82 protein-coding genes, 2 tRNA genes and 2 pseudogenes are annotated in these 91,733 nt (G+C 67.5%); 54 read left to right on the forward strand and 32 right to left on the reverse strand.

Annotated features, from left to right (window positions below; all coding sequences use genetic code 11):
• Both D3H34_RS19565 and D3H34_RS19570 read right to left on the reverse strand, forming a co-directional pair.
• Positions 1-190: pseudogene (locus tag D3H34_RS19565) on the reverse strand (phosphonoacetate hydrolase); the annotation flags it as partial.
• Position 191: 1 nt separating this feature from the next.
• Complete coding sequence (locus D3H34_RS19570) at positions 192-920, reverse strand: phosphonate utilization associated transcriptional regulator (RefSeq protein ID WP_119555913.1); 729 nt, start codon at positions 918-920, stop codon at positions 192-194.
• Between the two features lie 163 nt (positions 921-1,083).
• Between D3H34_RS19570 and D3H34_RS19575 the strand changes: the two genes are divergently transcribed.
• The 5 genes from D3H34_RS19575 (at position 1,084) to D3H34_RS19595 (ending at position 7,903) form a co-directional block, all read left to right on the forward strand.
• On the forward strand, positions 1,084-2,121 hold the full coding sequence (locus tag D3H34_RS19575) for a putative 2-aminoethylphosphonate ABC transporter substrate-binding protein (protein ID WP_119555914.1): 1,038 nt from the start codon (positions 1,084-1,086) through the stop codon (positions 2,119-2,121).
• A gap of 193 nt (positions 2,122-2,314) precedes the next feature.
• Entirely contained in the window at positions 2,315-3,457 is a 1,143-nt protein-coding gene (locus D3H34_RS19580; protein WP_119555915.1) for a putative 2-aminoethylphosphonate ABC transporter ATP-binding protein, read from the forward strand.
• Positions 3,454-5,190: a putative 2-aminoethylphosphonate ABC transporter permease subunit gene (locus tag D3H34_RS19585; protein ID WP_286185952.1), complete on the forward strand. Its 1,737-nt coding sequence runs from the start codon at positions 3,454-3,456 to the stop codon at positions 5,188-5,190. Before D3H34_RS19580 ends, D3H34_RS19585 begins: the two co-directional genes overlap by 4 nt.
• A gap of 63 nt (positions 5,191-5,253) precedes the next feature.
• Entirely contained in the window at positions 5,254-6,381 is a 1,128-nt protein-coding gene (locus D3H34_RS19590; protein WP_119555916.1) for a 2-aminoethylphosphonate--pyruvate transaminase, read from the forward strand.
• A 79-nt stretch (positions 6,382-6,460) separates the two neighbouring features.
• Positions 6,461-7,903 (forward strand): MFS transporter, encoded by a 1,443-nt coding sequence (locus D3H34_RS19595; protein ID WP_119555917.1) that lies wholly within the window; start codon positions 6,461-6,463, stop codon positions 7,901-7,903.
• A gap of 7 nt (positions 7,904-7,910) precedes the next feature.
• On the opposite strand, the gene D3H34_RS19600 is transcribed toward D3H34_RS19595, so the two are convergent.
• Positions 7,911-9,200, reverse strand: a complete 1,290-nt coding sequence (locus D3H34_RS19600; RefSeq protein ID WP_119555918.1) for an SUMF1/EgtB/PvdO family nonheme iron enzyme — start codon at positions 9,198-9,200, stop codon at positions 7,911-7,913.
• A gap of 163 nt (positions 9,201-9,363) precedes the next feature.
• Here D3H34_RS19600 and D3H34_RS19605 point away from each other — a divergent pair, with 163 nt between their 5' ends.
• Together D3H34_RS19605 and D3H34_RS19610 are read left to right on the forward strand one after the other, a co-directional pair.
• Positions 9,364-9,975, forward strand: a complete 612-nt coding sequence (locus tag D3H34_RS19605; protein ID WP_119555919.1) for a TRAP transporter small permease subunit — start codon at positions 9,364-9,366, stop codon at positions 9,973-9,975.
• Between the two features lie 23 nt (positions 9,976-9,998).
• Positions 9,999-11,840, forward strand: a complete 1,842-nt coding sequence (locus tag D3H34_RS19610) for a TRAP transporter large permease (RefSeq protein ID WP_119555920.1) — start codon at positions 9,999-10,001, stop codon at positions 11,838-11,840.
• A 139-nt stretch (positions 11,841-11,979) separates the two neighbouring features.
• On the opposite strand, the gene D3H34_RS19615 is transcribed toward D3H34_RS19610, so the two are convergent.
• The 4 genes from D3H34_RS19615 to xseB form a co-directional block, all read right to left on the reverse strand.
• Positions 11,980-13,062, reverse strand: a complete 1,083-nt coding sequence (locus D3H34_RS19615; protein WP_119555921.1) for a TRAP transporter substrate-binding protein — start codon at positions 13,060-13,062, stop codon at positions 11,980-11,982.
• Positions 13,063-13,192: 130 nt separating this feature from the next.
• Complete coding sequence (dxs, locus tag D3H34_RS19620) at positions 13,193-15,037, reverse strand: 1-deoxy-D-xylulose-5-phosphate synthase (protein ID WP_119555922.1); 1,845 nt, start codon at positions 15,035-15,037, stop codon at positions 13,193-13,195.
• 22 nt (positions 15,038-15,059) lie between these two features.
• Positions 15,060-15,971, reverse strand: a complete 912-nt coding sequence (locus D3H34_RS19625; RefSeq protein ID WP_434057700.1) for a polyprenyl synthetase family protein — start codon at positions 15,969-15,971, stop codon at positions 15,060-15,062.
• Positions 15,972-15,982: 11 nt separating this feature from the next.
• Positions 15,983-16,249 (reverse strand): exodeoxyribonuclease VII small subunit, encoded by a 267-nt coding sequence (gene xseB / locus D3H34_RS19630; protein WP_062468817.1) that lies wholly within the window; start codon positions 16,247-16,249, stop codon positions 15,983-15,985.
• A gap of 280 nt (positions 16,250-16,529) precedes the next feature.
• Here xseB and D3H34_RS19635 point away from each other — a divergent pair, with 280 nt between their 5' ends.
• The 8 genes from D3H34_RS19635 to D3H34_RS19670 all read left to right on the forward strand — a co-directional run bounded on the left by D3H34_RS19635 (position 16,530) and on the right by D3H34_RS19670 (position 25,413).
• The gene (locus tag D3H34_RS19635) at positions 16,530-17,672 is read left to right on the forward strand and encodes an aromatic ring-hydroxylating oxygenase subunit alpha (RefSeq protein WP_119555924.1); all 1,143 of its coding nucleotides are present in this window, start codon (positions 16,530-16,532) and stop codon (positions 17,670-17,672) included.
• A gap of 59 nt (positions 17,673-17,731) precedes the next feature.
• Entirely contained in the window at positions 17,732-18,664 is a 933-nt protein-coding gene (locus D3H34_RS19640; protein WP_286185953.1) for a DMT family transporter, read from the forward strand.
• Positions 18,665-18,722: 58 nt separating this feature from the next.
• Complete coding sequence (locus D3H34_RS19645) at positions 18,723-19,631, forward strand: sulfurtransferase (RefSeq protein WP_119555925.1); 909 nt, start codon at positions 18,723-18,725, stop codon at positions 19,629-19,631.
• Entirely contained in the window at positions 19,628-20,227 is a 600-nt protein-coding gene (locus tag D3H34_RS19650) for a DUF2796 domain-containing protein (RefSeq protein WP_286185954.1), read from the forward strand. The genes D3H34_RS19645 and D3H34_RS19650 overlap by 4 nt, the downstream gene beginning before the upstream one ends.
• A gap of 4 nt (positions 20,228-20,231) precedes the next feature.
• Positions 20,232-20,978: an ABC transporter ATP-binding protein gene (locus tag D3H34_RS19655; protein WP_119555926.1), complete on the forward strand. Its 747-nt coding sequence runs from the start codon at positions 20,232-20,234 to the stop codon at positions 20,976-20,978.
• A 55-nt stretch (positions 20,979-21,033) separates the two neighbouring features.
• Positions 21,034-22,296, forward strand: a complete 1,263-nt coding sequence (locus D3H34_RS19660; RefSeq protein WP_119555927.1) for an ABC transporter permease — start codon at positions 21,034-21,036, stop codon at positions 22,294-22,296.
• A 2-nt stretch (positions 22,297-22,298) separates the two neighbouring features.
• Positions 22,299-22,925, forward strand: coding sequence for a DUF3299 domain-containing protein (locus D3H34_RS19665; protein WP_119555928.1), 627 nt, complete (start codon positions 22,299-22,301; stop codon positions 22,923-22,925).
• 160 nt (positions 22,926-23,085) lie between these two features.
• Positions 23,086-25,413, forward strand: a complete 2,328-nt coding sequence (locus D3H34_RS19670) for a DUF3300 domain-containing protein (protein ID WP_119555929.1) — start codon at positions 23,086-23,088, stop codon at positions 25,411-25,413.
• A gap of 37 nt (positions 25,414-25,450) precedes the next feature.
• Here D3H34_RS19670 and D3H34_RS19675 read toward each other — a convergent pair whose 3' ends face one another.
• Positions 25,451-26,722, reverse strand: a complete 1,272-nt coding sequence (locus tag D3H34_RS19675; RefSeq protein WP_119555930.1) for a M20/M25/M40 family metallo-hydrolase — start codon at positions 26,720-26,722, stop codon at positions 25,451-25,453.
• Positions 26,723-26,881: 159 nt separating this feature from the next.
• Between D3H34_RS19675 and D3H34_RS19680 the strand changes: the two genes are divergently transcribed.
• Together D3H34_RS19680 and D3H34_RS19685 are read left to right on the forward strand one after the other, a co-directional pair.
• On the forward strand, positions 26,882-27,520 hold the full coding sequence (locus D3H34_RS19680; protein WP_119555931.1) for a class I SAM-dependent methyltransferase: 639 nt from the start codon (positions 26,882-26,884) through the stop codon (positions 27,518-27,520).
• 175 nt (positions 27,521-27,695) lie between these two features.
• Positions 27,696-29,354: an ankyrin repeat domain-containing protein gene (locus D3H34_RS19685; RefSeq protein WP_119555932.1), complete on the forward strand. Its 1,659-nt coding sequence runs from the start codon at positions 27,696-27,698 to the stop codon at positions 29,352-29,354.
• Between the two features lie 8 nt (positions 29,355-29,362).
• On the opposite strand, the gene D3H34_RS19690 is transcribed toward D3H34_RS19685, so the two are convergent.
• Positions 29,363-30,271: a sulfite exporter TauE/SafE family protein gene (locus tag D3H34_RS19690; protein WP_119555933.1), complete on the reverse strand. Its 909-nt coding sequence runs from the start codon at positions 30,269-30,271 to the stop codon at positions 29,363-29,365.
• A 13-nt stretch (positions 30,272-30,284) separates the two neighbouring features.
• Between D3H34_RS19690 and D3H34_RS19695 the strand changes: the two genes are divergently transcribed.
• From D3H34_RS19695 to D3H34_RS19715, 5 genes are all read left to right on the forward strand, one after another.
• Entirely contained in the window at positions 30,285-31,049 is a 765-nt protein-coding gene (locus tag D3H34_RS19695) for an AraC family transcriptional regulator (protein ID WP_119555934.1), read from the forward strand.
• Positions 31,050-31,197: 148 nt separating this feature from the next.
• Positions 31,198-31,638, forward strand: coding sequence for a surface-adhesin E family protein (locus D3H34_RS19700; protein ID WP_119555935.1), 441 nt, complete (start codon positions 31,198-31,200; stop codon positions 31,636-31,638).
• Positions 31,639-31,768: 130 nt separating this feature from the next.
• Positions 31,769-32,068, forward strand: coding sequence for a hypothetical protein (locus D3H34_RS19705; RefSeq protein WP_119555936.1), 300 nt, complete (start codon positions 31,769-31,771; stop codon positions 32,066-32,068).
• Positions 32,069-32,099: 31 nt separating this feature from the next.
• Positions 32,100-32,447 carry a DUF2845 domain-containing protein gene (locus D3H34_RS19710; protein ID WP_286185958.1) on the forward strand — a complete coding sequence of 116 codons (348 nt, stop codon included), beginning with the start codon at positions 32,100-32,102 and terminating at the stop codon, positions 32,445-32,447.
• A gap of 208 nt (positions 32,448-32,655) precedes the next feature.
• Positions 32,656-33,468, forward strand: a complete 813-nt coding sequence (locus D3H34_RS19715; protein ID WP_119555937.1) for a class I SAM-dependent methyltransferase — start codon at positions 32,656-32,658, stop codon at positions 33,466-33,468.
• A 13-nt stretch (positions 33,469-33,481) separates the two neighbouring features.
• Here D3H34_RS19715 and D3H34_RS19720 read toward each other — a convergent pair whose 3' ends face one another.
• Both D3H34_RS19720 and D3H34_RS19725 read right to left on the reverse strand, forming a co-directional pair.
• Complete coding sequence (locus D3H34_RS19720) at positions 33,482-33,832, reverse strand: DUF2200 domain-containing protein (RefSeq protein WP_119555990.1); 351 nt, start codon at positions 33,830-33,832, stop codon at positions 33,482-33,484.
• 61 nt (positions 33,833-33,893) lie between these two features.
• On the reverse strand, positions 33,894-34,607 hold the full coding sequence (locus D3H34_RS19725; RefSeq protein ID WP_119555938.1) for a helix-turn-helix domain-containing protein: 714 nt from the start codon (positions 34,605-34,607) through the stop codon (positions 33,894-33,896).
• A gap of 204 nt (positions 34,608-34,811) precedes the next feature.
• Between D3H34_RS19725 and D3H34_RS19730 the strand changes: the two genes are divergently transcribed.
• From D3H34_RS19730 to D3H34_RS19765, 8 genes are read left to right on the forward strand one after another with little or no spacing between them, the layout of a single operon-like run.
• Complete coding sequence (locus D3H34_RS19730) at positions 34,812-35,972, forward strand: NAD(P)/FAD-dependent oxidoreductase (RefSeq protein ID WP_119555939.1); 1,161 nt, start codon at positions 34,812-34,814, stop codon at positions 35,970-35,972.
• Between the two features lie 45 nt (positions 35,973-36,017).
• Positions 36,018-37,469, forward strand: coding sequence for a M81 family metallopeptidase (locus D3H34_RS19735; protein WP_119555940.1), 1,452 nt, complete (start codon positions 36,018-36,020; stop codon positions 37,467-37,469).
• Between the two features lie 44 nt (positions 37,470-37,513).
• On the forward strand, positions 37,514-39,091 hold the full coding sequence (locus D3H34_RS19740; protein WP_119555991.1) for an ABC transporter substrate-binding protein: 1,578 nt from the start codon (positions 37,514-37,516) through the stop codon (positions 39,089-39,091).
• Positions 39,092-39,106: 15 nt separating this feature from the next.
• Entirely contained in the window at positions 39,107-40,042 is a 936-nt protein-coding gene (locus D3H34_RS19745; protein WP_119555941.1) for an ABC transporter permease, read from the forward strand.
• Between the two features lie 25 nt (positions 40,043-40,067).
• Positions 40,068-40,982, forward strand: coding sequence for an ABC transporter permease (locus tag D3H34_RS19750; RefSeq protein ID WP_205736764.1), 915 nt, complete (start codon positions 40,068-40,070; stop codon positions 40,980-40,982).
• 10 nt (positions 40,983-40,992) lie between these two features.
• On the forward strand, positions 40,993-42,033 hold the full coding sequence (locus tag D3H34_RS19755) for an ABC transporter ATP-binding protein (protein WP_119555942.1): 1,041 nt from the start codon (positions 40,993-40,995) through the stop codon (positions 42,031-42,033).
• The gene (locus D3H34_RS19760) at positions 42,030-43,049 is read left to right on the forward strand and encodes an ABC transporter ATP-binding protein (RefSeq protein WP_119555943.1); all 1,020 of its coding nucleotides are present in this window, start codon (positions 42,030-42,032) and stop codon (positions 43,047-43,049) included. The genes D3H34_RS19755 and D3H34_RS19760 overlap by 4 nt, the downstream gene beginning before the upstream one ends.
• Before the next feature lie 13 nt (positions 43,050-43,062).
• The gene (locus tag D3H34_RS19765; RefSeq protein WP_119555944.1) at positions 43,063-44,526 is read left to right on the forward strand and encodes an N-acyl-D-amino-acid deacylase family protein; all 1,464 of its coding nucleotides are present in this window, start codon (positions 43,063-43,065) and stop codon (positions 44,524-44,526) included.
• A 117-nt stretch (positions 44,527-44,643) separates the two neighbouring features.
• Here D3H34_RS19765 and D3H34_RS19770 read toward each other — a convergent pair whose 3' ends face one another.
• The 5 genes from D3H34_RS19770 to D3H34_RS19790 form a co-directional block, all read right to left on the reverse strand.
• Positions 44,644-44,862, reverse strand: a complete 219-nt coding sequence (locus D3H34_RS19770; protein ID WP_119555945.1) for a hypothetical protein — start codon at positions 44,860-44,862, stop codon at positions 44,644-44,646.
• 134 nt (positions 44,863-44,996) lie between these two features.
• Positions 44,997-45,920: a ZIP family metal transporter gene (locus D3H34_RS19775; RefSeq protein ID WP_119555946.1), complete on the reverse strand. Its 924-nt coding sequence runs from the start codon at positions 45,918-45,920 to the stop codon at positions 44,997-44,999.
• Between the two features lie 123 nt (positions 45,921-46,043).
• Positions 46,044-46,943 (reverse strand): dienelactone hydrolase family protein, encoded by a 900-nt coding sequence (locus D3H34_RS19780; RefSeq protein ID WP_119555947.1) that lies wholly within the window; start codon positions 46,941-46,943, stop codon positions 46,044-46,046.
• A 126-nt stretch (positions 46,944-47,069) separates the two neighbouring features.
• Positions 47,070-47,807 carry an aspartate/glutamate racemase family protein gene (locus tag D3H34_RS19785; protein WP_119555948.1) on the reverse strand — a complete coding sequence of 246 codons (738 nt, stop codon included), beginning with the start codon at positions 47,805-47,807 and terminating at the stop codon, positions 47,070-47,072.
• Between the two features lie 112 nt (positions 47,808-47,919).
• Positions 47,920-48,810 carry a transporter substrate-binding domain-containing protein gene (locus D3H34_RS19790; protein ID WP_119555949.1) on the reverse strand — a complete coding sequence of 297 codons (891 nt, stop codon included), beginning with the start codon at positions 48,808-48,810 and terminating at the stop codon, positions 47,920-47,922.
• Between the two features lie 185 nt (positions 48,811-48,995).
• Here D3H34_RS19790 and D3H34_RS19795 point away from each other — a divergent pair, with 185 nt between their 5' ends.
• Positions 48,996-50,234, forward strand: a complete 1,239-nt coding sequence (locus tag D3H34_RS19795; protein ID WP_119555950.1) for a D-amino acid dehydrogenase — start codon at positions 48,996-48,998, stop codon at positions 50,232-50,234.
• On the opposite strand, the gene D3H34_RS19800 is transcribed toward D3H34_RS19795, so the two are convergent.
• From D3H34_RS19800 to polA, 7 genes are all read right to left on the reverse strand, one after another.
• Positions 50,164-51,741 (reverse strand): PepSY domain-containing protein, encoded by a 1,578-nt coding sequence (locus D3H34_RS19800; RefSeq protein ID WP_119555951.1) that lies wholly within the window; start codon positions 51,739-51,741, stop codon positions 50,164-50,166. The genes D3H34_RS19795 and D3H34_RS19800 overlap by 71 nt on opposite strands.
• A gap of 17 nt (positions 51,742-51,758) precedes the next feature.
• Entirely contained in the window at positions 51,759-53,924 is a 2,166-nt protein-coding gene (locus tag D3H34_RS19805) for a TonB-dependent receptor (RefSeq protein WP_119555952.1), read from the reverse strand.
• 118 nt (positions 53,925-54,042) lie between these two features.
• On the reverse strand, positions 54,043-54,402 hold the full coding sequence (locus D3H34_RS19810) for a hypothetical protein (protein WP_119555953.1): 360 nt from the start codon (positions 54,400-54,402) through the stop codon (positions 54,043-54,045).
• A 41-nt stretch (positions 54,403-54,443) separates the two neighbouring features.
• Positions 54,444-55,346 carry a LysR family transcriptional regulator gene (locus D3H34_RS19815; protein WP_119555954.1) on the reverse strand — a complete coding sequence of 301 codons (903 nt, stop codon included), beginning with the start codon at positions 55,344-55,346 and terminating at the stop codon, positions 54,444-54,446.
• A gap of 22 nt (positions 55,347-55,368) precedes the next feature.
• Positions 55,369-56,658: a M20/M25/M40 family metallo-hydrolase gene (locus D3H34_RS19820; protein ID WP_119555955.1), complete on the reverse strand. Its 1,290-nt coding sequence runs from the start codon at positions 56,656-56,658 to the stop codon at positions 55,369-55,371.
• 65 nt (positions 56,659-56,723) lie between these two features.
• Positions 56,724-57,962, reverse strand: coding sequence for a DUF1566 domain-containing protein (locus D3H34_RS19825; protein WP_167481242.1), 1,239 nt, complete (start codon positions 57,960-57,962; stop codon positions 56,724-56,726).
• Complete coding sequence (gene polA, locus D3H34_RS19830; protein ID WP_119555957.1) at positions 57,959-60,775, reverse strand: DNA polymerase I; 2,817 nt, start codon at positions 60,773-60,775, stop codon at positions 57,959-57,961. Before polA ends, D3H34_RS19825 begins: the two co-directional genes overlap by 4 nt.
• 97 nt (positions 60,776-60,872) lie before the next feature.
• Between polA and D3H34_RS19835 the strand changes: the two genes are divergently transcribed.
• The 3 genes from D3H34_RS19835 (at position 60,873) to D3H34_RS19845 (ending at position 63,214) form a co-directional block, all read left to right on the forward strand.
• Entirely contained in the window at positions 60,873-61,247 is a 375-nt protein-coding gene (locus D3H34_RS19835; RefSeq protein ID WP_119555993.1) for a hypothetical protein, read from the forward strand.
• Between the two features lie 73 nt (positions 61,248-61,320).
• Positions 61,321-62,373, forward strand: coding sequence for a homoserine kinase (locus D3H34_RS19840; RefSeq protein ID WP_119555958.1), 1,053 nt, complete (start codon positions 61,321-61,323; stop codon positions 62,371-62,373).
• A 10-nt stretch (positions 62,374-62,383) separates the two neighbouring features.
• A complete protein-coding gene (locus D3H34_RS19845) occupies positions 62,384-63,214 on the forward strand; it encodes a BPSS1780 family membrane protein (RefSeq protein ID WP_119555959.1) in 831 nt (276 codons plus the stop codon).
• A 54-nt stretch (positions 63,215-63,268) separates the two neighbouring features.
• Here D3H34_RS19845 and D3H34_RS19850 read toward each other — a convergent pair whose 3' ends face one another.
• Entirely contained in the window at positions 63,269-65,728 is a 2,460-nt protein-coding gene (locus tag D3H34_RS19850; RefSeq protein WP_119555960.1) for a UvrD-helicase domain-containing protein, read from the reverse strand.
• A gap of 206 nt (positions 65,729-65,934) precedes the next feature.
• Between D3H34_RS19850 and D3H34_RS19855 the strand changes: the two genes are divergently transcribed.
• Complete coding sequence (locus D3H34_RS19855) at positions 65,935-66,588, forward strand: OmpW/AlkL family protein (RefSeq protein WP_119555961.1); 654 nt, start codon at positions 65,935-65,937, stop codon at positions 66,586-66,588.
• Between the two features lie 220 nt (positions 66,589-66,808).
• The gene (locus D3H34_RS19860; protein WP_119555962.1) at positions 66,809-67,786 is read left to right on the forward strand and encodes a GMP reductase; all 978 of its coding nucleotides are present in this window, start codon (positions 66,809-66,811) and stop codon (positions 67,784-67,786) included.
• 44 nt (positions 67,787-67,830) lie between these two features.
• Here D3H34_RS19860 and D3H34_RS19865 read toward each other — a convergent pair whose 3' ends face one another.
• Positions 67,831-68,697 carry an alpha/beta hydrolase gene (locus D3H34_RS19865; RefSeq protein ID WP_119555963.1) on the reverse strand — a complete coding sequence of 289 codons (867 nt, stop codon included), beginning with the start codon at positions 68,695-68,697 and terminating at the stop codon, positions 67,831-67,833.
• 88 nt (positions 68,698-68,785) lie between these two features.
• Between D3H34_RS19865 and D3H34_RS19870 the strand changes: the two genes are divergently transcribed.
• A tRNA-Ala gene (locus D3H34_RS19870) sits at positions 68,786-68,861 on the forward strand.
• 75 nt (positions 68,862-68,936) lie between these two features.
• Here D3H34_RS19870 and D3H34_RS19875 read toward each other — a convergent pair.
• Complete coding sequence (locus D3H34_RS19875) at positions 68,937-69,644, reverse strand: SDR family NAD(P)-dependent oxidoreductase (RefSeq protein ID WP_119555964.1); 708 nt, start codon at positions 69,642-69,644, stop codon at positions 68,937-68,939.
• Positions 69,645-69,812: 168 nt separating this feature from the next.
• Here D3H34_RS19875 and D3H34_RS19880 point away from each other — a divergent pair.
• Both D3H34_RS19880 and D3H34_RS19885 read left to right on the forward strand, forming a co-directional pair.
• Positions 69,813-69,888: transfer RNA gene (locus tag D3H34_RS19880), tRNA-Lys, on the forward strand.
• A 125-nt stretch (positions 69,889-70,013) separates the two neighbouring features.
• Complete coding sequence (locus D3H34_RS19885; protein ID WP_147400465.1) at positions 70,014-70,298, forward strand: hypothetical protein; 285 nt, start codon at positions 70,014-70,016, stop codon at positions 70,296-70,298.
• Between the two features lie 6 nt (positions 70,299-70,304).
• On the opposite strand, the gene D3H34_RS19890 is transcribed toward D3H34_RS19885, so the two are convergent.
• A complete protein-coding gene (locus D3H34_RS19890) occupies positions 70,305-71,306 on the reverse strand; it encodes an alpha/beta hydrolase (RefSeq protein WP_119555966.1) in 1,002 nt (333 codons plus the stop codon).
• Positions 71,307-71,406: 100 nt separating this feature from the next.
• Here D3H34_RS19890 and D3H34_RS19895 point away from each other — a divergent pair, with 100 nt between their 5' ends.
• Complete coding sequence (locus D3H34_RS19895; RefSeq protein WP_286185964.1) at positions 71,407-72,420, forward strand: DUF2272 domain-containing protein; 1,014 nt, start codon at positions 71,407-71,409, stop codon at positions 72,418-72,420.
• Positions 72,421-72,465: 45 nt separating this feature from the next.
• On the opposite strand, the gene D3H34_RS19900 is transcribed toward D3H34_RS19895, so the two are convergent.
• The 4 genes from D3H34_RS19900 to D3H34_RS19915 all read right to left on the reverse strand — a co-directional run bounded on the left by D3H34_RS19900 (position 72,466) and on the right by D3H34_RS19915 (position 74,801).
• Complete coding sequence (locus tag D3H34_RS19900; RefSeq protein WP_119555968.1) at positions 72,466-72,720, reverse strand: DUF3297 family protein; 255 nt, start codon at positions 72,718-72,720, stop codon at positions 72,466-72,468.
• Between the two features lie 76 nt (positions 72,721-72,796).
• Complete coding sequence (locus tag D3H34_RS19905; RefSeq protein ID WP_119555969.1) at positions 72,797-73,261, reverse strand: ribonuclease HI family protein; 465 nt, start codon at positions 73,259-73,261, stop codon at positions 72,797-72,799.
• Positions 73,262-73,292: 31 nt separating this feature from the next.
• Positions 73,293-73,763: a DUF4124 domain-containing protein gene (locus D3H34_RS19910; protein ID WP_167481243.1), complete on the reverse strand. Its 471-nt coding sequence runs from the start codon at positions 73,761-73,763 to the stop codon at positions 73,293-73,295.
• A 69-nt stretch (positions 73,764-73,832) separates the two neighbouring features.
• Positions 73,833-74,801: a LysR family transcriptional regulator gene (locus tag D3H34_RS19915; protein WP_119555971.1), complete on the reverse strand. Its 969-nt coding sequence runs from the start codon at positions 74,799-74,801 to the stop codon at positions 73,833-73,835.
• A gap of 110 nt (positions 74,802-74,911) precedes the next feature.
• Between D3H34_RS19915 and D3H34_RS19920 the strand changes: the two genes are divergently transcribed.
• From D3H34_RS19920 to D3H34_RS19950, 7 genes are all read left to right on the forward strand, one after another.
• On the forward strand, positions 74,912-76,003 hold the full coding sequence (locus tag D3H34_RS19920; protein WP_119555972.1) for an aromatic ring-hydroxylating dioxygenase subunit alpha: 1,092 nt from the start codon (positions 74,912-74,914) through the stop codon (positions 76,001-76,003).
• A 3-nt stretch (positions 76,004-76,006) separates the two neighbouring features.
• Positions 76,007-76,957, forward strand: a complete 951-nt coding sequence (locus D3H34_RS19925; RefSeq protein ID WP_119555973.1) for a PDR/VanB family oxidoreductase — start codon at positions 76,007-76,009, stop codon at positions 76,955-76,957.
• Between the two features lie 56 nt (positions 76,958-77,013).
• Positions 77,014-77,985: a Bug family tripartite tricarboxylate transporter substrate binding protein gene (locus tag D3H34_RS19930; RefSeq protein WP_119555974.1), complete on the forward strand. Its 972-nt coding sequence runs from the start codon at positions 77,014-77,016 to the stop codon at positions 77,983-77,985.
• A gap of 121 nt (positions 77,986-78,106) precedes the next feature.
• Positions 78,107-79,057 carry a hypothetical protein gene (locus tag D3H34_RS19935; RefSeq protein WP_119555975.1) on the forward strand — a complete coding sequence of 317 codons (951 nt, stop codon included), beginning with the start codon at positions 78,107-78,109 and terminating at the stop codon, positions 79,055-79,057.
• Between the two features lie 70 nt (positions 79,058-79,127).
• Complete coding sequence (locus D3H34_RS19940; RefSeq protein WP_119555976.1) at positions 79,128-79,616, forward strand: GFA family protein; 489 nt, start codon at positions 79,128-79,130, stop codon at positions 79,614-79,616.
• A 664-nt stretch (positions 79,617-80,280) separates the two neighbouring features.
• Entirely contained in the window at positions 80,281-82,545 is a 2,265-nt protein-coding gene (locus D3H34_RS19945) for a TonB-dependent receptor (RefSeq protein ID WP_119555977.1), read from the forward strand.
• A gap of 15 nt (positions 82,546-82,560) precedes the next feature.
• The gene (locus D3H34_RS19950; protein WP_119555978.1) at positions 82,561-83,607 is read left to right on the forward strand and encodes a dipeptide epimerase; all 1,047 of its coding nucleotides are present in this window, start codon (positions 82,561-82,563) and stop codon (positions 83,605-83,607) included.
• Here the strand turns inward: D3H34_RS19950 and D3H34_RS19955 are convergent.
• Positions 83,567-84,151: a TetR/AcrR family transcriptional regulator gene (locus D3H34_RS19955; protein WP_205736767.1), complete on the reverse strand. Its 585-nt coding sequence runs from the start codon at positions 84,149-84,151 to the stop codon at positions 83,567-83,569. The genes D3H34_RS19950 and D3H34_RS19955 overlap by 41 nt on opposite strands.
• A 76-nt stretch (positions 84,152-84,227) precedes the next feature.
• On the opposite strand from D3H34_RS19955, the gene D3H34_RS19960 reads away from it, so the two are divergent.
• From D3H34_RS19960 to D3H34_RS19990, 7 genes and pseudogenes are all read left to right on the forward strand, one after another.
• Positions 84,228-85,835 carry a serine hydrolase domain-containing protein gene (locus D3H34_RS19960; protein ID WP_119555980.1) on the forward strand — a complete coding sequence of 536 codons (1,608 nt, stop codon included), beginning with the start codon at positions 84,228-84,230 and terminating at the stop codon, positions 85,833-85,835.
• A complete protein-coding gene (locus D3H34_RS19965) occupies positions 85,828-87,132 on the forward strand; it encodes an MFS transporter (RefSeq protein ID WP_119555981.1) in 1,305 nt (434 codons plus the stop codon). Before D3H34_RS19960 ends, D3H34_RS19965 begins: the two co-directional genes overlap by 8 nt.
• A gap of 17 nt (positions 87,133-87,149) precedes the next feature.
• Positions 87,150-88,613 carry a M81 family metallopeptidase gene (locus D3H34_RS19970; RefSeq protein WP_119555982.1) on the forward strand — a complete coding sequence of 488 codons (1,464 nt, stop codon included), beginning with the start codon at positions 87,150-87,152 and terminating at the stop codon, positions 88,611-88,613.
• Positions 88,610-89,725: an aminotransferase class I/II-fold pyridoxal phosphate-dependent enzyme gene (locus D3H34_RS19975; RefSeq protein WP_119555983.1), complete on the forward strand. Its 1,116-nt coding sequence runs from the start codon at positions 88,610-88,612 to the stop codon at positions 89,723-89,725. The genes D3H34_RS19970 and D3H34_RS19975 overlap by 4 nt, the downstream gene beginning before the upstream one ends.
• Positions 89,726-89,828: 103 nt before the next feature.
• The gene (locus D3H34_RS19980; protein ID WP_119555984.1) at positions 89,829-90,191 is read left to right on the forward strand and encodes a RidA family protein; all 363 of its coding nucleotides are present in this window, start codon (positions 89,829-89,831) and stop codon (positions 90,189-90,191) included.
• A gap of 13 nt (positions 90,192-90,204) precedes the next feature.
• Positions 90,205-91,446 (forward strand): NAD(P)/FAD-dependent oxidoreductase, encoded by a 1,242-nt coding sequence (locus D3H34_RS19985; RefSeq protein ID WP_119555985.1) that lies wholly within the window; start codon positions 90,205-90,207, stop codon positions 91,444-91,446.
• 106 nt (positions 91,447-91,552) lie between these two features.
• Positions 91,553-91,733, forward strand: a pseudogene (locus D3H34_RS19990) (energy transducer TonB); the annotation flags it as partial.

The following is a 91,733-nucleotide window of genomic DNA, read 5'->3' on the forward strand; positions in this document are numbered from 1 at the left end:
ACGAGGGCACGACGCAATCGGCCAGCAGGTCGGCGCCGTCCTTGCGCATGCGGGCGATGTACGGCGCCACGCCGGCGGCAATGGCGGCGTCCAGGTAGGCGGGCTCGCAGCCGTCCACGCACACGACCACGATCGGACGCGCCATCCAGCGATAGCTCCTGGCATTGACTTCGAGTGTCTCCGGTGTCATTTCAGACTTCCTTTTGGGGTGGGTTGTGGGGGGCGATGGAGGTGGCGGCATCGGCGCGGCCGAAAGCCTTGTGCATGCGCGCGCGGCTGCCGGCCACGTGCTCGCGCAGCGCACGGCCGGCCCGGTCGGGGTCGCCGCTGGCGATGGCTTCGACGATGTGGCTGTGCTCGTCGGCCGAGACCCGCAGGCCGCCGCCGCTGTCGAGCGCGCGCATTCTGAAAAGGTGCAGCTCCTTGACGAGCCGCTTGTAGGTTTCGGTGAGCTTCCTGCTGCCCGCGGTGTCGAGCAGGACCTCGTGGAACTGCAGGTTGAGCTGTGCGTACTGCTCCACGTCCTGCGCCTGAGCCGCCGAGCGCATGGCGTCGACCATGGCGCGCAGCCGCTCCACCGCGTCGGGCTGGATGGCCAGCGCCACGCGACGGCCGATGATTTCTTCCAGCGCCTCGCGCAGCTCGTAGATCTCGTCGGCCTCTTCGAACGCGATCTCGCGCACGAAGACGCCGCGGTTTTTCTCGTTGCGCACGAGGCCGGCTTCTTCCAGCGCGCGCAAGGCTTCGCGGATGGGTCCGCGGCTGGTGTTGAAGCGCTGCGAGAGCTCGCTCTCGTTGATGCGGCTGCCCACGGGGAGCTCGCCCGTCATGATCAAACGCTCGATTTCTTCCTGCATCAGCATCGGCAGCGAGCTGGACTGGAGGAACGCGAGGGCGGCGGAGTGATTGCTGGTGACCATGGGGCGTATTTTCCCGAAGGATTGAAAACTGTCAACAATCTTTTATTGACAGTCGCCAATCAGCAACCTACATTGCAAACACCGGACGGCGTTGGACACCCTCGCGCCGGCGCCAGCCCTCACCTTCTTCAAGTGACAGCCAGCCTTTCAGGAGAAACAACAGATGACGATGAAACAAAGCACGCGCCGTCTCACGGCCGCCCTGTGTGTTGCAGCCCTCGGTCTCATGTCGGGTGGTGCGTGGGCGCAGAAGACGCCGCTCCTGGTCTACACGGCGCTCGAAACCGACGCCATGAAGCTCTACAAGGACGCGTTCGAGAAGGCCAACCCCGACATCGAGGTGAAGTGGGTGCGCGACTCCACCGGCATCGTCACCGCCAAGCTGCTGGCCGAAAAGGCCAACCCGCAGGCCGACGTGGTGGCCGGCCTGGCCGCCAGCAGCCTGGCACTGCTGCAGCAGGAAGGCATGTTGCTCGCCTATGAGCCCAAGGGCTTCAAGGACCTGAACCCCGCGTACTCCGACGCCGCCCGCCCACCCGCCTGGGTCGGCATGGACGTGTGGGCCGCCACCATCTGCTTCAACCACGTCGAGGCGAAGAAGCTCGGCCTGCCCAAGCCCGAGAGCTGGAAGGACCTGACCAAGCCCGTCTACAAGGGCACGATCTCGATGCCGCACCCCGCCTCCAGCGGCACGGGCTACCTCGATGTGTCGTCCTGGCTGCAGAACATGGGCGACGCCGAAGGCTGGAAGTACATGGACGCGCTGCACCAGAACATCGCGCAGTACGTGCACTCGGGCTCCAAGCCCTGCAAGCAGGCGGGCGCGGGCGAATTCCCCATCGGCATCTCGTTCGAGTTCCGCGCGCACCAGGTGAAGAAATCGGGCGCACCGGTCGACCTGATCTTTCCGAAGGAAGGCCTGGGCTGGGACATCGAGGCCACCAGCCTCATGAAGACCAGCACCAAGCTGGAACAAGGCAAGCGCTTCGCCGACTGGATGGCGAGCAAGGAAGCCAACCAGATCAGCGCGCGCTGGTGGGCCGTGGTCGCCTACCCGGGCGTGGTCTCGAAGCTCGAAGGCATTCCCGACAACTACGAGAAGCTGCTGGCCAAGAACGACCTGAACTGGGCGGCGAAGAACCGCGAGCGCATCCTGGCCGAGTGGAGCAAGCGCTACGAAGGCAAGGCTGAACCCAAATAAAAGGCTCGCCCCCAGGCTGCGCGCACTTCGTGTCGCTTCGCCAACCCCCTACCGGGGGCGACACCGGCGGCCCGGCAAAGCCGGTTCCGCGGCGTCCCGCGAAGCAGACACCTTGTGAATTGATCGCCGCGCCGGCCTTTCTCCCACCCGCGACGCCGAGTGCAGCGGCGCCTGCTTCCAACGAGTGCGAAAAATGGACATGACCGACACCCGCTTCATCGCCAGCCAGTTGCCCGCCGCCGCCGCGCCGCCCGCGGCGCTCGAGATCATCGGCGTTCGCAAGGACTTCGAAGCCTTCAGCGCGCTGCGCGACGTGCACCTGCGCGTGAACCCGGGCGAGATGCTGTGCTTTCTCGGCCCCTCGGGCTGCGGCAAGACCACGCTGCTGCGCATCATCGCGGGCCTGGAGACCCAGACCGCCGGACAGATCCTGCAAAACGGCAAGGACGTCTCGTGGCTGTCGCCAGACAAGCGCGACTACGGCATCGTGTTCCAGTCGTACGCGCTCTTTCCCAACCTGTCGATCGCGGAGAACGTGGGCTACGGCCTCGTCAACAGCCGCGCGAAGCGGGCCGAGATCAAGGCGCGCGTCGAAGAGCTGCTGAAGCTGGTCGGCCTGCCGACCTCGGGTGGCAAGTACCCGAGCCAGCTCTCGGGCGGCCAGCAACAGCGCGTGGCACTGGCTCGCGCGCTGGCCACGCGGCCCGGCCTGCTGCTGCTGGACGAGCCGCTCTCGGCGCTCGATGCGCTGGAACGCATCCGCCTGCGCGGCGAGATCCGGCGGCTGCAGAAGCAGGTCGGCATCACGACCATCATGGTCACGCACGACCAGGAAGAAGCGCTGTCGATGGCCGACCGCATCGTGGTGATGAACCACGGCGTGATCGAGCAGGTCGGCACGCCGATGGACATCTACGAGCAACCGGCCACGCCCTTCGTGGCCGACTTCGTGGGCAAAGTCAACGTGCTGCGCGCGGTGGCGCTGGGCAACCACCGCTTCCAGGTCGGCGACATGGAACTGCAGTGCGACGCCTGCGACGGCGCCTTCGCCCCCGGTGACGACGTCAACCTGTACCTGCGGCCCGAAGACCGCGCCGTCGAGCACCTGAACGACGACACGCCCAACCGCCTGCAGGCCAAAGTCACGAAGGTCGAATTCCTTGGCGGCCTGTGCATTGCCGAGGTAACGGCCGACGCGCTGCACGGCCAGACGCTGGGCCTGCACTTCTCGCTGAACCAGCTGCACGACCTGGACATCCGCGAAGGCCACACGATCGACATCGCGCTGCGCGCCAACCGCATCCGCGCGTTCCCCGTGCGCATGACCCAGTCATGAACACGCTGGCACACCCCGGGCCCGCACCACGGCCTGCTCTCGCCGCACGCCCCGCTCTGCGCTGGAGCCGCGACGAGACCATCGCGCGCGCCATCCTCTTCGTGGTGATGGCGATGCTGTTCGTGTTCCTCATCGCGCCGCTGCTCACCATCCTGGCCCACGCGGTGCAGGACAAGAACGGCCGCTTCGTCGGCCTCGCGCACTTCATCACCTACTTCCAGACACCGAGCCTGCTGCGCGCGGCCTGGAACTCGGTGTGGGTGTCGGCCGCGGTGGTCTCGATCTCGGTGCCCACGGCCTTCGTGTTCGCCTATGCACTCACGCGCAGCCGCATGCCGGCGCCGCTGAAGGCGGTGTTCCGGCTCATCGCGCTCATTCCGCTGCTCGCGCCCTCGCTGCTGTCGGCCATTTCGTTCGTGCAGTGGTTCGGCAACCAGGGCGCGCTCAAGTTCCTGCTGGGTGGCGCCTCGATCTACGGCGCGCCGGGGATCATCCTGGCCGAGGTCTACAACACCTTTCCGCACGCGCTGATGATCCTGGTCACCGCGCTGTCGCTGGCCGACGGCCGGCTGTACGAAGCGGCCACCGCGCTGCGCACACGGCCGCTGCGCCAGTTCATGACGATCACCCTGCCCTCGTGCAAGTACGGCCTGATCAGTGCGGCCACCGTGGTGTTCACCTACGTGGTGAGCGACTTCGGCGCGCCCAAGGTCATCGGCGGCAACTTCAACGTGCTGTCGGTCGACGTGTTCAAGCAGGTGGTCGGCCAGCACAACTTCTCGATCGGCGCGGTGGTGGGCATGCTGCTGCTCATTCCGTCGATCATTTCCTTCGTGATCGACTACGTGGTGCGGCGCAAGCTGAAGGCGCAGCTCACGGCGCGCTCGGTGCCCTACACACCCAAGCCGCGCAAGCTGGCCGATGCGCTGCTCACGCTGTTCTGCACCGTGGTGTGCGGCCTGCTGCTGGCCACCATCGGCATGGCAATCTACACCTCGGCGATCTCGCTGTGGCCGTACGACCTGTCGTTCACGCTCAAGCACTACCACTTCGTGCTCCTCGAGAGCGACATGGCAGCCGCCTACGGCAACAGCCTGCTGGTGGCGATGGTCACCGCGGTGGCCGGCTCGCTCATCGTGTTCGTGGGCGCCTACCTGATCGAGAAGACGCGCAACCTGGGCCTCATGCGCAAGGGCATGCACCTGATGGCGGTGCTGTCGATGGCGGTGCCGGGCCTGGTGCTCGGCCTGGGCTACGTGATGTTCTTCAACCATCCGGCCAACCCGCTGAACTTTTTGTATCAGACGATGGCGATCCTGGTCATCTCGATGGTGGTGCACTACTACACCTCGAGCCACCTCACGGCGGTGACGGCGCTCAAGCAGATCGACAACGAGTTCGAGGCCGTGTCGGCCTCGCTCAAGGTGCCGTTCTTCAAGACCTTCCTGCGCGTGACGGTGCCGGTGTGCCTGCCGGCCATCCTGGACATCGGACGCTACTTCTTCGTGGTGTCGATGGCCAGCCTGTCGTGTGCGATCTTCCTGTACACGCCGGAGACCATCCTCGCGTCGGTCGCGATCATGCACCTGGACGACGCCGGCGACATCGGCCCGGCCGCCGCGCTGGCCAGCCTGATCGTCGTCACCTCGACGCTGGTGTGCATCGCCTACGCCCTGCTCACGCGCGTGCTGCTCGCACGCACGCAGGCCTGGCGCAACCTCGGCCGCGGCTGAACGAACGCCTCACCCTTCGCTCCTTTTTCTGCCCCTCATTTCCTTTCCCTGCCTGGAGACATCATGAGTCAAGCCGCCCCCATCCTGCTCACGCCCGGCCCTCTGACCACCTCGGACCGCACCCGCCAAGCGATGCTGCGCGACTGGGGATCGTGGGACGCCGACTTCAACCAGATCACCGCGCGCATCCGCAAGGAAGTGCTGAACATCGTGCACGGCACGGGCACCCACGAGTGCGTGCCCCTGCAGGGCAGCGGCACCTTCTCGGTCGAAGCGGCCATCGGCACGCTCGTGCCGCGCAACGGCCATGTGCTGGTGCCGAGCAACGGCGCCTACTGCCAGCGCCTCGCCAAGATCTGCAAGGTGCTGGGCCGCAGGCTCACCACCATCGACTACACCGAGGAGAAGCAGGTCTCGCCCGCCGACGTCGACCGTGCGCTCGCGGCCGACCCGACCATCACCCACGTCGCGGTGGTGCACTGCGAAACCGGCGCCGGCGTGCTCAACCCGCTGCACGAGATCGCGCTGGTCGTCGCCAAGCATGGGCGCGGCCTGATCATCGACGCCATGAGTTCCTTCGGCGCGCTGGAGATCGACGCGCGGAGGACGCCGTTCGATGCCGTCGTCGCCGCCTCGGGCAAATGCCTCGAAGGCGTGCCGGGCATGGGCTTCGTGGTCATCAAGCGCAGCACGCTCGAAAAGTGCGAGGGCAACTGCCACTCGCTGAGCATGGACCTGTACGACCAATGGGTCTACATGGAGAAGACCACGCAGTGGCGCTTCACGCCGCCCACGCACGTGGTCGCCGCGCTCGACACGGCCATCGCGCAGTACGTGGAGGAAGGCGGCCTGCCTGCACGCGGCGGGCGCTATGCGCGCAACTGCAAGGCGCTCATCGACGGCCTGGCCACGCTGGGCTTTCGCAGCTTCCTCGACCCGGCCATCCAGGCACCGATCATCGTCACCTTCCACGCGCCCGACGACGCCAACTACGACTTCAAGACCTTCTACCAGGAGGTGAAGAAGCGCGGCTACATCCTCTACCCCGGCAAGCTCACGCAGGTCGAGACCTTCCGCGTGGGCTGCATGGGGCACTTCGGCGACGCGGGCATTCCGGGCGCGGTGGCAGCCATTGCCGACACGCTCAAGGCCATGGGCATCCGGCAGGTGACGGCGGCCGAGCCGGCCTGAGCCGCACGCCCGGTCGACCGGCGCATTGCAGCGCCGGTCCTACACCGAAGGGGACGATGCGCTTCGCATAATGCCCCGCATGACGGTTCTGAGCAGCGACATCCCTGCCCGCCTGGACCGCCTGCCGTGGTCGCGCTGGCATTGGCGCGTGGTGATCGCGCTGGGCGTGGCCTGGATCCTCGACGGGCTCGAGGTCACGCTGGTGGGCTCCATCGGCGCGGTGCTGGAGCGGCCCGACACGCTGGGGCTCACGGCGGGAGAGATCGGCTGGTCGGGCTCGATCTACATCGCGGGCGCGGTGCTCGGCGCGCTGGTCTTCGGCCGGCTCACCGACCGGCTGGGGCGCAAGAAGCTGTTCCTGATCACGCTGGTGGTCTACACGCTCGGCACACTGGCCACGGCCTTCTCGCCCAACTTCGCCTTCTTCGCGCTGTGCCGCTTCGTCACGGGGCTGGGCATCGGCGGCGAGTACGCGGCGATCAACTCGGCCATCGACGAGCTCATTCCGGCGCGCGTGCGCGGGCGCGTCAACCTCGCGATCAACGGCAGCTTCTGGATCGGTGCGGCGCTCGGTGCGGCGCTGAGCCTGGTGCTGCTCGACGCGCGCGTGATCGGCCCGGTGTGGGGCTGGCGCGCGGGCTTCGCGCTGGGCGCGGTGCTGGCGGTGGCGATCCTGCTGGTGCGACGCCACGTGCCCGAGAGTCCGCGCTGGCTCATCGCACACGGACGCGCGGACGAAGCCGAGCGCATCGTCGCGGGCATCGAGCGCGAAGTCCGGGCGCAGCACGGCCCGCTGCCTGCCGCGCAAGGCCACGTCGTGTACACCGCCGCACGCGAGAACAGCCCGCCGATGCGCGAGGTGGCGCGCGTGCTGCTGCGGCACTACCGCGCACGCAGCGTGGTCGCGGCGGCGCTCATGGTGTCGCAGGCTTTTTTCTACAACGCCATCTTCTTCACCTACGCGCTGGTGCTGACGCGCTTCTATGGCGTGGCCGAAGGCAGCGTGGCGCTGTACATCTTTCCGTTCGCGCTGGGCAACGTGCTCGGGCCGCTGCTGCTGGGCCCGCTGTTCGACAGCGTGGGCCGGCGCAAGATGATCGCGCTGACCTATGTGCTGGCGGGCGTGGGCCTGGCGCTCACGGGCTGGGCCTTCATGCAGGGCTGGCTCGACGCGCGCAGCCAGGCGCTGTGCTGGTCGGCGGTGTTCTTCCTGGCATCGGCAGCGGCGAGTTCGGCCTACCTCACGGTGAGCGAGGTGTTCCCCCTCGAAATGCGCGCCATGGCCATCGCCATCTTCTATGCCATCGGCATGGGCGCGGGCGGCTTCATGGCACCGGTGCTGTTCGGCCTGCTGATCGAAACCGGCAGCCGCGGCGCGGTGATGGTGGGCTACCTGATCGGCGCCGCGCTGGTCATCGTCGCGGGGCTGCTGGCGCTGCGTTACGCGGCCGATGCGGAGCGCAAGCCGCTGGAGGAAGTGGCGCCGCCGCTGTCATCGGAAGCCGGCGGCGAACGGCCCTGAAGACGCGCTAGAGCGCGCAAGTGCGGAAGCCGAAGAAGCCGTCGTCGCTGCCGGGAAGCGCAAACCCACGGCGGCGCGGCGAGCGCAGGCGCGCACGGGTCGCGAACGAAGCGCCGCGCAGCACGCGCGCACGGCCGAACGCGGCCACCGGATCGAACTCGCCGCCGGCACTCCACGGGTCGGCCCGGAAGCCCGGCCAGGGCTGCAGCGTGCCCGCGGTCCACTCGTGCACGTCGGCCCAACGAAAGCCCCGCCGCGCGGCCGTGTGGGCCGCGATCTCCCATTCGACCTCGGTCGCGATGCGCCGACCGGCCCAGCGGGCCCAGGCGTCGGCCTCCCACCAGCTCAGGTGCACGGCGCTGTGGTGCCCCGCCGCGCGCACGGTGACGCCGAAGCGCTGCTGCAGCACGGAGCCGCCCGTGCCGTTGCGCGACACGCCGATCTGCTCCACATGACGCGGCCCGCGCCGGCCTTCGGTCTGTGCGCAGAGCCAGCGCCAGCCTTCGCCGTGCCACAGCTCCTCGCGGTCGTAGCCGCCGTCGTCGACGAACTCGATGTACTGGTCCCAGGTGACGGGCTGGGCGTCGATCTCGAACTCGGGCACATCGACCCGGTGCGCGGCGCCCTCCTGCGCGAACATGAAGCCACTGTGCTCGGGCAGGCCAAGCTCCCAGCGCGTGGCCGGCAGCAACAGCGGCTCGCGCGTGACGGCGACGGGCGCCTGTTCGATGCTCAGCGGCAGCCCCAGCGTCTGCGCCAGCACCACGAGCTGCTCGCCGCGCAGGTCTTCATGGAACAGCGCGAGGCGGTAGAAGTACAGGCCGGCGTCGGTCTCAGCGGCGTTCTCCAACAGTTCGAGCGTGCTTTCCAGCGTTTCGAGCAGGTAGGCCTTGGTCTGGCCCAGGCCCGGCAGGTCGGGCGACCAGCAGCGCTCGGCCGCGCCCTGGGCGGGGTTCCACCAGTCGTCGGCATCGGGATCGATGGCGGCCAGCCGCGTGGGGCGCACGGGGCAGTCGATGCCGAAGGCGCGCTGGGTGTTGCGCCCGATCCACCATTCGGCGAACCACCCGATGTGGCCCGCCAGCCAGACCGGCGGCAGCACCGACGGCTGCTGTGGCACCCGCATGCTTTCGCCCAGCGCCTGTTCGAACAGGGACAGCAGGTGCAGCGTGTGGTTGCGGGCGTCGATGAGGGCCAGCGAGAGCAGGTCGCGGCCGGCGCGGCGCATGTCGGGCGAATCGATCGACAGCGGGCCCGCTGCCGCCGGGGCCGGAGGGGGGCGCGGAGTCTGGGCCATGCCGCATTATGGCCACCGTCGGCACCCTGGGTAGGACCCGAAAAGAACTTTCCCCGTACACCGATAGAATCCGTGCCGCCTCATGCACCCGACCCGCTGGCACACAAAGCCGGTGCGTCGGGTGCCGTCGTATCGGGGCATCCAATACAAAAATGGAGATGTAATGCAAGGCTTGCTCAAGCTGTCCCGGGCCATTGACTGGCTCAATGCCCAGGTCGGCAAATACGCCATCTGGCTCATCCTGGCCGCCACGGTGATCAGCGCATTGAACGCGATCGTCCGCAAGGTCTTCAACACGAGTTCCAACGCCTTCCTCGAAGTGCAGTGGTACCTCTTTGCCTGGTCGTTTCTGGTCGCGGCGGGCTTCACGCTGCTGCATCGGGAACATGTGCGCATCGACGTGATCAACAGCCGCCTGTCCAAGGGCAAGCAGGTCTGGATCGACATCATCGGCTTCGCCCTCTTCCTGACACCGCTGTGCCTCACGGTGCTGTGGCTGTCGATCCCGGTCGTGGTCCAGATGTACCAGTCGGGCGAGATGTCCGGCAATTCCGGCGGCCTGATCCGCTGGCCCGTCTGGGTCGCGCTGCCGGTCGGCTTCCTGCTGCTGATGCTGCAGGGCTGGTCGGAACTCATCAAGCGCATCGCCTTCCTGCGCGGCCAGGGCCCTGATCCGATGGGCCGCCTGACCGACAAGACCGCCGAAGACGAACTCATCGAGGCGCTGCGCCGCCAGGCCGAGCTCGACGCCGCCGCGGCCAAGCCCCAGCACTGAACGGCCAAGGCAGAAAAGACACCATGGAATTCATTGTTGCCAACTTCGCCCCGATCATGTTCGCGGGGCTGATCTGTTTCCTGCTGCTGGGCTTTCCCGTCGCGTTCAGCCTCGGTGCCTGCGGCCTGTTCTTCGGACTCGTCGGCATCGAGCTGGGCGTGTTCCAGTCGTCCGTCATGGCCTGGCTGCCGCAGCGGCTGATCGGCATCATGGCCAACGACACCTTGCTCGCGGTGCCCTTCTTCACGCTGATGGGGCTCATATTGGAGCGCAGCGGCATGGCCGAAGACCTGCTCGACACGGTCGGCCAGGTCTTCGGTCCGATGCGCGGCGGCCTGGCCCTCGCGGTGATCTTCGTGGGCGCCCTGCTGGCAGCCACCACCGGCGTGGTGGCGGCCTCGGTGATCTCGATGGGCCTGATCTCGCTGCCCATCATGCTGCGCTACGGCTACGACCGGCGCCTGACCAGCGGCGTGATCGCCGCCTCGGGCACGCTGGCGCAGATCATTCCGCCCTCGCTGGTGCTGATCATCATGGCCGACCAGCTCGGCAAGAGCGTCGGCGACATGTACAAGGGTGCCTTCCTGCCCGGCTTCATGCTGATGGGCCTGTACGTGCTGTACGTCGTGTTCCTCGCGATCTTCAAGCCCACCCAGGTGCCGGCGCTGCCGCCCGAGGCACGCACCTTCCGCGAGCCGAACGGCAGTGGCGGCTACACCTCGCTGGTGGCGATCACCGCGCTGTCGGCCGTCGTGGCCGTGTTCCTGGCGCGCCACATGGAGGCCGTGCACACCTGGTTCCAGGGCGAGGAAGTGACCTTCGTGGCCACCGACGAGAAGGTCGTGGTCGCCATGTGCGGCGGCGTGTTCGTCGCACTGGTCATCGCGCTGATCAACAAGGGCCTCAAGCTCAACCTGCTGTCGCGCCTGGCCGAACGGGTCACCTTCGTGCTGATCCCGCCGCTGCTGCTGATCTTCCTGGTGCTGGGCACCATCTTCCTGGGCGTGGCCACGCCCACCGAAGGCGGCGCCATGGGTGCCATGGGCGCACTGCTCATGGCCTGGGTCCGCCGTCGCATGAGCTTCACGCTGCTCAAGCAGGCGCTGGGCTCGACCACGCGGCTGTCGAGCTTCGTGATGTTCATCCTGATCGGCGCGACGGTGTTCAGCCTGGTGTTCCAGGCCGCCGACGGTCCGATCTGGGTCGAGCACCTGCTGACCTCGCTGCCCGGCGGCCCGGTGGGCTTCCTGATCGCGGTGAACGTGCTGATCTTCTTCCTGGCGTTCTTCCTCGACTACTTCGAGCTGTCGTTCATCGTGGTGCCGCTGCTGGCTCCGGTGGCGCACAAGATGGGCATCGACCTGATCTGGTTCGGCGTGCTGCTGGCGGTGAACATGCAGACCTCGTTCATGCACCCGCCCTTCGGCTTCGCGCTGTTCTTCCTGCGCTCGGTCGCCCCCGAGAAGCAGTACGTGGACCGCGTCACGCAGAAGGTCATGGAGCCCGTGACCACGATGCAGATCTACAAGGGCGCGGTGCCCTTCGTGCTGATCCAGCTCACGATGGTCGGCGTGCTGATCGCGTTCCCGCAGATCGTCACGGGCAGCCTCGACAAGGAAGTGAAGGTCAACCTCGACGACATCGGCGCGCAGATGCGCGACAGTCTGAAGCCCGAGGAAAACGAACCGCCGGCCGACCCATACGGCGGCGCCGAAGAATCGGAGCCGAAGGTCGAGGTGCCGGGCGCGGAAGGCGCGGCGCCTGCCGCCCCCGCCTCGACGCCGGAACCCTCGGCCGAGACCGGCGAGAGCGATCCGATGAAGGCCATGCAGGATGCGTTGAAGACGCCACCGCAGAAGCCCTGAGCGGTTCCTCCCTCTCCGCCACCAAGCCCCCGATTCCGGGGGCTTTTTTCATGCCCGCGCGAACCCGGTCAGGACACACCAATGAAAAAGGCCGACCTGCTTTCGCAGGCCGGCCTTTCAATGAAGCCTCAGCAGATCGTCAGATCTTGACCGAGTTCATGTACTGGTTGAACGGGTACTCCGAGAAGCGGTTCCACAGGATCTGGTCGCGCTGGAAGGCGCGCATGTCCTGGTGGATCTTCTTGAACTCGGGCGACTTGCCTTCGTGCAGCGCGAACACTTCCATGCAGGCCTTGAAGCCGGCGTCCATCACGGCCTTCGGGAAGGCCTTGAGCTGCGTCTTGGCAGCCACGAGGCGCTTCAGGGCCACGGGGTTGTAGGCGTCGTACTTGGCGGTCATGTCGCGTGCGGCGACCTTGGTCGCGGCTTCGAGGATGGCCTTGTTCTCGTCAGACAGCTTGGCGAAGGCCTTGTTGTTGATGAAGAACTCGAGGTCGGCGCCGCCTTCCCACCAGCCGGGGTAGTAGTAGAACGGAGCCACCTTGTTGAAGCCCAGCTTCTCGTCGTCGTACGGGCCGACGAACTCGGCGGCGTCCAGCGTGCCCTTTTCGAGCGACTGGTACACGTCGCCGGCAGGCATGTTCTGCGACACCACGCCCAGCTTGGCCATCGCCTCGCCGAACACGCCACCGCCCATGCGCATCTTCAGGCCCTTGAGGTCTTCGACGGTCTTGATTTCCTTGCGGTACCAGCCGCCCATCTGCGTGCCGGTGTTGCCGGCGCTGACGGTGCGGAAGTTGTATTGCGCAAAGAAGGCATCGAGCAGCTTGCGGCCGTTGCCGTACTCTTTCCACGAGTCGTTCTGGCGGGCCGTCAGGCCGAAGGGCACGGCGCAGCTGAACGCGAAGATCGGGTCCTTGCCGGTGAAGTAGTAGGCGGCGGATTGCGCCATTTCCAGCGTGTCGGCCTGCAGGGCGTCGACCACGCCGAACGCGGGCATCAGTTCGCCGGCGGGGTGGACCGAGATTTCGAACTTGCCGCCCGACAAGGCCTTCACCGTCTTCGAGAGCATTTCCGCGCTGCCGAAGATGGTGTCCAGCGAACGGGGGAAGCTCGAGGCCAGGCGCCAGCGAACGGCAGTCTGCGCATGGACGGCAGGCGCGATACCGGCAGCCAGAACGCCGGCAATGCCGGCGTTTTTGATGAGGGAACGACGATCCATTGAATTCACTCCGAGTGCTTTGGAAAAAACAAAACGCGGCTTGTGACCGCGTCAGGGACTTTTGTGAGTCCTTTTGATTGTAAAAACGCGCTTACAGGTGGTCGGCGGGGGTTTACCCTGCGACCTCTTGTCAAACGAAGCGTTTCTTGATCGCGGCGGCAATGCCGTCGGCATCGAGCCCGATCGATGCGAGCAGCTTGGCCGGATCGCCATGCTCGATGAAGCGGTCGGGCAGGCCCAGTTGCAGCACCGGCTTGTGCACGCCCGCGGCCTCCAGCGCCTCGAGCACCGCACTGCCCGCGCCGCCCATGATGGCGCCCTCTTCGACAGTGACGAGCGCATCGTGCGTGGCCGCCACCTGCAGCAACAACTCGACGTCCAGCGGCTTGGCCCAGCGCATGTTGACCACGGTGGCATCGAGCGATTCAGCCGCCGTGAGCGCGGGGTACAGCAGCGTGCCGAAGGCGAGGATGACGATGCGTCGGCCTTCGCGGCGGACCTCGCCCTTGCCGAAAGGCAGCGCGTCGAGCGTGAGGTTCGGCGTGGTGCCGGCGCCCGCGCCGCGCGGGTAGCGCACGGCCACCGGATGGCTCTGTTCGTAGGCGCTCGTCAGCAGCTGGCGGCACTCGCGCTCGTCGGCCGGGCAGGCGATGCTCATGTTGGGAATGCAGCGCAGGAACGGGATGTCGTAGGCCCCTGCGTGCGTGGCGCCGTCGGCGCCGACGAGGCCCGCGCGGTCGAGCGCGAACACCACGGGCAGGTTCTGGATCGCCACGTCGTGGATCAGCTGGTCGTAGGCGCGCTGCAGGAAGGTCGAGTAGATCGCCACCACGGGCTTCAGGCCCTCGCAGGCCAGGCCGGCGGCGAAGGTGACCGCATGCTGCTCGGCAATGCCGACGTCGTAGTAGCGATCAGGAAAACGCTGCTCGAACTCCACGAGCCCCGAGCCTTCGCGCATCGCGGGCGTGATGCCCACGAGGCGGCCGTCGTGCGCGGCCGTGTCGCACAGCCACTGGCCGAAGACCTGCGTGAAGGTCTGCTTGGCGGCCGTGGCGGACTTGACCAGGCCCACCTGCGGATCGAACTTGCCGGGGCCGTGGTAGGCCACCGGATCAGCCTCGGCGAGCTTGTAGCCCTGCCCCTTCTTCGTGACCACGTGCAGGAACTGCGGGCCGTCCAGGTGCTTGAGGTTCTCGAGCGTGGGCACCAGCGAGTCGATGTCGTGGCCGTCGATGGGGCCGACGTAGTTGAAGCCGAACTGCTCGAACAGCGTGGCCGGCACGACCATGCCCTTGGCATGCTGCTCCAGGCGCTTGGCCAGCTCGAACAGCGGCGGCGCGTTGCGCAGCACGCTCTTGCCGACGCTCTTGGCGGCAGCGTAGAAATTGCCGCTCATGAGTTGCGCGAGGTAGCGGTTGAGCGCGCCGACCGGCGGGCTGATCGACATGTCGTTGTCGTTCAGGATGACCAGCAGCTTGCAGTCGCACACGCCCGCATTGTTGAGCGCCTCAAAGGCCATGCCGGCCGTGAGCGCACCGTCGCCGATGATCGCCACGGCGTGGCGCTTCTCGCCCTTCTGCTTGGCGGCCATGGCCATGCCGAGCGCGGCCGAGATGCTGGTCGACGAGTGGGCGGTGCCGAAGGTGTCGTACTCGCTCTCGGTGCGCTGCGGAAAGCCCGAGATGCCGCCGATCTGGCGCAGCGTGGGCATGCGCTCGCGCCGACCCGTGAGGATCTTGTGCGGGTAGGTCTGATGGCCCACATCCCACACGAGGCGGTCGTGCGGCGTGTTGAACACATGGTGCAGCGCCACCGTGAGTTCGACCGTGCCGAGGTTGGAGCTCAGGTGGCCGCCGGTGCGCGAGACGTTGTCGAGCACGCAGGCGCGCACCTCGTCGGACAGCTGCTTGAGCTGGGCCCGGTCGAACTGGCGGATCGGCGAGGGGTCGTGGAGAGTGGGAAGCAGCGGAGCCATGGAGGTGGGTTCTTTTTTCTTCTCAGCGGTCGCGGTCGACCACCATGTGGGCCAGGGCGCGCAGCGCTGCAGTGTTCGTCAGGCCGCTCTTGTTCAGCGCGGCAATGGCGTCGGCCAGGAGTTGGCTGGCCTGCGCGCGCGCGCCGTCGAGGCCGAGCAGCGACACGTAGGTGGGCTTGTCGGCCGCGGCGTCCTTGCCGGCGGTCTTGCCCAGCGTTTGCGAGTCGGCCGTGACATCGAGGATGTCGTCGACCACCTGGAACGCGAGGCCGATGGCGGCGCCGTAATCGCGCAATGCCGACAGTGCGGCCGGCGACACGGTGCCGCAGGCAGCGCCCATCTCGACGCTGCCCTGCAGCAGCGCGCCGGTCTTCAGGCGGTGCATTTCGCGCAGCTGGGTTTCGTTCAGCGCGATGCCGACGCTGGCAAGGTCGATGGCCTGGCCGCCGGCCATACCCTGGCTGCCGGCCGCGCGCGCCAGCAGGCGGCACAGCAGAGCCTGCATCGCGGCGGGCACCTCATCGCCCTCGGGCGTGAGCAGCTCGAAGGCCAGCGCCTGCAGCGCGTCGCCCGCGAGCAGCGCGTCGGCTTCGCCGAACTTCACGTGCACCGTGGGCTTGCCGCGGCGCAGCACGTCGTTGTCCATGCACGGCAGGTCGTCGTGCACCAGCGAATAGGCGTGGATGAGTTCGGTGGCGCAGGCCGCACGCAGCGCGGCATGGGCGTTGCCGCCGACCGCCTCGCTGGCCGCGAGCACCAGCAGCGGCCGCAGCCGCTTGCCGCCGTCGAGCACGGCATAGCGCATGGCGTCGCCCAGCAGCACCGGCGCATCGATGCCGACCCAGCGCGACAGCGCTGCTTCGACGGCAGCCAGATGAGGCTCGGACCAGCCGGCCAGCGTCTTCGCGTCCCAGGGGGTGGCGGTGGAAGTCATGGGGACGGCGCTCATTCGGCCGTCCAGGGCTTGAGGCTGCCCGCGTCGAGCACCTTGATCTGGTCTTCGACCGCCTGCAGCTTGTCGCGGCAGAAGCCGAGCAGTGCGGCACCGCGCTGGTAGCTGCCCAGCAACTGGTCCAGCGGCAGCTGGCCCGATTCGAGTTCTGCAACCAGTTGTTCCAGTTCCTGAAGCCCGGCTTCGTAGCTGGCGGGCAGCGGCCCGGTGTCGGGCGTGGCCGCCGGGCTGGTCGTGGAAGGAGAAGGCACCTTGGGCATGCAGCGGATCGTGGATGAAACGAAGCATTTTAGGGCGGGGGCGCGGCCTGCTTCCGACCGCCCTGCGGGAGCCCGCACGGGCATTTGCAACACCCCGTACAGCGCCCCGCGATGCAGGGGGAAAAGAAGGGAAAAGGCCGACGGGCGCAAAAATGCCCCCCGGGTACAATCCCCGCTTCCCCCGCCGGTCGCACCGGCACATTTCTTCGGGCCGTCACCCTTGCAGACGGCGCCTTCCGTTTTTCCTTTTCTCCCTGTGGGGAGCTTGGTCAGGTCCTCCATGTCTGATTTAAGTCTTCAACTGCAGCAGGCCGCGAGCCAACTTCCAGTTACCGCGTATTTCGACGAGGCCCTGTACGCCCGCGAAATGCAGAACCTTTTCGCGCGAGGGCCCCGCTACGTCGGGCACCGGCTGGCCGTGCCCGAGCCGGGTGACTTCCACACCCTGCCACAGGAGCACCAGGGCCGCGCGCTGGTCCACACGCCCAAGGGCGTGGAGCTCATCTCGAACGTCTGCCGCCACCGCCAGGCCCTGATCCTGCAGGGCCGGGGCCAGCTCGACGCCCAGACCGGCGGCAACATCGTCTGCCCGCTGCACCGCTGGACCTACGCCGCAAGCGATGCGCGCACCACCGGCACGCTGATCGGCGCCCCGCATTTCGACCAGGACCCGTGCCTCAACCTGCACAACTATCCGCTCACCGAATGGAACGGTCTTCTGTTCGAGAAGAACCCCGACGGCAGCGGCCGTGACGTCGCGGCCGACATGGCGGGCCTGGGCCCGCAGGCCGATCTCGACTTCTCGGGCTACGCGCTCGACCGCGTCGAGCTGCACGAGTGCAACTACAACTGGAAGACCTTCATCGAGGTCTACCTCGAGGACTACCACGTCGGCCCGTTCCATCCCGGCCTGGGCAGCTTCGTCACCTGCGACGACCTGCGCTGGGAGTTCAAGCCCGAGTTCTCGGTGCAGACGGTGGGCGTGGCCAATCGCCTGGGCCGCGCGGGCAGCCCGGTCTACCAGAAGTGGCAGGAGCAGCTGCTCAAGTACCGCGACGGCAAGCCGCCGAAGTACGGCGCGATCTGGCTCACCTACTACCCGCACGTGATGATCGAGTGGTACCCGCACGTGCTCACCGTGTCGACGCTGCACCCGATCAGCCCGACGAAGACGCTCAACATGGTCGAGTTCTTCTACCCCGAGGAAATCGTCGCCTTCGAGCGCGAGTTCGTCGAGGCCCAGCAGGCCGCCTACATGGAAACCTGCGTGGAAGACGACGAGATCGCCGAGCGCATGGACGCCGGCCGCCGCGCGCTCATGCTGCGCGGCGACAACGAGACCGGCCCCTACCAGAGCCCGATGGAAGATGGCATGCAGCAGTTCCACGAGTGGTACCGCAACGCGATGCAACAACCCGCCTGACCGCCTCCCCCGCCCCGCACCCGCCGGGGCTTTCTTTTTTCTGATCTGGATTTCAATCGATGCAAGCGCTGTGGATGGTGCTCGGGGCCTTTCTGTTCGCCACGATGAGCGTGGTCGTGAAGGTCGCCTCCGAATGGTTCAACAGCGGCGAGATGGTGCTGGGGCGCGGCCTCATCGGCATCGTGTTCCTGTGGCTGCTGGCGCGCAATCGCGGCACTTCGCTCGCCACCAGATACCCCGGCATGCATGCCTGGCGCAGCACCATCGGCGTGGTGTCGCTGGGCGCGTGGTTCTACGCCATCGCCCACATGCCGCTGGCCACCGCGGTCACGCTCAACTACATGAGCAGCGTGTGGGTCGCGGCCTTCCTGGTCGGTGGCGCGCTGCTGGCCTGGGTGCCGGTGCCCGGGCGCGACGGCCGCATCGAGCGCCCGCCGCTGCAGGGCCCGCTGGTGCTGACCGTGCTCGCGGGCTTTGCCGGCGTGGTGCTCATGCTCAAGCCCACGGTGGGCGGCGGCGACGGCTTCGCGGGCATGCTGGGCCTGCTGTCGGGCGTCACGGCCGCCTTCGCCTACATGCAGGTGGTGGCGCTGTCGCGCATCGGCGAGCCCGAGCTGCGCACGGTCTTCTACTTCGCGGTGGGCTCCGCCGTGGCCGGCGCCTTCGCCACGGCCGCGACCGGGTTTTCGGGCGGCAGTTCGTGGACATGGCAGCATGCGCTGTGGCTGCTGCCGATCGGCTTGCTGGCCGCCCTCGGACAGCTGTGCATGACCCGCGCCTACGCCACCGCCAAGACCCAGGCGGGCACACTGGTGGTCGCCAACCTGCAATATTCGGGCATCGTGTTCGCGGCCTTCTACAGCGTGGTGCTGTTCAACGACCGCATCGACGCGGCCGGCTGGTGCGGAATGGCGCTGATCATCGCCAGCGGCATCGCGGCCACCGTGCTGCGGCAGCGGGCCGTGCCGAAGGCGCCCGCCGAGGAACACTGAACACAGCCCGGTCGCGGGAGCCCCCGCAGCCGACCATTTTTTCGAAGGAGCCTTCGCCATGTACACCACCCTCATCTCCGTCGAACAGCTGAGGCAGCTGCGGGAAGGCGACTCGCCCCTCATGGTGTTCGACTGCAGCTTCGACCTCATGAAGCCCGAGGCCGGCGCGCAGCTGTATGCCGCCGCGCACATCCCGGGCGCGCAGTACGCCAACCTGGACACCGACCTCAGCGCGAAGCACGGCCTGCCCGGCGCGCATGGCGAGGTGGTGGTGGCGCAGGACGACGGCGTGCCCGCATCGGGCGGTCGCCATCCGCTGCCCAGCCGCGAGAAGTTCGCGACCTGGCTGTCGTCGGTGGGCTTTTCCAACGAGATGCAGGCCGTGGTGTACGACCGCAACAGCGCCAACTACTGCGGGCGCCTGTGGTGGATGCTCAAGTGGATGGGCCACGACGCTGTGGCCGTGCTCGACGGCGGCCTGCAGGCCTGGCAGGCCGCGGGCGGCGAAGTGACCGACCGCGCGGAGCCCGCGCGCTTCCAGTCGAACTTCGTGGCAGGCACCCCGATCGCCAAGCTCGTCACCACCGACACCGTGGTGCGCCGGCTCGGCCAGCCTGACCAGAACCTGATCGACGCACGCGCCGGCGCACGTTACCGCGGCGAGGTGGAACCTCTGGACCCGATCGCAGGTCACATCCCCGGGGCCCTGAACCGGCCCTTCGCCGACAACATCGGCCCCGACGGCAAATTCAAGCCCGCCGCGCAGTTGCGCGCCGAGTTCGAAGCACTGCTCGCAGGGCGCGATGCGGCGACCGTCGTCCACCAGTGCGGCAGCGGCGTGAGCGCCGTGCCCAACCTGCTCGCGATGCAGATCGCGGGGTTCGGGACGACCGCGCTCTATGCCGGCAGCTGGAGCGAATGGAGCAACACGCCGGGGCTGCCGACCCGGCAAGGCGCTGAACCATGATGCACACCCTGCATACCCTGCCCACCCGCTTTCGACGCATGTCATCCGGCTTCGCACTCACCGCCGCCGCGCTCTTCGCGGCCACCCTCCTTCCCGTCCAGGCCCAGCAACAGCACGCCCACGTGCACGGCCAGCTCAAGCTCGACGTGGCCATCGACGGCCCCACCGTCGTGATCGCCATGGAATCGCCGCTGGACAACATCGTCGGCTTCGAGCGCGCGCCCAAGACCGACGCCGAGAAGAAGACCGTCGAGGCCGCCATCGCCCAGTTGCGCGCGGCCGACAAGCTCTTCGCCATCGACCCCGCCGCCAACTGCAAGCTCGGCCCCGTCGACCTGCGCTCCGGCGCACTCGGCCTGGGCAATCCCGACCCGGCCGAATCGAGCGGACACGCCGACCTCGACGCCTCCTTTTCGTTCAACTGCACGCAGGCCGCTGCCGCGAAGTTCATCGACGTGAACCTGTTCTCGGCCTTCAAGGGCGCACGCCAGATCGACGTGCAGATCGCCAGTGCGCAAGGCCAGTTCAAGCGCCAGCTGAAGCGGCCCACCGGCGCACAGGCGGCGCAGCCTTCGCGCCTGATGCTGGGCAAGTGACCACGTGAGCACCAGCCCGCAGGCCGAGACCACGCCCTTGCGCGTCGTGCTCGCCGCCGAAGCCCTGCGCTTCACCTGGCCCGGCGTGAAAACCCCGTGCATCGACATCGAGGCCCTGCGGATCACGGCGGGCGAAGCCGTGTTCCTGCACGGCCCGAGCGGCTGCGGCAAGAGCACCCTGCTGTCGCTGCTGGCCGGCGTGCTGGTGGCCGACGAAGGCCGTGTCACGCTGCTGGGCCATGACTGGTCGAAGCTCTCGGGCACGCAGCGCGACCGCAGCCGCGTGGCCCACGTGGGCTATATCTTCCAGCAGTTCAACCTGCTGCCTTACCTGAGCGTGCTCGACAACGTGCTGCTGCCCTGCCGCTTCTCCGCGCGGCGCGAGGCACAGGCCGCGCGCAACGGAAGCTCCCGCGACGAAGCCGAGCACCTGCTCGACCAGATGGGCCTGGACCGCGCGCTGTGGAAGCGCCAGGCACTGCAGCTGTCGGTCGGCCAGCAGCAGCGCGTGGCCGCGGCACGCGCGCTCATCGGCCAGCCCGAGGTCGTCATTGCCGACGAGCCCACCTCCGCGCTCGACGAAGACCGGCGCGAAGCTTTTCTCGACGTGCTGCTCACGGCCTGCGCCGTGAACCACAGCGCGCTCGTGTTCGTGAGCCACGACCAGCGCATCGCGCAACGTTTCGCTCGGCACGTGCTGCTGCCGGAGATCAACCGTGCAGCGGGCAACGCGATGGCGGTGGATGCATGAGCCGCCGGGCCGCTCCCAAGGCGAATACCGCAGCGCGCAGCGCGGAGGTTGACCGATGAAGGCACTTTTTTCCATCGCCTGGCGCAGCGCCTGGAACCGCCGCTTCACGCTCGCGCTCACCGTGTTCTCGATCGCGCTGTCGACCTTCCTGCTGCTCGGCGTCGAGCGCATCCGCACCGAGCTGCGCGAGAACTTCGCGTCGTCGGTCTCGGGCACCGACCTCATCGTCGGTGCGCGCACCGGCTCCACGCAGCTGCTGCTGTACTCGGTGTTCCGCATCGGCGCGGCCACCAACAACATCTCGTGGAAGAGCGTGCAGGCCCTCTCGGCACACCCCGGCGTCGACTGGGTGGTGCCGCTGTCGCTGGGCGACTCGCACCGCGGCTTCTCGGTGCTGGCGACCACGCCCGAGTACTTCACGCACTTCCGCTACGGTGACCGCCAGACGCTCAAGCTGCGCGAAGGCAAGCCCTTCGACGCGCTGTTCGACGCCGTGGTGGGCGCCGAGGTGGCCGACAAGCTGGGCTACCACGTGGGCCAGAAGATCACACTCGCGCACGGCAGCGGCGAACTCAACGTGGCCGAGCATGCCGACAAGCCCTTCACCGTGGTGGGCGTGCTCGCGCGCACCGGCACACCGGTCGACCGCACGGTGCACATCGGCCTGGCGGCCATGGAAGCCATCCACCTCGAATGGGTCGGCGGCGCGCCGATGCCGGGCGTGAAGATCCCGGCCGAGCAGGTGCGCAAGTTCGACCTCACGCCCAAGAACGTGACGGCCGCGCTCGTGGGCCTGAAGAACCGCGCCGCCGTGTTCGGCGTGCAGCGCTGGATTTCCACCTACACCGGCGAACCGCTCATGGCCATCCTGCCCGGCGTGGCGCTCGACGAACTGTGGAGCGTGATCGGCATCGGCGAGAACGCGCTGCTGCTGATGTCGGCCCTGGTCGCGCTCGTGAGCCTCGCGGGGCTGGTGTCGGTGGTGATGGCGGGCCTGAACGAACGCCGCCGCGAACTGGCTGTGCTGCGCGCCGTGGGCGCGGGCCTGCGCCATGTGCTCGCATTGCTCGCACTCGAAGGCGCGCTGGTCACCGTGCTGGGCGTGCTGCTCGGCGTGACCATGGCCGTGCTGGGCATCGCCCTGCTCTCGCCATGGCTGCAGGCGCAGTTCGGACTGACATTGAGCCTGTCCGAACCTACACTGAATGAATGGCTGCTGACGGCGAGCCTCTTGGTCGCGGGCTGGCTCGCGAGCCTGCTGCCCGGCATCCGCGCCTACCGCCTGTCGCTGGCCGACGGCCTTTCTCCGAGAATCTGACCATGACGAAGACCTCCACACCCCGCGTGCTCACCGCCTTGTCGATGCTGCTGGCCGGCGCCGGCCTGGCAGCAGCAGCCTGGGCCGCCGACCCGGCACCGAAGGACACCACCGCGACCAACCCGCTGGGCGGCAAGACCGCCCCAGCGGCGTCGCAGGCCGCGTCGGGCCAGCCGCGCCAGATCAGCTGGGAAGAACTGGTGCCCAAGGACTGGGACCCGGCCAAGGCTTTCAAGGGCATCGACCTGGCCTCGCTCGACGACGGCGACCCGCGCGCCAACGAGCTGCTGATGAAGATGCAGGAGGTTTCGAACAACGCGCCCACCAACCCCGCGCTCAACGGCGTGGAAGTGAAGATCCCCGGCTTCATCGTGCCGCTCGAAGAGGCCAAGGGCGAGGTCACCGAGTTCCTGCTCGTGCCCTACTTCGGCGCCTGCATCCACACGCCGCCGCCGCCGGCCAACCAGATCCTGCACGTCATCCCGCAAAAGGGCGCCAAGTTCCGCGCCATGGACACCGTGTGGGTCACCGGCAAGCTGCAGACGCTGCGCAACGACTCGATGATGGGTGTGAGCGGCTACCACGTGAAGGCCAGCAGCGTCACCAAGTACTCGGGCGGCGCCAAGTAGCGCGCTTGCGCGTCTGTGTCTGTGGTTCTGCGCTGACAGGGGCGGCGGCGCACGACCGACACAGACCGTTGCATCGGTGACGCAGGCTTTGTCATCGCCGGTCACCGAGTGCCGTTGAAGGAGTTCCGGGCATGACGCCGGCGCCTTCATGGAACAACAGATGACAACACCCCATCGCTCCACGGTCCCGCGGCTCCTGACGATCTCGCTGTGCATCGGCGCCCTCGCCATCGCAGGCTGCGACAACAAGAACACCACCCCATCCGCGGCGGCAGCCGACCCCGCGCTGTCGATCCCTGCGCCCGCGGTGCCGCAGGCCCCTGCCGCGCCGACACCGGTGGCCTACACGCCACCCTCGGCCGAGCAGCTCTACCAGATGGTCGCGCCCATCGCGCTCTACCCCGACAAGCTGGTGGCGCAGATCCTGGCAGGCGCCACCTACCCGCAGCAGATCACTGCGGCCCACGACTGGCTCGACCAGAACCGCACGCTCAAGGCCGGCCCGCTCGCCGACGCGGCCAACCAGCAGCCGTGGGACCCGAGCGTGAAATCGCTGACCGCGTTCCGCCCCGTGATCGACCAGATGGCCGGCAACATCGCGTGGACCGAATCGCTGGGCAAGGCCTACTACAACGATCCGGCCGACGTGATGAACGCGATCCAGGTGATGCGCCAGCGCGCCTCGAAGGCGGGCAAGCTCAAGAACAACGACAAGCTGCGCGTCGCGCGCGCCGCGACACCGGCGAACTACGCACCTGCGCCCGACATGCAGCCGATGTACGCGGGCCCTACGATGATCGAACCGCCCGAGCAGCTGATCACCATCGAACCCGTGCAGCCCGACGTGGTGTACGTGCCGCGCTACGACCCGCAGGTGGTGTACGACACGCCCATGCCCGTCTACCCCGGCTACGCCTATGCACCGCCACCGGTAGTGGTCGAACCCGGCTACAGCCGCGGCCAGATGGCGGCAGTGGGTGCACTGGCCTTCGGCAGCGGCGTGATCGTCGGTTCAGCGCTGGAGCGCCACGGCTGGGGCTGGAACGCCTGGAACATGAACTGGGGCACGCCCCGCTGGCGCGACCGCGCGGCACCGCCACCTCCGGCCTACCGCCCTGCGGTCGTCTACAACAACAGCACCTACGTCTCGCGCTCGACCACCGTCGTCAACAACGTGCGCAACGTCTACAACAACAATAACTACGGGAGCGATCGCAACGGCCCGCCGCCCGGTGCGGCGGCATGGCAGGCGCAGCAGCAACAACAGCAACAGGTCCGCGCCCAGCAACAACAGGCGCTGATGCAGCAGCAACAGCAGCAGATGGCCCAGAACCAGTTGCGTGAACAACAGCAGGCCCAACAGGAGCAGGCACGACGACAGCAGCAGGCGCAGCAGGAACAGGCGCTGCGTCAACGCCAGGACCAGCAGGAGCAAGCCCGCCGCCAGCAGATGCAGCAGCAACAAGCCGCGCAGAACCAGCAGCGCCAGCAGCAGGCCCAACAAGAGCAGGCGCGCCGTCAACAGCAGGCACAACAGGAACAGGCCCTGCGCCAACGCCAGGACCAGCAGGAGCAAGCCCGCCGCCAGCAGATGCAGCAGCAACAGGCCGCACAGAACCAGCAGCGTCAGCAACAAGCCCAGCAAGAACAGGCGCGTCGCCAGCAGCAGGCGCAACAGGACCAGGCCCTGCGGCAACGCCAGGACCAGCAGGAACAGGCCCGCCGTCAACAGATGCAGCAGCAACAAGCCGTGCAGAACCAGCAGCGCCAACAGCAGCAGGCTCAGCAAGAGCAGGCGCGTCGCCAGCAGCAAGCGCAGCAGGACCAGGCCCTGCGGCAACGCCAGGACCAGCAGGAACAGGCCCGCCGTCAGCAGATGCAGCAGCAACAAGCTGCGCAGAACCAGCAGCGCCAACAGCAGCAGGCTCAACAAGAACAGGCGCGTCGCCAGCAGCAAGCGCAGCAGGACCAGGCACAGCGCCAACGCCAGGACCAGCAGGAGCAAGGCCGGCGCCAGCAGATGCAGCAGCAACAGGCGCAGCAGGAGCAACTAAGACATCAACGGGAACAACAGCAAGCCCAGGCGGCGCAGCAGCAACAAAGGCAGGCGCAGCAGTTGCAGCAACAGGCCCAACAAGCCCAGCAGGAGCAGGCGCGTCGTCAGCAGCAGTTGCAGCAGCAACAACAGGCGCAGGCACAGGCCGCGCAACAGCAACGCCAGGCTCAGCAGGAACAGGCCCGCCAGATGCAGATGCAACAGCAGCAAGCCGCCCAGAACCAGCTGCGCCAACAGCAGGAGCAGATGCACCGCCAGCAGATGCAGCAACAGCAGGCGGCGCAGAACCAGGCGCGCCAGCAACAGCAACAACAGGAACAGATGCGACGCCAGCAGGCGCAGCAGCAACAACAGCAGCAAGCCCAGGCTCAGGCTGCTGCGGCAGCAAACGCCGCCCATCGCCGCCGCCCGGGCGATCCCTCGTCGCAGTGAACCCGCGGCCAGCGCCGCGGGCGCACCGCGCGCAAGCTCAGTTCTTGCCGATCTCGGTCAACAGGCGCGTCACGAGGTACAGGCGCGGCACGATCGAGTCGACCTCGATGTACTCGTCGCGTGCGTGGTAGCCGAAGCCCGCAAGGCCGAAGCTCTCGACCACCGTGGCCTTGCCGGAGCGGCCCGCGAAGCCCGCGTCGGTGCCGCCGCCGGTCATCGGCGTGAGCGCCAGTTCGCGGTCGATTTCCTTGTAGATCGCCTGCGCTTTCTCGGCCAGTGCGCGGCCCTTGGCGCCTGCGACGAAAGCCGGACGGCCCACCTCGACCTTCACCGTGGTCTCGGTGTCGGGAATCAGCTTGCCGCTGGCGATCTTGGCCTGCAGCGCTTCGTTGAGCTTCTTCTCGGCACCGGGTTGCGTGATGCGGATGTCGCCCAGCGCCTGTGCCTTCTCGGTGATCTGGTTGATCGGGCCAGTGGCGCGCGCCACGGTCCAGTTCAGCGTCACGCCGGGGATGTCCTTGGCGAGGTCCTTGGTCTGCAGCATCTGGTACGACAGCTCGTACAGCGCGTTGCGGCCCAGTTCGGGCGCGGCGCCGGCGTGCGCGGCGCGGCCCTTCACCTCCATCGTGGCCTGTGCGATGCCGGCCGCGCCGAGCAGCAGCGATTCGCCCTTGGCCACCGCCTTCGCGGCCGTCGGCTCGAAGGACAACACCGTGTCGTGCAGGTCGGCCGTGGTCGCGATCAGCTCGCCCGAGCCCACCGAGCCCACTTCTTCGTCGGGATTCACGAGCACCGTGAGCGTGTCGTAGTCACGCCAGCCTGCGTCGGCCAGGATCTTCAGCGACGCCATCATCACCGCGAGGCCACCCTTGTCGTCGGCGATGCCGGGGCCGTAGATGCGGTTGCCGTCGACCTTGTAGGGCTGGCTGTTCAGGATGCCCGGCGCGTACACGGTGTCCATGTGGCCCTGCAGCATGATCTTGCGCTTGCCGGTGCCCTTGATCGTGCCGATGACGATGTCGGCGCCCGCGCCCGCCGTGGCCTTGCGGCGCTCGGTCTTGAAGCCGGCCGCCTTCAGGCGCCCTTCGATCACGTCGGCCATCTTCATCAGGCCGTCGACGTTCAGGCTGCCCGACTCGATAGCCACCATTTCCTTCAGGTTGTCGATGACGGCGGGCTGCGCCTTCTCGGCCGCCGCCAGCAGCTTCGCGTCGGGGGCCGCCTGCACGGAGGCCGCAGCACCGAGCGCCAGGCCGCAGGCCAGGGCAACGGAGCGCAGGGAGAAGAAAGACGAAGTACGCATGGTCATGAAAGTCTCTTTTCCTGGAGTGATTGGCGGGCGCCAGCATACCGATCTGGCGGGGGAAACGGCGCAAATCGGCGACAGCGCAGGGCCGGCGGTTTAAAGTGCGCCGCACTTTCCAACAAGCCGCCCGGCCCGTGCAGCGGCATGTCTCCACCGAAGACCATGAGCCTTGCGAACGACGCCAGATTCTGGGACCGCACGTCCCGCCGCTACGCGAAGAGCGCCGTCGCCGACCCGGCCGGCTACGAACGCACGCTGGAGCGGACCCGCGCGCTGCTGCCGCCGCACGCGCGCGTGCTCGAACTCGGCTGCGGCACGGGCACGACCGCACTGCGGCTCGCGGGCCATACCGACACTTACCTGGCGACCGACATCTCCGAGGGAATGATCGCGATCGCCGAAGAACGACTCGCGGCAAGCCCTGTCCCCGGCCTTGCGCTGCGCGCAGCGACCGCAGAGATGCTTGCATCTGAAGCGAGCCGGTTCAACGTCGTCCTGGGGTTCAACTACCTGCACCTGGTGCGCGACCTGCCCGGCACGCTGCGCTGCATCCACGCCCTGCTCGAAACGCAGGGCCTGTTCATCTCGAAGACGCCTTGCCTCGGCGACATGAATCCGCTGCTGCGGCTGGCCTTGCTGCCCGCGATGCACGCCATCGGGCTGGCGCCGCATGCCGGCGTCTTCCGGGCGGACGAGCTGGGCAAGCATCTTCAGGCTGCGGGCTTCGAGGTGCTTGCCACCGAAAACCACGCCACCAAGGGCGGGGAGAACCGCCCCTGGATCGCGGCGCGCAAGACCTGACGCGCACGACAGCGCTTGCCGTCGCAAGCCCTTCATCGGCTAACATCCGCCCCGCGGTGCAAGCCGCGCCCGGACCCGCGGGAAGGGTTGAACCCACTTGCCATCCTTGTGACGATCCACAGCCTTTTGTGCAGCCGGATTTGCGGGTCATCGGCGTCTGATGCACGGAGGTTTCATGAAGCGCATTCCCGCCCGGCCCGACATCGGCCACCTGAAGAAGCAAGCCAAGGAACTGCTTGCGCTCTATCGCAGCAACGATCCCGAGGCCTTTCACCGATTTCGCAGCGCCCTGCCCGCCGCGTCGGGCAAGACCGATGGCGCCCTCTCAGCCCAGGGCTTGCGCCTGCACGATGCCCAGTCGTGCGTGGCGCGCGAGTACGGCTTCGTGTCATGGGCCGATCTGCAAGGTTTCGTTCTCACCCGCAGGGCGCAGATCGATGACCCGGCCAAAGCGGTGCTTCACTGGCTGCGCCTGGTGTACGCAGGCGATATCGCTGGCGGCACGAACCGCGCGCGCCCCACCGTGGCCTTGCGCCTGCTCGACGAGAACCCCGGCCTGCTCGGCAATGACGACCCCTACCTGGCCTGCGCGACAGGCGATGAGGCCGCGTTGCGCCGCGCCACCGCGCAAGACCCGACCTGGGTCCATCGCGCAGGCGGTCCGCTGCAACTGCCGCCGCTCGTGGCCGTCACGCACTCCGGCCTGATTCAGCTGCCGGACTATCGCAAGCGCCTGCACGCATGCGCGAAGTTCCTGCTCGACGCGGGGGCCTCACCCGATCAATCGACCGGCAACCGCTGGCCTCCCGCATCGCTCGAAGCACCCGCCGACAACGAACGGCTTTCCGCGCTCTACGGCGCCGCCGGCCAGAACCACGACCCCGACCTCACGAAGCTGCTACTCGACGCCGGGGCCGACCCGAACGACGGCGAATCGCTGTACCACTCGCTGGACCAGCCCGCCTGCACCCGGCTCCTGCTGGAAGCCGGCGCACGCGTGACGGGTTCGAACGCGCTGTACCGCGTGCTCGACCTGGATAACGTCGAAACGCTTCGGCTGCTGCTCGCCCATGGCGGCTATGCGAACGAACCGCCGCAGGGCCCGCCCATCTCGGACTGGGGTTCGCCACTGCTGTGGGCCATTCGCCGTCGCCGCTCGCCGGCGCACATCGAAGCCTTGCTGGCCGCCGGCGCGCGCCCCGACGTTTTCACGCAGGACGGCACGCCCGCGCACACCGTGGCATTGCGCTTCGGTCTGACCGAGGTCGCGCGGCTGTTGCAGGCAGCAGGCGATGCGCAGGCGCCGCTGCCCGCCTCCGAAGCCTTCATTGCTGCGTGCGCGCGCGGCGACGAAGCCGCGGCGCGAGAGCTCCAAGCACGGCACCCGGGCCTCATCGGCACGCTCAACGACACACAGCTTCGCCTGCTGCCAGAGCTTGCCGCCGAGGGCTGCGGGGACGCGGTGAAGCTGATGGTCACGCTCAGCTGGCCGATCGAGGTCCGCGGGGGCGACTGGGACGCCTCGGCGCTCAACCATGCCGTGTTCCGTGGCGATGCAGCGCTCACCCGCTTCCTGCTCGCGCACGGTGCGGACTGGCAGGCGCTGCACGGCTTCGGCGACAACGCCTGCGGCTCGCTGTCGTGGGCCTCGCTGAACGAGCCCGTCGCAGGCGGCGACTGGGTCGGTTGCGCCCAGGCCCTGGTGGCCCACGGCATGCCGTCCGCGCGACCCGATCCGCAAAGCGCAGACGGTGTGCTCATCGGTGCGCGGCACAGTCTGTTCTCGGACGAGGTCACGGACTTTCTGCTGAACGCATCGATGACACAAAGCTAAGGCTGCGGTCAACGCACCACCATCGCCAGGAGAACCGTGACCAACAAGGCGAGGTACACCCTGGCGTGGATGCGGTCCGGAATGCGCCCGATCCACAACCCGGCGATGCGGATGCCGATACAGGACCCCACCACGAGCATCGCGGCCGCGCGCACATCGACGTACCCCAGATGCCCCGGCCCGAAGGACGGCGTCGAGGTGGTCGACAAGACCACGTAGGTGGCCGTGCCTGCCAGCGCCACCGGCAGGGACAGCGGGTTGGCCATCGCCGTCGCGCGGGTCATCTCGATGCCGCGACGGCGCATGAGGGGAACCGTCATCACGCTGCCGCCCACCCCGAGGAACGCGGCCACTCCGCCGATCACCAGCCCCGACAGCACCATGGCCGCCGGAGAGGGCAGCGCCTTGCGTACCGCAGGCGGCGCAAGAAAGCCGGGCCGCAGCCAGCAGTCCAGGATGGTCAGCGCCAGATACGCAGCAAATGCCCAGCGCAGCCATTCCCCGTGCACGGCGGTTGCCGCGAGCGCGCCCAGCACGCCGCCTGCGCCCATCGCGCCGAGCAGCGGCCTGACCTGCGACCAGTCCAGCGTCCCCGCACGCTGATGGCGCCAGGTCGCCAGCAGCGCACCGAAGATCATCACGCACGTGGACGTGGCGACCGCGATCTGCATGGCCGACTGCCCGACGGCGCTGTCGGCGGCGTTCAGCTGGGACAAGAGCTGGTACAGCAGCGGCACCACGACGAACCCGCCACCGAAACCGAACAGCACGGTCGTGACGCCCGTCAGGCATCCACACACCACCAGCAACAGATACAACGACACGAGGAACTCCATTGACACAGAAGCCTTGAGGCTAGATCTGGAGGCCTTGGCGCGCCTTCGATGTTCGGTCAACAATGTTTGCGCTTCGGCCAACCACTCCTTCACCGTGCGCAACCAGTCCCTCGACACTCTCGACCCCACGCCCCGTGCCGTTCTGGCCATCGGCACCGACTACGCGCCGGGCACGCTGCTGGAAATGCACAGCCATCGCCGCGCCCAGTTTCTCTACGGCGCGACCGGGCTGATGGAGGTGGGCACGGACGATGGCGCCTGGGTCGTCCCGCCGCACAGCGGCGTCTGGATACCCGCCGGCAAGCCGCACCGGGTGAAGATGGTGGGCGTCAGCACCCGCAGCCTCTACATCGAACCCTCAGCCGCGCCGCGCAGCGGCTCGCTGTGCGAAGTGCTGGCGGTGTCGCCCTTGCTGCGGCACCTGCTGATCGAGGCCGTCGACGTGCCGGCGCTGTATGACCTGCGCGGCCGCGACGGACTGTTGATGTCGCTGGTGCTGCAGGAGGTGCGCCGCGCGGCGGCATTGCCCTTCTTTGCGCCGTTGCCCGCAGAGCCACGCTTGGCGGCGCTGTGCATCGCATTCCTGCACCAGCCCGATGTGCGCACCTCACCGCTCGCCTGGGCGCGGCAACTGCACCAGAGCGAACGCACGTTCAGCCGGTTCTTCCGTTTGCACACAGGCGTGACCTTCGCCGAATGGCGAAGCCAGGCCTGCCTCCTTTCGGCGATGTCCCAGTTGGCCATGGGCCATTCGGTGACCACGGTGGCGCTTCAGCTGGGCTACGACAGCCCGGGCGCCTTCTCCACCATGTTCCGTAAGAAGCTCGGCCACAAGCCGTCGGCGTTCATTGCAGCGTGAGGAGGCTGCTTCGCGGCCGCCCTGCGCCTGTGGCATTCTTTGCCTGGCTGCCTGCAGCCAAGCGGTCGACTGACCCCGTTGTTCCTTGTGTGCCGCCACGGAAGATGGACATGCCTGGAACATCCACCGATTCACAGGGAGTGAACCCATGAAGCCTCGTCCGCTCAAGCACCGCGCCGTGCGCGCATTCCACCTCGTCGCCTCCGCCTGCGCGGCAGCGACCTTGCTGGCGGCAGTGCCCGCCCAAGCCGCCGACAACTGGACCGAGATCGCCTCCACCGCCCGCAAGAAGGTGCTGCTGCAACGCGACTCGATCAAGCCGCACGGCGATGCCGTGGAAGCCTGGTCGATGTATCGCTACGACGAACTGCAGACCGACGTGGGCAAGACCCCGTACCGCACCTCGCGTTATCTCTTCGACTACGACTGCAAGGGTGGACGTGAGAAGGTGCGCCGCGTCATCAGCCACAACGGACCGCTGGAAGCCCATGACATCGACCTCAGCCGGCGCGGCGACTGGAAGCCCGTGGGCGGCCCCACCACGGTGAGCGGCATCGTGTTCAAGCACGTGTGCGCGCAGGTGCGTTGATGCGTTGATGCGTTGATGCGTTGAGTCGAAGAAGCGCGGTAACATTTCGACATGCTCCGCCGCTTCACCCGGGTCGGACCATCACGACGGCAGTGACAACCCAGGGTGTTACCGCAAATGGAGCGTCCCGATGTGGAGCATCCTGGCCGATCTTTTCGTCGGCATCTTCGATTTCTTCCTCGATGTCCTGATGTTCCGGCGCTTGCGTGACAAGCGCGGTCACCGCAGTCGCAGCGTGACCGAAGACTCCCTCGCCGTCGCGCACTTCGATTTCGTCACGGCGACCCTGATCGCACTTGTCTGCGTCGGCTTGATGATGCTCCTGGCTTTCGGATTCGATGTGCCGGCGGGCTGGAGCGTGGGAATCGGCGTCACCGTCGGCGCGATCTGGGGCGGCTGGCGATACGCCCAGCTGATTCGCGAGCGATGAGCGCATGAAGCGGTCGGGTCGTTTCTCATGCGTGACCATCGGGCTGTCGATCGCGGCGATCGCCGGCTTGCTCCCCGTCGCCGCCGCTGCACAGTCCCTCGCATGCAACGGCTACCTTGTCGGAAAAGGCGCGTCGCCCGCCACCTTGCTCCAGACATGCGGCGAGCCGATCTATCGCCAGGCGGTCTGCGTGCCGATGGTGCAACTGGGCTGGATCCTCACGCCGTATCGGCCGGGCAGCCCCGAGGCCATACTGGCCAACCAGTGCGTGCCGATGGAGGAATGGACCTATGACCGGGGCCCGGGCACCTTCTTCGGCATCGTGCGCATCTACAACGGCACGATCGAATCGGTGCGCGATGGTGATCGGGGTCGCTAGGGTCTGGCCCCAACCATCGGCAAGCAGGAAGCCTCCGGTACCCAGCCCGCACCGAACGGCGTTGACGACGACGCGGCGCAGAGCCACGATGGCATCGTCACCGCCCCCATGCCCAGGCAGGTGGGGGACTCGTTGAAGCCAGGGAGCCAGCCCGCTCTGCAATGAACGGTCAAGGAAGCGCACCGTCCAGAGCCCTCGAGGAGTTCCCATGGCTGAAAGCGACAAGGTGTTCGCAGGCTCCGTCCCGAAGTTCTACGACACGCTGATGGTCCCGCTGATCTTCGAGGGCTACGCCGCCGACGTGGCCGCGCTGGTCGCGGCGTTCTCGCCCGGCGCGGTGCTTGAAACGGCAGCGGGTAGCGGCGCGGTCACGCGGGCGTTGGCGCCCCGGCTCGGTGCCGATGCCCGCTACGTGGTGACCGACCTCAACCCGGCCATGCTCGACTACGCGGTCACACGCCAGCCGGCCGACAGCCGCATCGAATGGCAACAGGCCGACGCGCTCGCCCTGCCGTTCGAGGATGCCTCGTTCGATGTGGTTCTCTGCCAATTCGGCGCGATGTTCTTCCCCGACCGGGTCGCCGGCTACAGCGAGGCGCGTCGCGTGCTCAAACCCGGCGGGCGCTTTGTCTTCAGCGTCTGGGACCGTATCGAGGACAACGCCTTTGCCGACGACGTCACCCGCGCCGTCGCCACGGTGTTTCCGGACGACCCGCCGCGGTTCCTCGCACGCACACCGCACGGCTACCACGACGTCGCCCTGATCCGCGGAGACTTGAGCCGCGCGGGGTTCACCCACATCGAGATCAGGACGCACGAGAAGCAAAGCCGCGCGCCATCCGCACGCGAGGTTGCCATCGCCTACTGCCAGGGCACGCCGCTGCGCAACGAGATCGAGGCGCGCGATGCGAGCCTGCTTTCGCTCGCGACGGACCGTGCGGCAGAGGCGATTGCAGCCCGCCACGGCACAGGTTCGGTGGCCGGCAAGATCCAGGCGCACGTCATCGTGGCGACGGGATAGCGCCGCGCCAGCGCTACGTCCGCAGGATCTTCTCGATCGCCTTGCCCTTGGCAAGCTCGTCGACCAGCTTGTCCAGGTAGCGGATCTTCTGCATCAGCGGGTCTTCGACTTCCTCGACACGGACACCGCACACGACGCCCTTGATCAGCGCGCTGTTCGGGTGCAGCGCCGGAGCCTGCGCGAAGAAGGTCTTGAAATCGTTCTGTTGTTCGATCTGCTGCTGCAGCCCCGCCGCGTCGTAGCCGGTGAGCCAGCAGATGACCTCGTCGACCTCGTCCTTCGTGCGATTCTTGCGCTCCGCCTTCTGGACGTACATCGGATACACCTTGGCGAAGGGCATCGCGAAGATCTTGTGCTCGGGCATCGTCATGTCTCCTTCGTGTCGGGGTGGATGTTCGATGCTGGCGGAGTGCTGACGCGCCCTCTCAACCCTTGCGACCACCCGAGGTCTTCCTCGCAGTCACGGTCTCGCGCACCGACTTCAGCACTGGCGCTTCCCGCGCCGACTTCATGTGCCCGCTCTCCCCCGTGGTCACCCCGACGATCTTCGCGAGCTGCCGGCTCACGCTCACATAGGCATGGCCGATGCTGCTGTCGTAGTAGAGCGAATCGCCGCGCGCCAGGTGCACCACCTCGCCGGTTTCGAAGTGCACCTCGATCTCGCCCGACAGCACATAGGCGAACTCTTCGCCCGGATGCCGCGCGAAGTCTTCCGGGCCGTTGATGCGGCGCGCATGCACGGTACCGACAACGGGGCTCATCTGCTTGCCGGCCGCCGTGGTGCCGAGGAATTCGTAGGCGAACGAAAGGCCGCGGTAGACCACGCCCTTGCCCGCACGCGTGACCACCGGCCCGTCGAACTGCGCGGGCTTGACGCCGGCGCCCGCGAACATGGCGTTCATGTCCATGTCGAGCGCACGGCCCAGCGCGGCGAAGTTCTCGTAGCCGAGCGCGAGCTGGCCGCGCTCGGCGCGCGAGATGGTGGTGATCGAGACGCCGGAGCGCTCGGCCAGTTGCGCCAGCGTCCAGCCGAAACGCTTGCGCGCGGTGCGCAGGCGATGACCGAAGGTGGTGCGGTCCAGCGTGGACGGCTCTTCCTTCGGTTTGGCCCCGGCCTTGTTCCCTGTGTGTGGAGTCACGCTTGGCTTTCTCTAGGTATGCCGGGTGATTCTGCCAGCCCCGCGCGCGGCCGGCCACGCACGGTGCGATCGGCCCGGCATGCGTTTTGCGTATGCGCAAATTGCGTGTACGCAAATTTCACTTGGATGGTGCACCCATGGTTTCCCCTTGGTTGGCGCGAATCAATTTGCGTATCCGCAAATTTCTACCTACACTTTTCGGCGATGACAACAAGCACACCTACACCCGTCGCGGCCGACTACCTCGTGATCGGCGGCGGCATCGCCGGGGCCTCGGTGGCCCACTGGCTCGCCCCGCATGCGCGCGTGATCCTGCTCGAACGCGAGGCCCAGCCGGGCTACCACTCCACCGGCCGCTCTGCCGCGCTCTTCATGGAGAGCTACGGCACGCCGCAGGTGCGGGCCCTCACGATGGCCAGCCGCGCCTTTCTCGAACACCCGCCCGAAGGCTTCGCCGAGCACCCGCTGCTCACGCCGCGCGGCGCGATGATGGTCGCGGGCACCGAACACCTGCCGGAGCTCGAAGCCCATTGGGACCTGCTGCGCGCCATGGACGTCGGCGCCCAGCGCCTGAGCGGCGAGCAGGCGCGCGAGATGGTGCCGGCGCTGCGCCCCGATCAGGTGGCCGGCGCGGTGTACGAACCCGATGCGTCCGACATGGACGTGCACGCCATCCACCAGGGCTACCTGCGCGGCATGCGGCAGGCCGGCGGCAAGCTGGTGTGCGACGCCGACGTCACGGCCATGGAACGCGTCGGCGATCGCTGGCGCGTGACGGCCGGCGGCGCCGTGTACGAAGCACCCGTGGTGCTCAACGCCGCCGGTGCGTGGGTCGACACCATCGCGCAGCTGGCGGGCGTGCGTCCGCTGGGCATCGAGCCGCGCCGCCGCTCGGCCTTCATCTTCGCGCCGCCCGAGGGCCAGAGCGTTGCGCACTGGCCGATGGTGTTCGCCGCCGACGAAGGCTGGTACTTCAAGCCCGACGCCGGCATGCTGCTGGGTTCGCCGGCCAACGCCGACCCGGTCGATCCGCAGGACGTGCAGCCCGAAGAGATGGACATCGCCACCGCCATGTACCGCATCGAGGAAGCGACCACGCTCGCCATCCGCCGCCCCACGCGCACCTGGGCGGGCCTGCGCTCCTTCGTGGCCGACGGCGACCTGGTGGGCGGCTTCGAGCCCGACGCGCCCGGCTTCTTCTGGGTCGCGGCGCAGGGCGGCTACGGCATCCAGACCTCGGCGGCGATGGGCGAGGCCTGCGCCGCGCTGGCACGCGGCCTGCCGCTGCCCGAGCGCATCGCGGCCTTCGGGCTCACGGCCGAGATGCTCGGGCCGCAGCGCCTGCGCACGGCCAGCGCCGGCTGATACCTCCTCCTTCTCCAAAACAACTCCTCTCCACGAGAAATCACCATGCGTGTCTTCAGTGCTTCCCTCGCGACCGAAACCAACACCTTCGGCCCGATGCCGACCGGCCTTTCGTCCTTCAAGGACCGCGGCTACTTCCCCGCCGGTCAGCACCCCGATGCGCTGACGATCTACTCGGGCCCGCTGTGGGCCGCACGCATCCGCGGCAAGGAAAAGGGCTGGACGTTGCTCGAAGGCATGGTCGCGGGCGCGCAGCCCAGCGGCATCACCACGCGCCATGCGTACGAAACGCTGCGCGAGGAAATGCTGAACGACCTGCGCGCCGCACTGCCGGTGGACATGGTGCTGCTCGGCCTGCACGGCGCAATGGTGGCCGACGGCTACGACGACTGCGAAGGCGACATGCTGGAGCGCGTGCGCCAGATCGTCGGCCCCGACGTGGTGATCGGCGCGGAGCTCGACCCGCACAACCACCTCACGCCCGCCATGGTCGACAACGCCGACGTGATGGTCTCCTTCAAGGAGTACCCGCACACCGACGTGCTCGAACGCGGGCTGGAGCTGGTCGACATCTGCGCCGCAGCGGTCGAAGGCAAGGTCAAGCCGGCGCACGCGATGGTCGACTGCGACATCATCGTCACCGTCCACACCTCGCGCGAACCGGCGCGCAGCTTCGTCGAGCGCATGCAGGCACTCGAAGGCAAGGATGGCGTGCTTTCGGTCTCGCTCACGCACGGCTTCTCCTGGGGCGACGTGCCCGAGATGGGCACCAAGGTGCTGGTCTACACCGACGGCGACCAGGCCAAGGCCGACACGCTGGCGCGCCAGCTGGCCGACGAAGTCATCGCCATGCGCGACGGCCTCACGGTGAACTACCCCGGCATCGACGAATCCCTCGACGAGGCCCTGGCCTTCGATGGCGGCCCCGTGGTGCTGGCCGACGGCGCAGACAACCCCGGTGGCGGCGCGGCAAGCGACTCGACCTTCATCCTGCGCCGCATGCTGGAGCGTGGCATCACCAACGCGGCCCTGGGCCCGATGTGGGATCCGATTGCCGTGCGCATCGCCTTCGACGCCGGCGTGGGCGCCAGGCTGCAGATGCGCATCGGCGGCAAGATCAGCCCGCTGTCGGGCGACCCACTGGACGTTGAATGCACCGTGAAGGCGCTGCAGCACGACCTGGTGATGACGGGCCTGTCGAACACGCCCACGGCGATGGGCGACTGCGCGCTGGTCGAGGTCAACGGCATCGAGATCGTGCTGATCACGCGACGCAACCAGGCCATGGGCACGGACCTGTTCACGCAGCTGGGTTGCGACCTGGCGGCCAAGAAGATCGTCGTGGTGAAGTCATCTCAGCATTTCTACGCCTCGTACTCCCAGGTGGCCAAGCACGTGATCTACGCCGGCGCACCGGGCGCCGTGACGCTCGACCTCACCACTTTGCCGTATCGCAAGGCACGCCTGCCCAAGTGGCCGATCGGCGTCGCCGCCTGATCGCCCTGCCCCCTTTCTTTCGCACCCCGACCGGAGAACCGACGATGAAACGACGCACGCTTGCGGCCCTCGCTGCCATGGCCCTCTCGGCCGCCAGCCTTCCCGCGCTCGCCCAGACGCCGCCCAAAACGCTCAAGGTGGTGGCGCATGCCGACCTGAAGATTCTCGATCCGACCTTCACCACGGCGTACATCTCGCGCAACTTCGGCCACATGGTCTACGACACCCTGTTCGCACAGGATGCGACGGGCAAGCCGCAGCCGCAGATGGTCGAGAAGTACACGACCTCGAAGGACGGCAAGCAGTGGAGCTTCACGCTGCGCCCGGGCCTGAAGTTCTCCGACGGCGCCGCCGTGACCTCGGCCGACGCCGTGGCATCGCTGCAGCGCTGGGCGGCGCGCGACAGCCTGGGCCGCGCCATGACGGGCATCGGTGCCGAGTGGAAGGCGACCGATGCGCGCAACTTCACGCTCACGCTCAATGAGCCGTTCGGCATGGTGCTCGACGCGCTGGCCAAGCCCTCGGGCTTTCCGCCGGTGATCCTGCCGGAGCGCATCGCCAAGCTGCCGGCCACCTCGCCCCTCACGGAGGTCGTCGGCTCCGGGCCCTTCATCTTCAAGCGCGACGAATGGGTGCCGGGCAACAAGACGGTGTTCGTGCGCAACCCGAACTACGTGCCGCGCAGCGAGCCGCCGAGTGGCCTGGCCGGCAGCAAGAAGACCAGCCTGGACCGCGTCGAATGGCTCTACCTGCCCGACGCCAACAGCGCCATCTCGGCGCTCAAGCGCGGCGAGGTCGATTACATCGAGCAGCTGCCGCCCGACTACATCGCGCCGCTGCGCACCGACACCAACATCAAGATCGGCTCCGGCGGTGCCTACCAGGGCTTCCTGGTCATGAACCAGCTGCACCCGCCCTTCGACAACCCGAAGGTGCGCCAGGCACTGCTGCAGGCCGTGAACCAGGAACGCTTCGTCGCGGCCATGGGCTTCCCGCTGGACATGCGCATGGCCTACTGCGCCACCTACTTCATCTGCGGCAGCCCCAACGACACCTCGGCGGGTGCCGAGCCCTTCCGCAAGGCCGACGTCGCCAAGGCGAAGAAGATGCTCGCCGACGCCGGCTACAAGGGCGAGAAGGTGGTGCTGATGGTGCCGAGCGACGTGCCGTATCTGAACGCCGAGGCGCTGATGGCCGCGCAGACCATGAAGAGCATCGGCCTGAACGTCGATGCGCAGACCATGGACTGGGCCTCGATCGGTGCGCGCCGCGCCAAGCGCGATGCGGCCGACGCCGGCGGCTGGAACATGTACGTCACGGTGGCCGGGGAATTCGACGTGAACTCGCCCATCGCCAACGCCTACCTGGGCGCCGCCTGCGGCAACACGCTGCCCGGCTGGCCCTGCGACAAGAAGCTGGACGAGCTGCGCACCGCCTGGCTGAAGGAAACCGTGCCGGCCAAGCGCAAGGAACTGCTGGACGCCTTCCAGTCGCGCGCCTACGAGGCCGTGCCGTACATCAACGCGGGCCAGTACTCGGCCGCGTTCGCGGCGCGCGCCAGCATCAAGGGGCTCGACAAGATGTGGGCCGGCATGCCGACCGTCTGGATGCTCGACAAGTAAGCGCCGCGCACCGCCATGGGCTACATCGTTCGACGCTTTCTCTCCACGCTGCCGGTGATGGCGGTGGTGGCCGTGGTGGTGTTCCTGCTGATCCACCTGTCGCCGGGCGATCCGGCCGCACTCATCGCGGGCGACCTCGCCACCACGGAAGACATCGAGAAGCTGCGCGCCGCGCTCGGCCTGAACCTGCCGCTGTGGCAGCAGTTCGGACTGTGGATCGGCAAGCTCTTCACGGGCGACCTGGGCACCTCGATCTTCACGCAGGTGCCGGTGGCGCAACTGCTCGGCCAGCGACTGGAGCCAACGGTGTCGATCGCGGCACTGACCATGCTCATCACGCTGGTGGTGGCGGTGCCGCTGGGCACCCTCGCAGCCTACTGCGCGGGCACCTGGATCGACCGATTCGTGATGCTGTTCGCGGTGCTCGCGTTCTCGGTGCCGGTGTTCCTCGTCGGCTACCTGCTGGTCTACACCTTCGCGCTGCAGCTGGCGTGGTTTCCGGTGCAGGGCTACGTGAGCTTTGCCGAAGGCCCCGGCGCCTGGCTGCGTGCGCTGGTGCTGCCCTGCGTGAACCTGGCGCTGGTGTACATCGCGCTGGTGACGCGCATGACGCGGGCCACCGTGCTCGAGGTGCTGCACGAGGACTACATCCGCACCGCACGCGCCAAGGGCCTGGGCGTGCTGCCGGTGCTGGGCCATGCGCTGCGCAACGCGGCCATTCCGATCGCCACAACCATCGGTGCAGGCATTGCGCTCCTGATCGGCGGCGTGGTGGTCACTGAGACGGTGTTCGCCATTCCGGGCGTCGGCCGGCTCGTGATCGACTCGGTGCAGCGCCATGACTACCCGGTGATCCAGAGCGTGCTGCTGCTGTCGGCGGGGGTGTACGTGCTGATCAACCTCCTGATCGACCTGAGTTATCGCCTGTTCGACCCGCGCATCCAGTACTAGAACAAAGAACGAGCCCCACGACGCCATGTCCACTGCCCTGCCCTTGCGCGAGGTCGATGCGCCGGCTCCTGCTGCCGGTTCCGCCTCTGCCGAAGACGCCCCTTTCGTCCCCCCACGCTGGCGCTGGGTGCGCAAGCACCCGACGTTGATCGTCGGCGCGCTGCTGCTCATCGTGGTGGCCGCGCTGTCCATCGCCGCGCCCTGGATTGCCACCCACGACCCGCAGGACATCGATCCGCTGGCGCGCATGCAGACGGCCTCGGCCGAGCACTGGTTCGGCACCGACGCGCTGGGCCGCGACGTGTTCAGCCGCGCCGTGTGGGGCGGACGCGTGTCGATGATCGTCGGCGCCTCGGTCGCGGTGCTTGCCACCTTCTTCGGCATCGTGCTGGGCCTGGTGTCGGGCTTCGTTCGCTGGGCCGACGGACCGATCATGCGGGTGATGGACGGCCTCATGGCCATCCCCGGCATCCTGCTGGCCATCGCGCTGATGGCAGTGACGCGCGCCAGCCTCACCACGGTGATCATCGCCATCACCGTGCCCGAGATCCCGCGCGTGGTGCGGCTGGTGCGTTCGCTGGCCCTCACGCTGCGCGAGCAGCTGTTCGTGGAGGCCGCGCACGCGGTCGGCACGCGGCTGCCGGTGATCCTCGTGCGTCACGTGCTGCCGAACATCGTGGCGCCGCTGATCGTGCAGGCCACCTTCGTGGCCGCCGCCGCGGTGCTCACCGAAGCGGCGCTTTCCTTCCTCGGCGTGGGCGTGCCTTCGCAGACGCCGAGCTGGGGCAACATGATGGCCGAGGGTCGCAACTTCGTGACCGTGGCGTTCCACATCATCCTGTACCCGGGCCTGCTGCTGGCGGCCACGGTGCTGGCGATCAACCTGCTCGGCGACGGCCTGCGCGATGCGCTGGACCCGCGTCTTGCACGGCAACTGTGAGGAGCGCGCCATGACGATCCAGATGTCCCAGGCCACGCTCGCCCCCGGCGAGCCGCTGCTCGAAGTCGACAACCTGCGCACCTACTTCAGCACGCTCGCGGGCACGGTGCGCTCGGTCGACGGCGTGTCGTATACCGTGCGCGCGGGCCGCACGCTCGGCGTGGTCGGCGAATCGGGCTGTGGCAAGAGCGTGACCGCGCTGTCCATCCTGCGGCTGCTGCCCACGCCGCCCGGTCGCCACATGGGTGCGGTGCGCCTGCGCGGCACCGACCTGATGCAGCTGAGCGAGCGCGAGATGCGGCAGATCCGCGGCAACCGCATCTCGATGATCTTCCAGGAGCCGATGACCTCGCTGAACCCGGTGCTCACCGTGGGCCGGCAGATCGCCGAGACGGTGCAGCTGCACCAGAAGGCCAGCCGCGCCGAAGCGCTGCAGCGCGCGGTCGAGATGCTGCGGCTGGTGCAGATTCCGGAGCCCGAGCGGCGCGTGAACGAATACCCGCACCAGCTCTCGGGCGGCATGCGCCAGCGCGTGATGATCGCGCTGGCCCTGGCCTGCAACCCCGAGGTGCTGATTGCCGACGAGCCCACCACCGCGCTCGACGTGACCATCCAGGCGCAGATCCTCGACCTCATCAAGCGCCTGCAGAAAGAGCTGGGCATGGGCGTGGTGATGATCACGCACGACCTGGGCGTGGTGGCCGAGAGCTGCGACCGCGTCGTGGTCATGTACGCGGGCAAGAAGGTCGAGGAGGCCGACGTGGTCGACCTGTTCGACCGCCCTCTGCACCCCTACACCCGCGCGCTGATGGCCTCGATGCCTGCGATGAGCACGTCGAGCACGCGGCTGCACGAGATCCCGGGCATGGTGCCCGCCGCGCACGAGCTGGGTCGCGGCTGCGCATTCGCTGCACGTTGCGCGCAGGCACGCGAACGCTGCCGCCGCGAGACACCGCCGCTGTCCACGCAGGGCGAAGGCCACGTGGTCGCTTGCTTCGCAGTGCAGGAACAGTGGGCAGAGCGTACCGAGACCGCCGAGGTGAGCGCATGACGACAACAACGACGACAACCCCACCCGCCGCCAAGGCGCCGCTGCTGCAGGTGCGCGAACTGCGCAAGCACTACATCGCGCCGCGCCGCTGGCTGCGCCCGACCAAGCCGGCGATCCAGGCGGTCGACGGCGTGTCGTTCAACGTCGGGCACGGCGAGACGCTGTCGCTGGTCGGCGAGTCGGGCTGCGGCAAGACCACCACGGCCAAGTCGGTGATGCGGCTGGTCGAGCCCACCTCGGGCTCGGTGCGACTCGACGGCGAAGAACTGCTGACCCTGCCGGCCCATGCGATGCGCCAGCGCCGGCGCGACCTGCAGATCATCTTCCAGGACCCGTATGCCTCGCTGAACCCGCGCCTCACGGCCGGCGACATCGTGGCCGAGCCGCTGCGCAATTTCGGCGACGTGTCGGTGGCCGAGCGGCGCGAGCGCGTGCAGTGGCTGTTCTCGCGCGTCGGCCTGCGGCCCGAGGCGGCGAAGAAGTTTCCGCACGAGTTCTCCGGTGGCCAGCGCCAGCGCCTGGGCATCGCGCGCGCACTGGCGCTGAACCCCAAGCTGATCGTCTGCGACGAACCGGTGTCGGCGCTCGACGTGTCGGTGCAGGCGCAGGTGGTCAACCTGCTGATGGACCTGCAGGCCGAGTTCGGCATTGCCTACCTCTTCGTCGCACACGACCTCGCGGTGGTGCGCCACATCAGCCACCGTGTGGCCGTGATGTACCTCGGCCACATCGTGGAGATCGCCGACCGCGACACGCTGTTCTCGGCGCCCCGGCATCCGTACACCGAGATCCTGCTGTCGGCCGTGCCGGTGCCCAACCCGCGCACGCCTGCGAAGCGCCTGCTGCTGCAGGGCGATCCGCCGAGCCCGGCCAATCCGCCGTCGGGCTGCCGCTTTCACACGCGCTGCCCGATGGCGCAAGCCGTGTGCAAGGAGAAGACACCCGAGCTGAGCGAACGCCCTTCGTCCTCCCACAGCGGCGCGTCCAGCCACTGGGTTGCCTGCCACTTCCGTTGAAAGCACTGCCTCCATGACCGACAAGACACCCCACTACGACCTGCTGATCCACGGCGGCACCGTGATCGACGGCACCAAGGCCCCGCGCTTCGACGCCGACATCGGCATCGTCGGCGGGCGCATCGCCGCCATCGGCAAACTCGTCGGCCACACGGCCGACCAAAAGCTCGACGCCACCGGCCGCATCGTCGCGCCGGGCTTCATCGACTCGCACACGCACGACGACCAGGCCGTGCTGTCGCATGCGCAGATGCCGTTCAAGGTGTCGCAGGGCGTGACCACGGTGGTGGCGGGCAACTGCGGCATCAGCGCCGCGCCGCTGCGCCACGACATGGACCTGCCGATGCCGCTGAGCCTGCTCGAGTCGCCCGCCGAAGGCCGCTTCACGAGCTTCGCCGCCTACCTCGACGCGCTGCGCGCCACGCCCTCGTCGGTGAACGTGGCGGCCATGGTCGGCCACTCGACCCTGCGCGCCGTGACCATGTCCGACCTCGACCGCCCCGCCAACGACAGCGAGATCGCCGCCATGCAGGCGCTGGTCGAAGAAGCGATGCAGGCCGGCGCGATCGGCCTGTCCACCGGCACCTTCTACCCGCCGGCCGTGAAGGCGACGACCGAAGAGATCATCGAGGTCGGCCGCCCGCTCACGTCGCGCAAGGCGCTGTACGTGACCCACATGCGCGACGAGAGCGACCGCGTGATGGAGCCGCTGGAAGAAACCTTCCACATCGGCCGCGCGCTCGACATCCCGGTGGTCGTGTCGCACCACAAGGTGCAGAACACGCAGAACTTCGGCAAGAGCAAGGTCACGCTGCCCTTCATCCAGGAAGCAATGAAGCACCAGTGCATCGGGCTCGATTGCTATCCGTATACCGCAGGCTCCACCATGATCCGCACCGACCGCGGGATGATGGACGGCCGCGTGCTCATCGCCTCCAGCGTGCCGCACCCCGAATGCGCGGGTCGCGACCTGAAGGACATCGCGGCCGAATGGGGCGTGTCGGGCGAAGAGGCGGCCCAGCGCCTGTCGCCCGGCAGCGCCATCTATTTCATGATGGACGAAGACGACGTGCAGCGCATCCTCGCGTTCGACGAGACCATGATCGGCTCCGACGGCATCCCGCTGGGCGACAAGCCGCATCCGCGCCTGTGGGGCACCTTCCCGCGCGTGCTGGGGCACTACAGCCGCGACGTGGGACTGTTCCCGCTGGAGACGGCCGTGTGGAAGATGACCGGGCTCACGGCACGCAATTTCGGCCTGCACGAACGCGGCGCACTCAAGATCGGTCATCACGCCGACGTGGTGGTCTTCAATGCCGCGACGGTGCGCGACACCGCGAACTACGACACGCCGACGCAGCCTGCGGAAGGCATCGATGCCGTGATCGTGAACGGCGCCCTCACGTGGCGCCACGGCGTGCACAGCGGTGCGCGCAACGGCCAGGTCATCGTGCGCCGAGATGCGCAAGCGAGCTGACCCGGCCCCGGTCCCCTTCCAGAGATACCACGGAACCGGCTTCGCCGGGCCGTAGGTATCGCCCCCTGCAAGGGGGAAGGAGTAGCGACACGAAGTGCGCGAAGCCTGGGGGTGCGCCTAATCCGGCGCGTTCATCACGCGATCGAACTCTTCGTCGGCCGGCACGTTGTCGGCATCGAGTTCGCTGGCATCGGTGAGGTCGATGCCCGTTTCGTCCGACAGGTCGTCGGACGCATCGGCTTCGAGTTCGTCGAAGTCGTCGGCAGGCGTGTTGTCCTCTTCGTCGTCTTCGGACGACGAGGCGGAGCGCGCGGTGGCATCGGCTTGGGGCGTCATGATCGAATTCCTCGGCAGATGGGTGAACGGCCCTCTATGGTGCGCCTGTTTTGGCCGTTGCGGTTCATCCGATGCGCCGCATCGATGTGTCGGAAAGTGTCGCGCCGCGCGCGCAAGGCCGGCCTCGCGCGTCTTCAATCCTTGTGGACGTGGCCGTGCTCGCCGTGGCCCGGGTCGTCGTGGCCGTGGTCGTGCCCGTGTTCGCCGTGCGCGAGCCGGCTCACCAGCGTGACCAGCAGGATGCCGGCCGCCAACCACGCGATCTGCGCCGCGGTCTGGCGCGCGGGCAGGCGCTTTTGCAGTTGCGGAATCAGGTCGGCCAACGCCACGTAGACGAAGCTGCTGCCCGCCAGCACCAGGAAGTACGGCAGCCAGCCATGCAGCTGGTCGACCAGCCACCAGCCCGCGATGCCGCCGAGCATGGTCATCGTGCCGGCCAGCGACACCTTGACCAGCGCCGCACGCGAATTGGCCGAGCTCTGGCGCAGCACGACGAGGTCGCCGATGTGGTGCGGCACCTCGTGCGCGAGCACGGCCAGCGCGGCCACCAGGCCCAGGCGGATGTCGGCGACGAAGGCCGAGGCGATCAGGATGCCGTCGCCGAAGCAGTGCACGCTGTCGCCGGTGAGCACGGCCCAGCCGCCACCGCCTGTGGTGGGGACGTGGTTGTGGTTGTGGGCGTGGCCGTGGGCGTGCGAATGGCCGTGATGGTCGTGGCCGTGGTGATCGTGCGCGCCCTCTTTCGCCGGGGCGGCATCGCCATGGTGGTGTTCATGCCCGTGGTGCCACAGCTCGGCCTTGTCGAGCAGGAAGAAGAACACCAGCCCGAACAGCAGCACCGCGAACAGCAGCGCCGGTTCGATGCGGCTTTCGAAGGCCTCGGGCAGCAGGTGCATGAAGGCAGTAGCCAGCAGTGCGCCGGCCGCCAGGCTCAGCAGGTGCTGCGGGTTCACGCCGCCCCCTCCGCTGCGCACGCCCACGCGCAGCAGCAGGGCCGCGAGCCAGACGCTTCCGATGCCGGCGACCAGGGTCGCCACGAGAATCACTATCAAATTCATAGCTGCTTGCGCAAGAGGAACGGCCACTGAAACCATTTCCGGGCCGTGTTCCGATCATAAAAAGAGAAAGGCCGTCACGTCGGACGGCCTTCGGCGGAGGGTGGCTACGGGGCGCCGACGCGGTCAGGCGACTCCATTGGCTTTGAACCAGGCCGTGGCACGCTGCCAGCCGTCGTCCGCGGCGCTCTTGACGTAGCTGGGACGGTAGTCGGCGTGGAACGCGTGGCCTGCTTCGGGGTACACGACGAAGCTCGATGCCTTGGCCGCCGGGGTTCCAGTGGCCAGAGCAGCTTTCATCTTATCAACCGTGTCAAGGGGGATTCCTTGATCTTTTCCGCCGTACAGGCCGAGCACCGGCGCTTGCAGGCTGGCGGCGATGTCGACGGGGTGTTTCGGCTGCAATTCGCTCGCCTGCCCGACCAGCCGGCCGTACCAGGCCACGCCGGCCTTGACCTTGCCGGTGGCGGCATAGAGCCACACGATGCGCCCGCCCCAGCAGAAGCCGGTGATGCCGGCCTTGCTGGTGTCGCCGCCGTTGGCCTTGGCATAGGCCAGGGCGCCGTCCAAGTCGGCCATGACCTGCGCGTCGGGCACCTTGGTGACGATGTCGGCCTGCAGCTTGGGGATGTCGGTGTAACCGCGCGGATCGCCCTGGCGCGCGTACAGCTCGGGTGCGATGGCCAGGTAGCCGAGCTTGGCGAAGCGGCGGCAGGTGTCGGCGATGTACTCGTGCACGCCGAAGATCTCCTGGATCACCAGCACCACCGGCAGCCCGGTCTTGCCGGCCGGTGCAGCGGCGTAGCCGGGCACCTCGAAGCCGTTGACGGTGTACTTGATCGGACCGGCCTTCAGGCCGTCGGCCGGGGTGGCAATGGCCGTCTGCGCGGCCACCGGCAGCACGGCGGCGGCGTAGCCCACACCGATGGCGGCCTTGAGCGCGGTGCGGCGCGTGGCCCCCTGCTCGGTGCTGTCGCCGGGGCGAAGCGAATCGAATTCGGAACGGTTGTCGTCGAAGGAGGTCATGCGAAGGCTCCGGTTGAATCGTCTGACAAGGGGGTGGCGCGTAGAAAAACGCACGCAGCAATGTAGGCGAAATCGAGCCGGGCCGTGTGACCGGGCGGTAAAGCGGCCGGGTATCTCCGGCTGCCGTCAGGCGCCGTAGGCCCGCCGCGCCAGCGCTTCGGCCAGCACCTGGGCCGGGTCGACCAGGCGCAGCCCTGCCACCGCGGCCGAGCCCTGCAAGCCCAACGGCACCTCGGTGCAGCCCATGATGATCGTGACCGGGCCGTGGCGCTCTGCCAGCCGCAGCGCGACCTCGGAGAAGCAGCGTTCGGCCAGCGGCAGGTTGCCGGCCTTCACGCCCTCGAAGATGCCACGCATGATGGTCTGGCGCTCGTCGGCCAGCGGTACGTGGCAGCCCAGGCCCGCCTCGGCCAGCGCCTCTTCATACAGCCGCACGCGGTAGGTGCCTTCGGTGGCCATCAGCGCCACCTCGGTGGCGCCCTGCGCGGCCAGTTGCTGTGCGGTTTCTCGCGCCATATGCAGCAGCTCGACCTGCGGAAAGCGCGCCTGCAGGCTCCCATGCCACGCATGCGCCGTGTTGCAGGCGATGGCCACGGCGCGGCTGCCGAGTGCGGCCAGCCGGCCCAGCGCCTGCAGCATGGGCTCCAGCGGCTGGTGCGCGCCCTGCTCGGCCGAGGCCAGCGCGCCGGTGCGGTCGGGCACCGGCACCTGCGCGAGCCAGTGTTCGGGAAAGGACTGGTCGCGCACCGGCTCGCCGCGCGCGCGCATCTGCTGCGCGCAGGCCTGCACGAAGAGCCGGACGAAGTCGGCGCCCGCCGCGGGGCCCATGCCCCCCAAGATGCCAACTACGTTTGTCGAGACCATGATCTTTCTCTGTTTCAGGAATACCGCGGAACCGGCTTTGCCGGGCCGCCGGTATTGCCCCCGGTAGGGGATTGGCGTAGCGACACGAAGTGCGCGCAGCCTGGGGGCGAACTCAAGTTGCTGGTTTGTCGCTGAAGGCTTTCAGGTTCTCTTTGAGCTGGTCGCTCATCGGCAGATTCAGCGGCACGTTCTTCGGCGGGATCGGCTGCATGAACCACTTGGTGTAGAGCTTCTCGAACTCGCCGCTCTTCATCATGGCGGTGAAGGTGTCGTCCACCAGCTTCTTGAAGGCCGGGTCGTCCTTGGGCAGCATGCAGGCATAGGGCTCGACCTGCAGCGACTCGCCCACCACTTCGTAGTCGGCCGGGTTCTTCGAGTTGGCGATCAGGCCGAACAGCAGGATGTCGTCCATGGCGAAGGCCACGGCGCGGTCGTTCTCGACCAGCAGGAACGCGTCGGCGTGGTCCTTGCCGAGCACGATGTCCATGCCGAGGTTCTTCTCGGCGTTGTACTTGCGCATGACCAGCGCGTTGGTCGTGCCGGTGGTGCTGGCCACGGTCTTCTTCGCGAGGTCGGCGTAGTCCTTGATCTTCGAAGACTTCTTCGTCAGCAGGCGCGTGCCCGTGTAGAAGTGATTGACCGCGAAGGCCACGTCCTTGCCGCGTGCGGTGTTGTTGGTGGTGGAGCCGCACTCCAGGTCGACCGTGCCGTTGGTGATCAGCGGGATGCGGTTCTGCGAGGTGACCGCCATCAGTGCGACCTGCAGGTTGGGCTTGTTCAACTTCTTCTTCACCGCTTCGACCACGGCGTTGGAGAGTTCCACCGAGAACCCGATCGGCTTGTTCGGGCCGTCCAGGTAGCTGAAGGGCACCGACGACTCGCGGTAGGCGAGCGTGATCTTGCCGGACTCGGCGATCTTGGCGAGCGTGTCGGCGGCTTGCGCGGCCGGTGCCGTGAAGAGAACCGCAGCTGCCAGGGAAGCCATCAAAACGGAGAGTTTCATTCGAGCCTTCATTCGGTTGGATTGAACAGACAACCAGTGTAAGAAGGAGTGACACATCGGGACAATTCCAATTAACCCCGGGGTCATGCCCAAAGGTTATGGGCTGGGTTCTTTTGGCATTTCCGGCCGATGCGGGCGCCCTCTACAGTCGCACGCTGTCTTCTTCACTTCCGAAAGTTGCCTCCATGCATGTGTGCGTGCTCGGCGCCGGCATCGTGGGCCTGGCGACCGCCTGGCAACTCGAACGCCAGGGCCACCAGGTCACGGTGATCGACCGCGCGACGCCCGGCGCGGGCGCCAGCGGCGGCAACGGCGCGCAGCTCAGCTACTCGTACGTGCAGCCGCTGGCCGATCCGTCGATCTGGAAGCAGCTGCCCAAGCTGCTGTTCTCCCCCACCTCGCCGCTGAAGCTGCGCCCGCAGCTCGACCCGCTGCAATGGCGCTGGGGCCTGGGCTTCCTCGGCGCCTGCAACGCCGAGACCTCACGCGACACCACCGCGCAGCTGCTGGCGCTGGCAGCCGCGAGCCGCACCGGCTTCGAGGCCATGCAGGCCGACATCGCGCCCGACTGCGATTTCTCCGCCACCGGCAAGCTGGTGCTCTACGCCAGCGAGGCCTCGCTGGCCGGTGCGCGCGCGCAGGTCGAACTGCAGCGCCGCATGGGCAGCGAGCAGCGCATCGTCACGCCCGACGAGTGCGTGGCCATCGAGCCCGCGCTTGCGGACTACCGCGGCCAGATGGCGGGCGCGGTCCACACGCCGAGCGAGTGCGCGGCCGACTGCCTCAAGGTGTGCGCGGAACTGATGCGCGCCTTGAGCGCGCGCGGCGTGCGTTTTGTGCTCGGCGCCGACGTGCACGGCTTCGCGCGCAGTGAAGGACACAAGGGACGCATCGCGGCGGTGCAGACGAGCGAAGGCGACATCGAAGCCGATGCCTTCGTGATGGCGCTGGGCTCGGCCTCGCACAAGCTCGGCCGCGCGCTCGGCGCCTACCTGCCGGTGTACCCGCTCAAGGGCTACAGCATCACGGTCGACGTCGACCCCGCGCCCGGCGCGGCACCGCGCGTGAACGTGACGGACAGCGCGCGCAAGGTGGTCTTCGCGCGCATCGGTTCGCGCCTGCGCGTGGCGGGCATGGCCGAACTCGTGGGACACGACGCGAGCATTCCGGCCACACGCATCGAGACGCTGGCCGATGCCACGCGCGCGGTGTTCCCGCACGCGAGCCGCCTGGCCGAACTGCACCCCTGGACCGGCATGCGCCCCGCCACGCCGAAGGGCCTGCCGATCATCGGGCGGCTGCCGCATGCGCCGTCGAACATGCTGTTCAACACCGGCCACGGCGCGCTGGGTTTCACGCTGGCCTTCGGCTCGGCGCAGCGGATCGCGCAGGCGCTGGACGCTGCGGCCCCGCTGCGCTCCTGAGCTTGCGGCCCAGGCGCCGCCAGCCGATCACCACGCCCGTCAGGCTCAGCAACGCACCGCCCGCACTCAGCGCGATCAGCAGCACATCCCACAGCGGACGGTGTTCGAGCAGCGGCAGCCAGTCCCAGCTGTGCAGCATCGCGAACAGCCAGCGGCTCAGCCGGCGCGTGCGGTCGCTGCGGCCCAACACCGCGCCGGTCTGCGGATCGACGTGGACCCACGTGGCGTGCGTGTCGGCGAACACCACGCGCCAGACGGGCAACGGCTTCTCGCTGCCGCCGGTCATGGTGTGCGCCTCGCGCGTGTAGTAGTGGCTGTCGTAGGCGGTCAGCACGTCGATGCGTGCCACGGGGTCGGGCAGCAGTTGCGCGACGACGGTGCGCAGCGTCGCGGGGTCGATCTGGTGCGGCTGGGCGCTGGCCGCGTCGCGCACCAAGGGCCGACCGCTCGCGGTGCTGGCGAGCACCAGCGTCTGCCCTGCCGCGCGCACCCAGCGCAGTTCGCGGATGTCGCCGCGCGTGGATGCCAGCAATGTGGCGGGCGCTGCATCGCCCGCGTCAACGACCAGCGGCCCGCCCTGCATCGCTTCGGTGCGCAATGCCGGCGCACCGCTGTCGAACACGCGCCAGGGGTTCATCGACATCAACCCGCTGAAGATCCACGTCAGCGTGATGAGCGCGAACAGCAGCCCGCTGATGTGATGCCAGCGCATCATCGTGCCCTGGTACGGCGAGTGCGAGCCGCTCTTGTAGGTGCGCCGGAAGCGCCAGCGCATCACGCCCACCACCGTGCCCGTGAGCGTGACGGCGATGCCGACGATCGACAGCCAGTTGACGATGTCGGCCCAGTAGCGGTCCAGGCCCGTGCCGCGCAGCGGGTACAGCCAGTGGATCCAGGCGCCGGCGTAGTTCCACAGCCGCTCGGCGCGCGGCGCGTCGCGCACCACCTCGCCGGTGCGGCCCGAGATGTACAGCCGCGTGGATGGCGCATCGGACAGGTCGACCACATGCAGCGGGCGGTGCGCATCGAGCCCGCGCGAATGGGTGAAGGCGTCTTCGTCGATGGTGCCCCGGTACGCGAGCACCACGCCCTCGCCCGCATAGGTCTGCGCGCTCAGGAGTGCGCGGGTACGGTCGACCTCGCGCAGCACCGCGCCGGTCTGTGCATCGACGACGACCACGCCGCGCCCCGGCGGCGAACGGCGCGCACCAGGTTCTGCCGCGCGCGCCGGCACCGCGAGGTACACCGCCTGCCCGCCGCTGGCCACAGCCAGCCGCAGGTCCTGCAACGGCCCCGCGATGCCGGCCGCTTCGAGCGCCTGCCGCGGGCCCAGCAACGACACCGAAGCATCGAGCGGCGGCAGGTGCTGCAATCGCTCGGCCTCGGTGAGCTTCGGGTAGCCCACGTACATCATCACCACGCCCGAGACGAACCACATCGCGAAGAAGGCGCAGACGACCACGCCGAGCCAGCGATGAATCAGGAACAACCAGCGCTTGGCATGCATGGCGGTGCTCTCCCGGTTCAGAAGCTCACGCGCAACGACACATCCGCCGTGCGCGGTGCGCCGAGGTAGGCGAAGCCGGCGCCGACGTTCGCGGCATACACGCGATCGGTCGCATTGCGGATGCGGCCCACCACTGTCACCGTCCGGTTCACCTGCCAGCTCAGCCCGAGATCGAGCAGCGTGTAGCCGGGCCAGTGCATCGTGTTGGCGGCATCGGCGTACACCTTGCCGACATGCCGCACACCCGCCGTGGCCTGCAGGCGCGGCGTGAAGGCGTACGACACCCACAGGTTCGCGACCACCGCCGGCGTGTTGGTCGGCGTGCGGCCCGCGAGCGACACACCGCCCTGCCGGAACTGCTCATAGCGCGCATCGACATACGTGAGGTTGCCCTGCAGCGACCACTGCGGCGTGGGCTGCAGCCCGAGCGCCAGCTCCACGCCCTTGGACGATTGCTCGCCGACCAGCACCGTGAGCGCGCTGTTGACCGGGTCCTGCGTCGCGATGTTCTTGCGCCGGATGCTGTAGGCCGCGAGCGTCGCCGTGCCCTTGCCCTGCCAGAAGTCGAGCTTGGTGCCGACCTCGACCTGCTGGCCGGTGGTGAGCTCGCTGTTGTTGCGCACGTCGGCGAACGACGCGGTCGACAGCACGCCCGACGGCGGATCGGCCGCCGTGGCGTACTGCGCGTAGAGGTTGGCGCCGGGCGCGAAGTCCCACACCAGGCCGATACGGCCGGTGGTGGGTTGGTAGCCGCGATGGAAGGTGGCCGGGTTCGACGCATCCACGGTGCGGCGGTTGACCAGGTCGAGATCGATGCGTTCGTGACGCAGCGCCGTCACAAGGCGCAGCGACGGCTGCAGCGCGGTGCGGTTCTCCAGGTACAGCGCGGTGGTCCGCACCTTGTTGTTGCGGTCGGGCCGGAAGCCCGGCGTCATGCCCGGCACGTCGAAGAAGCGCTCGGTGGCGAAAACGTACGGGTTCACCGTGCTCACGGTGCCGGACAGGCTGTTGGGAAAGCGCGTCTGCCGGTTCACGCTGAAGTCCAGCCCGAAAGACCAGTCGCTCTTCAGCCCGCCGATCTGTCCCCTGTAGATGCCTTCGATGCGGTTGCCCCACACGTCCTGGTCGTGCCGCTGCAGCAAGGCGCCCGAGCGGATGACCGCCGTGTTGCGTGCGTTGTAGCGGTAGTTCTCGACGTTGCGGTAGTCGCGCAGCGCGTCGTAGGCATAGAAGGTGTTCCTGAACTGCAACGCATCGCTGGCTTGCCATTCCGTGACCGAGCGCAGCCACTGCACGCGCTGCGCGTAGAGGCCATCGGCACTGTTGTAGTTCTTGAAGCGGGTCCCGCGGTCGATGCGCATCTCGCCGCCCGCCGGGTTCAGCACGGGCGTGCCCCAGTAGGGCCGTGTGACGTCTTCGTCCTGGTACTCGTAGGCCAGCGTGTGCTTCACGCCACCGCCGAAGTCCGACAGCAGCGAGGCCGCGAGCTGCGTCGACTTGTTCTTCGTGCCGTCGGTCCAGCCGTTGGCATCGCGGTGGTTCACGTCGATGCGCGCGTAGTGGCTGCCCGCGCCGCCGTCACCGGCGATGCGGCGGTTCAGGCCGAAGGAGGCTTCCTTCAGGTTCTGGGTGCCGAGCCGCAGCTGCGCCTCGGCGAAGTCGCTGCGCTCGGGGGTCTTGGTGATGTAGTTGATCGAACCGCCCAGCGCGCCCGAGCCGAACAGGAAGCTCGACGGGCCGCCGATGGCCTCGACGCGGTCGTAGATCCAGCTGTCCACCGGACGGGCCGCGATCGAATACTGCAGGTTGATGCCGTTGAACAGCTGCGCGATCGATCCGCTGCCGAAGCCTCGGTAGCTCACGCCGACGTTGCCGGGCGCATCGTGCGCGGTCACACCGGGCACGGCGCGCAGCGCCTCTTGCGTGTTCTGCGCGCCGCGCGCATCGAGCACCGAACGGTTCACCACCGTGACGGACGCGGGCGTCTCGCGCGGCGTCAGGCCCAGGCGGCTCGCGGTGTCGGCGGGCGTGTCGAGATCGATCCGTCCGTTGGGGCGCGGGGCGTCGTCGGCCACCTCGATCAGGGGCAACGAAGACATGGCAGTCTGGGCTTGAACAGGCAGATGGGCAGCACCGAACAAGGCAAGCAACCCCAGGGCGGGGGCACGGGAAAGGGTAGGCATGGCATCTCTCTTGCGGCGGCGCTTGCGAGAAACGTTGAAGCGCAACGCCGGCCGCACAACGACCGGGAACGCACCGCGCAGCCCGTTCAGGCGGCGTCAGGTGCAGGAAGGACGGGGTTCAGGAGAGATGCGTGGGCGGCCCGCGCGCCGGCAGCGGCGAGGCCGTGGCTGCCGCGAGGCGGGCAGCGGGAATCGATTGCAGCGCGCGGCCCAGCGGCAGCGGCGTGGGCAGCGTCACCTGCACGGCGGCGGGCGGCGGGCCGGAGACCATGCACAGCGGGCAATCCATCGCCGCCATGCCGACTTCGGTGGCACCGTCGTCGCCCTGCACGATGAGCTTGACGGTGCCCGCGGCGGAGCACACCAGCTCCATCGCCTGCGGGTTCACGAGCGGCGAGGCGCCCGCAACCAGCAACGACGCCATGAACCACGCCAGCACCAGACGGTGCATTGCGCAGAAGGTTCGAAGGGCGTGCATGGGCGCGGATTATGGCGCGAGGCGAATGCCCCGCATCTTTTTCAGGCGGTCTGCTCGATGGCCTCGCGCATGCAGCGCGTGATGCCGCGCACTGCGACCGAATCGGGCCGGCCCGCGAAGCGCAGCGCGCGCACCGGCACCGGAATGTGCGGCTCCAGCGTCAGCACGTCGACCTTGGTGCGATCGGCCGAACGCGCCGTGCAGCCGTCGACCAGCGCCACGCCCAGCCCGTGATGCGCCATGGCCAGGGCCGCGTGGTAGGTCTGCACCGTGACCACGGCCTGCTGGAAGCCCACGCCGGCCTGCCGGCAGGCCTGGCTCAGGCTGGTGCCGACCGGGTCGCGGCCGTCGAGGCCGATCACCGGGCGGTCGATGAGGTCGTGCAGCGCCACCGAGCCATTGCGCACCAGCGCGCGCGGCAGCATGCCCTTGGGCGCGACGCACACCATGCGGCTGTCGGCCAGAGTTTCCTGCGTGAGCGAAGGATGCACGGCGGGGCTGAAAGCAAAGCCCACGTCGGCTTCCTGCAGCAGCAGCGCCGACATGATCTGCGGTGAGTGCAGCGACTCGACCGTGATCGCATAGCCCGGATGCATCTCGCGGAAAGCCTTGAGCGCGCGCGGCAGGATTTCGTAGCTCAGCGCGAGCACGCTGAGGATGCGCAGCTCGCCGGTGTCGTTGCCCGCGCGCAGGTTCGCCGCCAGGCGCTGCACCTCGTCGAGCTGCGCGAAGAGCCGCTCGATGTGCGGATACAGCGTGAGCGCCTCGATGGTCGGCGTGAGCCGCCCCTTGGCGCGCTGGAACAGCGGAAAGCCCAGCTGCAGCTCGGCGTGCTGCAGCGTGCGGCTCACGGCCGGCTGCGTGATGTTGATCAGCCGCGCAGCCGCGCTCACGCTGCCCGCGAGCATGATCGCGTTGAAGACCTCGATGTGGCGCAGCCGCATGGCCGACAGTGGTGGGTGACGCTCAGCGGACGGTGGTCTTGCCGGTGGCGATGTCCATCACCATGCGCACACCCAGGTACAGGCGAGGCTCGATGGAATCGATCAGCACGTACTCCGCATCCGCCGTGTGCGCGCCGAAGCCCTGCAGGCCGAAGCGCTCGATGACCGGAGCCTTCGTCTTGAGCGAGGCGAATGCCGCGTCGGTGCCACCACCGGCCGCCTTGTCGTCCGCGCCCAGCGGGCGGCCCAGCTCATCCTTGTAGATCGCCTGCGCATGCTTGGCCAGCGCGCGCGAGGCGTCGGTGGCTTCCAGCGGCGGACGGCGGCGCTCGAACTTCAGCTCGACCTTGGCATCGGGCACCAGCTGCTTCTTCACGCGCTCGTTGACCTGCTGCTCGATGCGGTCGTAGTCGGCCACCTTGAGCACGCGCACGTCGGCGCCCGCCGTGGCGCTGGCCGGGATCACGTTGCGGTTGGTGCCTGACTTGGAGATGGTCCAGTTCATCTTCAGGCCCGTGGCCGGGTCGGACAGATCGCGCATCTGCAAAATTTGATGCGACAGCTCGTACAGCGCGTTCACGCCCAGCTCGGGCGCCGAGCCCGCATGCGAGGCCTTGCCCGAGACGTTCAGCATGACCGAGGCGATGCCCGCAGTGGCCAGCGAGAGCTTGTCGTCCTTGATCGATGCGCCCTCGAACGACAGCACGGCATCGTGCTCTCCGCCCAGCTTGGTGAGCAGCGCGCGCGAACCCGGAGAGCTGATTTCCTCGTCGCCGTTGATCAGCACGGTGAGCGTGCCGTAGTCCTTGAACTTCAGCGCCTGCAGCATGGCCACGAGGTGCGTGATGACGGCCACGCCCTGCTTGTCGTCGGCGATGCCCAGGCCATAGGCCTTGTCGCCGTCGATGCGGAACGGTTGCTTGTTGAGCATGCCGACGGTGTAGACCGTGTCCATGTGCGCGATGAGCATGATCTTCTTCGTGCCCGTGCCCTTGAAGGTGGCGCGCACCACGCGGCCGATTTTCTCGGGCGTGTCTTCCATGCGGTAGGCCCCGGCGCTCGGGTCGATCAGCTCGACCTCGCCGCCCAGCGCCTTGAACTTGGCGGCGATGAGGTCGGAAATCTTCTCCAGACCTTCGATGTCGCGGCTGCCCGATTCGATGGAGACCAGCTCCTTCAGCGTGTCGAGCAGCGGTTGCTTCTGCGCAGCGGCCAGCTCGGCGATGCGCTGGTCGGGCGCTGCCGCGGCGGCACCGGCCAGCAGCATCGGCAGCAGTGCGCGAACAAGCGTGCGGGAGGGGTGGAAAAGCATGTCGTGGTCTCCTGAGGGTGTGTGGGCGGGGTTGTCGGATACGGGACGCAGCGGCCCGCGGGCGCTCACTCGCGCACGAGCCGGACCCCGAGGCGCGCGGGCCAAGCCTCGCAATATATGTCACCGCCGCCGCCCAGCACCCAGCCGCCGAGCGCTGCGCGGGCGGTCGAGCTTGCGGGGCTGCCGCCGCAGACGCTGGAAGAGCGATAGCCCGCGCGCAGCAGCTGCGCGCCCGATGCCGGAAAGTCGGCGGCGGGGATGTCCAGCTTCTTGAACCAGCGCTCGGGCAGGCTGTTCACCTCCTTGATGGTGGGCAGGCGCCAGCCCTGCTGCCGGCTCGCCAGCAGCAAGGCCTGCACCTGGTTGTAGCCCCGGGCCGTCCCGGTGCAGCGCTTGCCGTTCCACACCTGCGGCTCTTCGCAGCGGCGCCATGCCAGGCCGGTATGGCGGTCCTCGACCACACCGCCGGGCACGCCGCGCTCATCGGGTGCTTCGTGCCAGCGGCCGGTCTCCGGCGGCTCCGCGCCCCGCACCAGACGGATGAACAGCGGCTGCGGCTTGCGCTCCATCCTGCGGTTGCAGCTGTACACAAAGCCCGTAATGAAATTCACGCACCAGATGCGGCTCTGGTCGTCGGGCTCCGAGGTCAGGTAGTTCCCCGGCACCGTGTTCGGAAACCAGCGCACATCGACGATCACGTGTCGGGCCAGCGGCAGCCCGAGCTGCAGGTCGGGGTTCGTCTTCCCGCCCAGGTCGACCAGGCCATGCAGCTCGGCCACCGTGGGCAGGCGCCAATCGGCGTAGCCGCACAGGCGCATCGCGTTGACCTGCGCCACGTAGGCCATCGCGTCGCCCGGTCGGGCATCGCCGTAGTAGGAATAGGCGTCGGTGTTGGCCCGGCTGCCCGGCGCCGGCTCATGCTGCAGACCGTAGGTGCTGAGCAGCGTGCCGGTGCCCTGCGGACCGAAGGTGGTCATCATCCAGTGCAGCTTGCCGCTGTCGGGCTTGCCCTCCCAGACCAGGCCCGAGGCCCGGTCGCGCACGCACGAGGTCAAGGGGTAGCCGGCCACGGCCTCGTAGTGGGGGCGGGCCGTGCCTGGCATGCCGTCCTGCTTGGGGATCAGGGTCAGCGGTCCGGTGTCCGCGCAGGCCTGGGGCGTCGGCCAGCCGTCCAGCTTCGGGTCCAGGGTCAGGCAGGTCTGCACGCCGGTCGGCGGCACCTTCGCCATCTCACCGGCCACGGCAGGCGCAGTGACCAATGCGGCCAGGGCACCTGCCGTGGCGAGGACCCGCGCCAGGCTCAATGCGCCTTGTCCCAGTTGGGACCGACGCCGATCTCGGCGAGCAGCGGCACCTTGAGCGCCGCCACGCCGGCCATCAGGCGCGGGATTTCGGTGCGCACCCATTCGACCTCGGCCTCGGGCACTTCGAACACCAGTTCGTCATGCACCTGCATGATCATTCGGGTGCCGCGCTTCTCGGCGTCGAGCACGTTCTGCACCTTGACCATGCTGAGCTTGATGAGGTCGGCCGCCGTGCCCTGCATCGGCGCGTTGATGGCCGCGCGCTCGGCGCCGCCGCGGCGCGGACCGTTGGGCGAGTTGATCTCGGGCAGGTACAGGCGCCGGCCGAACACGGTCTCGACATAGCCCTGCTCCTTGGCGAGCGCCTTGGTCTCGTCCATGTAGGCCTTCACGCCCGGGTAGCGCGCGAAGTAGCGTTCGATGTACGAAGCCGCGGCCTTGGTCTCGATGCCCAGGTTCTTCGCCAGCCCGAAGCTGCTCATGCCGTAAATGAGGCCGAAGTTGATGACCTTGGCGTAGCGACGCTGCTCGCTCGACACCTGGTCGGGCGTGGAGCCGAACACTTCGGCGGCCGTGGCGCGGTGCACGTCGACGCCGTCGGTGAAGGCGCGCAGCAGCGATGCGTCGCCGCTGATGTGGGCCATGATGCGCAGTTCGATCTGCGAGTAGTCGGCGCTGGCGATCACGCTGCCCGCCGGTGCCACGAAGGCTTCGCGCACGCGGCGGCCTTCGGGCGTGCGGATCGGGATGTTCTGCAGGTTGGGGTCGTTGCTGCTCAGGCGGCCCGTGACGGCCACGGCCTGCGCGTAGTGCGTGTGCACGCGACCGGTGCGCGGGTTGGCCAATTGGCCGAGCTTGTCGGTGTAGGTGCCCTTGAGCTTCGAGAGGCCGCGGTGCTCCAGGATCTTGGCGGGCAGCGGGTAGTCTTCCGCCAGTTTCTCCAGCACCTCTTCGTCGGTGCTGGGCGCGCCGCTCGGCGTCTTCTTGACGATGGGCAGGCCCAGCTTGGTGAAGAAGATCTCGCCGATCTGCTTGGGCGAACCGAGGTTGAAGGGCTGGCCCGCGATGTCGTAGGCCTCCTGCTCCAGCGCCATGATGCGCGTGCCGAGGTCGTGGCTCTGCGCGGCGAGCGTGGGCGCATCGATGAGCACGCCGTTGCGCTCGATGCGGTACAGCGCCTCGCTCGAATCCATTTCGAGCTGGTAGATGAAACGCAACTGCTCGTTCTTCTCCAGCTGGGGCCACAGCGTGCGGTGCACGTCGAGCGTCTGGTCGCTGTCCTCGCACGAATACTCGGCGGCCTTGGCGATGTCGACCTGGCTGAACGGGATCTGGTGCGCACCCTTGCCGCACAGGTCTTCGTACGAGATGCCGCTGCGTCCCAAATGGCGCTCGGCCAGGCTCGACAGGCCGTGCGGCTTGTGCACTTCGAGCACGTAGCTTTGCAGCATGGTGTCGTGCGCGTAGCCCTGCACCTCGATGCCGTGGTTGGCGAACACGTGGCGGTCGTACTTGATGTGCTGGCCGAGCTTCTTCTTCGCGTCGTTCTCGAGCCAGGGCTTCAGCTTGGCGAGCACCTCGTCGATCGGCAGCTGCGCGGGGGCGTCCGGGTAGTTGTGGGTCAGCGGGATGTACGCAGCCTCGCCCGGCGTGACGCTGAAGCTGATGCCCACGATCTGCGCGACCATCTCGTCGAGCGAGGTGGTCTCGGTGTCGATGGCCGTGAGTTCGGCGGCCTCGAGCTTCGCAAGCCAGGCGTCGAACTGCGACCATTCCATGATCGTGTCGTAGGCGAGGTTGCTCGCGGGCGCGGCCGCCTCCTGCGCGTCGAGTTCGGAAGGCTCGTCGAACAGGCCGCCCTGGTCGCGGTCGACCTTGGAGGCGGTCTTCTTTTTGGCGTTCTCTTCGATCAGCTCGGGTGGCACCTCTTGGGCTTCGAGCGACTTGACCAGGCTCTTGAAACCGAACTTCTCGTAGAAGGGCTTCAGCTCGGCCGTCTGCGGCGCGCCGACGGGCAGGCCTTCGAGCGACGGCAGGCCTTCGACATGACCGTTCAGATCGCAGTCGGTGCGGATGGTGACGAGGCGCCTGCTCAGCGGCAGCTTGTCGAGCGCCTGGCGCAGGTTTTCGCCGGCGGCGCCCTTCACCTCAGCCGCGCGTTCGACCAGCGCATCGAGCGAGCCGTATTCGAGCAGCCATTTCGCGGCCGTCTTGGGGCCGACCTTCGGCACGCCGGGCACGTTGTCGACGGTGTCGCCGATGAGCGTCTGGTAGTCGACCATGAGGCTGGGCGGCACGCCGAACTCGGCCGTCACGCCGGCGATGTCGCGCTTCTTGCCGTTCATCGTGTCGATGATGGTGATGTGCTCGTCGACCAGCTGGCTCAGGTCCTTGTCGCCGCTGGACACGATCACTTCGACGCCCTGCGCTGCCGCCACCTTGGCCAGCGTGCCGATCACGTCGTCGGCCTCGACGTCGGGCACCGTGAGCACCGGCCAGCCGAGCAGCTTGACCACTTCATGGATGGGGTCGATCTGGCTGCGCAGGTCGTCGGGCATCGGCGAGCGGTTGGCCTTGTACTCGGGGTACCAGTCGTCGCGGAAGGTCTTGCCGGGGGCGTCGAAGATGCAGGCCGCGTAGTCGGCGCGCACCTCGCGGCGCAGCGCGGTCATCATGTTGATCATGCCCCGGATCGCCCCGGTCGCCGGGCTCTTCGGGTCGCCGGGCACGGCGCGCAGATCGGGCATCGCGTGGAAGGCCCGGTACAGGTAGCTCGAGCCATCGACGAGCAGCAGCGTTTTCTTGTCGGTCATCGGGGCATTTTGCCGTGCCCGGAGCGGCGTCCGGAACGACGAAAGGGTCGGCTGGCGGCCGACACGCCGTCAGCGGGTGCGCGCCTACAATCCGCGCATGCCTAGCTCCCCACTCCTGGTCGCCCGCCGCATCCTGCTGGCGCTGGCTTTCGCCACCCCCTTTGCCGCCCTTGCGCAGGCGCCGGCCGCGCCCGCCGCCCAGCCGGCACCGGCGGAATCGCTACAAAATCAGGAGCAGGCCGACGGCCGGCGCAACCAGAAGGTCGAGCACATCCATACGGAAGACAGCGGCGCCTCGGTCGACGAGGTGCGCTATGGCGGCCGCACGCAGAGCATCAACGTCAAGCCCAAGTCGAACATGCCCGGCTACGAAGTGCTGCCCAACGACGGCGGCAGCGCCCGCCCCGGCACGAGCGGCGACGCGAACAGCGGCGGCAACGGCCCGCGTGTCTGGAACGTGCTGAAGTTCTGACCGTGACCTCGTCGTTCTCCTTCCCGGCCACCCTCTTCTCTCCCGCAGTCGCCGCCCGGCGCTGAGCATCCCCATGGCAGTTTTTACCGAAGTCCAGTTCGGCGAGGCAGACGCGCTCGTCCAGCGCCTTGGCATGGGCGCCCTGCGCGAACTGCGCGGCATCGAGGGCGGCATCGAGAACACCAACTACTTCGCCACCACCGAGTCGGGCGAGTTCGTGCTGACGCTGTTCGAGCGCCTGAGCGCCGAGCAGCTGCCGTACTACCTTTGCCTGATGAAGCACCTGGCCGGTGCCGGCCTGCCGGTGCCCGCTCCCGTGGCCGATCCGGCCGTTGCGCCGCCGACCGGCCATGCGCTGTCGATCCCCGCGCAGGCGCCCTGCGAGCTGCTGCACAGCGTGGCCGGCAAGCCGGCGGCGCTGGTGCAGAAACTCTCGGGCCGCAGCGAGCTGGCCCCCACGGCCGCCCATTGCGCCGAACTGGGCGCCACGCTGGCGCGCATGCACCTGGCCGGGCGCGACTACCCGCGCATCCAGCCGAACCTGCGCGGCCTGCCCTGGTGGAACGAAACCGCTCCCGTGGTGCTGCCCTACGTGGACGAGGCGCAATCCGCGCTGCTGCGCGCCGAGCTGGCCTACCAGAACCACGTCGCCGAATCGTCGGCCTATGCGGCGCTGCCGCGCGGCCCCGTGCATGCCGACATGTTCCGCGACAACGTGATGTTCGCGACCGACGGCGACGCCGATGCGCCGCCACGCCTCACCGGCGTGTTCGATTTCTACTTCGCCGGCACCGACACCTGGCTGTTCGACCTGGCCGTGTGCCTGAACGACTGGGCCATCGACCTGCCCAGCGGCCGGCATGACGCCGCCCGCGCCGACGCCCTGCTCGTCGCCTATGAAGGCGTGCGCGCGTTGAATGCTTCCGAGCGCGCCCTGCTGCCCGCGATGCTGCGCGCCGCCGCGCTGCGCTTCTGGATCTCGCGCCTGTGGGACTTCCACCTGCCGCGCGAGGCCAGCATGCTCAAGCCCCACGACCCGACGCACTTCGAGCGCGTGCTGCGCGAGCGCGCCACCCATCCGCACGCCATCGCCCACGTCCTCGAGCCGGTGATGGCGGCCGCCTGACCTTCTGCACATGAAACTCAACCTCGTGCCGGCGCGCACCGGCTTCGACTGGGTCCGCCTCGGGCTCAAGACCTTCTGGCGTCAGCCGCTGGCCTTCATCTCGCTGTTCTTCATGCTGATGGCGCTGATCTCGACCGCGTCGATGCTGCCCGTGCTCGGCAGCGTGCTCGCGCCGATCCTGCTGCCCTTCCTGACGCTCGGCCTGATGGTCGCGACCTCCGTCGCCGCCACCGACAACGCCGACGGCTTGGGCAGCACAGGTGACCCGGGCCGTCCCACGGGCTCGGCCATGTTCATCGCGGTGTTCGATGCCATGCGCACCGAATGGCGCTCGCTGGTGGTGCTGGGCGTGATCTCGGCCGTGTACTTCGTCTTGGCAGTCACGCTCACGGCACTGATCGACGGCGGCCAGCTCATGCGCGCCTATCTCTTCGACGAAGTGGTGACGCCCGAAATCATGAAGAGCAGCGAATTCCTCACCGCGCGCACGATGCTGATGTGCCTGAACCTGCCGCTGTCGCTGGCCATGTGGCACGCACCGGCGCTGGTGCACTGGCACCGCGTGGAACCGGTGAAGAGCACCTTCTTCAGCATCGTCGCGCTGTTCCGCAACTTCGGCGCCTACGCGCTGTTCGGCCTGGCGTGGTTCGGCGTGTTCATGGCCGCGGGCATCGCCATCGGCCTGCTCGCCACCGTGCTGATCGGCGTCGGCGCCATGGGCTCCGACGGTGCGGCCCTGGCCATCGGCAACATCCTGATGATCGGCACGGCGCTGGTGCTCGCGGCGATGTCGCTGGCCTCGACCTGGTTCACCTTCCGCGACAGCTTCGACGCGAACTGAGCCTCTATCGCCCGTATTGCCCGCTGCCCTTTCGGGCGGGCGGGCCTGCCGGGCTCAGACCGGCGTGAGCTTGGCCACTGACAGCGCCAGCCACTTCACACCGTGACGCGCAAACTTCACCTGCGCCCGCGCGTCGTCCCCAGTGCCTTCGAGCGCCGTCACCGTGCCCTCGCCGAACTTGTTGTGGAACACCTGCATGCCTGAACGCAGGCCATGCGATGGCGCGGCCTTCTGCGGCGGCACGGGCGGGCTCGCGAAAGTGTCCTTGCCGGCGCTGCTGCCACCAGCGCTGTAGCGGTTGCCACCGCCGTAGCCTCCACCGCCGCCGTAGGCTCCGGAGCCGCCACGCGTGCTGCCGTAGCCACCGCCATAACCGAAGGCCGAGGGTGCGAAGCCCTGGTTCTTCGGCGTGAGCCACTTGAGCGCGCTTTCCGGCAGCTCGTCGAAGAAGCGGCTCTTGACGTTGTAGCGGGTCTGGCCGTGCAGCATGCGCGTCTGCGAGTGGCTCAGGTACAGACGCTTGCGCGCCCGCGTAATCGCCACGTACATCAGGCGGCGCTCTTCCTCCAGGCTCTCGAAATCGCTCAGCGAGTTCTCGTGGGGGAACAGGCCCTCTTCCATGCCGGTGATGAACACGCAGTCGAACTCCAGGCCCTTGGCGGCGTGCACGGTCATGAGCTGCACCGCGTCCTGCCCGGCCTGTGCCTGGTTGTCGCCCGACTCGAGCGCCGCATGCGTCAGGAAAGCCGCGAGCGGGCTCAGCGTTTCGCCGGTTTCCGCATCGGGCGCCAGCGGCTCGTCGAGCACCGGGCGGCTGGGGTCGAGGCCCTGGCTCGCTGGCGACTGGCGCAGCTCGTCGACCGGCAGCGCCACGGCATCGCGGCCGAAGCCTTCCTGCGTGACGAAGCTCTCGGCCGCGTTCACGAGTTCGTCCAAGTTCTCGATGCGGTCGGCGCCTTCGCGGTCGGCCTTGTAGTGCTCGACAAGGCCGCTGTGGTCGAGCACCAGCTCGATGATCTCGCGCAGGCTCACGCCTTGGGTCTGTTCGCGCAGCACGTCGATCTTGGCGACGAAGGCCGTGAGGTTCGCCCCCGCCTTTCCGCCGACCGCGCTCACGGCGTCGTGCAACGAACGCCCGGCGGCGCGCGCCGCGTCCTGCAGGCTTTCGAGCGTGCGCGCGCCGATGCCGCGCGGCGGGAAATTGACGACGCGCAGGAAGCTGGTGTCGTCGTCCTTGTTCTCCAGCAGGCGTAGATAGGCCAACGCGTGCTTGATTTCGGCACGCTCGAAGAAGCGCAGGCCGCCGTACACGCGGTACGGCACCGAGGCGTTGAACAGCGCCGTTTCGATCACCCGGCTCTGCGCGTTGCTGCGGTAGAGCACGGCCATTTCCTTGCGGTCGAAGCCGTCGCGCGTCAGCTGGCGCATTTCCTCGACCATCCATTGCGCCTCGGCGAGGTCGGTGGGCGATTCATACACGCGCACCGGTTCGCCGGGGCCCTGGTCCGTGCGCAGGTTCTTGCCCAGGCGCTTCTTGTTGTTGCTGATGAGCTGGTTGGCCGAGTCGAGGATGTTGCTGTAGCTGCGGTAGTTCTGCTCCAGGATGATCTGGTGGCGCACGTTGAACTCGCGCACGAAGTCGGTCATGTTGCCCACGCGCGCGCCGCGGAAGGCGTAGATGCTCTGGTCGTCGTCGCCCACGGCGATCACGCTGTTGTGCTCGCCCGGCGTGAAGTGGCCGCCGGCGGCGGTGTGGCCCGAGAGCATCTTCAGCCATGCGTACTGCAGGCGGTTGGTGTCCTGGAACTCGTCGACCATGATGTGGCGGAAGCGCCGCTGGTAGTGCTCACGCACCGGGTCGTTGTCGCGCAGCAGTTCGTAGCTGCGCAGCATCAGCTCGCCGAAGTCGACCACGCCTTCGCGCTGGCACTGCTCTTCGTAGAGCTGGTAGAGCTCGACCTTCTTGCGGTCGTCGTCGCTGCGGGCCTCGATGTCGCCGGGGCGCAGGCCGTCTTCCTTGGCCCCGGCAATGAACCACTGCGTCTGCTTGGCGGGAAAGCGCTCGTCGTCGACGTTGAACTGCTTCATCAGGCGCTTGATGGCCGAGAGCTGGTCCTGCGTGTCGAGGATCTGGAAGGTCGAGGGCAGGTTGGCCAGCTTCCAGTGCGCGCGCAGCAGGCGGTTGCACAGGCCGTGGAAGGTGCCGATCCACATGCCGCGCACATTGACCGGCAGCATCGCGGTCAGTCGCGTCATCATTTCCTTGGCGGCCTTGTTGGTGAACGTCACGGCCAGGATGCCGCCGGCGGACACCTGCCCCGTCTGCAGCAGCCACGCGATGCGGGTGGTGAGCACACGGGTCTTGCCTGAACCGGCACCGGCGAGGATGAGCGCATTGCCCGCGGGCAGCGTGACGGCAGCAAGCTGCTCGGCGTTGAGGTTGTTCAGCAACGGCGAGGCAGGGCCGCCCGAATCGGCTGCGGACGCGCCGGAAAACAGGTCGTGAGGGAGCATGGGCTCCATTGTAGAAAGCTGCCCCATCGCAGGTGCCGGGGCGCCGGGTTGGCCTTGCAGGCATGACCTGGATCAAGGCAGGGCCTCCTGGCGTGCGCAGGCCTGCCGTTCTTGCGGCAGATCAAGCAGCGTGGTCTTGCCGGGCGGGAGACTGCCCTCCAGTTGCCGGCCCCGCGCGCCGGCCGTCACTGGAGAACCGGACACCCATGCAAAAGAAACTCGCCCCTGCCTGCATCGCCGCCCTGCTCGGCGCCATCGCGGCCCTGCCGGCCGCCGCCCAGGAAGCGCAGGGCAACTGGCTGGTGCGCGCCCGCGCCGTGTACCTGAAGCCGGCGAACCACTCGTCCCCGGTGGCCGACCTGTCGATCCCCAGCGATGCGATCACCATCAACAGCAAGACCATTCCCGAGCTGGACATCACCTACTTCTTCACGCCGAATCTCGCCGCCGAACTGGTGCTGACCGTGCCGCAGAAACAGACGGTCACCGTGCAGCAGAGTGCACTGGGCGGGCCGGTGGACATCGGCACGTTCAAGCACCTGCCACCCTCGCTGATGTTGCAATACCACTTCATGCCCACCGCGAAGATCCGCCCCTACATCGGTGCGGGCCTGAACTACACGCGGCTGAGCAGCGTCAACCTGCAGGTGCCGACAGTCGGCCGCCTCCAGCTGCAGAACGAAAGCTTCGGCTTTGCCATGGGTGCCGGCGTCGACATCGAGGTGGCGAAGAACACCTACCTCAATCTCGACGTGAAGAAGCTGCGCATCCGCAGCGCCGTGAACATGAATGGCGTGCAGCTGTCGACGGTGAAGGTCGACCCGTGGCTGTTCGGCGTGGGCATCGGCTACAGGTTCTGAAGACGGTGCGCCCCACGGCCGGCGGATATACGCAGCAAGCCATAGGGTCAATACGCCCTGCTGTCTTGCGTGCGTTTGCCAGGGCCGTAGAATCAATCACCGGGCCCAAGTTTCTTGCGCCCGGTTTTTTGTGGCCGTCGTTTTCATGACGCGATCACGAGAACCGGCCGGACCAAGCGCTCATTCGTTCCATTCAACGATTCCTTTCAGGAGCCTGGTCATGCAAATCTTCGACTACGACAACATCCTTCTGCTGCCACGCAAATGCCGCGTGGAAAGCCGCTCGGAATGCGACGCCAGTGTCACGCTGGGCGAGCGCACCTTCCGTCTCCCCGTGGTGCCTGCCAACATGAAAACGGTGGTCGACGAGTCGATCTGCCTGTGGCTCGCGCAGAACGGCTATTTCTACGTGATGCACCGCTTCGACCTAGACAACGTCCAGTTCGTCAAGGACATGCAGGGCAAGGGCGTGTTCGCCTCGATCTCGCTGGGCGTGAAGAAGCCCGACTACGAAACGGTCGACCAGATGGTGGCCGAGGGCCTCGTGCCCGAATACATCACGATCGACATCGCGCACGGCCATTCCGACAGCGTGAAGAACATGATCGGCTACCTCAAGGCCAAGCTGCCGAAGTCGTTCGTGATCGCCGGCAACGTGGGCACGCCCGAAGCCGTGATCGACCTGGAGAACTGGGGCGCCGACGCGACCAAGGTCGGCATCGGCCCCGGCAAGGTCTGCATCACCAAACTCAAGACCGGCTTCGGCACGGGCGGCTGGCAGCTGTCGGCGCTCAAGTGGTGCGCGCGCGTGGCCACCAAGCCGATCATTGCCGACGGCGGCATCCGCGACCACGGCGACATCGCCAAGAGCATCCGCTTCGGCGCGTCGATGGTCATGATCGGCTCGCTGTTCGCGGGCCATGAAGAGTCGCCGGGCAAGACGGTCGACGTCGACGGCACGCTCTTCAAGGAGTACTACGGCTCGGCCAGCGACTTCAACAAGGGCGAGTACAAGCACGTCGAAGGCAAGCGCATCCTCGAGCCGATCAAGGGCAAGCTGGCCGACACGCTGGTCGAGATGGAACAGGACGTGCAGAGCTCGATCAGCTACGCGGGCGGCCGCACGCTGATGGACATCCGCAAGGTCAACTACGTCACGCTGGGCGGCGACAACGCGGGCGAACACCTGCTGATGTGAGCGCGACGGGCGGCCTGTCCACCCGTCTTTGCCCGTCCTTTCTTTCAGGCCTCGAGCAGCTGCACTGCGTAGCGGTGCAGCGCGTGTGACGGATCAGCCAGCGCATCGACCACGCCAAAGTGGTCGAGCCCCGGCAGCACCTCGCACACCGGCACGGTGTGACGGCCCCAGGCCTCGCGGATCATCGCGTTGTGGCGGATGAATTCCGCGCTCTCGTTGCCGCCGACTGCCGCATAAAGCTGGCCACGCGCAGGTGCAGGCCACAGCGCCGGACTCGCGCGCCACGCATCGGCATCGGTGAGCTTCAGCGTGTGCTCGAGGAACGGCGTGCGCTGCAGCGGCCGCAGGTCGAACAGACCCGAGACCGACAAGGCATTGCGCACGAGCTGCGCGGGCAGATCGGGCGCCACCGCCCTCCAGTTGCAGGCCAGCAAGGCGGCCGCCATGTGGCCGCCAGCGGAATGTCCCGCGACAGTGATGCGCGAGGGATCGCCACCATACGTCGCCACATGACGCCAGGTCCATTCGAGCGCACGCACCATCTGCAGCAGGATGCCTGGCACCGTCACCGGCTGATCGACCGGGCCGGGGCACAGCGCATAGTTGGGCTGGACCACGCAGATACCGCGGTCATGGAACGCGGTGCTGATGAACGAATGGTCCTTCTTGTCCATGGCACGCCAGTAGCCGCCATGGATGAAGACCAGCACCGGCGCATCGGGCACAGGCGCCGGAAACACGTCGAGCGTTTCGTTCGGTCCGGTGCCGTAGGGCAGGTCGATCCGGCACGGCAGGGTGTCGCGCGCCGCGGCGGACTCGCGCGCCCATCGCGCAAAGTACGCGGGGTGGTCCTTCACCCGCGCCAGGTTGTTGTACATGCCTTCCAGCCAGGCGGGATCGTGCGCTTCCATGCGGTGCTTGCTCCTTGTTTTTCCGGGGCGCATCTTGGCACGGCGACGTGCATCGAAAGGCGCACGGGGATAAGATGCAGTTCGCGTTGGGGGGGTAGCTCAGCTGGGAGAGCGCCGCGTTCGCAATGCGGAGGTCGGGAGTTCGATCCTCCTCCTCTCCACCAACCGACTCAGTAAAAAGGCCTTGGCGATCGCCAAGGCCTTTTTCATTTGCGGCTGCACTCTGCCGACGGGAAATGTCAGGCGTCGAGCGTCAGGTGCTGGCCGTGCAATGCAGCGGCGCCCGGCGATGCCAGGAAGCCGATGGTCTGCGCCGCGACCGAGGTGGAGACCCACTCGGCCGGATTCGCGTCGGGCATCGCCTGGCGATTGGCCGGCGTGTCGAGCACGCTGGGCGCGACGCTGTTGATGTTCACGCCATGCGGTGCGGCCTCGGCCGCCATCGATTCCACGAGCCGCTGCAGCGCGCTCTTCGATGCGATGTACGCCGCCATTGCCGGCAGGCCGCGCGCAGCCACCTTGGCCGTCACCGCGACGATGCGGCCCGAGCGGCGCTCGATCATCGAAGGCAGCACGGCCTGCGTCACGGCGACGAACGACCAGGCATTGAGATTCATCATCCGGTCCCAGCTCGCACGCGTGAGCGCATGTGTCGCCTCACCCATCTCGAAGCCGCCGGCGATGTGCACCAGCGCATCGACGCGGCCGAACGCCTGCAGCACCTGGCCGGTGAGCGCAGCCATGTCGGGCGCCGAGGTCACGTCGCCGGCGAGCAGCAGGTGCTGCGAGTTGTCCAGGCCTGGGAAGACTTCGGCCAGGCGGCCGGCGTGGTGATCGACCAGCGCCAGCCGTGCGCCCTGGTCGAGAAAGTGCTGGGCCACGGTCCGGCCCAACGCGCCCGCGGCGCCGGTGATCAGGACATGGGGGGTGGTGCTTGCATCGCTCATCGAAATTTCTCCTCGTGCGCCCCGGGTGCGGGGATGGGGGTGGGGCCAGGCCCCGACGGTCGCGCATCCTAACGCCGTCGTACAAATGTGCAGAAAGTTTTTGAAGTGCCTCAAAGATTGGTATATACTCGTGGTCTTGCCAGAAAACACTAACGGTTTTCAAAGCAAGGGCTCTTAGCTCAGTTGGTAGAGCAGCGGACTCTTAATCCGTAGGTCGAGTGTTCGAGTCACTCAGGGCCCACCAACCAACATCGCGGAAACGCTGGAAAGCCTGCTACTCACAAGGTAGCAGGCTTTTTTCATGGCGCGTTCACCTGTACGTTGGCTCGTGCCGACGCTACCCTTCGCAAGCTCCTCCCGGACATTCCCGTGAAGGAATCCAAACCCGCTTCATCGCCGACATCCTTCGACCTCAAGCAGCACTGGCATTGGGGCCGAGGCATGCGCCAGTTGCGCATTGCCGACTTCCTCAAGGACGGTCGCCTGCTGGTCCCCGGCGATCTCACGGGCGAAGGTCCGGCCACCGATGACGGCACGGGCGCGCTGCGCACTGTCGGCGGCGTGCAGGTCGGCAGCGCCGACTACGAAACCGGACTGGTGTGGGTCGGCCGCAAGCTGCGTGAAGGCGATCTGCCGGGCAAGCCCCAGAACTGAACATCCTCACGGCGCCGTGACGCGCCGCAGGAACGCCAGCGAACGCGCCAACGCGAGTTGCCCCGGCGCGTCGTCGAGGTTGAACTGGTACTCGTGCGGCAACGCGGGCGTCTGGTCGGCGGGGAAGAACAGGCTGTCGACCCGCACGCCCTTCGCCGTCAATGTCTCAGCCATCGAACGCGACTGCCCTTCGAGCGGATCGCCGTTGCCCGCGGTGATGAACGACGGCGGAAAAGCCTCGGTCACATAGCGTCGCACCGAAGCGGTTTCGAAGGCCGGTGCATTCTGGAAATCCTTGCTGCCGCTGTACGACCAGAACACGGTCCGCAGGAAACCGCCGAACGCGCCGTCGAGCCGGGCCTGTGCCGCGTCGTAGGCGCCGCAGTGCAGCAGCATGCCGCGCAACTGGTCGCGTGCGATGGCGGGCGTGAGACCAACGGCTTCCGCGTAACTGGGCACGGCCACGGCGTTCGCGACCTGCGCGACGATGTGCGCACCCGCCGAGTCGCCTGCCAGCACCAGCCGCGTGGGGTCCACGCCCAGTCTCGTCGCCTCACGCACGAGATAGCCCAGCGCCGCGTTCACCTGCCGCACGGGCACCGGGTAGCCCTTTCCGGGCGCAATCGAATAGCCGACGGCCACCACGGTGAAGCCCTGGCCGGCCAGCACGCGCGCGTAGTTGGCCACGTCGCGTCGGTGGCCCGAAACCCAGGCGCCGCCATGCACCCACACCACGGTGGGCAATGGCCGGTCACCCGCCGAGGCCGGACGGAACACATCGAGGTAGGCGTCCGGATCGGCTTCGTCGTAGTGCTGGCCCAGCACCGCCGAGATGCCGGGCGGCACATGCTTTTGCAGCGACTGCGACGCGGCGTCCGATCCCTTGCCGAAGGCGTAGCGAATCATCAGCACCGAGGGCCACGGGCTCCACTGGAACGCGGCGTACCCCACGACGGCGAGGCCGACGATGACACCGAGTGTGCGGAGCAGAATCTTCTGGAGCTTCACCGTGGGAGCGCCTGCACCGGACGGCCCGGCGCTTCAAGATGCGCAGCCGCATTCTGCTTTGCCTGCTGCGGAAAGGCCGTCGCTACTATGCTCGCCCCACATGCCGCAACTGCCCTACGCCGCGCCCTCCTCCGCTCGCGGTCCATCGCTTGCGCTGTGCGCGGCCCTGGCGTTGGCCACAGCGCCTACCTTCGCATCGGCCGCCGCCGGCTGCCTTGCGACAGCCTCCCACATCCCGCCGCCCCCGCGCGCGCTCGCGATGGCGGCGCTCGCACGACAGGAACACGCGGCTTTCGACGGCCAGACCATGGACGCCGAAGGCCGGCTCACCGAATCCGGCATCTCAGAGGCCGAGGACGTGCGCTCCGCGCCCGGCGAACCGCCTGCGTGGCAACGCGTGCTGCGCTACTGGCACGCAGTCGATCCGCCGCACGAGCGGCTGCCGCACCTCGTGCGCTTCGGCGCCCAGCACGCGGCCGACCGCACGCTGTTGACCGAAGCGCTGAATCAGGCCAGCGCGGCGGGCCTGCAAGGACTGAATCCATCGGACCAGCGTGCCCTAGAGGTCGCGCTACAGCGCGTCGCGGTGATCGACACGCCCTGGTCCGCCGCATTCATCAGCTGGGTGGCACGCGAGGCCGGGCTCGGCGCCGACGAGTTCGTCTTTTCCGAGGCCCATGTCGACTACGCGGGCGCCGCGTGGCAGGCCGGCGTCGACGAGGCCGCAGGCCGCGCGACGCCCCAGGCCTTGCGCGCCTGCGACCTGACGCGCACGCCGCCACGACCGGGCGACCTCGTCTGCCAGGCGCGTGGCGCGCGCGGCGCCGCGCTCGACAGCTACGAAAGAATCGGTGAGGCACTCGCCGGGCGCCCCACGGGCGGCGCACCGTTGCCGATGCACTGCGATGTGGTGGTGAATGTGGACGACACCGGCTTCGACGCCGTGGGCGGCAACGTGCTGCAGTCGGTCACCTTGCGGCGCCTGGCCTTTGCGCCCGGCACACGGCTGCTGGATGCGAGCTACCTGCCCGAAGGCTGCACGACGGGCGGCGTTGCGTGCGTCGATCGCCACATGAGCCGGCAGCCGTGGTCGCTGCTGCTGCAGTGGCGTTGAAAGACAAGAGAAGCAGGAACGGCGGCGCCGGTGCGCCGCCGGCCATCAGTCGCGGTAGTACGCCTCGACAGCGCCCTTGAGCTTGATCAGCAGCGGATAGCCCTTGCGGTCCAGCGCTCGGCCGGCGGGCACCTTGATCCAGCCTTCGCTGATGCAGTATTCCTCGACGTCCAGGCGGTCCTTGCCGTTGAAGCGGATGCCGATGGGGTGCTCGAACACGGCGGGAATGTGGTGCGGGCTGCGCGGATCGGTCGACAGGTGATCGGGCAACGCGGGCTTGGAGGTGGCTTCTTCGGTCATGGGAAACGGGTTTCTGAATCGACCCGAATGATAAAACCTGCGGCATGCCGCGCCAGATGCCCTTCCGCGGGCATCGCTAGCGCCGCTTCTTCCACGCCTTGGCGGGCGGCTTCGGTCCGAAGCCCAGCGCAGCCCGCGCCAGCGCATCGGCCTCGGCATTGCGGTGGCGCGGAATCCATTGCACCTGCGCCTCGTCGAAACCCTGCAACAGCGTGCGCGCTTCGTCGAACAGCGGCGCCAATCGCACGATCGGCCGCACGTCGGCACCGCCGCTCAACTGCTCGACCAGCGTGCTGTTGTCGCTGTAGGCCTGCACGGCGGTGGCGCCGCGCGCATGCAGCTCACGCAGCGCGAGCGTGAGCGCCCGCAGCTCGGCTTCGTTGTTGCAGCCGGTGGTGTGCGTGGCCTGCGAGAAGGTGTGACGCGTGCCGTCGGGCTGGGTGATGACCACACCGACACCCATGCGTCCGGGGTTCGGCATGGCACTGCCGTCGCAATGGACGACCCACGGTGGAGGGCGCGCAGGCGCAGCGACGGTCATGAAGAAGGAGAACGCAAAGAGACGAGCGCGCTCAGCAGTTGTTGCGCTTGATGCCCGCGAGATTGCAGGGTCGCTGGCCGGGCGGCGGCCCCGGATCGTGTGGCGGGCGCGGCGGCCGGGGGTGATACCCGGGACGCGGTGGACCGTAGTACGGATCGCCGCTCCAGATGTAGGTCGGCGCCGGATCGATCGCAGGCGCCTCGCCCACCGGATGGCGCGGAATGATGGCCGGGCCCGAGGGCGCGGGCTGCGGCGGTGGTGCGGACGGTGCCGCGTATTCCGGCCGGCGAGGCTCGGCCTCTTCGCCTGGTGCACGCGATGGTGCAGGCGGCGGCTCGTCAATCCGCAGCTGCCGCGACTGCCGGGTACCCGGCGGGCACGCGCCATCGGTGTAGACGATGCGGCCGTCGGCGTCGGTGCAGCGCACCACCTCCGCCTGCACGGTCGGCGCGGCCACGGCAAGCCAGAGCAGCGAAACGGAAAGGATGGTGGGCGTGCGCATGAAGACGCTCGTTGTAACAGTGCGCGGGCGCGCGAACAAGCAAAAGAAAGTTCGATGCCGCATCGGGCGTCAACGCGACTTCGTTCGAACGCTTTTCCTGGCCGGGGGACTGGCCTGCGTGCTGATGTGCGGGTAGTGCTCGAACGTGTGCTTCATCACATCGCGCAACCAGACCACGGCCGGATCGTGATGGAAGCGCGGATGCCAGTGCTGGTTGAGCTGGAACTGGGGCACGGGCACCGGCGGCTCGAACATGCGAACCGTGCCCAGGCGGGCGAAGACCTCCGCCAATTCACGCGGCACGGTCGCAAGAAGGTCGGAGTGCCGGTCCATCAGGAGCGGCACCATCAGGAAATGGGGCGTCATCACGGCCACGGTGCGGCGGATGCCCTGGTCTTCCAGCACCTTGTCGTAGCTCTCCGCCGAATGGCCGGTGAGCGAGACCACGATGTGCCGCATCGACTCGAAGCGCTCGCGGGTGAGGGTGGCGCCGATGTCCTTGTTGCGCGTGCTGGCGATGGTCACGAAGGAGTGCAGGAACAGGCGCTGATGAAACAGCCCCTCGGGCGCCGAGCGGATCGACCCCACGGCCAGATCGGCCTCGCCGGAGGCCAGCAGTCCTTCGACCTGCTCCAGCGGCACCTGCAGCGTGCGCAGCGAGCATCCGGGCGCCTCCTTCTTGAAGCGCTCGAGCAGCGGGGGCAGGAACACCAGCTCGCCCATGTCCGTCATGCACAGCGTGAAGGTGCGCCGCGCCAGCGCGGGCTCGAAGCGGGCGCCGGCCAGGATCTGCTGGCGCACGGTGGACATCACCTCCACCACAGCCGCGCGCATGCCCTCGGCCTTGCGCGTGGGCTCCATGCGGCTGCCGACCTTGACAAACAGCGGGTCGTCGAAAAAAGCGCGCAACCGGTTCAGCGCGTGACTCATCGCGCTCTGCGTCAACCCGAGGCCCTGCGCGGCCTTGGTGACATTGGCCTCGCGAAACATCGCGTCGAAGACCGCCAGCAGGTTCAGGTCGAGATTTTCCGCATGCATGCTGCTCATTCTAGGAATGACTGGCATGACATTGATACATGAGAACCCTCGTCCTACGCTTGGCCCATGCCGTGACTCGAACGCGGCGAACAAGACAAAGGAGACGCCCCATGTTCATCAAAAACACCTGGTACGTGGCCGCCTGGGACCACGAGCTCACGACGCAGGGCCTGTTCGCCCGCACCATCATCGGCGTGCCCGTGCTCATGTTCCGCAAGGACGACGGCGAGATCGTGGCCATGGAAGACCGCTGCTGCCACCGCGGCGCGCCCCTGTCGGTGGGTCGGCGCGAAGGCGATTGCGTGCGCTGCATGTACCACGGCCTGAAGTTCGACGCCTCGGGCCAGTGCATCGAGGCCCCGGCCCAGAAGCGCATTCCCATCCAGGCCAGGGTGCGCACCTTTCCAGTCGTGCAGCGCCATCGCTGGGTCTGGATCTGGATGGGCGCCCCCGACAAGGCGGACCCGGCGCTGATCCCCGACACGCAGTGGCTCGACGATCCGGACTGGCGCAGCCTGGACGGCTACATCCACTACGACGTCAACTACCTGCTGATCTGCGACAACCTGCTGGACTTTTCCCACCTGCCCTTCGTGCATCCAACCACGCTGGGCGGCAGCGCGGACTACGCGGCCGCGCAACCCAAGGTCGAACGCATCGACAACGGCGTGCGTATCACCCGATGGGCCCTCGACACCGAACCGCCGCCCTTCGCACAGGCGGTCAAGGACTGGGGCAGCAAGGTCGATCGGTGGAACATCTACAACTTCACCCTCCCGGCCATCCTGCTGATGGACTCCGGCATGGCGCCCACCGGCCAGGGCGCCGCCGAAGGAAATCGCGAGGGCGCGATCGAGTTTCGCGGCTGCCAGGCCATCACGCCCGAGACGGAAAACTCCACCCACTACTTCTTCGCGCATCCGCACAACTTCGCCATCGACAAGCCTGAGGTCACGCGTTCGATCCATCAGGCCGTGGTGGATGCCTTCGACGAAGACCGCGACATCATCACCGCGCAGCAAAAAAGCCTGGCACTGGCGCCCGACTTCAAGATGATGGCCTTCGGCATCGACGCCGCGCTGAACCAGTTCCGCTGGATCGTCTCCCGCCGACTGGAGGAAGAGGCGGTCGAAGAAGCTGCAGCAGCCCGCCCTGCCCCTGCGGCATCGGTACCGGCACCACCCGAACCCGCCCGGGCCTGAGCCATGAAGCTCGTCGTCACACGCCTCACGCAAGAGGCGCAGGATGTGCTCGGCCTGGAGTTGCGTGCGCCCGACGGCGCGGCGCTGCCGCCCTTCACCGCCGGCGCCCATGTGGACCTGCTGCTGCCCGGCGACATCCGCCGCCAGTATTCGCTGGCCAACTCGCCGCTGGAGCGCCATCGGTATGTGCTCGGCATCGGCCTGGCGCCGGCCTCGCGCGGTGGCTCGGCCTTCGTTCATCAGCGCCTTGCCGTGGGCGATGCGCTCGAGGTGGGCACGCCGCGCGCACTGTTCGGCATCGACCCGACGGCCACCGAGCATGTGTTCGTGGCCGGAGGCATTGGCGTCACGCCCATCCTGAGCATGATTCTCTGGTGTGAGGCCCACGCCAGGCCCTGGAGGCTGCTGTACTGCGTGCGCACGCGGGCCCGTGCCGCCTATGCGTGGACGCTGGCGCGCCACCATGACCGCGTGCAACTGCACGTGGATCAGGAAGCAGCGGGCGCGCCGCCCGATCTGGCGGGCTGGCTCGGCCGTGCGGCCCCAGGCACGCACGTCTACTGCTGCGGCCCCGAAGGATTGATGAACGCGGTCGGCACAGCCGCGGGCGCTGTCGGCATCGACAAGGCGGCCACCCATTTCGAGCGCTTCGCACCACCGGAACAAGCCACGCCCGTCGCGCCGGCCGATACCTTCACCGTGGTGCTGCATCGCAGCGGCCAGAGGATCGAAGTCGCTGCGCAGCAGAGCTTGCTGGACGCGCTGGAAGACGCCAAGGTCTGCATTCCCTTCTCATGCCGCGAAGGCATGTGCCGCAGCTGCGAGGTGTCGCTGCTCGAAGGCGAGGCCGAGCACCGCGACTTCGTGCTCAGCGACGAAGAGCGCGACAGCCACACCTGCATCCTGCCCTGCGTGTCCCGCGCGCGCAGCGCCGTCCTCGTTCTCGATCTCTGACGCGCCCCCACGACCCACGACTCAATCCATCACTCAACCCACCACTGGAGACAATCATGTTCAAGACAATGACTGCCGCATGCGCAGCGATCACGCTGGCGCTGCCCATCGCCGCGCAGGAAAGCTACCCCTCGCGGCCGATCCGGATCGTCGTGCCCTACGCCGCCGGCGGCGCGACCGATTTCGTGGCGCGCACCATCGGCGACCGTCTCTCGAAATCGATGGGGCAACCCGTGGTGGTGGACAACAAGGCGGGCGCGGCGGGCGCCATCGGCGCCGGAGAAGTCGGCCGCGCCAAGGCCGACGGCTACACGCTGCTGATGACCATCACCGATTCGCAGATCAACAACACGGCGCTGTTCAAGACCCTGGCGTACGACCCGCTGAAGGACTTCGTCGGCGTCACACAGGTGGTACGCAGCCCCGCGCTGATTTCCACACACCCCGGCACCGGCATCAAGAGCATGGAAGACCTGAAGGCCAAGGTGGCGAAGGGCGGCGCGAAGCTGAGCTACGGCTCGTGGGGCGTCGGCGGGCTGGGCCACCTGGCCGGCGAGAGCCTCAACCGCGGGCTGAATGCCGGCATGGTGCATGTGCCGCAGCGCGGCGAAGGGCCGGTGGTGACCGACCTGCTGTCGGGCACGATCGACGTCGGCCTGTCTTCCGTGCCCAGCGCGATGCAGCATGTGCCCACGGGCAAGGTCGTTCCGCTGGCCGTGCTGGGCCGTCAGCGCTCCACCTCGCTCCCGCAGGTCCCGACCATGAGCGAGCTGGGCTTCAAGGACCCGCTGTACGACACCAACGTCTGGATCGGACTGCTGGCGCCGGCGAAGACGCCACAGCCCCTCGTCGACAAGCTGGCCCGGGAAGTTCGCGCCATCGTCGGATCGCCCGACGTCAGCCAGCTGTTCGTGAGCCGCGGCTTCGAGGTGATGAACAGCACGCCCGAGCAGTTCGCGCTGTCGTACAGGGAGGAGTTCCACGTGATCACGAAGCGGATCCGCGACCTGGGCGTCGAGGCGCAATGAGGCGGGGCGCCCAGGACAGCTGCGACCCTGCGTTCCCGAGGCGACAGGCGCCGTCGGCAGGCTTTGCCATCATTGCGGACACGACCGGCGCCAGCCGCCGGCAACACGGAGCCTCCCGCCAATGACCTCGCCTTTCTCCACCACCACCCCGGGCCTGTGCGGCCCGCTGCGCCAGCCGCGCCAGATGCTGGCCGACCAGACCTACGACGACCACAAGTCCATCCACGACGATGCGACGGCGGAAAAACTGGGCTTGCGCGCCGGCCCCATCGAAGGACCGACGCACTTCAGCCAGTTCGATCCCCTGCTGTTCCACGTGTTCGGGCAGGCCTGGTTCGAGACCGGCTGCATCAGCGCCCACTACCAGAACATGGTGGTCGAAGGCGAATCGGTGCGCGCCTTTGTCGACCTGCCCGCACCCGGCGCCACCTTCGTGCGCCTGCGCGCCGAGAAGGCCGACGGCACGCCCGTGCTGACCGGCACCGCGTCGGTGGGCGATGCCTCGCAGCATCCGCACGAGTTGCCCCAGCGCATCGCGAAGCTGCGCCCGCCCCAGGGCCTGGTCATCAACCGCGACCTGCGCGTGGGCCAGCGCGGCGCCGTCGTCGAGAAGATCCGCATGGGCTTCGACCAGCACATGGGCGACCACTACCCCTTCACGCTCGCCGACAAGCTCAAGGTCATCACCGAGCCTTGCGACTGGTACACCGCCGAAGGCGGCAAGCGCTCGCCCTGGGGCCGGGCGATCATTCCGACCGAGATGATCAGCGTGCTGCTCGGCTCCACCAGCGCCGAGGCGCAACTGGGCGGCCGCAAGCCGGCGGTGGGCCTGTTCGCCGGACAGGAGATCCGCCTCATCAAGGGCCCGCTCTTCGTCGACCAGGACTACGAGTTGGAGCGAGAGATCGTCGCCCTGAGCGAAAGCGCGCGCACGGAGTCCGTGTGGGTGCGCACCCAGGTGTACGAGATGCCGTCGCGCACGCTCGTGGCCGAGATGATCCTCAATGGCGCGACGATGAAGGCCTCGTATCCGAACTACGAAGCCGAGGCCAAGGAACTGGGGCTGGCCTGACGAGAGCGGCTTGCACAGCCGCTTCGCCTCAATCCATGGCAGGGGCAGAATCCGTTTTTTTGGATGCCGTATGCCAGCTGTACTTGAAGGTGGTTGCCTCTGCGGCAAGGTCCGGTTCAGCGCGAGCCAGCCGCCGCTGCGTACGTTCGCCTGTCATTGCACGTTCTGCCAGCGCATGACCGGCACGTCCTTCTACGCCGAGTCCCTCTTTCCGATGGATGCCGTCCGGTTCAACGATGGCGAGCTTCGGCAGTACGAGCACCGATCGGACGGAAGCCACAAGAAGGTCTTCGTTCATTTCTGCCCGTCGTGCGGCACGACGATGGGCCTGACCTTCGAACGCTGGCCCGATGTCCGCGCCATCTCGCGCGGATGCTACGACGATCCGAACGCGGTCGAACTCACAAGCCACATCTGGACCCGCTCCGCCCAAAGCGGCGTGGCCTTGCCGGCCGATGTGGATTGCTTTGCCATGGCGCGGGCCACGCTGGATGGTCGGCCGGAAGTAGCCCTGCGACATGAGGCACCGGTCTTGGCTCGGCAAGAGAGCGGACGTTGAGTCTTTGCTTCTGATCGCCTGGGTTCTGACGTTGAAGGGCTGCAGCGCAGGGGCATGGTAGTTGGTGCTACCGCCGCTTTGCGCCCGAAGGAGACGCTGGGCGCTTTCTAAGGCGGTCTTTCGATTCAAAGCGAAGAGGCATGCGCGCGAGCCTCAAGCTGCCTTGCGCTTGACGATCTGCGCCGATGATCTTGATCGGCCGCGCCGCCTCTCCCGTATCAGGTCAGCCAATGGCTTTGCTTTGCGCTGCGGCGAGCTATTCCGTCAAAGGTGCGTCGTCCTCACCGACCGGAAATCACCCTTGAGCTTGTGCTCCGAAAGCCTCGCGCGTTCGGTGCAAGTGTCCAACGCTGCTGTGGCAATGAGTGCGACGCCCAACGCAGACGGCGCGGTGTTGTGTCAACGCTGTTGGCGAATCTTCTGTCTTCACTGCCGCGCGCTTGATACCCATTGCGCACAGCCGTCCAGATCGCGCGCCTCGTTCTGAAAGCCGCAACAAACCTCCATTTCAACCAGGCAAGCGGCGCGATGGGCACATCGTTTCCGGAGCTCGACGCCTAGGGAATACCCCAGCGCAGCGCCAGCCCCGAAGTTCTTGCGCTGTGCTTCGAAACGCCGCACAATTATTAAAAAATGAAGGCTCATTCATTATTAAGCGAGACAAATGCTGATCCATCCTCCCTCCTCCAGATTCCAGTTCAAGGCGCCGTGCTTGCGCCTGGCCGTTGCCATTGCATGCGGCGGCATGCATCTCCTGGCCGGTGCGCAATCCAGTGCGCCCTCATCCGCCGCGCCTCCGATCGAGCCTGCCAGTGCGCCGAAGACGATTGAGTCGGTCAGCGTGACAGCCCAGCGCCGGCGCGAACCCGCCAGAGAGGTCCCACTGACCGCCGATGTCCTCAAAGGCGAAGACATGGAGCGCGGCGGTTATCAATCGCTGAGCGACCTCGCAGCGCTCCTGCCCGGCATGAATCACAACCAGTCGGGTGGTGGCACTGGCGGAAGCCAGATCACGATGCGTGGCATCTCTACGGGCTCGCAAGTGGGAGCAACGGTCGGCATGTACGTGGACGATGTGCCGTTCGGGTCGAGTTCCGCCTATGCGGGTGGCGGTTCCAGTTCGCTGGACCTTGGCCTGTTCGATCTCGCCAGTGTCGAGTCCTTGCGCGGCCCGCAAGGCACGCTCTACGGCGCCGGTGCGATGGGAGGGCTGATCAAGTACGTGGCTGTTGAACCCGATCCGAGCTACTTCAGTGCGCAAGCGACCGCGGAGACCTCCAGCACCAAAGGCGGAAAGAGCGGTCATGTGCTGCGCGGCATGCTGAACGTGCCGCTGAGCGAGGGCGTCGCTGCACTGCGCGCTACGTTGTACCAACGCTCCGAGAGCGGGTTCGTGCGCGACGTCAATCACGGCGGCCGCCTGGTCGACGGCTCCAAGACAGATGGCGCTCGCGTCGCCTTGCTGCTCACACCTTCAAAGGACGTCACGCTGCGCCTCACTGCGTTGAGTCAGAAACAGCGGCGCGACGGTGCTTCGACGGAAGATGTAGACATCGCCACGGGACGGCCCGTGGATGGAGCGCTGACCAAGCGGCTGCTTCTGAGCGAGCCCTCCGAAGTGCGCAACGACCTCGTCTCGGCCGCCCTCAAGGTGGACCTGAAGTGGGCCACTCTCGATTCGATCACCGGGTGGCAGCGTACGTCGAGTCTCGGGCGGGTGGACTCCTCCGCGCTCTACAGTCCACTGCTGGCGCCGACCGGTATCGTCAATGCCGCGTACGGCATGGACTACACCTTCAACAACAGGAAGGTGACGCAGGAAGTGCGACTGACATCGCCACGCAGTCGCCAGTTCGAATGGCTGGCGGGCATGTTCTATACGAACGAATCTGGCTCCAAGACGCAGAACCTTCGGCCTTTCAATGCCTTCCAGCAGCCCGAGAGTCCGGTGTTGGCGGATGCCAGGTTTCCGTCGACATTTCGCGAAACAGCGATTTTCGGAACCGGTACCTACTACCTGACACCTGAAGCCGACATCACCCTGGGCGTGCGTCGCAGTCGCAACAGCCAGCATCTGGACCAGCGCTTCAGCGGTATCTTCGCCCCCGCACCGCAGCCGGCGTCACAGTCCTCTGAAGGGGTGACTACCTGGTTGCTGACGGGTCGCTGGCGTCCGGCCGAGCGGCAGGCGGTCTATGTCCGCGCTGCAAGCGGCTATCGCCCTGGCGGTCCGCTTCCGCTGGTCATCAATCCGCTGGACGGCACCGCGCTCAACAACTCCTCGTTCAAGTCCGACAGTCTTTGGAGCTACGAGGTGGGATGGAAGGGTGACATCGTGCCGGGTCGCCTCACGACAGAAGTCGCGCTCTACCAGATCGACTGGAAGGACATGCAGGTCTTCACGTCCAGCGCCGGGTTCTCCGGCATCGGCAACGCTGGACGGGCTCGCTCGCGCGGCATCGAATGGACGGTGCGTGCAGCGCCGACAGACTCGTTGCGCCTGGCCACTGCGCTCAGCGCCATTGACGCGAAGCTTGTGGACGACAGCCGCGACCTCGGCGGAAAGGCGGGCGAGCGACTGCCCAACACGGCTCGGCTTTCGCTCGCGCTGCAGGCCGACTACGACTTCAGGCTTGGCGGCAACCCTGCCTACCTCGGTGCGACGCTGCGCTACACCGGTGACCGCTGGAACAGCTTCAAGGAAGCGCCTGGTATTCCCGCCTATCGGATGCCGGCGTACACCGCCATCGATCTGCGTGGCGGTGTGCAGATCGGCAAGGCCAACATCGGGCTGTTTGTGCGCAACCTGACCAACCGTCGGGGCCAGACGGCAGCCGACACCACCCTGAGCACCGCAGGTGGTCCAGCTCGCGTCAATCTGATCGCACCGCGCACCATCGGTCTTCAGTTCAGCATGGACTTCTCCTGAGGACGATCGCAGGCTATGCAAGTTCAGGCTTTTGCGGAGGACATCCGCTTTCGGCAGCCGCTGGTCATCGCAGGCCGCGTACTGCCCGGGCAGTCGGTGCTGTGCATCGAGGTGCGTCATGGGCGTCATGTGGCACATGCCGAAGCGGCTGGTGTCTTCTATCGCGGGGAGAGTGGCCCGCGCATGAAACAGGAGGTGGAGGCGATCAGCGAGCGACTGCCGAACGACTTGCTTGGTGCCTGGCGTGAGGTGCAGAAGATGCCGCCTGGCGGCGCTCGCAACGCGCTCGATTGGGCGCTGTGGCAACTCGTGGCTGCGCAGCGCGGCGATCCCGCCTATCGCATGGCGTTCCTTCAAACGGTGAAGCCCCGGATGACCATGGTGACGCTGGGCGTCGACGAGCCGCACAAGATGGCTCAGGCGGCGTTGGCCTATCCGATGGCAAAGGCACTCAAGCTCAAGCTGGATGGCAGTGCTGCAGATGCCGAACGTGTGGCTGCGGTTCGCCTGGAAAGGCCTGATGTCCGCCTGTCCATCGATGCGAACGAGGGATGGACGATGCCGCATCTCGAGTGGATGATGGCTGCGCTTCTGGCGAACCAGGTCGAACTGATCGAACAGCCGCTTCCCGCGACGGACGACGATGCATTGAGAGGGTGCGGTTGCCCCATTCCGCTTGCCGCCGACGAGTCGTTGCAGACGATCGACGATCTGGAGCGCATTGCGCAGATGTACCAGGTGGCCAACATCAAGCTCGACAAGTGCGGAGGCCTGAGTGCAGCGCTGACGCTTGCACACGAAGCGCGTCAGCGTGGACTGCAGGTGATGGTCGGGTGCATGGGGGGGCGTTCTCGCGCGATCCTGCCCGCGTTCATCGCAGCCCAGTGGGCCGATCTGGTCGACCTTGATGCCCCCTTGCTCATGGCTTCAGATACGGCTCCATCCGCAACCTATGCGGACGGACTCATCGCTTTCGACGATGCTGCATTCATGCCCTTGGCAGACGGGCAGCCGGCGTCGCTCAGCGCTTCACTCTCACCGGTGCGCCATGCAGAAGCCTGATCAGCAGCCGGGCGGCCTTCATCTTGGCCTCGGTGTTGGTCGGTACGCCGATCAGCATCTGTGCCTGTGCGGAAACGAGCAAGGAGAGGATGGATTCTCCAACGGCGAGCATGTCGCTTTCCTCCAGATGGTTCGCCTCTTTCCCGATGCGCACCACGGTCTCCAGCAAGGCACGGCGCAGATTCTTGAAGTTCTTCGAGACGACCGCCTGAACATCCGGGTTGCGCCGCGTGATCGCCGCGATCTCCAGCGCCGTGCGGGCGACCTGGTTCGTCGCGTCGGGCCGCTCCTGGAGCTTGAGCGACGACTCCACGAGTCCCAGAAGCTCACCGGCGCTGCTGCATGCCTCGAATGGCGCGGCATTGACCTCGGCAGCCTCGATGAGCTGCAGCAGGACGTCCTCCTTGGAGCGAAAGTGGACATAGATGGACCCGACCGACAACCCGGCCTGGGTGCTGACATCGCTCATTGAGGCTTCGGCAACCCCCTTGCGCTCGAAGACGACGCGGGCGGCGGCAAGGATCTGCTGCCGCACCGCGGCCATGTGAGCTTCGTCTCTCTTGGGCATGTTTCAAAAATTTAAATGATTGTTCGTTCATTTTAGGATTGGAAAACACACAATGACCGCGACCCCTATCGAAAAGCTGGAGGCTGTGCTCTCCGACCTCCATCGCAACGACGCACCGGGCCTGATCGCCAGCGTCGAGCAACGCGGCAAGACCTTGCTGCGCCGCGGCTACGGCCTGGCAAGCCTCGACTCCGGCATGGTCAACACGCCGTCCACGAAGATGCGCATCGGCTCGACGACCAAGCACTTTGCTTGTGCTCTGGCATTGCTGCTTCGCGACGAAGGCGCGCTGTCGATCGACGAGCCGGTCGCCCGATGGCTGCCGGAGTTGCCGGCGAGCCAGGGCGTTCGCACGTTGCGTCAGTTCATGAACCACACGGGTGGGACGCGTGACTATCTCGATCTCTCGCTGTTCTCGAATGGGATGACCGTCGTGCCCAGCGAAGGCGCCTTCGAGTACCAGTGCCGGCAGTACGAAGAGAACTTCGAGCCCGGCGAGCAGTTCATCTACAACAACGGCGGCTACCGCATGCTCTCCATGGTGTTGGAGCGGGTCTTGGGCGTACCTCTGGCGCAGGGGCTGCGAGAGCGCCTGTTCGAACCGCTGTCGATGCACGACACGTTCCTGTGGGCGACCGATCTGGACCCGTTGCTGGGCAGTGCCACCTCGCACGTCGCAAAGCCCGACGGTGGATTCTCGAAGGGGATCTTCCCGGCGGTGATTCTGGGTGAGGGCGGGATCGCTTCGACCCTCGATGACATGCAGCGTTGGTTGACCCATCTCGTATCGCCCAGGATCTGGCCGCAGTCCCTGTCCGACGAGATGATGGCGCCAGCCGAGCTGAACAACGGCTTTCTGAATCCGTACGGCTTCGGCCTCGTCCGGGAGAAATGGCGGGGTGTGGACATCTTCCATCATGCGGGTGGCGTGGTGGGCGGCACCTGCCAGATGCTCGCCGCGCCGGCGCACGGCGTTCAGATCGTCGTCATGAGCAATCGCAGCGATGTCGCGGCCACCGAGGTCGCCCAGAAGCTGTTCGTCGCCCTGCTGGGAGATGTGCTCGAACCAGCGGAGGCACCAGCAAACCCGGATCTGGTCGAGGCGCTGGGCGGCGACTATTACTGTGCTTCCAATGGGCGACATTTTTCCGTCGCCCGGAACGGCGATGCGCTGTTCCTGCACAGCTTCGGCCTGCCGCTGCCGCTCACCCAGGTCGAGTCGGGTGCGCTGCGCGTGAACCTGCTTTCGGTCATCGTGCTCAGTGTCGATATCGTTCGCAACGAACATGGAGAAGTCACTGCGATTGACGTGACCGAGCAGGGCCGACGCTACCGCTGCGAGCGTGTTGATGCATCGAACGAAGTCGACAACGCGGTGACGCACTTCGCCGGCAGATGGCACAGCGAGGAAATCGGCGGTGACATCGTCATCGGCGAAGGGCGGCCCGAGTCGATGCGCGTGGCAGGTTTGTACGGGCGCAACACCTACAGGCTGAAACCGCTGCTCGCGAACACTTGCCTGATGGTGAGCGAGGACCCTGTCATCCCCATGCACGGGACGCTGCGCCTGATTACCGGGGAGGACGGACGTCGCGAGCTGCTGCTTGACACAGCGCGGACCCGTCAGCTGCGCTTCACCGGAGACGCTGTTCATGGCTGATGTTCGTGCGCCTTCGCGGGGAGCCGTCGCGGGCTTCGGCGCCGGGGCGTTCGGGTCCACCTTGAGCTCGGGCGTGGTGCCGCTGCTCTTTCTCTTCTATCTGACCGAGTTTGCGAAAGTCCCACCGGCCATCGCGGGTGTCCTGCTCGCCATCCCGAAGCTTGCGGACCTGCTGTTCGACCCCTGGATCGGGCGTCGGACGGACAGTGCCGCGCGCGCCATGGGGAGCAGGAGCCAGCTCATCGCGATCAATGCGCTTGCGCTGCCGGTCCTCTTGCTGCTGCTGTTCCTGCCCGTGGCATCGCTTCCGCTGTCCCTGCGCCTTGCGCTGCTGGGTGTTCTCCTGGTCGCGCAATCGTTGATGCTCACGGTGTTCACCGTGGCGCACACGGCCATTGCGAGCGACATGTGCGACAGCATGCAAGACCGCAGCACGTTGATGTCCTCCCGGGCGCTCGGGCAGACGATTGCGGGGCTGCTCGTCACCGTGCTAGCCCCGCAGATCGTCGCCCGCTTCAGTGCATTTCATGGCGGCTATCTCGGCATGGCCGCTGTGCTCGCAGTCGGGGCCTTCGTTGCACTCTCCATCTGCTGGCTGGTGGTGCGTCGAGTGCCGCTGCGCACCGGCGTCGAAAGCAAGGAAGCGCCGTCGCTGCCGAAGGCGTTGCGTGCGACGCTGCGCAACAAGGCCTTCTACGGCGTTGCTTTGATCCTCGTCCTGCTCGGCACCAGTTCGACAGCGCTGTTCAGCGCATTGCCGTATGCCAACAAGCACCTGCTCCATGCGGGACCCGAGAACCTTTCCGTCCTGCTCACGCCCATCTTCCTTGCACTCCTGCTGGGCGTCACGGCGGCGCCATGGCTCGCGCGTCGTGTGCGGCCAACTGTCATCCTCGGTGGTGCGTTGGGGTTGGCCCTGCTGGGCGTTGGCTGGCTCACCGCGGGTCCTCGCACCATGCCTTCGATGGTGGCAGGTGGGGCGCTTTTTGGTCTGGCGTGCGGCGGCCTGACCGTCTTGATCAGCACGCTGGCGATGGAAACAGCCACGCGTTCCTCCGCTCAGGGCGAGAGCCTGGGTCTGTACCTGGGCATCCTGTTTTCGGCCGAGAAGCTGGGTCAGTCGCTCGGCGGCATCGTCGTCGGGTTCGGCCTGGACTGGGTGGGGCCCCTGGATGCGGGAGTCGCCCAGCCCTCGCTGGATCGCCTGGCCTCTCTGTGGGTGGTCGCACCTGCATCGGTTCTCGTGATCGCGCTTTTCACGATGGTTCCGCTCGCAACGCGCTTGCGCGCACTTTGATCCACGCAGGTTTCCTCATGAAGATATTCACATCCGCATTGGTCACCGAGACCAACACGTTCTCCACGTTTCCGACCACCCTCGCCTCCTTCGAGGAACTGGGCATCATCCGCGGACCTGCGCCGTCCCAGGCGCTGGGCGATGTCGGCCCGATCGTGGCGCAGTGGCGTCGCGCCGCCGGCCGCCACGGCGACGAGATTCACGAAGGGGTCTATGCCATCGCCCAGCCGGCCGGGCGCGTGGAGGCTCAGGCGTATGCGCAGCTGCGCGGCGAGATCCTGGCCGCAGCGAAGGCCGCCATGCCGTTGGACATGGTCCTGCTCTTTCTTCACGGCGCCATGGTGGCCGAAGGTGAGGACGACTGCGAGGGCGACCTGATTCGAGCCCTTCGTGAGCTCGTGGGGCCCCGGTGCGTGATCGGCGTGGAGCTGGATCCCCACTGCCACATGAGTGCGGCGATGACCCGGCATGCGGACGCCATCATCCTGATGCGCGAATATCCGCATGTCGACTACGAGGAAAGAGCCGTCGAGCTGTTCGACGTGTGCCGCGGCGCCGCAACCGGTGCGACGCGCCCTGTGATGGCGGTGGCCGATTGCCGGATGGTGGGCTTCTATCCCACCACGTCCCAGCCGATGCGAGGGTTGGTGGACCGGCTGCGCGAGGCCGAGGCACGTCCCGGTGTCCTGTCCGCGAGCCTGGTGCATGGTTTCCCCTGGGGTGACGTGGGCGACGCAGGCACGAAGGTCCTTGTGGTGGCGGACGGTGACGAGGCGCTTGCCACAGCGGTGGCGACCGAGCTCGCCCAGGCGTTGTACCGGGTGCGCCGCACGATGCTGCCGCATCTGGAGACGGTCGACGAAGCCCTCGAAGGGTTCGATCCTCGCAGTGGCGTGCCGCGCATCCTGGCAGACGCGGGAGACAACCCGGGTGGCGGGGCGCCGGGCGATCACGCCGTGCTGCTCGCGGCGCTTGTCCAGCGCACCGACCTGCGCAGCGTCGTGGGCATGGTGTGCGACCCGCAGGCCGTGGACGCGTGCTTCGGGGTGGGCATCGATGCCCCGCTGCGGCTGTGCGTGGGAGGCAAGGCCGGTGCCGGATCGGGCCGCTCGCTGGAGATCAATGTCACCGTTCGCGGTCTTGTCCAGGAACACTCGCAGACCGTCGGCAGCATCGTCGATCCGCTGGGCCGCGCGGCATGGGTGAGATGCGGAACCACCGACATCGTGTTGTGCAGCCGCCGGCAGCAGACCTTGTCGCCGACCGCCTTCACCGGCCTGGGTGTCCCACTTCACGAGGCGCAGATCATCTCGGTGAAATCGAGCCACCACTACTACGCTGAGTTCTCGAAGCTCTCCACCGACTGCCATGTCATCGAGACCGGTGCGGCGCTGTCGATGGACTTCGCTCGCTTGCCCTACCAGCGCCGGGATATCCATTTCTTCCCCGCCATCGACAACCCGGCACCGCATCTCGCATGACGACTTCCATTTCACGAGCGGCAAGCGGCCGCGTCGAGTCGCCCAGCGGGGCACTGATGGTGGTCGACGGACGCACACTCCTTTGCTTCGGAGGCTCGAGCTACCTGGGCCTGGGCAGCGCGCCCGAACTGCTGGACGCCGGATGTGCCGCCCTGCGGCAGTTCGGTGCCAGCACGCACCTCGCGCGCCACTACGGCTTCAGCGCGGGCGCGAACCAGGAGGCGGAGGCCGAGGCACGCAGCTTCTTCGATGTCGACGACGCGATGTACTTCGGCACCGGCTATCTGTTCGGCCTGATCGCGCTGGCGGGCCTCGCGCCTGATTGCGACGCCATCTACCTCGACGAGTGCGCCCACTACAGCCTGCGCGACGGCGCCAATGCGACCGGGAAGCCGGTACATCTGTTCGCGCACCGCGACGCCGACGACCTGGCGCGCAGCCTTGAGCGCACCTTGGGTCCGGGCGAGCGACCGCTCGTCGCCACCGACGGCATGTTCCCCACGTTCGGCGTCATCGCTCCGCTGCAAGCCTATGCGAGGGCCATCGCGTCGCGCGGCGGCTGGCTGGTGGTCGACGAGTCGCATGCCTTCGGCACGCTGGGCCCGCGTGGACGCGGCGCTGTGGAGGCCGCCGGCCTTTCGTTCGAGCACGTTGTGACGGGTGGATCGACGGCCAAAGCCTTTGGCGCCCATGGCGGACTGGCACTGGGCTCGGCACGAGCCATCGCATCGCTGTGGCGCACCCCGGTGGCGCGCGGTGCCGTGCTGGGGTGCTCGGCAGGCGCGGCCATGACGGCACAGAGCCTGCGCCACATCCGCCAGCATCCCGACATCCTGGTACGACTGCGCGACAACGCACGTGCGCTCAAAGACGGATTGCGCGAGCTCGGCCTGAAGGTGGAGGACAGCGATGGTCCCGTCGCAACCTTCGTCCATGGCGGTGCGCAGGAGATGCAGCGCATCCAGGCCGCGCTGTGGGATCAGGGCATCTTCATCGCCTACTCCACCTATGTGGGCGCCGGTCCCGAGGGCGTGCTCAGGTGCGCCACCTTTGCCGATCACACGCCGCAACACATCGACCGGCTGCTGACAACGCTGCGCAGCCTGCTGTAGGCGGGCGGACGCCACACAACCCCGTGCCCGATGCACGGGTCTCTTTCGCCGGATTCACCAACGACTTCGCCTGCGTCATCCGCGGGCATGCAAGAGGAACCAGATGAGCATCGCCGACACCCAACTCCCGTTTTCCAAGATCCGCAGCGCGAACGGGTTGATCTTTCTTTCGGGCGAACTGCCCATTGCCGAACAAGGCCCCATGCCCGAGGGCATCGCAGCCCAGACCGATCTGACGCTGCAGCGCATCGAGGCATCGCTCGGCAGCATGGGCCTGGGCTTGGCGGATGTGGTGCAGGTCACTGTCCATCTGGCGCGGGCGGAAGACTTTGCGGAGTTCAACGCAGCGTACCGTCGGCACTTCCGCGCCCCTCTGCCGACACGCACCACCGTCGTTGCGCAGCTCTTGCTGGCGCCTGCAGCCATCGAGATCTCCGTCGTGGCCGCGGCGCGCTCGCCATCCTGAGGGCGGAATCCAGATGGCACACGACATTGTGGTGCTGGGGGCCGGCATGATCGGCACCTGCACCGCACTCGAACTGACGCTGCGCGGCCATGCCGTGACGCTGGTCGACCGGCAGCCGCCCGGGCGCGAGACGTCCTATGGCAATGCAGGCGTCATCCAGCGCGAAGCGGTCGAGCCCTATGCCTTTCCCCGCGATGTGCGCGCCATCCTTGCCGCAGCCTTCGGTCGTGGGCTGGACATCCACTATCAGGCCGCGGGCCTGTTCGGAGCCCTGCCGCAATTGATGCGCTACTGGTGGCATTCGGCGCCGTCGCGGCACCGACGCATTGGTCAGGCATATGCCGGCCTGATTGCCCATGTCACCGAAGAGCACGGGCGCTACATGGCGCTCGCGGGTGCGCAGGACCTGGTGCGACGCGAAGGACTGCGCCTGATGTACCGAAGCGGTCACGCGATGGACGCCGCAGCCGCGCATGCGCAGCAGCTGCACCGCGACCATGGGATCGGCCTCGATCTGCTCGATGCGCGCGCCCTTGCTGCGGCCGAGCCTGCCTTTCGCATCCCCATGGCAGGTGCGGTCCACTGGCTGGATTCCTGGAGCGTGAGCGATCCTGGTGCGCTGGTCGAGCGCTACGAATGCGCGTTTCGGCAACGTGGTGGCCGATTCGCCAGAGGAGACGCGAGCAGCTTGCGTGAACGCGCTGGCGGATGGGAGGTGCGTCTCGACGAAGGCGTCGTGCAGGCGCGCCATGCCGTGGTGGCATTGGGACCCTGGTCCGGTGCGCTGACGCGGCGCATGGGCTACCGGTTGCCGCTGTTCATCAAGCGGGGCTACCACCGGCACTACGCAGGCGGCGACGGTGTCAACGTGCCGACGCTGGACGCGGAGCGGGGCTACGTCATGTCTTCGCAACGACGTGGCCTGCGCATCACCACCGGTGCGGAGATCGCGCGCATCGATGCACCCTCCACGCCACGTCAGCTCGCCGGCGCAGAGGCCGAGGTGCGCAAGCTGCTGAACCTCGGGCTGCCGGTCGAGGCACAGCCGTGGCTCGGAAGCCGGCCTTGCTGTGCCGACATGAAACCAGTCATCGGTCGTGCGCCGCGCCACAAGGGCCTGTGGTTCAACTTCGGGCACGGCCACCACGGCTTCACGTTGGGGCCGGCCAGCGCGCGGCTCCTGGCAGACCTGCTCGAAGGTGGCACGCCCTACACGGAGGCGACGGCGTTTTCGCCCTCGAGGTTTCCATGCTAGTCGCGGCGCACCCCGAGGACTCAGTCGCCGCCCCGCGCGGGGCGAAGACGAGTCCGCAGTACATGAAGGTCGTACGCCAGCCCTGGCGGCGCCTGGAGGATATCGAATGGATTTCAATGAGAATCGCCGACCCACGGGGCGGCTGGTCGGCTTCGGCATCGTGGTGCTGCTGCACCTGCTGCTGGGATGGGCGCTTGTCAGCGGATTGGCGCGGCAGGTCGTGGACGTGATCAAGTCCCCGGTGGAAGTCAGCATCGTGGACGAGACCAAGCCGCCCCCTCCACCAC

The sequence above is a fragment of the Acidovorax cavernicola genome (assembly GCF_003581445.1).

Bases quoted from the DNA above. Each gene is read 5' to 3' on its own strand.
- D3H34_RS19960 (WP_119555980.1), top strand. From the start codon at position 84,228: ATGACCGCGACCCCTATCGAAAAGCTGGAGGCTGTGCTCTCCGACCTC.
- D3H34_RS19670 (WP_119555929.1), top strand. From the start codon at position 23,086: ATGACAACACCCCATCGCTCCACGGTCCCGCGGCTCCTGACGATCTCG.
- D3H34_RS19965 (WP_119555981.1), top strand. From the start codon at position 85,828: ATGGCTGATGTTCGTGCGCCTTCGCGGGGAGCCGTCGCGGGCTTCGGC.
- D3H34_RS19675 (WP_119555930.1), bottom strand. From the start codon at position 26,722: ATGACCATGCGTACTTCGTCTTTCTTCTCCCTGCGCTCCGTTGCCCTG.
- D3H34_RS19840 (WP_119555958.1), top strand. From the start codon at position 61,321: ATGGCAGTTTTTACCGAAGTCCAGTTCGGCGAGGCAGACGCGCTCGTC.
- D3H34_RS19790 (WP_119555949.1), bottom strand. From the start codon at position 48,810: ATGAAACTCTCCGTTTTGATGGCTTCCCTGGCAGCTGCGGTTCTCTTC.
- D3H34_RS19800 (WP_119555951.1), bottom strand. From the start codon at position 51,741: ATGCATGCCAAGCGCTGGTTGTTCCTGATTCATCGCTGGCTCGGCGTG.
- D3H34_RS19750 (WP_205736764.1), top strand. From the start codon at position 40,068: ATGTCCACTGCCCTGCCCTTGCGCGAGGTCGATGCGCCGGCTCCTGCT.
- D3H34_RS19795 (WP_119555950.1), top strand. From the start codon at position 48,996: ATGCATGTGTGCGTGCTCGGCGCCGGCATCGTGGGCCTGGCGACCGCC.
- D3H34_RS19650 (WP_286185954.1), top strand. From the start codon at position 19,628: ATGATGCACACCCTGCATACCCTGCCCACCCGCTTTCGACGCATGTCA.
- D3H34_RS19925 (WP_119555973.1), top strand. From the start codon at position 76,007: ATGAAGCTCGTCGTCACACGCCTCACGCAAGAGGCGCAGGATGTGCTC.
- D3H34_RS19835 (WP_119555993.1), top strand. From the start codon at position 60,873: ATGCCTAGCTCCCCACTCCTGGTCGCCCGCCGCATCCTGCTGGCGCTG.
- D3H34_RS19605 (WP_119555919.1), top strand. From the start codon at position 9,364: ATGCAAGGCTTGCTCAAGCTGTCCCGGGCCATTGACTGGCTCAATGCC.
- D3H34_RS19820 (WP_119555955.1), bottom strand. From the start codon at position 56,658: ATGCTTTTCCACCCCTCCCGCACGCTTGTTCGCGCACTGCTGCCGATG.
- D3H34_RS19955 (WP_205736767.1), bottom strand. From the start codon at position 84,151: ATGGCCGCGGTGCGGCAGCAGATCCTTGCCGCCGCCCGCGTCGTCTTC.
- D3H34_RS19975 (WP_119555983.1), top strand. From the start codon at position 88,610: ATGACGACTTCCATTTCACGAGCGGCAAGCGGCCGCGTCGAGTCGCCC.
- D3H34_RS19940 (WP_119555976.1), top strand. From the start codon at position 79,128: ATGCCAGCTGTACTTGAAGGTGGTTGCCTCTGCGGCAAGGTCCGGTTC.
- D3H34_RS19850 (WP_119555960.1), bottom strand. From the start codon at position 65,728: ATGCTCCCTCACGACCTGTTTTCCGGCGCGTCCGCAGCCGATTCGGGC.
- D3H34_RS19895 (WP_286185964.1), top strand. From the start codon at position 71,407: ATGCCGCAACTGCCCTACGCCGCGCCCTCCTCCGCTCGCGGTCCATCG.
- D3H34_RS19980 (WP_119555984.1), top strand. From the start codon at position 89,829: ATGAGCATCGCCGACACCCAACTCCCGTTTTCCAAGATCCGCAGCGCG.
- D3H34_RS19775 (WP_119555946.1), bottom strand. From the start codon at position 45,920: ATGAATTTGATAGTGATTCTCGTGGCGACCCTGGTCGCCGGCATCGGA.
- D3H34_RS19865 (WP_119555963.1), bottom strand. From the start codon at position 68,697: ATGGAAGCGCACGATCCCGCCTGGCTGGAAGGCATGTACAACAACCTG.
- D3H34_RS19860 (WP_119555962.1), top strand. From the start codon at position 66,809: ATGCAAATCTTCGACTACGACAACATCCTTCTGCTGCCACGCAAATGC.
- D3H34_RS19855 (WP_119555961.1), top strand. From the start codon at position 65,935: ATGCAAAAGAAACTCGCCCCTGCCTGCATCGCCGCCCTGCTCGGCGCC.
- D3H34_RS19760 (WP_119555943.1), top strand. From the start codon at position 42,030: ATGACGACAACAACGACGACAACCCCACCCGCCGCCAAGGCGCCGCTG.
- D3H34_RS19735 (WP_119555940.1), top strand. From the start codon at position 36,018: ATGCGTGTCTTCAGTGCTTCCCTCGCGACCGAAACCAACACCTTCGGC.
- D3H34_RS19730 (WP_119555939.1), top strand. From the start codon at position 34,812: ATGACAACAAGCACACCTACACCCGTCGCGGCCGACTACCTCGTGATC.
- D3H34_RS19770 (WP_119555945.1), bottom strand. From the start codon at position 44,862: ATGACGCCCCAAGCCGATGCCACCGCGCGCTCCGCCTCGTCGTCCGAA.
- D3H34_RS19945 (WP_119555977.1), top strand. From the start codon at position 80,281: ATGCTGATCCATCCTCCCTCCTCCAGATTCCAGTTCAAGGCGCCGTGC.
- D3H34_RS19625 (WP_434057700.1), bottom strand. From the start codon at position 15,971: ATGACTTCCACCGCCACCCCCTGGGACGCGAAGACGCTGGCCGGCTGG.
- D3H34_RS19700 (WP_119555935.1), top strand. From the start codon at position 31,198: ATGAAGCCTCGTCCGCTCAAGCACCGCGCCGTGCGCGCATTCCACCTC.
- D3H34_RS19705 (WP_119555936.1), top strand. From the start codon at position 31,769: ATGTGGAGCATCCTGGCCGATCTTTTCGTCGGCATCTTCGATTTCTTC.
- D3H34_RS19920 (WP_119555972.1), top strand. From the start codon at position 74,912: ATGTTCATCAAAAACACCTGGTACGTGGCCGCCTGGGACCACGAGCTC.
- D3H34_RS19600 (WP_119555918.1), bottom strand. From the start codon at position 9,200: ATGGCCCAGACTCCGCGCCCCCCTCCGGCCCCGGCGGCAGCGGGCCCG.
- D3H34_RS19680 (WP_119555931.1), top strand. From the start codon at position 26,882: ATGAGCCTTGCGAACGACGCCAGATTCTGGGACCGCACGTCCCGCCGC.
- D3H34_RS19765 (WP_119555944.1), top strand. From the start codon at position 43,063: ATGACCGACAAGACACCCCACTACGACCTGCTGATCCACGGCGGCACC.
- D3H34_RS19580 (WP_119555915.1), top strand. From the start codon at position 2,315: ATGGACATGACCGACACCCGCTTCATCGCCAGCCAGTTGCCCGCCGCC.
- D3H34_RS19845 (WP_119555959.1), top strand. From the start codon at position 62,384: ATGAAACTCAACCTCGTGCCGGCGCGCACCGGCTTCGACTGGGTCCGC.
- D3H34_RS19805 (WP_119555952.1), bottom strand. From the start codon at position 53,924: ATGCCTACCCTTTCCCGTGCCCCCGCCCTGGGGTTGCTTGCCTTGTTC.
- D3H34_RS19615 (WP_119555921.1), bottom strand. From the start codon at position 13,062: ATGGATCGTCGTTCCCTCATCAAAAACGCCGGCATTGCCGGCGTTCTG.
- D3H34_RS19685 (WP_119555932.1), top strand. From the start codon at position 27,696: ATGAAGCGCATTCCCGCCCGGCCCGACATCGGCCACCTGAAGAAGCAA.
- D3H34_RS19970 (WP_119555982.1), top strand. From the start codon at position 87,150: ATGAAGATATTCACATCCGCATTGGTCACCGAGACCAACACGTTCTCC.
- D3H34_RS19635 (WP_119555924.1), top strand. From the start codon at position 16,530: ATGTCTGATTTAAGTCTTCAACTGCAGCAGGCCGCGAGCCAACTTCCA.
- D3H34_RS19745 (WP_119555941.1), top strand. From the start codon at position 39,107: ATGGGCTACATCGTTCGACGCTTTCTCTCCACGCTGCCGGTGATGGCG.
- D3H34_RS19715 (WP_119555937.1), top strand. From the start codon at position 32,656: ATGGCTGAAAGCGACAAGGTGTTCGCAGGCTCCGTCCCGAAGTTCTAC.
- D3H34_RS19660 (WP_119555927.1), top strand. From the start codon at position 21,034: ATGAAGGCACTTTTTTCCATCGCCTGGCGCAGCGCCTGGAACCGCCGC.
- D3H34_RS19930 (WP_119555974.1), top strand. From the start codon at position 77,014: ATGTTCAAGACAATGACTGCCGCATGCGCAGCGATCACGCTGGCGCTG.
- D3H34_RS19785 (WP_119555948.1), bottom strand. From the start codon at position 47,807: ATGGTCTCGACAAACGTAGTTGGCATCTTGGGGGGCATGGGCCCCGCG.
- D3H34_RS19570 (WP_119555913.1), bottom strand. From the start codon at position 920: ATGGTCACCAGCAATCACTCCGCCGCCCTCGCGTTCCTCCAGTCCAGC.
- D3H34_RS19950 (WP_119555978.1), top strand. From the start codon at position 82,561: ATGCAAGTTCAGGCTTTTGCGGAGGACATCCGCTTTCGGCAGCCGCTG.
- D3H34_RS19935 (WP_119555975.1), top strand. From the start codon at position 78,107: ATGACCTCGCCTTTCTCCACCACCACCCCGGGCCTGTGCGGCCCGCTG.
- D3H34_RS19875 (WP_119555964.1), bottom strand. From the start codon at position 69,644: ATGAGCGATGCAAGCACCACCCCCCATGTCCTGATCACCGGCGCCGCG.
- D3H34_RS19915 (WP_119555971.1), bottom strand. From the start codon at position 74,801: ATGCATGCGGAAAATCTCGACCTGAACCTGCTGGCGGTCTTCGACGCG.
- xseB (WP_062468817.1), bottom strand. From the start codon at position 16,249: ATGCCCAAGGTGCCTTCTCCTTCCACGACCAGCCCGGCGGCCACGCCC.
- dxs (WP_119555922.1), bottom strand. From the start codon at position 15,037: ATGGCTCCGCTGCTTCCCACTCTCCACGACCCCTCGCCGATCCGCCAG.
- D3H34_RS19740 (WP_119555991.1), top strand. From the start codon at position 37,514: ATGAAACGACGCACGCTTGCGGCCCTCGCTGCCATGGCCCTCTCGGCC.
- D3H34_RS19910 (WP_167481243.1), bottom strand. From the start codon at position 73,763: ATGCGCACGCCCACCATCCTTTCCGTTTCGCTGCTCTGGCTTGCCGTG.
- D3H34_RS19985 (WP_119555985.1), top strand. From the start codon at position 90,205: ATGGCACACGACATTGTGGTGCTGGGGGCCGGCATGATCGGCACCTGC.
- D3H34_RS19720 (WP_119555990.1), bottom strand. From the start codon at position 33,832: ATGCCCGAGCACAAGATCTTCGCGATGCCCTTCGCCAAGGTGTATCCG.
- D3H34_RS19810 (WP_119555953.1), bottom strand. From the start codon at position 54,402: ATGCACGCCCTTCGAACCTTCTGCGCAATGCACCGTCTGGTGCTGGCG.
- D3H34_RS19595 (WP_119555917.1), top strand. From the start codon at position 6,461: ATGACGGTTCTGAGCAGCGACATCCCTGCCCGCCTGGACCGCCTGCCG.
- D3H34_RS19610 (WP_119555920.1), top strand. From the start codon at position 9,999: ATGGAATTCATTGTTGCCAACTTCGCCCCGATCATGTTCGCGGGGCTG.
- D3H34_RS19645 (WP_119555925.1), top strand. From the start codon at position 18,723: ATGTACACCACCCTCATCTCCGTCGAACAGCTGAGGCAGCTGCGGGAA.
- D3H34_RS19755 (WP_119555942.1), top strand. From the start codon at position 40,993: ATGACGATCCAGATGTCCCAGGCCACGCTCGCCCCCGGCGAGCCGCTG.
- D3H34_RS19815 (WP_119555954.1), bottom strand. From the start codon at position 55,346: ATGCGGCTGCGCCACATCGAGGTCTTCAACGCGATCATGCTCGCGGGC.
- D3H34_RS19585 (WP_286185952.1), top strand. From the start codon at position 3,454: ATGAACACGCTGGCACACCCCGGGCCCGCACCACGGCCTGCTCTCGCC.
- D3H34_RS19780 (WP_119555947.1), bottom strand. From the start codon at position 46,943: ATGACCTCCTTCGACGACAACCGTTCCGAATTCGATTCGCTTCGCCCC.
- D3H34_RS19900 (WP_119555968.1), bottom strand. From the start codon at position 72,720: ATGACCGAAGAAGCCACCTCCAAGCCCGCGTTGCCCGATCACCTGTCG.
- D3H34_RS19640 (WP_286185953.1), top strand. From the start codon at position 17,732: ATGCAAGCGCTGTGGATGGTGCTCGGGGCCTTTCTGTTCGCCACGATG.
- D3H34_RS19590 (WP_119555916.1), top strand. From the start codon at position 5,254: ATGAGTCAAGCCGCCCCCATCCTGCTCACGCCCGGCCCTCTGACCACC.
- D3H34_RS19575 (WP_119555914.1), top strand. From the start codon at position 1,084: ATGACGATGAAACAAAGCACGCGCCGTCTCACGGCCGCCCTGTGTGTT.
- D3H34_RS19665 (WP_119555928.1), top strand. From the start codon at position 22,299: ATGACGAAGACCTCCACACCCCGCGTGCTCACCGCCTTGTCGATGCTG.
- D3H34_RS19905 (WP_119555969.1), bottom strand. From the start codon at position 73,261: ATGACCGTCGCTGCGCCTGCGCGCCCTCCACCGTGGGTCGTCCATTGC.
- polA (WP_119555957.1), bottom strand. From the start codon at position 60,775: ATGACCGACAAGAAAACGCTGCTGCTCGTCGATGGCTCGAGCTACCTG.